Origin of the sequence: Enterobacter cloacae complex sp. P6RS, assembly GCF_014982245.1 — a bacterium.
Taxonomy (GTDB): domain Bacteria; phylum Pseudomonadota; class Gammaproteobacteria; order Enterobacterales; family Enterobacteriaceae; genus Enterobacter; species Enterobacter bugandensis.
This window is the reverse complement of the sequence record NZ_JADCLB010000015.1, coordinates 1-111555: the sequence shown is the minus strand read 5'-3', so window position 1 is coordinate 111555 and position 111555 is coordinate 1. Positions and strand designations below refer to the sequence as shown.

General features: G+C 56.6%; 119 protein-coding genes, 2 tRNA genes and 1 riboswitch (1 of these 122 only partly in view). Of the genes, 75 read left to right on the top strand and 46 right to left on the bottom strand.

Annotated elements, in window-relative coordinates; translation table 11 throughout:
- A protein-coding gene (gene hpxW, locus INF73_RS09175; protein WP_193540441.1) for an oxamate amidohydrolase crosses the window boundary here: on the bottom strand, positions 1–1564 show its 5' portion. It extends 20 nt beyond the left edge of the window; 1564 of the gene's 1584 nt are visible here — the first part of the coding sequence; its start codon is at positions 1562–1564; its stop codon lies beyond the left edge, outside the window.
- Between the two features lie 143 nt (positions 1565–1707).
- On the opposite strand from hpxW, the gene hpxU reads away from it, so the two are divergent.
- The 7 genes from hpxU to hpxK all read left to right on the top strand — a co-directional run bounded on the left by hpxU (position 1708) and on the right by hpxK (position 8079).
- Positions 1708–2547 carry a MurR/RpiR family transcriptional regulator HpxU gene (hpxU, locus tag INF73_RS09170; protein ID WP_193540443.1) on the top strand — a complete coding sequence of 280 codons (840 nt, stop codon included), beginning with the start codon at positions 1708–1710 and terminating at the stop codon, positions 2545–2547.
- A gap of 191 nt (positions 2548–2738) precedes the next feature.
- A complete protein-coding gene (locus INF73_RS09165) occupies positions 2739–3521 on the top strand; it encodes a transporter substrate-binding domain-containing protein (RefSeq protein WP_041910577.1) in 783 nt (260 codons plus the stop codon).
- Positions 3522–3525: 4 nt separating this feature from the next.
- Positions 3526–4191, top strand: coding sequence for an amino acid ABC transporter permease (locus tag INF73_RS09160; protein WP_041912033.1), 666 nt, complete (start codon positions 3526–3528; stop codon positions 4189–4191).
- Entirely contained in the window at positions 4191–4847 is a 657-nt protein-coding gene (locus INF73_RS09155; RefSeq protein WP_193540491.1) for an amino acid ABC transporter permease, read from the top strand. The genes INF73_RS09160 and INF73_RS09155 overlap by 1 nt, the downstream gene beginning before the upstream one ends.
- Positions 4828–5565 carry an amino acid ABC transporter ATP-binding protein gene (locus INF73_RS09150; protein ID WP_008499843.1) on the top strand — a complete coding sequence of 246 codons (738 nt, stop codon included), beginning with the start codon at positions 4828–4830 and terminating at the stop codon, positions 5563–5565. Before INF73_RS09155 ends, INF73_RS09150 begins: the two co-directional genes overlap by 20 nt.
- Before the next feature lie 13 nt (positions 5566–5578).
- A complete protein-coding gene (locus tag INF73_RS09145; protein WP_193540445.1) occupies positions 5579–6820 on the top strand; it encodes an alanine--glyoxylate aminotransferase family protein in 1242 nt (413 codons plus the stop codon).
- Positions 6817–8079, top strand: coding sequence for an allantoate amidohydrolase (gene hpxK, locus INF73_RS09140; protein ID WP_193540447.1), 1263 nt, complete (start codon positions 6817–6819; stop codon positions 8077–8079). The genes INF73_RS09145 and hpxK overlap by 4 nt, the downstream gene beginning before the upstream one ends.
- On the opposite strand, the gene INF73_RS09135 is transcribed toward hpxK, so the two are convergent.
- Positions 8045–9046, bottom strand: a complete 1002-nt coding sequence (locus INF73_RS09135) for a magnesium transporter (protein WP_045630063.1) — start codon at positions 9044–9046, stop codon at positions 8045–8047. The two genes, hpxK and INF73_RS09135, sit on opposite strands and share 35 nt — an antisense overlap.
- Positions 9047–9106: 60 nt before the next feature.
- Positions 9107–9276: riboswitch (M-box (ykoK) riboswitch) on the bottom strand.
- Between the two features lie 154 nt (positions 9277–9430).
- Here INF73_RS09135 and INF73_RS09130 point away from each other — a divergent pair.
- Complete coding sequence (locus INF73_RS09130) at positions 9431–9934, top strand: DedA family protein (RefSeq protein WP_041910556.1); 504 nt, start codon at positions 9431–9433, stop codon at positions 9932–9934.
- 1 nt (position 9935) lies between these two features.
- Here INF73_RS09130 and INF73_RS09125 read toward each other — a convergent pair whose 3' ends face one another.
- Positions 9936–10685: an SDR family oxidoreductase gene (locus tag INF73_RS09125; RefSeq protein ID WP_063930851.1), complete on the bottom strand. Its 750-nt coding sequence runs from the start codon at positions 10683–10685 to the stop codon at positions 9936–9938.
- A 100-nt stretch (positions 10686–10785) separates the two neighbouring features.
- On the opposite strand from INF73_RS09125, the gene INF73_RS09120 reads away from it, so the two are divergent.
- Positions 10786–11145 (top strand): helix-turn-helix domain-containing protein, encoded by a 360-nt coding sequence (locus INF73_RS09120; RefSeq protein WP_193540449.1) that lies wholly within the window; start codon positions 10786–10788, stop codon positions 11143–11145.
- A 1-nt stretch (position 11146) separates the two neighbouring features.
- Here INF73_RS09120 and INF73_RS09115 read toward each other — a convergent pair whose 3' ends face one another.
- Both INF73_RS09115 and INF73_RS09110 read right to left on the bottom strand, forming a co-directional pair.
- A complete protein-coding gene (locus tag INF73_RS09115) occupies positions 11147–11941 on the bottom strand; it encodes an SDR family oxidoreductase (protein WP_193540451.1) in 795 nt (264 codons plus the stop codon).
- A 125-nt stretch (positions 11942–12066) separates the two neighbouring features.
- Complete coding sequence (locus tag INF73_RS09110; protein WP_028012647.1) at positions 12067–12510, bottom strand: helix-turn-helix domain-containing protein; 444 nt, start codon at positions 12508–12510, stop codon at positions 12067–12069.
- Between the two features lie 152 nt (positions 12511–12662).
- Between INF73_RS09110 and agp the strand changes: the two genes are divergently transcribed.
- On the top strand, positions 12663–13904 hold the full coding sequence (gene agp / locus INF73_RS09105; protein WP_193540453.1) for a bifunctional glucose-1-phosphatase/inositol phosphatase: 1242 nt from the start codon (positions 12663–12665) through the stop codon (positions 13902–13904).
- Positions 13905–13936: 32 nt separating this feature from the next.
- On the opposite strand, the gene INF73_RS09100 is transcribed toward agp, so the two are convergent.
- Positions 13937–14164 carry a YccJ family protein gene (locus INF73_RS09100; protein WP_028012649.1) on the bottom strand — a complete coding sequence of 76 codons (228 nt, stop codon included), beginning with the start codon at positions 14162–14164 and terminating at the stop codon, positions 13937–13939.
- Positions 14165–14182: 18 nt separating this feature from the next.
- Positions 14183–14779, bottom strand: a complete 597-nt coding sequence (wrbA, locus tag INF73_RS09095) for an NAD(P)H:quinone oxidoreductase (protein ID WP_041910554.1) — start codon at positions 14777–14779, stop codon at positions 14183–14185.
- Between the two features lie 390 nt (positions 14780–15169).
- Between wrbA and INF73_RS09090 the strand changes: the two genes are divergently transcribed.
- The 4 genes from INF73_RS09090 (at position 15170) to INF73_RS09075 (ending at position 17233) form a co-directional block, all read left to right on the top strand.
- Positions 15170–15340, top strand: a complete 171-nt coding sequence (locus INF73_RS09090; RefSeq protein ID WP_001273664.1) for a general stress protein — start codon at positions 15170–15172, stop codon at positions 15338–15340.
- A gap of 116 nt (positions 15341–15456) precedes the next feature.
- Complete coding sequence (locus INF73_RS09085; protein ID WP_048959637.1) at positions 15457–16374, top strand: DMT family transporter; 918 nt, start codon at positions 15457–15459, stop codon at positions 16372–16374.
- Positions 16375–16435: 61 nt separating this feature from the next.
- A complete protein-coding gene (locus INF73_RS09080; RefSeq protein ID WP_008499829.1) occupies positions 16436–16705 on the top strand; it encodes a DUF1778 domain-containing protein in 270 nt (89 codons plus the stop codon).
- Positions 16706–16711: 6 nt separating this feature from the next.
- Positions 16712–17233, top strand: a complete 522-nt coding sequence (locus INF73_RS09075) for a GNAT family N-acetyltransferase (protein WP_028012652.1) — start codon at positions 16712–16714, stop codon at positions 17231–17233.
- Between the two features lie 73 nt (positions 17234–17306).
- On the opposite strand, the gene rutG is transcribed toward INF73_RS09075, so the two are convergent.
- The 7 genes from rutG to rutA are packed head-to-tail and all read right to left on the bottom strand — an operon-like array spanning position 17307 to position 22741.
- A complete protein-coding gene (gene rutG / locus INF73_RS09070; protein ID WP_193540455.1) occupies positions 17307–18629 on the bottom strand; it encodes a pyrimidine utilization transport protein G in 1323 nt (440 codons plus the stop codon).
- Between the two features lie 21 nt (positions 18630–18650).
- Positions 18651–19142, bottom strand: a complete 492-nt coding sequence (gene rutF, locus INF73_RS09065; RefSeq protein ID WP_032644856.1) for an NADH-dependent FMN reductase RutF — start codon at positions 19140–19142, stop codon at positions 18651–18653.
- A 12-nt stretch (positions 19143–19154) separates the two neighbouring features.
- Complete coding sequence (locus tag INF73_RS09060; RefSeq protein WP_193540457.1) at positions 19155–19745, bottom strand: malonic semialdehyde reductase; 591 nt, start codon at positions 19743–19745, stop codon at positions 19155–19157.
- A gap of 9 nt (positions 19746–19754) precedes the next feature.
- Positions 19755–20555 (bottom strand): pyrimidine utilization protein D, encoded by an 801-nt coding sequence (gene rutD / locus INF73_RS09055; RefSeq protein ID WP_193540459.1) that lies wholly within the window; start codon positions 20553–20555, stop codon positions 19755–19757.
- A 7-nt stretch (positions 20556–20562) separates the two neighbouring features.
- Positions 20563–20949, bottom strand: a complete 387-nt coding sequence (rutC, locus tag INF73_RS09050; protein WP_193540461.1) for a pyrimidine utilization protein C — start codon at positions 20947–20949, stop codon at positions 20563–20565.
- Positions 20950–20960: 11 nt separating this feature from the next.
- On the bottom strand, positions 20961–21650 hold the full coding sequence (rutB, locus tag INF73_RS09045) for a pyrimidine utilization protein B (RefSeq protein ID WP_028012657.1): 690 nt from the start codon (positions 21648–21650) through the stop codon (positions 20961–20963).
- A complete protein-coding gene (rutA, locus tag INF73_RS09040) occupies positions 21650–22741 on the bottom strand; it encodes a pyrimidine utilization protein A (RefSeq protein ID WP_193540463.1) in 1092 nt (363 codons plus the stop codon). Before rutA ends, rutB begins: the two co-directional genes overlap by 1 nt.
- A gap of 245 nt (positions 22742–22986) precedes the next feature.
- Here rutA and rutR point away from each other — a divergent pair, with 245 nt between their 5' ends.
- Positions 22987–23625, top strand: coding sequence for an HTH-type transcriptional regulator RutR (rutR, locus tag INF73_RS09035; protein WP_193540465.1), 639 nt, complete (start codon positions 22987–22989; stop codon positions 23623–23625).
- Here rutR and INF73_RS09030 read toward each other — a convergent pair.
- Positions 23622–24017, bottom strand: a complete 396-nt coding sequence (locus tag INF73_RS09030; protein ID WP_069732500.1) for a lysozyme inhibitor LprI family protein — start codon at positions 24015–24017, stop codon at positions 23622–23624. The genes rutR and INF73_RS09030 overlap by 4 nt on opposite strands.
- A gap of 51 nt (positions 24018–24068) precedes the next feature.
- Entirely contained in the window at positions 24069–28031 is a 3963-nt protein-coding gene (gene putA, locus INF73_RS09025) for a trifunctional transcriptional regulator/proline dehydrogenase/L-glutamate gamma-semialdehyde dehydrogenase (RefSeq protein ID WP_193540468.1), read from the bottom strand.
- A gap of 422 nt (positions 28032–28453) precedes the next feature.
- On the opposite strand from putA, the gene putP reads away from it, so the two are divergent.
- A complete protein-coding gene (gene putP / locus INF73_RS09020) occupies positions 28454–29962 on the top strand; it encodes a sodium/proline symporter PutP (protein ID WP_193540470.1) in 1509 nt (502 codons plus the stop codon).
- Between the two features lie 115 nt (positions 29963–30077).
- Positions 30078–30497 (top strand): DUF3574 domain-containing protein, encoded by a 420-nt coding sequence (locus INF73_RS09015; RefSeq protein WP_193540479.1) that lies wholly within the window; start codon positions 30078–30080, stop codon positions 30495–30497.
- 47 nt (positions 30498–30544) lie between these two features.
- On the opposite strand, the gene INF73_RS09010 is transcribed toward INF73_RS09015, so the two are convergent.
- Positions 30545–31729 carry a NupC/NupG family nucleoside CNT transporter gene (locus INF73_RS09010; RefSeq protein WP_047368266.1) on the bottom strand — a complete coding sequence of 395 codons (1185 nt, stop codon included), beginning with the start codon at positions 31727–31729 and terminating at the stop codon, positions 30545–30547.
- Between the two features lie 251 nt (positions 31730–31980).
- Between INF73_RS09010 and efeU the strand changes: the two genes are divergently transcribed.
- The 4 genes from efeU (at position 31981) to phoH (ending at position 36559) form a co-directional block, all read left to right on the top strand.
- Positions 31981–32814 (top strand): iron uptake transporter permease EfeU, encoded by an 834-nt coding sequence (gene efeU / locus INF73_RS09005; RefSeq protein ID WP_028012665.1) that lies wholly within the window; start codon positions 31981–31983, stop codon positions 32812–32814.
- A 40-nt stretch (positions 32815–32854) separates the two neighbouring features.
- On the top strand, positions 32855–33982 hold the full coding sequence (gene efeO, locus INF73_RS09000; RefSeq protein ID WP_028012666.1) for an iron uptake system protein EfeO: 1128 nt from the start codon (positions 32855–32857) through the stop codon (positions 33980–33982).
- Positions 33983–33987: 5 nt separating this feature from the next.
- On the top strand, positions 33988–35271 hold the full coding sequence (gene efeB / locus INF73_RS08995) for an iron uptake transporter deferrochelatase/peroxidase subunit (protein ID WP_193540481.1): 1284 nt from the start codon (positions 33988–33990) through the stop codon (positions 35269–35271).
- A gap of 499 nt (positions 35272–35770) precedes the next feature.
- Entirely contained in the window at positions 35771–36559 is a 789-nt protein-coding gene (gene phoH, locus INF73_RS08990) for a phosphate starvation-inducible protein PhoH (RefSeq protein ID WP_024908976.1), read from the top strand.
- Positions 36560–36853: 294 nt separating this feature from the next.
- Here the strand turns inward: phoH and INF73_RS08985 are convergent.
- The 3 genes from INF73_RS08985 to INF73_RS08975 all read right to left on the bottom strand — a co-directional run bounded on the left by INF73_RS08985 (position 36854) and on the right by INF73_RS08975 (position 38637).
- A tRNA-Ser gene (locus INF73_RS08985) sits at positions 36854–36941 on the bottom strand.
- Between the two features lie 137 nt (positions 36942–37078).
- Positions 37079–37756, bottom strand: a complete 678-nt coding sequence (locus INF73_RS08980; protein ID WP_025755865.1) for an isochorismatase family protein — start codon at positions 37754–37756, stop codon at positions 37079–37081.
- Positions 37757–37776: 20 nt separating this feature from the next.
- Positions 37777–38637 (bottom strand): pirin family protein, encoded by an 861-nt coding sequence (locus INF73_RS08975; protein WP_048999532.1) that lies wholly within the window; start codon positions 38635–38637, stop codon positions 37777–37779.
- Between the two features lie 109 nt (positions 38638–38746).
- On the opposite strand from INF73_RS08975, the gene INF73_RS08970 reads away from it, so the two are divergent.
- Positions 38747–39652, top strand: coding sequence for a LysR family transcriptional regulator (locus INF73_RS08970; RefSeq protein ID WP_028012669.1), 906 nt, complete (start codon positions 38747–38749; stop codon positions 39650–39652).
- Between the two features lie 156 nt (positions 39653–39808).
- On the opposite strand, the gene INF73_RS08965 is transcribed toward INF73_RS08970, so the two are convergent.
- Positions 39809–39896: transfer RNA gene (locus tag INF73_RS08965), tRNA-Ser, on the bottom strand.
- Positions 39897–40128: 232 nt separating this feature from the next.
- Here INF73_RS08965 and ghrA point away from each other — a divergent pair.
- The 4 genes from ghrA to INF73_RS08945 all read left to right on the top strand — a co-directional run bounded on the left by ghrA (position 40129) and on the right by INF73_RS08945 (position 43043).
- Complete coding sequence (gene ghrA, locus INF73_RS08960) at positions 40129–41067, top strand: glyoxylate/hydroxypyruvate reductase GhrA (RefSeq protein WP_028012670.1); 939 nt, start codon at positions 40129–40131, stop codon at positions 41065–41067.
- An 84-nt stretch (positions 41068–41151) separates the two neighbouring features.
- On the top strand, positions 41152–41889 hold the full coding sequence (locus INF73_RS08955) for a phosphatase (protein ID WP_028012671.1): 738 nt from the start codon (positions 41152–41154) through the stop codon (positions 41887–41889).
- 20 nt (positions 41890–41909) lie between these two features.
- Positions 41910–42464 (top strand): molecular chaperone, encoded by a 555-nt coding sequence (locus tag INF73_RS08950; protein WP_193540483.1) that lies wholly within the window; start codon positions 41910–41912, stop codon positions 42462–42464.
- Positions 42465–42560: 96 nt separating this feature from the next.
- On the top strand, positions 42561–43043 hold the full coding sequence (locus INF73_RS08945; protein ID WP_072252624.1) for a DUF1097 domain-containing protein: 483 nt from the start codon (positions 42561–42563) through the stop codon (positions 43041–43043).
- Positions 43044–43088: 45 nt separating this feature from the next.
- Here INF73_RS08945 and csgG read toward each other — a convergent pair whose 3' ends face one another.
- From csgG to csgD, 4 genes are read right to left on the bottom strand one after another with little or no spacing between them, the layout of a single operon-like run.
- Complete coding sequence (gene csgG, locus INF73_RS08940; protein ID WP_028012674.1) at positions 43089–43922, bottom strand: curli production assembly/transport protein CsgG; 834 nt, start codon at positions 43920–43922, stop codon at positions 43089–43091.
- 26 nt (positions 43923–43948) lie between these two features.
- Complete coding sequence (gene csgF, locus INF73_RS08935; RefSeq protein WP_028012675.1) at positions 43949–44362, bottom strand: curli production assembly/transport protein CsgF; 414 nt, start codon at positions 44360–44362, stop codon at positions 43949–43951.
- A 23-nt stretch (positions 44363–44385) separates the two neighbouring features.
- A complete protein-coding gene (gene csgE, locus INF73_RS08930; protein ID WP_028012676.1) occupies positions 44386–44775 on the bottom strand; it encodes a curli production assembly/transport protein CsgE in 390 nt (129 codons plus the stop codon).
- Positions 44776–44779: 4 nt separating this feature from the next.
- Positions 44780–45430: a biofilm master transcriptional regulator CsgD gene (gene csgD, locus INF73_RS08925; RefSeq protein ID WP_193540485.1), complete on the bottom strand. Its 651-nt coding sequence runs from the start codon at positions 45428–45430 to the stop codon at positions 44780–44782.
- Positions 45431–46184: 754 nt separating this feature from the next.
- On the opposite strand from csgD, the gene csgB reads away from it, so the two are divergent.
- The 5 genes from csgB to ymdB all read left to right on the top strand — a co-directional run bounded on the left by csgB (position 46185) and on the right by ymdB (position 48645).
- A complete protein-coding gene (csgB, locus tag INF73_RS08920; protein WP_028012679.1) occupies positions 46185–46640 on the top strand; it encodes a curli minor subunit CsgB in 456 nt (151 codons plus the stop codon).
- A 41-nt stretch (positions 46641–46681) separates the two neighbouring features.
- Positions 46682–47134 carry a curli major subunit CsgA gene (gene csgA / locus INF73_RS08915; RefSeq protein WP_047368274.1) on the top strand — a complete coding sequence of 151 codons (453 nt, stop codon included), beginning with the start codon at positions 46682–46684 and terminating at the stop codon, positions 47132–47134.
- A gap of 61 nt (positions 47135–47195) precedes the next feature.
- Positions 47196–47528, top strand: coding sequence for a curli assembly chaperone CsgC (gene csgC, locus INF73_RS08910; RefSeq protein WP_193540624.1), 333 nt, complete (start codon positions 47196–47198; stop codon positions 47526–47528).
- A 150-nt stretch (positions 47529–47678) separates the two neighbouring features.
- Entirely contained in the window at positions 47679–47999 is a 321-nt protein-coding gene (locus INF73_RS08905) for a type 1 fimbrial protein (RefSeq protein ID WP_193540626.1), read from the top strand.
- A gap of 103 nt (positions 48000–48102) precedes the next feature.
- Positions 48103–48645, top strand: coding sequence for an O-acetyl-ADP-ribose deacetylase (ymdB, locus tag INF73_RS08900; RefSeq protein ID WP_193540628.1), 543 nt, complete (start codon positions 48103–48105; stop codon positions 48643–48645).
- Between the two features lie 35 nt (positions 48646–48680).
- On the opposite strand, the gene mdoC is transcribed toward ymdB, so the two are convergent.
- Positions 48681–49820 (bottom strand): glucans biosynthesis protein MdoC, encoded by a 1140-nt coding sequence (gene mdoC / locus INF73_RS08895; protein WP_041910534.1) that lies wholly within the window; start codon positions 49818–49820, stop codon positions 48681–48683.
- Between the two features lie 254 nt (positions 49821–50074).
- Between mdoC and mdoG the strand changes: the two genes are divergently transcribed.
- From mdoG to INF73_RS08880, 3 genes are all read left to right on the top strand, one after another.
- Entirely contained in the window at positions 50075–51628 is a 1554-nt protein-coding gene (gene mdoG / locus INF73_RS08890; RefSeq protein ID WP_193540630.1) for a glucans biosynthesis protein MdoG, read from the top strand.
- Positions 51621–54149, top strand: a complete 2529-nt coding sequence (gene mdoH / locus INF73_RS08885) for a glucans biosynthesis glucosyltransferase MdoH (protein ID WP_041910533.1) — start codon at positions 51621–51623, stop codon at positions 54147–54149. The genes mdoG and mdoH overlap by 8 nt, the downstream gene beginning before the upstream one ends.
- A 97-nt stretch (positions 54150–54246) precedes the next feature.
- Positions 54247–54474, top strand: coding sequence for a YceK/YidQ family lipoprotein (locus tag INF73_RS08880; protein WP_013097162.1), 228 nt, complete (start codon positions 54247–54249; stop codon positions 54472–54474).
- 6 nt (positions 54475–54480) lie between these two features.
- Here the strand turns inward: INF73_RS08880 and INF73_RS08875 are convergent, their stop codons facing one another.
- The 3 genes from INF73_RS08875 to INF73_RS08865 form a co-directional block, all read right to left on the bottom strand.
- Complete coding sequence (locus INF73_RS08875; protein ID WP_028012687.1) at positions 54481–54855, bottom strand: MysB family protein; 375 nt, start codon at positions 54853–54855, stop codon at positions 54481–54483.
- A 97-nt stretch (positions 54856–54952) separates the two neighbouring features.
- A complete protein-coding gene (gene mdtG, locus INF73_RS08870) occupies positions 54953–56170 on the bottom strand; it encodes a multidrug efflux MFS transporter MdtG (protein WP_047368276.1) in 1218 nt (405 codons plus the stop codon).
- Positions 56171–56310: 140 nt separating this feature from the next.
- Positions 56311–57237 carry a Kdo(2)-lipid IV(A) acyltransferase gene (locus tag INF73_RS08865; protein WP_163333841.1) on the bottom strand — a complete coding sequence of 309 codons (927 nt, stop codon included), beginning with the start codon at positions 57235–57237 and terminating at the stop codon, positions 56311–56313.
- Between the two features lie 221 nt (positions 57238–57458).
- Here INF73_RS08865 and INF73_RS08860 point away from each other — a divergent pair, with 221 nt between their 5' ends.
- A complete protein-coding gene (locus INF73_RS08860; protein ID WP_028012690.1) occupies positions 57459–58508 on the top strand; it encodes a rhodanese-related sulfurtransferase in 1050 nt (349 codons plus the stop codon).
- 41 nt (positions 58509–58549) lie between these two features.
- Here INF73_RS08860 and INF73_RS08855 read toward each other — a convergent pair whose 3' ends face one another.
- The 9 genes from INF73_RS08855 to mdtH form a co-directional block, all read right to left on the bottom strand.
- Complete coding sequence (locus INF73_RS08855) at positions 58550–59128, bottom strand: YceI family protein (RefSeq protein ID WP_061098591.1); 579 nt, start codon at positions 59126–59128, stop codon at positions 58550–58552.
- 1 nt (position 59129) lies between these two features.
- On the bottom strand, positions 59130–59696 hold the full coding sequence (locus INF73_RS08850; RefSeq protein ID WP_028012692.1) for a cytochrome b: 567 nt from the start codon (positions 59694–59696) through the stop codon (positions 59130–59132).
- 217 nt (positions 59697–59913) lie between these two features.
- Positions 59914–60027 carry a YceO family protein gene (locus tag INF73_RS08845; RefSeq protein ID WP_032644857.1) on the bottom strand — a complete coding sequence of 38 codons (114 nt, stop codon included), beginning with the start codon at positions 60025–60027 and terminating at the stop codon, positions 59914–59916.
- A gap of 60 nt (positions 60028–60087) precedes the next feature.
- Positions 60088–61206 carry an N-methyl-L-tryptophan oxidase gene (gene solA, locus INF73_RS08840; protein WP_193540632.1) on the bottom strand — a complete coding sequence of 373 codons (1119 nt, stop codon included), beginning with the start codon at positions 61204–61206 and terminating at the stop codon, positions 60088–60090.
- Between the two features lie 116 nt (positions 61207–61322).
- Positions 61323–61577, bottom strand: a complete 255-nt coding sequence (gene bssS / locus INF73_RS08835) for a biofilm formation regulator BssS (RefSeq protein ID WP_003858012.1) — start codon at positions 61575–61577, stop codon at positions 61323–61325.
- A 272-nt stretch (positions 61578–61849) separates the two neighbouring features.
- Positions 61850–62095: a DNA damage-inducible protein I gene (dinI, locus tag INF73_RS08830; protein WP_028012694.1), complete on the bottom strand. Its 246-nt coding sequence runs from the start codon at positions 62093–62095 to the stop codon at positions 61850–61852.
- 74 nt (positions 62096–62169) lie between these two features.
- Positions 62170–63216 carry a dihydroorotase gene (gene pyrC, locus INF73_RS08825; protein ID WP_028012695.1) on the bottom strand — a complete coding sequence of 349 codons (1047 nt, stop codon included), beginning with the start codon at positions 63214–63216 and terminating at the stop codon, positions 62170–62172.
- A gap of 126 nt (positions 63217–63342) precedes the next feature.
- On the bottom strand, positions 63343–63903 hold the full coding sequence (locus tag INF73_RS08820) for a lipoprotein (RefSeq protein ID WP_193540634.1): 561 nt from the start codon (positions 63901–63903) through the stop codon (positions 63343–63345).
- A 124-nt stretch (positions 63904–64027) separates the two neighbouring features.
- Positions 64028–65236 carry a multidrug efflux MFS transporter MdtH gene (gene mdtH, locus INF73_RS08815; RefSeq protein WP_061098586.1) on the bottom strand — a complete coding sequence of 403 codons (1209 nt, stop codon included), beginning with the start codon at positions 65234–65236 and terminating at the stop codon, positions 64028–64030.
- 236 nt (positions 65237–65472) lie between these two features.
- Here mdtH and rimJ point away from each other — a divergent pair, with 236 nt between their 5' ends.
- From rimJ to murJ, 4 genes are all read left to right on the top strand, one after another.
- Entirely contained in the window at positions 65473–66057 is a 585-nt protein-coding gene (gene rimJ / locus INF73_RS08810; protein ID WP_193540636.1) for a ribosomal protein S5-alanine N-acetyltransferase, read from the top strand.
- Positions 66058–66066: 9 nt separating this feature from the next.
- On the top strand, positions 66067–66714 hold the full coding sequence (locus tag INF73_RS08805; protein ID WP_088204995.1) for a YceH family protein: 648 nt from the start codon (positions 66067–66069) through the stop codon (positions 66712–66714).
- Between the two features lie 2 nt (positions 66715–66716).
- Complete coding sequence (locus INF73_RS08800; protein ID WP_193540638.1) at positions 66717–67640, top strand: Gfo/Idh/MocA family protein; 924 nt, start codon at positions 66717–66719, stop codon at positions 67638–67640.
- A gap of 129 nt (positions 67641–67769) precedes the next feature.
- The gene (gene murJ / locus INF73_RS08795) at positions 67770–69305 is read left to right on the top strand and encodes a murein biosynthesis integral membrane protein MurJ (protein ID WP_028012700.1); all 1536 of its coding nucleotides are present in this window, start codon (positions 67770–67772) and stop codon (positions 69303–69305) included.
- A gap of 59 nt (positions 69306–69364) precedes the next feature.
- On the opposite strand, the gene flgN is transcribed toward murJ, so the two are convergent.
- From flgN to flgA, 3 genes are all read right to left on the bottom strand, one after another.
- The gene (gene flgN, locus INF73_RS08790; protein ID WP_028012701.1) at positions 69365–69790 is read right to left on the bottom strand and encodes a flagella biosynthesis chaperone FlgN; all 426 of its coding nucleotides are present in this window, start codon (positions 69788–69790) and stop codon (positions 69365–69367) included.
- A gap of 4 nt (positions 69791–69794) precedes the next feature.
- The gene (gene flgM, locus INF73_RS08785) at positions 69795–70088 is read right to left on the bottom strand and encodes a flagellar biosynthesis anti-sigma factor FlgM (protein ID WP_014883360.1); all 294 of its coding nucleotides are present in this window, start codon (positions 70086–70088) and stop codon (positions 69795–69797) included.
- A 93-nt stretch (positions 70089–70181) separates the two neighbouring features.
- Positions 70182–70841, bottom strand: coding sequence for a flagellar basal body P-ring formation chaperone FlgA (flgA, locus tag INF73_RS08780; protein ID WP_193066434.1), 660 nt, complete (start codon positions 70839–70841; stop codon positions 70182–70184).
- A gap of 157 nt (positions 70842–70998) precedes the next feature.
- Between flgA and flgB the strand changes: the two genes are divergently transcribed.
- The 11 genes from flgB to flgL all read left to right on the top strand — a co-directional run bounded on the left by flgB (position 70999) and on the right by flgL (position 80847).
- Positions 70999–71415 (top strand): flagellar basal body rod protein FlgB, encoded by a 417-nt coding sequence (flgB, locus tag INF73_RS08775; protein ID WP_008500815.1) that lies wholly within the window; start codon positions 70999–71001, stop codon positions 71413–71415.
- 3 nt (positions 71416–71418) lie between these two features.
- Complete coding sequence (gene flgC / locus INF73_RS08770; protein WP_013097138.1) at positions 71419–71823, top strand: flagellar basal body rod protein FlgC; 405 nt, start codon at positions 71419–71421, stop codon at positions 71821–71823.
- An 11-nt stretch (positions 71824–71834) separates the two neighbouring features.
- Positions 71835–72545, top strand: a complete 711-nt coding sequence (gene flgD, locus INF73_RS08765; RefSeq protein ID WP_041910524.1) for a flagellar hook assembly protein FlgD — start codon at positions 71835–71837, stop codon at positions 72543–72545.
- A 26-nt stretch (positions 72546–72571) separates the two neighbouring features.
- Positions 72572–73780, top strand: coding sequence for a flagellar hook protein FlgE (gene flgE / locus INF73_RS08760; RefSeq protein ID WP_126327390.1), 1209 nt, complete (start codon positions 72572–72574; stop codon positions 73778–73780).
- Between the two features lie 20 nt (positions 73781–73800).
- The gene (locus INF73_RS08755) at positions 73801–74556 is read left to right on the top strand and encodes a flagellar basal body rod protein FlgF (protein WP_028012705.1); all 756 of its coding nucleotides are present in this window, start codon (positions 73801–73803) and stop codon (positions 74554–74556) included.
- Positions 74557–74567: 11 nt separating this feature from the next.
- A complete protein-coding gene (gene flgG, locus INF73_RS08750) occupies positions 74568–75350 on the top strand; it encodes a flagellar basal-body rod protein FlgG (RefSeq protein ID WP_000625853.1) in 783 nt (260 codons plus the stop codon).
- Positions 75351–75407: 57 nt separating this feature from the next.
- Positions 75408–76106 carry a flagellar basal body L-ring protein FlgH gene (flgH, locus tag INF73_RS08745; protein ID WP_023311139.1) on the top strand — a complete coding sequence of 233 codons (699 nt, stop codon included), beginning with the start codon at positions 75408–75410 and terminating at the stop codon, positions 76104–76106.
- Between the two features lie 12 nt (positions 76107–76118).
- Entirely contained in the window at positions 76119–77210 is a 1092-nt protein-coding gene (locus tag INF73_RS08740) for a flagellar basal body P-ring protein FlgI (RefSeq protein ID WP_193540640.1), read from the top strand.
- Positions 77210–78163, top strand: coding sequence for a flagellar assembly peptidoglycan hydrolase FlgJ (gene flgJ, locus INF73_RS08735; protein ID WP_028012707.1), 954 nt, complete (start codon positions 77210–77212; stop codon positions 78161–78163). The genes INF73_RS08740 and flgJ overlap by 1 nt, the downstream gene beginning before the upstream one ends.
- Positions 78164–78238: 75 nt before the next feature.
- Positions 78239–79879 carry a flagellar hook-associated protein FlgK gene (gene flgK / locus INF73_RS08730; RefSeq protein ID WP_126327393.1) on the top strand — a complete coding sequence of 547 codons (1641 nt, stop codon included), beginning with the start codon at positions 78239–78241 and terminating at the stop codon, positions 79877–79879.
- A gap of 14 nt (positions 79880–79893) precedes the next feature.
- Positions 79894–80847: a flagellar hook-associated protein FlgL gene (gene flgL / locus INF73_RS08725; RefSeq protein WP_028012709.1), complete on the top strand. Its 954-nt coding sequence runs from the start codon at positions 79894–79896 to the stop codon at positions 80845–80847.
- Positions 80848–80921: 74 nt separating this feature from the next.
- On the opposite strand, the gene INF73_RS08720 is transcribed toward flgL, so the two are convergent.
- The gene (locus tag INF73_RS08720; protein WP_028012710.1) at positions 80922–82136 is read right to left on the bottom strand and encodes an MFS transporter; all 1215 of its coding nucleotides are present in this window, start codon (positions 82134–82136) and stop codon (positions 80922–80924) included.
- A gap of 109 nt (positions 82137–82245) precedes the next feature.
- Between INF73_RS08720 and INF73_RS08715 the strand changes: the two genes are divergently transcribed.
- Positions 82246–83184, top strand: a complete 939-nt coding sequence (locus tag INF73_RS08715) for a LysR family transcriptional regulator (RefSeq protein ID WP_048960926.1) — start codon at positions 82246–82248, stop codon at positions 83182–83184.
- 41 nt (positions 83185–83225) lie between these two features.
- Here INF73_RS08715 and rne read toward each other — a convergent pair whose 3' ends face one another.
- Complete coding sequence (rne, locus tag INF73_RS08710) at positions 83226–86333, bottom strand: ribonuclease E (RefSeq protein ID WP_193540642.1); 3108 nt, start codon at positions 86331–86333, stop codon at positions 83226–83228.
- A gap of 572 nt (positions 86334–86905) precedes the next feature.
- Between rne and rluC the strand changes: the two genes are divergently transcribed.
- A complete protein-coding gene (rluC, locus tag INF73_RS08705; RefSeq protein ID WP_028012713.1) occupies positions 86906–87853 on the top strand; it encodes a 23S rRNA pseudouridine(955/2504/2580) synthase RluC in 948 nt (315 codons plus the stop codon).
- Positions 87854–87932: 79 nt separating this feature from the next.
- On the opposite strand, the gene INF73_RS08700 is transcribed toward rluC, so the two are convergent.
- Positions 87933–88517, bottom strand: coding sequence for a nucleoside triphosphate pyrophosphatase (locus INF73_RS08700; RefSeq protein WP_028012714.1), 585 nt, complete (start codon positions 88515–88517; stop codon positions 87933–87935).
- A gap of 140 nt (positions 88518–88657) precedes the next feature.
- Between INF73_RS08700 and yceD the strand changes: the two genes are divergently transcribed.
- From yceD to ptsG, 14 genes are all read left to right on the top strand, one after another.
- A complete protein-coding gene (yceD, locus tag INF73_RS08695) occupies positions 88658–89179 on the top strand; it encodes a 23S rRNA accumulation protein YceD (protein WP_021240759.1) in 522 nt (173 codons plus the stop codon).
- A gap of 16 nt (positions 89180–89195) precedes the next feature.
- The gene (rpmF, locus tag INF73_RS08690; RefSeq protein ID WP_003857964.1) at positions 89196–89369 is read left to right on the top strand and encodes a 50S ribosomal protein L32; all 174 of its coding nucleotides are present in this window, start codon (positions 89196–89198) and stop codon (positions 89367–89369) included.
- 80 nt (positions 89370–89449) lie between these two features.
- Positions 89450–90484, top strand: coding sequence for a phosphate acyltransferase PlsX (gene plsX / locus INF73_RS08685; protein ID WP_028012715.1), 1035 nt, complete (start codon positions 89450–89452; stop codon positions 90482–90484).
- Positions 90485–90490: 6 nt separating this feature from the next.
- Positions 90491–91444 carry a beta-ketoacyl-ACP synthase III gene (locus INF73_RS08680; protein ID WP_041910515.1) on the top strand — a complete coding sequence of 318 codons (954 nt, stop codon included), beginning with the start codon at positions 90491–90493 and terminating at the stop codon, positions 91442–91444.
- A 15-nt stretch (positions 91445–91459) separates the two neighbouring features.
- Positions 91460–92389 carry an ACP S-malonyltransferase gene (fabD, locus tag INF73_RS08675; RefSeq protein WP_028012717.1) on the top strand — a complete coding sequence of 310 codons (930 nt, stop codon included), beginning with the start codon at positions 91460–91462 and terminating at the stop codon, positions 92387–92389.
- A gap of 12 nt (positions 92390–92401) precedes the next feature.
- The gene (fabG, locus tag INF73_RS08670; protein WP_010429699.1) at positions 92402–93136 is read left to right on the top strand and encodes a 3-oxoacyl-ACP reductase FabG; all 735 of its coding nucleotides are present in this window, start codon (positions 92402–92404) and stop codon (positions 93134–93136) included.
- Positions 93137–93290: 154 nt separating this feature from the next.
- Positions 93291–93527: an acyl carrier protein gene (gene acpP / locus INF73_RS08665; protein WP_003857954.1), complete on the top strand. Its 237-nt coding sequence runs from the start codon at positions 93291–93293 to the stop codon at positions 93525–93527.
- 91 nt (positions 93528–93618) lie between these two features.
- Positions 93619–94860: a beta-ketoacyl-ACP synthase II gene (gene fabF / locus INF73_RS08660; RefSeq protein ID WP_045630098.1), complete on the top strand. Its 1242-nt coding sequence runs from the start codon at positions 93619–93621 to the stop codon at positions 94858–94860.
- A 121-nt stretch (positions 94861–94981) separates the two neighbouring features.
- On the top strand, positions 94982–95788 hold the full coding sequence (gene pabC / locus INF73_RS08655) for an aminodeoxychorismate lyase (RefSeq protein WP_193540644.1): 807 nt from the start codon (positions 94982–94984) through the stop codon (positions 95786–95788).
- A gap of 5 nt (positions 95789–95793) precedes the next feature.
- Positions 95794–96816, top strand: a complete 1023-nt coding sequence (gene yceG, locus INF73_RS08650) for a cell division protein YceG (RefSeq protein WP_193540646.1) — start codon at positions 95794–95796, stop codon at positions 96814–96816.
- Positions 96806–97447 (top strand): dTMP kinase, encoded by a 642-nt coding sequence (gene tmk / locus INF73_RS08645; protein WP_041910511.1) that lies wholly within the window; start codon positions 96806–96808, stop codon positions 97445–97447. Before yceG ends, tmk begins: the two co-directional genes overlap by 11 nt.
- Positions 97444–98448: a DNA polymerase III subunit delta' gene (gene holB / locus INF73_RS08640; RefSeq protein WP_193540648.1), complete on the top strand. Its 1005-nt coding sequence runs from the start codon at positions 97444–97446 to the stop codon at positions 98446–98448. Before tmk ends, holB begins: the two co-directional genes overlap by 4 nt.
- Before the next feature lie 10 nt (positions 98449–98458).
- Positions 98459–99253 carry a metal-dependent hydrolase gene (locus INF73_RS08635; RefSeq protein WP_193540650.1) on the top strand — a complete coding sequence of 265 codons (795 nt, stop codon included), beginning with the start codon at positions 98459–98461 and terminating at the stop codon, positions 99251–99253.
- 297 nt (positions 99254–99550) lie between these two features.
- Entirely contained in the window at positions 99551–100984 is a 1434-nt protein-coding gene (gene ptsG, locus INF73_RS08630; protein WP_028012724.1) for a PTS glucose transporter subunit IIBC, read from the top strand.
- 71 nt (positions 100985–101055) lie between these two features.
- On the opposite strand, the gene fhuE is transcribed toward ptsG, so the two are convergent.
- Positions 101056–103245 carry a ferric-rhodotorulic acid/ferric-coprogen receptor FhuE gene (fhuE, locus tag INF73_RS08625; RefSeq protein ID WP_193540652.1) on the bottom strand — a complete coding sequence of 730 codons (2190 nt, stop codon included), beginning with the start codon at positions 103243–103245 and terminating at the stop codon, positions 101056–101058.
- Positions 103246–103585: 340 nt separating this feature from the next.
- Here fhuE and hinT point away from each other — a divergent pair, with 340 nt between their 5' ends.
- The 8 genes from hinT to INF73_RS08585 all read left to right on the top strand — a co-directional run bounded on the left by hinT (position 103586) and on the right by INF73_RS08585 (position 109673).
- Positions 103586–103945 (top strand): purine nucleoside phosphoramidase, encoded by a 360-nt coding sequence (gene hinT, locus INF73_RS08620; protein WP_006809243.1) that lies wholly within the window; start codon positions 103586–103588, stop codon positions 103943–103945.
- 1 nt (position 103946) lies between these two features.
- Entirely contained in the window at positions 103947–104321 is a 375-nt protein-coding gene (locus INF73_RS08615) for a YcfL family protein (RefSeq protein ID WP_193540654.1), read from the top strand.
- A 13-nt stretch (positions 104322–104334) separates the two neighbouring features.
- Complete coding sequence (lpoB, locus tag INF73_RS08610; RefSeq protein WP_088205017.1) at positions 104335–104979, top strand: penicillin-binding protein activator LpoB; 645 nt, start codon at positions 104335–104337, stop codon at positions 104977–104979.
- Positions 104960–105784, top strand: coding sequence for a thiamine kinase (gene thiK / locus INF73_RS08605; protein ID WP_048999981.1), 825 nt, complete (start codon positions 104960–104962; stop codon positions 105782–105784). Before lpoB ends, thiK begins: the two co-directional genes overlap by 20 nt.
- Positions 105785–105795: 11 nt before the next feature.
- Positions 105796–106821, top strand: a complete 1026-nt coding sequence (gene nagZ / locus INF73_RS08600; protein ID WP_041912030.1) for a beta-N-acetylhexosaminidase — start codon at positions 105796–105798, stop codon at positions 106819–106821.
- 34 nt (positions 106822–106855) lie between these two features.
- Complete coding sequence (gene ycfP, locus INF73_RS08595) at positions 106856–107398, top strand: alpha/beta hydrolase YcfP (RefSeq protein WP_008500781.1); 543 nt, start codon at positions 106856–106858, stop codon at positions 107396–107398.
- A gap of 237 nt (positions 107399–107635) precedes the next feature.
- A complete protein-coding gene (locus INF73_RS08590; protein ID WP_028012730.1) occupies positions 107636–108940 on the top strand; it encodes an NAD(P)/FAD-dependent oxidoreductase in 1305 nt (434 codons plus the stop codon).
- A gap of 193 nt (positions 108941–109133) precedes the next feature.
- Positions 109134–109673: a glycine zipper 2TM domain-containing protein gene (locus INF73_RS08585; protein WP_028012731.1), complete on the top strand. Its 540-nt coding sequence runs from the start codon at positions 109134–109136 to the stop codon at positions 109671–109673.
- 58 nt (positions 109674–109731) lie between these two features.
- Here the strand turns inward: INF73_RS08585 and comR are convergent, their stop codons facing one another.
- Entirely contained in the window at positions 109732–110367 is a 636-nt protein-coding gene (gene comR, locus INF73_RS08580; protein ID WP_193540656.1) for a TetR family copper-responsive transcriptional repressor ComR, read from the bottom strand.
- A 244-nt stretch (positions 110368–110611) separates the two neighbouring features.
- Here comR and bhsA point away from each other — a divergent pair, with 244 nt between their 5' ends.
- The gene (gene bhsA / locus INF73_RS08575) at positions 110612–110869 is read left to right on the top strand and encodes a multiple stress resistance protein BhsA (protein WP_193540658.1); all 258 of its coding nucleotides are present in this window, start codon (positions 110612–110614) and stop codon (positions 110867–110869) included.
- The last annotated feature ends 686 nt before the right edge of the window (positions 110870–111555 follow it).

Genomic DNA, 111555 nt, shown 5'->3' with positions numbered 1-111555 from the left:
CGTTGCTGCGCGGGTCAAATGCCCCTTCGAACAGCCCGTTGGGGTGGCGGACAATCGCGCCCGCGTGGCCCATCGCTTCACTGAAGTCAGGGAATATTTCTACCTCATGTCCGAGTACCTGAAGCCGTGAGACCGTCTCTGCGGTAAAGCGTCCTTCCAGCTTTAACGTGTCTGAGGTTTGTCCCCAGGTGCGCCCCAGCAGCCAGCGCGGGCGGGAAATGCTTTCCTGCAAGGGCACGCCCTGAACCACGTAGCGGGTAAAGAGCGCGGCCTGGGTTTGCGGCTGTCCGTCACCGCCCATCGATCCGTAGACCATTACGCGCCCGTCTTTAAGACGCGCCGCCGCCGGGTTCAGGGTATGGAAAGGCTGTTTGCCCGGCGCGAGGGCCAGAAGATGAGCGGGGTCGAGGCTGAACGACGCCCCCCGGTTCTGCCAGACGATGCCGGTATCGGGCAGCACCACGCCGCTGCCGAACTCGTGATAAATACTCTGGATAAACGACACGGCAAGCCCGCTGTTATCCATCACCCCCATCCACACCGTATCGCCGGGCCCTTTTCCGGTTCCCCACGGCGCGGCGTGGCCGTCGTCAACCCTGTCGGCAAGCGCCAGCAGGGCGGCGGGATCCAGCAGTTTCTGAATCTCGGTTTTCAGTTCACGCGGGTCGGTAATGTGGGCATCGCGCAGGCCAAAGGCCAGCTTGGTGGCTTCAACGATGCGGTGAATGGTGTCCGCGTCGTCGGCCTCCGCCATATTCAGGCGGTCGGTGATGCCGAGTATCGCCAGCGAGACCAGCCCCTGCGTCGGCGGTGCGTGGTTAAAGATCTCCCCCTGCTGATGCTGCAGCTTCAGCGGCGCGGTGCGCCGGGCAACGTGCGCGTTAAGATCGGCCAGCGTCACGGGCATGCCCAGCGTCTCCATGCCGTGCGCCAGCACGTTCGCCAGCGGGCCGCGATAAAAGCTGTCCAGACCGTCCTCTACGAGGCGCGTCAGGGTTGAGGCCATGGCGGGCTGGTAAAAACGGCTCCCGACCTGGGGCGGCTTACCGTTCACCAGCCACGTTTCCGCGAAGCCGGGGATGGCCTTAAGCTCGTCGAATTTACTGGCCGTGGCATGGGCCTGTGAGGCCGTGACCGGGGTGCCGTGCTGCGCATAGTCAATGGCGTCGGCCAGCAGGCGGGCCAGCGGCAGCGACTTGCCGGTCATCTCGCGGGAGACTTTCAGCGCCTCGTCCCAGCCGCTCACCGTGCCGGCGACGGTCAGCGCCGCCTGCGGCCCGCGATGGGGAATGTGCGTGTGCCCGTCGTAGGCGGCAAGCGTCGCGCGCGATCCCGCCGCGCCGCTGGCGTCAATGGCGATGGGGTCGCCTTCTGGCGGCACGATAAGCCAGAAGCCATCGCCGCCCAGCCCGTTCATGTGGGGGTAAACCACGGCGATGGTGGCCGCCGCCGCGACCATCGCTTCAATCGCGCTGCCGCCTTCGCGCAGCACCGCCAGCGCGCTCTGGCTGGCAAGATGGTGGGGCGCAACGGCCATGCCGTGCGTGGAGACGTTGCTTTGCATGAGAAGTCCTCGTGACACTGAAAGTCACAAGGCGCTGCAAAAGCTGTTCCAGTTCTGAAAGAAAAGTTTCAATAAACTGGCACGTATAATGAATACGTATAAAGAAAGGTATAATGTGATGAAACAAAAGTTACAGAGGCGCTATGGAACAACTGGATGAACGTCTGAAAGCACAATACCCGTCGCTGTCGCCGCAGGAGCAGCGGGTGGCAGACTTTATATTCGACCATTTTGACGACCTCATTAGCTACAACAGCGCCGAGCTGGCGCAGCTGAGCGGGGTGTCGAAAGCCACGGTCAGCCGCCTGTTTAAGCGTCTGGGCTATGAGAAATATAAGGATATGCGCGACGAGCTGCGCACCCTGCGCCAGAGCGGGATGCCGCTCACCGATAATCGCGATGCGGTGCAGGGCAACACGCTGCTGGCGCGCCACTACAAGCAGGAGATGGCGAACCTGACCCAGTGGGTCAATGCCCTTGACGCGCAGCAGTTTGCCGACGCCATGGCCTGCATGGTCAAGGCGCGGCGCATTGTGATTATCGGCATGCGTAACGCCTATCCGGCGGCGCTCCACCTGCGCCAGCAACTGCTGCAGGCGCGCGGTCATGTGCTGGTCCTGCCGCAGCCGGGCCAGAGCCTGAGCGAGGAGCTGGTGGACCTAACGCCGGACGATCTGGTGGTGATGATGGCCTTCCGCCGCCGCCCGCGCATCATTCGTCCGCTGATGCAGCAGCTTCAGAGTAGCGGTATTCCGGTGCTGCTGATGTGCGAGCCGCAGGCCCACAGCCTGTTTCCGCTGGCGAGCTGGCAGCTCTGCGCCCCGCTGGACAGCGTCTCCGCCTATGACAGCTATTCCTCGGTCAACAGCCTGATCAACCTGCTGGCGAACGCCTTCCTGCATGACATTCTCGATAAAGGCCGTCCGCGCATTCACGAGATTGCCTCCCTCTACCAGCAGCTGGACGAACTCGAACAACGATAATGGGGCATCAGACTGGTGCTTTGCATTGAAATGGTGCAATTGAACGGGGCGAAAATAGAGAGTATTTTCGCCCCGTCCGCGTTTTATCAGGCTTTAAGAGAAAATTCCCCGCTTCGCCTTATCTGGCACATTAGTTGCAAAATCACATTCAAAGAATCTTTTGTTTCATGTTAACGTTACGGGGAAGCACCATGAAAAAACTGTTAATTGCACTGGCCGGGGCCGCCTGTCTCTTCACTCAGCTGCCCGCAAAAGCTGACCAGCTTCAGGATATCGAGAAGCGCGGCACCATTCGCATTGCCGTTCCGCAGGACTTCCCGCCGTTTGGCTCGGTGGGGACGGATCTGCAGCCGCAGGGCTACGACATCGATATGGCGCGCTATCTGGCGAAACAGATGAAGCTCAAGCTGCAGCTGGTGCCGGTGACCAGCGCCAACCGCGTGCCGTACCTGCAAACCGATAAGGTGGACCTGGTCATTTCCAGCCTCGGTAAAAACCCGGAGCGCGAGAAGGTAATCGACTTCAGCCGCGCCTACGCGCCGTTCTTCCTCGGCGTGTTTGGTCCGAAAGGGGCCGAGCTGAAGGACGCCGCCGCGCTGAGCGGAAAAACCATCGGCGTGACGCGCGGGGCGGTGGAGGACATGGTGCTGACCGGCCTGGCACCGAAAGACGCCAACGTGAAACGCTACGAAGACAACAACACCACGCTCTCGGCCTACCTCTCCGGCCAGGTGCAGTACGTGGCGACCGGCAACCTCGTGGTGGCGGCCATTTCGCGCCAGAACGCGGACAAAGCCCCGGTGCCGAGCTTTATGCTGAAAGACTCACCGTGCTTTATCGGCCTGAAGAAGAACGAACCGGCCCTGAAGGCAAAAGTGGATGCGCTGATTGAGCAGGGCATCAAGGACGGCACGCTGAACGGCCTGTCCGAGCAATGGCTGAAGGCCCCGCTGCCGGCAAACCTTGGCGCCTGAGCCGATGACGGAGCAACTTGATTTTTCAGCCCTCTGGCCGCACTGGCCGGAGCTGCTGGCGGGATTGTGGGTCACCATTCAGCTGACGGTAATGGCAACCGTCGGCGGGCTGGCAATCGGGATTTTCGGCGCGGCGATCCGCAGCGGACGCACCACCTGGTACAGCCGGATCTGGGGCGGCTACGTGGAGATCATCCGCAACACGCCGTTTGTGGTGCAGCTGTTTTTCATCGTCTTCGGCCTGCCGAATCTTGGCCTGAAGATGACGGCGGGGGAGGCGGCGCTGCTGGCAATGGTAGTGAACCTGGGCGCGTACAGCACCGAAATTATCCGCGCGGGCATTCAGGTCACGCCGAAAGGACAGTGGGAGGCCGGGCGCGTGCTGGGGCTGACCCGTCTGCAGACGTTTATTCGCGTGGTGCTGCCGCCCGCGCTGCAGCGCATTTATCCGGCGCTGGTGAGCCAGTGCATCATCGTGATGCTCGGCTCGTCGGTGGTGTCGCAGGTCTCGTATGAAGAGCTGACCTTCGCCGCTAACCTGATCCAGTCCAGAACGTTTTTGAGCTTTGAGGTCTATCTGGTGACAACCGGGATTTACTTAGCGCTGTCGATTACCCTGCGCCAGCTGATGATGGCGGCAGGACGCAAATGGCTGGGGGTGCAGGCATGATGACCACCTTTACCGACTGGGACATTATTCGCAACCTGCTGCTGGCCGGACGCTGGACGGTACTGCTGTCGCTGGTGGCGTTTGTCGGCGGGGCGGTGGTAACGCTGCCGCTCCTGCTGCTGCGCCTGACGGGCGGGCGCACGGTGAAGCGCATTATCCGCGGCTATATCGAGCTGTTTCAGGGCACCCCGCTGCTGATGCAGCTGTTCCTGGCCTTCTTCGGCGTGGCGCTGTTCGGCATCGACGTTTCGCCGTGGACCGCCGCCTCGCTGGCGTTAACCTTCTACACCAGCGCATTTCTGCTCGATATCTGGTACGGCAGCATTCGCGCCCTGCCGAAGGGGCAGTGGGAAGCCTCGCGCTGCCTGGGCCTGACCTTCGGCCAGACCCTGTTTCGCGTGGTGGCGCCGCAGGCGCTGCGCATCGGCATCGCCCCGACGGTGGGCTTTGCGGTGCAGGTGATCAAAGGCACCGCGCTGGCGTCGATTATCGGCTTCATCGAGCTGACCAAGGCCGGCACCATGCTGACCAACGTGACCTATCAGCCGTTTAAGGTCTTTGCGCTGGTGGCGCTGGGCTACTTTATTATGTGTTATCCGCTGTCGCGCTACAGCCGCTATCTGGAGACCAAATTCAATGCCTCTCATCACCATTAATCAGGTGCAGAAGTACTACGGCGATAACCACGTGCTCAAGGGCGTCGATCTGGATATCGATATGGGCCAGGTGATCTCCATTATCGGGCGCAGCGGATCGGGCAAAAGCACGCTGCTGCGCTGCATCAACGGCCTGGAAGGCTATCAGGACGGAAGCATCAAGCTGGGCGGCATGACCATTACCGACCGGGATTCTCAGGCGCGCGAAATCAGCCGCTCGGTGGGGATGGTGTTCCAGAGCTTCAACCTGTTCCCGCACATGACGGCGCTGGAGAACGTGATGCTCGCCCCGCGTCGGGTGCTGAAGAAAAGCGCCGCCGAATGCCGCGAACTGGCGCAGCGCATGCTGGAGAAAGTGGGGCTTGGCGATCGTCTGGATTACTACCCGTCGAGCCTCTCCGGCGGCCAGCAGCAGCGCGTGGCGATTGCCCGCGCGCTGGCGATGTCGCCTAAAGTTTTACTCTGTGACGAGATCACCTCCGCGCTCGACCCGGAGCTGGTGGGCGAAGTGCTCAAGGTGCTGGAGCAGCTGGCGGCCGAGGGGATGACCCTGATTCTCGTGACCCATGAAATGAATTTTGCCCGCGAAGTGGGCGACCGCGTGGTGTTTATGCACCAGGGGAAAGTCTGGGAGCAGGGCGACAGCAAAACGCTGTTCGCCAACCCGCAGACCACGGAACTGAAGCAGTTCATCTCCTCCGTGCGCGGCCTCAACTGATAAGGACTGAACAATGGATATCGCACGCTTTCCGCAAATCAACCCGCCCCAGCGCCTGCTGATGGGGCCGGGGCCGATCAACGCCGACCCCCGCGTGCTGCGCGCCATGTCGAGCCAGCTGATCGGCCAGTACGATCCGGCCATGACCCACTACATGAACGAGGTGATGGCGCTCTATCGCGGCGTGTTCCGCACCGAAAACCGCTGGACGATGCTGGTGGACGGCACCTCCCGCGCGGGAATTGAGGCCATTCTGGTCTCCGCCATCCGCCCGGGCGATGAGGTGCTGGTGCCGGTCTTTGGCCGCTTTGGCCACCTGCTGTGCGAAATTGCCCGCCGCTGCCGCGCGGAGGTGCATACCATCGAGGTGCCGTGGGGCGAGGTGTTCACCCCGGACCAGGTGGAGGATGCGATTAAGCGTATTCGTCCGCGCCTGCTGCTGACCGTGCAGGGCGACACCTCTACCACCATGCTGCAGCCCCTCGCGGAGCTGGGTGCGATCTGCCGACGCTACGACGTGCTGTTTTACACCGATGCCACCGCGTCGCTCGGCGGTAACGCGCTGGAGACCGACGCATGGGGGCTGGACGCCGTCTCGGCCGGGATGCAGAAGTGCCTCGGCGGCCCGTCGGGCACGTCGCCGATCACCCTGAGCGCGCGCATGGAGGAGGCGATCCGCCGCCGCAAATGCGTTGAGGAGGGCATTCGCACCGACGCCCACCGCGACGGCGACGAGGAGATGATCTACTCCAACTATTTCGATCTCGGCATGGTGATGGACTACTGGGGGCCGGAGCGCCTCAACCACCACACCGAAGCGACCACCGCGCTGTTTGGCGCCCGCGAGTGCGCGCGTCTGATCCTGCAGGAAGGGCTGGATAACGGCATCGCCCGCCACAGGCTGCACGGCGATGCGCTGCTGAAGGGCATTCAGGCGATGGGGCTGGAGACCTTTGGCGATCTGAAGCACAAGATGAACAACGTGCTGGGCGTGGTCATCCCGCAGGGCATCAACGGCGACCAGGTGCGTAAGCTGATGCTGGAGGATTTCGGGATTGAAATCGGCACCTCGTTTGGCCCGCTGCACGGCAAGGTGTGGCGCATCGGCACCATGGGCTACAACGCGCGCAAGGACTGCGTGATGACCACCCTGAGCGCGCTGGAGTCGGTGCTGAACTACCTGAAATTCACCACCACGCAGGGCGCGGCGATGCAGGCCGCGTGGGACCACTATCGCCGCGAGACGCCGCAATGAGCCCGGCGGCAGAACGGGTGATGGCCCGCGCCGACGCGCTGGCCGCCATCAGCGAAACCCCGGATGCGCTGACCCGGGTCTATCTCTCGGTGCAGCATCAGCAGGCCAACCAGCTGGTGGGGCAGTGGATGAGCCAGGCGGGCATGACCGTCTGGCAGGACAGCGTGGGCAACATCTGTGGACGCTATGAGGGGGCGCAGGAAGGGACGCAGGCGGTGCTGCTTGGATCGCATCTGGATACCGTGCGCAACGCGGGACGCTACGACGGCATGCTCGGGGTGCTCACGGCCATTGAAGTGGTGGACAGCCTGCATCAGCAGGGGGTGCATCTGGCGCAGGCCATCGAGATTGTCGGCTTTTGCGATGAAGAGGGCACCCGCTTCGGCATTACGCTGTTAGGCAGCCGGGGGCTGACGGGCACCTGGCCGCAGGGCTGGCTGGAAAAAACCGACGCCAGCGGCATCAGCGTGGCGCAGGCGATGACCCTGGCGGGGCTCGATCCTGCCCGCGTGTCGCATGCCGCAAGGCGTCAGGAAGATTTCAGCGCCTATCTCGAGCTGCATATTGAGCAGGGGCCGTGCCTTGAGCAGGAGGCGCTCGCGCTTGGCGTGGTGGAAGCCATTAACGGCGCCCGTCGCCTGAACTGTCGCTTCACCGGCGAGGCCGGACATGCGGGAACCGTGCCGATGCTCCACCGCAGGGACGCGCTGGCCGCCGCCGCCGAGTGGATGGTTATCATTGAAAACGCTACCCGACAGCAGGGCGGCAACCTGGTGGCGACGGTCGGGGAATTGCGCTGTCTGCCGGGAGCGGTCAACGTGATCCCCGGTGAGGTTCAGCTCTCGCTCGATATTCGCGGCCCGCAGGATGCACCGCTGGACAGGTTGCTCAACGACCTGCTGGAACATGCTCGGGCGATCGCATCGCGCCGCGGGCTGGCATTTAGCGCCGAGGAGTTTTACCGCATTGCCGCCACTGCGTGCGATCTGCACCTGCAGAACGTGCTGGGGGAGGCCGTCAAATCGGTTCAGGGACGCTCGCTGTCGCTGCCCAGCGGCGCGGGCCACGATGCGATTGCTATCGCGGAACGCTGGCCGGTGGGCATGCTGTTCGTGCGCTGCAGGGGCGGAGTCAGCCACCACCCGGCGGAATCGGTGATGGCTGAGGATGTTGCGCTGGCGATTGAGACGTTTTCGCGTGCGGTGATTCAGCTGGCGGATCGCGTTACTCCAGCCCCAGCGTATACTGCGCGATCTTGAAGTAGATAATCAGCCCGGTACCGTCGATAAGCGTCGCGATAAACGGCGCGGAGACGACCGCCGGGTCAATGCCGCAGCGCTTGAGCACCATCGGGATCACTGACGACACAATCGCGCTCCAGAGCGTAATGCATACCAGCGTCAGGCTGACGATAAGCGTGATTTCCAGCCCGATACCCATCATCCAGGCGCGGATGCACCCGGCAATACCGAGCGTCACGGCAATCATCAGCGAGGTGGTCATCTCTTTGCGCAGCACGCGGCCTACGTCGCGCAGATGCACTTCACCCAGCGCCATGGCGCGCACCAGCGTGGAGGTGATCTGCGTTCCGCTGTTGCCGCCCGTGCCGATCAGCAGCGGAATAAAGAACGCCAGCGCGATGGCAGACTCCAGCGCCTCTTCGAAGTGCTGGATCACCGAGCTGGTGTAGGCTTCCGCGACAAACAGCAGCAGCAGCCATACGGAGCGTTTCTTCCACAGGCTGAAGGCGCTGGTTTCCAGATAGGGCTTCTCCAGCGGCAGCGTCGCCCCCTGAAGCTGGGCGTCTTCGGTGACGTCATCTTCCAGCAGATGGGCGATTTCGCGCTCGGTCAGGCAGCCGACGAGCTTGCCGTGGGTGACCACGGGCACCACGTCCGCGTCGCCGTGGGCCAGAAGTCCGGCGACATCGGCTCGTTCATCTTCCGGTTTCACCTGCAAAAACTGCGAAATCATCAGGCTTTTAATTGGCTGCACGGTATCTGTGACCTGCAATAATTTGCGTACCGCAATCATGCCCGCCAGGCGTCCATGGTCTTCAATAAAAATATGCGACGGAATATCATCGTCTTTTAATTTTTCGAAGAATTGCTCGCGCGCCAGCGCCACGCATAATGAAACGTCGAGAACAATAAAATCGGTATTCATATATTGCGCGACCGCGCTGTCATTGAATGCCAGGTTGTGGTTGTGAATAGCGTAAGACATAGTGAATTCCCTTTGAATAATAAAATCTCTCAGGGGCGAGCAAGACAGGGCATGTCGGAAAGGAGATCCCCACGTCCTGGGTTCAGCACTGTACACCGTATCCCGCAAGGGAAGTTATACTGACAAAGCCTTGATTCGACAGTGCCTGTTTTACCCTGTGCCGGTTCTCTCGAACCCACCAGAGCGATAACGTGTATTTGTACAGGAGCCTCGCCATAACGAGATCGTTGTAAAGCGTGAGGAATAATACGCTTGTTTAAATTTATCGCTCAGGAAATTAAATAATGTTTAAGGAAGGTTTAGGTAAATCTTATTAATAAAATGTTGAGGGTTTATTTAAGGTTATTCCTTTTAAATGGAGGATTAATTAACGAGGGAAGGAAAATGGCGTGGTTTGATAATCTGCTGAATCATTTTGCGCTTTATCCGGCACATCTGTTCGCGCTGTTATTCGTAATGGCGCTGAGCAAGTCCACGGTGCTGATCTCCTCCGTGCTGCCGCCCGCCTCGGTGATGCTGCTGGCGGGCATCGGCGTCAGCCAGGGGAGCATGCACCCGGCGCTGGCGTGGCTCGCCGTGGTGCTGGGGGCAACGGCGGGATCGGTGCTGAACTACCATATCGGCCAGCTGATGGGGCATACCCGGCTGGTCGCGCGCTTTACGGCGAAGCATGCCGCTACGTTTTTACGGGTTCAGCATCAGCTGCAAAAAAACGGTGTCATCGTACTGTTTACGTCGCGCTTTCTGGCGGTGTTGCGTTATGTCGTGCCGCTGGCGGCGGGGATGCTCAGGCTGAACGCCGTCAAAGTTTACGCCGTCAGCCTGCTTTCCGCCTGTGCATGGGCGGCGCTGTATGTCGGCGCGGTCACCGGCATCAGCGCCTTTTGAGTTACAGACTCCCCATTCCGCCGTCCACCAGCAGCTCCGTTCCTACCGTGTAGCTCGACTCGTCGGACGCCAGATAAAGCGCGGCTTTTGCCAGCTCCGTCGTCGAGCCCATTCTGCCGAGCGGCACCAGCTTGATGATCTCCGCCATCATCGCGTTAAGCGCCTCTTCGCTTAAGCCCGTCTTCGTAAACGCCGGGGTTTCCACCGGACCGGGGCTCAGGCCGTTGACGCGGATCCCGCGCGGCAGCAGCTCCGCCGACAGCGTTCGCGCCAGCGACAGCAGGGCGGCCTTGCTCGCAGCATACACGCTGCTGGTGGGCAGGCCGATGCGCGCGCTCACGGAGCCGCAGAGGATCACCGAGGACGGGTTATTCAGCAGCGGCAGCAGCGCCTGAATTAAAAAGAACGGTCCCTTCAGGTTGATGCCCATCAGGCGGTCCCACGCATCCTCCTGCCAGGCTTCCAGCGGCGCGTGCGTCACATCGCCAGCGTTGAGAAACACCGCGTCCAGGCGTGGCCAGCGGGCGGCGAGAGTTTCCGCCAGCGCTTTTTGCGACGCGATATCGCCTGCGTCGGTTGGGATCACCCAGGCCTTATCGCCCAGAATGCGCTCTGCTTCGGCGAGGGTGTCCGGGTTGCGTCCGGTCACGGCGACGCGCGCCCCTTCGGCGATAAACGCCTGCGCGGTGGCAAGACCAATGCCGCTGGTGCCGCCGGTAATCAGCGTATATTTATCGGTTAAACGACCCATGTTCTTCTCCTGAAATGTCACTGGAGAAAGCACTATAGAAACGTTAGTATCGAAAGGAAACCAGGTACCAAATGGATACTAACGAGGCAAGAGGTGTGCTATGGCAGAAATGCTGGAGGTGTGCTGCGAAAAAAAATCTGAGGCGTATACCTGCCCGATGACGCAGTTTGTCAACCTGATATCCGGTAAGTGGGCGATCCCCATTCTCTATCGCCTGATTGTGTTCAACGCGCCCGTACGCTTTGGCGATCTGCTGCGTGCCGCTGCCCCCATTACGCAGAAAGAGTTGACGAAGCAGCTCCGCCTGTTTGAGCAGCGCGGGCTGGTGACGCGGACGGTCTACCCGGAGATCCCCCCGCGCGTGGAGTATCAAATTACCGAGCTGGGATTAACCCTCCAGGATGCGCTCTCGCCGCTGGCCGCCTGGATGAGCGAGTACGGCGACCAGCTTGAGCGTTAGGCTACTGTTTAACGTAGCGCGGTGCCGGAACCCCGGTGCGCGCGCTGTTAAACAGCTCAAGGCGCGCCGCTTCGTAGCGATCCCACAGGGCGGCGTCATGCATCGGCGGAATAGTGATCTGTTCGCCCTGATCCAGACCCGCCAGTGACGCATCGACCATATCATCGGTGGTCATCACAGACCCTTCCGGCAGATCGTTCACCGTAACCCCTGAATGGCTCCAGATCTCCGTCGCCGTCGCGGCGGGCAGCACGGCCTGAATGCGCACGCTGCTATCGGCAAATTCTTCCTGCAGTCCGCGGGTAAAGCTCAGTACCCAGGCTTTGGTGGCGCTGTACAGCGCGCTGCCCGCACGGACATGGAGCGATAACACCGAGGCGATATTGATCAGCGTCCCGCGATTGTTCTGCGCCAGGCGGGGCAGGATGGCGTAGGTCAGACGCATCAGCGCCGTGGTGTTGAGGGTGTTGATGGCCTGATGCTGCGCCACATCGCCCGCGAGGAACGGGGCCATCTGCGCGGTGCCCGCGTTGTTTACCAGCGTATCGATGGCGGTATTGCGGCGCAGTTCATTTTCCACGGCGCGGATCCCGGCTTCATCGCTGAGATCGGCCACCAGTATAGTGACGGCCACGCCATAGCGCGCGCGCAGGTCGGCGGCGAGGGTTTTCAGGCGATCCTCGCGGCGGGCGACCAGGACCAGGTTAGCGCCGCGCGCGGCCAGGCGATCGGCATAGACGGCCCCGATCCCGGAAGAGGCGCCGGTAATCAGGGCGGTGGTGATTTGCGTAGTCATCGTGTGTTACCTCAAAGCAAAGTGGGTTATTTGGTTTCAATATGAAACTGAATTAACTCTCTGCTATTTGGTTTTATAATGCAACCATTTTGCCGGGCATTTTGTGCTTTTGCCGTTGGGAACGATCAGGAGGGGAGTTTAGCCACGATCTCTTCAGGCGTCAGTTCGCGCCCATCGTCGGCGATAAGCGCCAGTTTACGCAGGGGTTTGCGCTGTTCACTATCGACGAGAACGGTGCCGCATTCGTTTTCCGCGAACAAAAATTCATTTCCCCACTGGGAGAGAGCAACCAGCACCGTCTGGAGCGCGCGTCCCTTGTCGGTCAGAACGTATTCCTGCCATGCGCTGCCGTCGGAGGCGGGCTGAAGCCGGAGGATGCCTTCATCGACCAGCAGCTTCAGCCGCGAGGTGAGCATGTTTTTTGCGATACCGAGGCTTTTCTGAAACTCGCCGAAGCGTTTAATCCCGCGCAGCGCGTCGCGAACGATCAGCAGCGACCACCAGTCGCCAATGATATCCAGCGAACGGGCGACGGGGCAGGTGCTCTCTTCAAGGCGGGTGCGTTTCACGGTCAGGTCTCCGGTGGGGTATGGTTTTATTATAAAACTAATTAGCGCCCACCGTAAGCACGTTAATCATCAGTTTGAGAAATGCTTCCCGAAAAAACTGTCACGAATCTGTCACACTCACTGGAACATTAAAAAAACGTGAGGAACGAGGGATGAGAAAAGCACTACTCGCAGTGGCCGTGGCAGGTACCCTTTCAATGACCTTTGGCGCACAGGCGCAGGAGACGCCGAAAGGCTATCAGCTGGAGCAGGTGTTAATCATGAGCCGTCACAACCTGCGCGCGCCGCTCGCTAACAACGGCAGCGTGCTGGAGCAGTCCACGCCGAAGCAGTGGCCGGAGTGGGACGTTCCGGGCGGTCAGCTCACCACCAAAGGCGGCGTGCTGGAAGTCTATATGGGCCATTACATGCGCGAGTGGCTGGCAGAGCAGGGGATGGTGAAGACGGGAGAGTGCCCGCCAGCAGATAGCGTGTATGCTTACGCCAACAGCCTGCAGCGTACCGTCGCCACCGCGCAGTTCTTTATTACCGGCGCGTTCCCGGGCTGCGACGTTCCTGTGCATCATCAGGAAAAAATGGGCACCATGGATCCGACCTTTAATCCGGTGATTACCGATAACTCGCCGGAATTCCGCGAAAAAGCGTTGAAGGCGATGGAGACCGAGCGGCAGAAAATGCAGCTTGGCGAAAGCTATAAGCTGCTGGAGCAGATGACAAATTACGCCGATTCCCCGTCCTGCAAAGAGAAAAAAGTCTGCTCCCTGGCGGACGCGAAAGATACCTTCAGCGCCGACTATGAAAAAGAGCCTGGCGTATCCGGGCCGCTGAAGGTGGGTAACTCGCTGGTGGACGCGTTCACGCTGCAGTATTACGAAGGTTTCCCGGCCGACCAGGTGGCCTGGGGTGAAATCAAGACCGACCAGCAGTGGCGCGTGCTGTCGAAGCTGAAGAACGGCTATCAGGACTCGCTGTTCACCTCCACCGAGGTGGCGCAAAACGTGGCGAAGCCGCTGGTGAAATATATCGATAAAACGCTGGTCACCGAACAGGCGAAAGCGCCTAAGATTACTCTGCTGGTAGGGCACGATTCGAACATCGCTTCACTGCTCACCGCGCTGGATTTCAAGCCGTATCAGCTGCATGACCAGCAGGAACAGACCCCGATTGGCGGCAAGATTGTCTTCCAGCGTTGGCACGACAAAAACAGCAATCAGGAGCTGATGAAAATTGAGTATGTCTATCAGAGCGCGGAGCAGCTGCGCAACGCCAGCGTGCTGTCATTGCAGTCGCCCGCGCAGCGCGTGACGCTGGAGCTGAAGGGCTGTCCGGTGGACGCGAACGGCTTCTGTCCGGTTGATAAATTCAATGCGGTGATGAATAACGCGGCGAAGTAAGAGAGAACCCCCCGCATGGCGGGGGGAAACGCTTAGACGTTTTTACGTTCGATGGTTTGCTCGCCCCAGAAGAGCGAGTCTTTGTCCGTTTTTTCGAAGGCGCGAATCAGCACTTCATCGTTGCCTTCTTCCCAAATCTGCTCGGCCAGCTTTTCGTCGTAGTTCGCGACTTCAAAGATGGCTTCGGCAATCTCCGGAGAGGTGTTGCGTAAACTTGCCCATTCGCCCACGTGGTGAGCTTTGGATTCCTGTGTTGGCATACTTTTCCTCCTGTTGGGTTAGCCGTTCAGTTTTTTAGCGAGACCCGCGACGTATTCACCCTGATAGCGGGCGATAGAGAGTTCTTCATTGCTTGGCTGACGTGAGCCATCCCCACCGGCAATGGTGGTTGCGCCGTACGGCGTCCCGCCGCGCACCTGAGAAACGTCAAACAGCTCCTGCGCGCCGTAGCCAATTGGCACAATCACCATCCCATGATGAGCAAGGGTAGTCCAGGTTGAGGTAATCGTCTGCTCCTGGCCGCCGCCGGTACCGGTAGAGCTGAATACGCTGGCGAGTTTGCCGTACAGCGCCCCGGATGCCCAGAGCCCGCCGGTTTGATCGAGGAAGGTACGCATCTGGCCTGACATATTGCCGAAGCGGGTCGGGGTGCCGAAGATAATGGCATCATACTCCGCCAGCTCCTGCGGGGTCGCGACCGGGGCATTTTGTGTTTTTCCCCCGGCTTTGGCGAACGCTTCCGCCTGCATGGTTTCCGGTACGCGTTTTACCACAACCTCAACGCCGTCCACTCTGTTTGCACCTTCTGCTACCGCGTGAGCCATGGTTTCAATGTGTCCATACATGGAATAATAGAGCACCAGAACTTTTGCCATTTTGCATCACTCCTCGTTGGTTTTTCTGACAGCGGATCGCTGCGTTCATTTAAAGATATGACATCACGGCCAGACTGCAAAAATGAACGGCATTTCTTTGATTTATAACAACATGGTTACAATAAGGTGCTGTAGCAAAATGAAACAACTTTCTGGTCGTCGAATTTTAAAATGATAAGAAAGGCTTATAGATTTCCGTCGCGTTATCTGACCCGAAAGGCGGATATCATGTTGCAGAATATTACCCGTGGCTTGCCGGATAGCCTCAGTCCACTAAGCTTAGTTTCACGCGGCACAGATAAAGGCCCTGTCCTTTAGCCGCGAGGTGAAAGAATCCTCTTTTACTGAATGCAATATGATGTCTAATGTTTCACACTCTGGAGGTTAGAGATGGCAAACCATCGTGGTGGTTCAGGTAATTTCGCTGAAGACCGTGAAAGAGCATCAGAAGCAGGTCGTAAAGGTGGCCAGTCTAGCGGGGGTAACTTCAAGAACGACCCTCAGCGCGCATCAGAGGCTGGTAAAAAAGGGGGTAAAAATAGCCACGGCAGCAATAAGTAGTACGCCGGGTTGACTCCCTGCCGCCGGGTTTCCCGGCGGTTTTTTTATGTCTGCAACATTGAACTGTAACCAAAGGCAACGCACACTACAGAATTGATCTCACTTGTTGGTGTCGCATGTCCGTCTCACGCTTTAAATTCTCCATAAAACCGCAGGAAGCCATCCTTATTCTCATCACCATGTTCTGGGGCGGGACCTTTCTTGCCGTCCAGTACGCGGTGACCCTCAGCGATCCGTTCTTTTTTGTCGGCCTGCGCTTTGCGACAGCGGCGATAGCCGTGGGGCTGATCTCCCTTAAAACGCTGCGGGGTCTTACGCTTAAGGAACTCAAGGCCGGCGTGGCGATTGGGGTTGCGATAGCGATGGGCTACAGCCTGCAGACGTGGGGATTGCAGACCATCTCCAGCAGCAAATCCGCTTTTATTACCGCCATGTACGTGCCGCTGGTGCCGCTGCTGCAATGGTTATGCCTCGGACGGCTACCGGGGCTGATGTCCTGCATTGGCATCGTGCTGGCGTTTATCGGCCTGATTTTATTAGCCGGGCCGGAAAATAACCTGCTGGCGCTGGGGCCGGGCGAGATCATTACCCTCGTCGGGGCCATTGCCATCGCGGCGGAAATTATTCTGATCAGCGCCTGGGCTGGGAAAGTGGACGTCAAGCGCGTGACGGTGGTGCAGCTCGCGACGGCGTCGCTGGTGGCCTTCGCGACGATGGTGCCGGCCGGGGAATCCGTGCCGCCGATGTCCACGGGGCTGGTGGTAGTCGCGCTGGGGCTTGGCATCTTCAGCGCCATTATCCAGGTGACCATGAACTGGGCACAGCGCAGCGTATCGCCAACGCGGGCGACGGTGATCTACACCGGTGAACCGGTCTGGGCGGGGATTTTCGGACGACTGGCCGGCGAGCGTTTACCGCTGCTGGCGCTGGTGGGCGCGGCGTTTATTGTCGCCGGAGTGCTGGTGAGCGAACTAAAGCTCAGAAAGCGGGGGCGTGAAGCGAGTCATTTGACTGCTGAAAAAGGTTTAGATTGAAAAAAAGCGCAACGTTACTTAGGATGTGTACGGATTAAAACCGTACACGGTGATGTAAACCATGCCAGCACTTAAAAAACAGCGTATCGATCTTCGCTTAACGGACGAAGACAAAACAATGATTGAAGAAGCGGCGGCGATGACGAATCAAACGATCACCCAGTTTATGGTGAACAGTGCGTCAGAGCGTGCTGCAGAGGTCATCGAGCAGCACCGTCGTCTCGTGTTAAACGAAGCCTCCTGGAATGCGGTGATGGATGCCATCGACAATCCACCAGAGCCAAATGAACGCCTGAAGCGAGCGGCGAAACGTCTTCGAAACATGGAGTGAAGCGTCGTGGATAATCTCACGATCGAAATGTTTTCAGAGGGAAAAGACTATGATTTCAGGGACTTCGATTGTGGTGAACCCTCGCTAAATGTCTTCCTCACAGAACATCTGGTGCGTCAGCACAATGGGCGTATTTTACGAGGCTATTTGCTTAAAGATCGCGATGGTCCGCGAGTCCTGGGCTATTACACGTTGTCTGGTAGTTGCTTTGAAAAAGCGATGCTGCCTTCTAAGACTCAGCAGCGTCGGATCCCTTATAGCAACGTACCGAGCGTAACGCTGGGACGTCTGGCGATACATAAAGACTTACAGGGGCTGGAGTGGGGAACGACGCTCGTCACGCATGCCATGCGGGTTGTCTATCTGGCATCGCAGGCGGTGGGTGTACACGGAATATTTGTTGATGCACTCAACGACCTGGCAAAACAATTTTATCTGAAGCAGGGCTTTATTCCGCTGACGGGTGAAAACAGCCATTCTCTTTTCTTTCCTACAAAATCTATCGAACGACTGTTTGAGCAGGTGTGATTGCCTGACATAAAGGTGTTCTTAGCGAACATAAAGGTCGGGTAAGGCGTCGCCGTCACCCGACATTGAGATTTCACGACTCCTGACGCACCACCTCGCCCTGCGGCGCAGCGGCCATCCGGCGACTCAGCAGGGCGTTAAGCAGGATCGCGCCGAAGGTCGCCGTACCAATCCCGCCAATCGTAAACCCGCCCAGCGTCAGGGCAAAATCGCCCGCGCCCAGCACCAGCGTGACGGCCACCATGATCAGGTTGCTGTTCTGGCTAAGGTCAACCCGATGCTGCACCCAAATGCGCGCCCCGGCCACGGCGATCAGCCCGAACACCACAATCGACGCGCCGCCGATGACCGGTGACGGAATGGTGTGGATCAGCGCGCCGAACTTCGGTGAGAAACCAAGAAGGATCGCCATTACCGCCGCCGCCACGAAGACCAGCGTTGAGTAGACCTTGGTCACCGCCATCACGCCGATGTTTTCCGCATAGGTGGTCACGCCGCTGCCGCCCACGGAGCCTGAGAGCATGGTCGCCAGCCCGTCGCCGACGAACGCGCGGCCCATGTACGGATCCATGCTGCGCCCGGTCATTCCCGCCACCGCCTTCAGGTGCCCTAAGTTTTCCGCCACCAGGATCACCGCCACCGGGGCGATAAGCATCATCGCCTGCGTGTTAAAGGTGGGCGAGGTCACCTGCGGCAGACCGAACCAGGCGGCCTGACGAAGCAGGGTAAAATCGACCGGCTTGCCCATGCCGAACACGTTCGCCAGCAGGGCGTAGATCAGACAGGCGACAATCAGCCCGACCAGGATCAGCAGACGCTGGATCATCCCGCGCGTAAAGACTGCCACCAGGCCGATGCACAGCACCGTGATCACCGCCATCCAGCTTTCAAACGGCGAAGCGGAGACGCTTTTCACCGCAATCGGCGCGAGGTTCAGGCCTATCGCCATCACCACCGCGCCGGTAACGACGGGGGGCATCATCCGTTCGATCCAGCGCGTGCCGATCTTCATCACAACGAGACCAATCAGGGTATAGACCAGCCCGCAGGCGATGATGCCGCCGAGGGCCACGCTCAGGTTGGGGTTGATCCCCTGGCCGTTAAAACCGGTAGTGGCGATCACCACGCCGACAAAGGCGGCGCTGGAGCCCAGGTAGCTGGGCACGCGCCCGCCGGTAACAAAAAAGAACAGCAGGGTGCCGATTCCCGACATCAGAATAGACAGGTTGGGATCGAGCCCCATCAGCATCGGCATCAATACCGTCGCGCCAAACATCGCGACTGCATGCTGGACGCCCATCACCATGGTTTGCCCGAGCGGGAGGCGTTCATCCGGCGCGACCACGCCTGCTTCAGTGAAGGTCGATTTCAACTGCCAGTGGGGAAATCCGAACATGGTCTGTCTCCTTTAAGCGCCTTAGCAGGCGGGTCGCATAAGCGCGTGGTAGCTGCGGTCAAACCACACCAGACCTTGCGGTGCGGGGTGGCGAATAATCGATACGATGTCGCAAAACAGAATGTCGTGAGTACCGACGCTGACCACCTGGCTGATGCGGCAGTCAAAGGAGGCCAGCGCATCCTCCAGACGCGGGCAGCCCGTGTCGCCCGTCTGCCAGCGGGCGGCGGTAAAGCGTTCCGCCATCGGCGTTTTGCCGCCAAACAGATTGGATAAAGGCTCCTGTCCGGCGCTCAGGGTATTCACGCACAGGGTGCGGTTTTCGCTGAACGTGGGCCAGACCGACGCGCCGCGGTTCAGGCACACCAGCAGGGTGGGAGGGGAATCCGTGACGCTGCATACCGCGCTGGCGGTAAAGCCCGCCATCCCCGCCGGGCCGTCGGTGGTGATGATGTTGACCGCCGCGCCGACGCAGGCCATGGCGTCGCGAAAGGTTTGTTTATCAGGTGTCATCACGATCGCTCCTTACGCCAGCCCGCAGGCATCGTCGAAGGTCAGGCGCGGCAGGCGCCCGTAAAGTTTGCGCGTATCGCCATAGCCAATGTTGATCAGCAGGTTGCTTTTAAGCGTTGTGCCGGTGAAAAAGGCCTCGTCGACCTTTTGTCGGTCAAAGCCCGACATCGGCCCGGTGTCCAGCCCCAGGGAGCGACAGGCGAAAATCAGATACGCGGCCTGCATAGAGCTGTTGCGAAAGGCCGTCTCTTCCGCCAGCGCGGGGCTTGCGGTAAACCAGCTTCTGGCATCGCCGTGCGGGAACAGCTCGGGCAGGCGCTCGTAGAATTCCCCGTCCCAGGCGACAATCGCTGTCACCGGGGCGGTAAGCGTTTTCTCGAGGTTGCCGCTGGAGAGCGCCGGGCGCAGCTTCTCTTTTCCCTCTGCGCTTCGCACAAAGACAATGCGCGTCGGTGAGCAGTTGGCAGACGTTGGGCCCCATTTCATCAGGTCATACATCTCGCGCAGCGTCTCGTCGCTGACCGGCATATCCAGCCAGCCGTTGTGGGTGCGGGCACCGGTGAACAGCGTTTCCAGCGCGGCGGGGGTAATGGCTTCGCTCATTAAAGCTCCTTATAAAGCGGGTTCAGGGCTGTGCAGCAGGCTGGCAAGCCCGTTCAGCAGCAGGGTGTTAAAGGTGTCCGGCTCGGTGACGTTGCAGGCATGTCCGCCCTGGCGCATGACCGTTTTGTGGGCGTGCGGGAGGGCGGCGTGCAGTTCAGCGGAACAGACGGACGGCACCAGCACGTCGTCGGCGGAACAGATAATGTGCACCGGGCAGCGAATATGTGCGGACTGGCGGCGGAAGTCGGCTTTTTTCAGGGCGCTGAGCCTGCGCAGCAGGTTGGTTTTACCCTGGAAATGGGCCAGCGCCAGCGCTTCTTCGGCCTCCAGACGCGGCGCGCGGGCGGCCATCCAGTCTGCCGGGTAGAGAAACAGCGGCTGCGCCTCGACCCACGCCTGCGCGCCGCCGGAATGCAGCAGCCGCTCGCGAACGTCAAAACAGCGGCGGGTGTGGGCATTGAGGGTCAGCCAGCCGTTGACGCACACCAGCGCGGTGAGGGCGTCGGGCCTGTCGAGGGCCAGCTGCAGGCCGACCAGCGCGCCGAGCGCGTGCCCGACGACGCTGTAGCGCGCAATGCCTGCGTCAGCCAGCGCCTGGGCGAGCTCGTCTGCCATCTGCGCAAGGCTGTAACCCTCCGGCAGGGTGTCGGGGTTATTGCCCGTTCCCCGCTGGTCATAGCACACCACCTGATACTCCGGCTCCAGCGCGGCCTGCTGGGGCAGCCAGTAGCTGCCGCTGCCGCCGAGACCGGAAATAAAGACCACCACGGGCGCACCCTCGTACGGCGGCGGCGAGACGGAAAGTTTCATGCCTGCCTCACTTCGCGATGTGCGCAACGGTGGCGATCTCAACCAGCGCGTCCGGTTTTACCAGCCCGCACTGAATGCAGAACCGCGCCGGTTTATCGCCGGGGAAGAACTCGGCGTAGATTTCGTTAATCGCGGCGTAGTTTCTCCAGTCGGTAATAAAGATGCTGTTGAAGGTCACGTCCTCCATGGTGCCACCCGCCGTTTCGATCACGGTTTTGATCGTCTCCAGCACGTGGCGGGTTTGCGCCTTTGGGTCGTTGATAAATACCACGTTGTTGTCTTTATCAAACGGCAGCGTGCCGGAGACATACACCACGCCGTCGGCAAGGGTACCGGGAACAAACGGGGCGATGGGCGTGCTGGTGCCCGGCGGGATGATTACGGATTTCGGCATCGTGTGTCTCCTCAGGCGATACGGGCGAGCGGAGGATTCAGGGCGTCGCAGAAATCCGCAACGTTACTGACCCAGCCAAAAAAGGTTTCGATATTGAACAGGGCTGCCTTTTGGGCGAATTCCGGCCCGGCCTGATGGGTCGCGTCTTCCAGCACCACGCCGAAATACTCGAGGAAAAAGCCGTCGCGCAGGGTCGATTCCACGCACACGTTGGTGGCAATGCCGGTGAACACCAGGTGGCGAATGCCCCGGCTGCGCAGCAGGCTGTCGAGCGGGGTGTTGAAAAAGCCGCTGTAGCGCGGTTTCGGCAGGACGATATCGCCCGCCTGCGGGACCAGCTCATCCACCAGCTGATAATCCCAGCCGCCTTTGGCCAGCAGCTTGCCCTGCAGTTCGGGCCGCTTGCGCATGGTTTTCAGGGCGTTCGACTTGTGGAAGTTGGGCGAGCCGGGGCCGCCTGCCTCGACGTACTGGTCATCCCAGCCGTTCTGGAACCAGATGATGAGCATGCCCGCCGCGCGCGCGGCGGCGACGGCGGTTTTGATGTTCTCGATCACAGGCCTTGTGGCGGAGACGTCGAACCCCGCCAGATCCAGATAACCGCCCTGGCTGGCATAGGCGTTTTGCATGTCCACCACGATCAGCGCGCTCTGCTGCGGCGCAAAGGTTATGGCTTCCGGGCGTGCGTTAAGGGTCGTCATTACGCCACCTCCTTCGTGACGGCAGGAATGTGGGCGCGGCACTGCATCAGCGGCTGGATGCGCTCGCCGAAGGTTTCCACGCCGGTGAGGAAATCATCGAAGGTCAGCAGGACGCCTTCCGCGCCGGGGACGGCCGCCACTTCGTCGAGCATTCTGGCGACGCTGGCATACGAGCCAACCAGCGTGCCCATGTTGATATTGACGGCGGAGGTCGGGTCGGCCATCTGACGCACGTTGGTGTCTGCGCCGGAGCGGGTATCCTTCTGGCTCTGCTCGGTAAGCCAGCTCAGGGCTTCGTCGTCAGCGCCGTCCTTATACCGCTCCCATTTGGCGCGCGCGGCGTCGTCGGTTTCGTCGGCAATGACCATTAACAGCACGTACGAGCCCACGTCGCGCCCGGTTTTGTCGGCGGCCTCCTTCATGCGTGCCGCGGTCGGGGCAAAGGCGGCAGGGGTGTTAACGCCTTTGCCGAAGCAGAAGTTAAAGTCGGCGTATTTCGCGGAGAATTCCATCCCCGCATCGCTCTGCCCGGCGCAAATTACCTTCATCGGTACCGACGGCTGCGGGCTGACGCGGCAGTCGTTCATGGTAAAGAAGTCGCCTTTGAAGTCGCTTTTGCCGGTGCCCCACAGGTCGCGCAGGACCTGCACGTATTCGGTCAGGTAGTCGTAGCGACGGGAGAAGTAATCGTCGCCCGGCCAGAGTCCCATCTGCTCGTACTCCGGTTTTTGCCAGCCGGTGACCAGGTTAACGCCAAAGCGCCCGCCGGAGATGGAGTCGATGGTGGAGGCCATGCGTGCCACGATAGCGGGCGGAAGGGTGAGGGTGGCCGCGGTGGCGTAGATCTGGATCCGCGAGGTAACCGCTGCCAGCCCGGCCATCAGGGTGAAGGACTCCAGGTTGTGATCCCAGAATTCGGTTTTGCCGCCAAAGCCGCGCAGCTTGATCATCGAAAGCGCAAAGTCGAAATGGTAGTGCTCCGCTTTCTGCACGATGGCTTTATTCAGCTCAAAGGTCGGCATGTATTGCGGTGCAGTGGTCGAGATAAGCCAGCCGTTGTTGCCGATGGGTACAAATACGCCAATTTTCATCACGAACCTCTCTTCATTACGTCGCAGGTGTAACGGTGTTTTAGCAAAGTCAATGCCAGTTTTGAAAATGGCAGTGTTATTAATGTGTTAATCAGAGGTTGGGGAATTGATGCCGCTAAATGTGGACTAAATGGTCAAAAACATTGCACAGAAAACAGGCACTCATGCGCGATGGGAGTGCAGAAGGTCGTGGCGAGGCGGGGGTTTTGCTATGCTGAGCGCAGGAAAGAAAATGGAGAGCGGAAATGACACAAGGCGCAGTGAAAACACCCGGAAAACGTTCGCAGGCGGTGAGCGCCAAGAAGCAGGCGATCCTCAGCGCCGCGCTGGAGACCTTTTCACAGTTTGGCATTCACGGCACGCGCCTGGAGCAGGTGGCGGAGCAGTCCGGGGTGTCTAAAACCAATCTGCTCTACTATTACCCGTCGAAAGAGGCGCTGTATGTGGCGGTGATGCAGCAGATCCTCGATATCTGGCTGGCGCCGCTCAAGGCATTTCGCGAAGAGCTGGCCCCGCTGGTGGCTATCGAGGAGTACATTCGCCTGAAGCTCGAGGTGTCGCGCGATTACCCGCAGGCGTCAAGGCTGTTTTGTCTTGAGATGCTGCAGGGCGCGCCGCTGCTACAGGCGGAGCTGACGGGGGATTTAAAGCAGCTGGTGGACGATAAGTCGGCGATTATCGCCGGATGGGTTGCCAGCGGTAAGCTTGCCCCGGTCGACCCGCAGCACCTGATCTTTATGATCTGGGCCGCTACCCAGCATTACGCTGACTTTGCGGCCCAGGTCGAGGCGGTAACCGGTAAAACGCTCCAGGACGAGGCGTTTTTCCAGAGCACCCTCGAAAACGTGCAGCGGATGATTATCGAAGGGATCCGCGCGCGTTAATTGCCCGGCGGGAGAGGGCAGCTTAAGTCGCCCTCTTCACACTGCATCAGCGAGGCCAGAAACGCCTCGCGCTCCACGGTTTTTTCCGCCAGGCACTGGTTAACAATCATTGGCTGGACGCTCCCGCCTTCCGTCCCCGAACCGATAAACGCGCAGTCCGCGTCGCGCAGGGTAATCCACGCCTGCTGCGCCTTTTTCAGCAGGTCGCGCTGGGGGGCCGCCGCGCGTTTGATGGCGGCCTGGTAGGTCTGGTTGAGTTTTTTATCGGCTGCCTGGTACTGCTGCGCGCTACAGGTATTCAGTTCAAGCTGGGTGGTCGCGTTGTCGCACTCGTTGGCCAGCGCGCCGGTGCTGAGCAGCAGTGCCGCACCGGCGATAAGATATCGTTTCATATACTCCCCAATAAAATAAGGCTCCGTCTCCGGAGCCTTATTAGCACAGCGTTAGCCGATTGTCATCAGGCTGGCGTTACCGCCCGCCGCCGCGGTGTTGACGCTGAGCGAGCGCTCCACGTACAGACGCTCCAGCAGCAGGTTGGTTTCCCCGCGGGCGAAGCCCTGCACGGAAACAATCGCCCCGCTGCGGGCCGCCACCTGCTCGCACAGCTCGCGCAGCTGGTCGGAATCACCGTGGTAGATCACCGCGTCAAACGGCTGGGTCAGCAGGGCATCGGCCTTCGCAAAGCGAATGCGGGCCGAAACCGCTTTCGGCAGCTGTTTGGCGAGATCGCGATGCAGCGCATCGTCCGGCCACAGCACTTCACACCCGGTGGCCATCGCCGCGGCTAGCTGTACCAGCGCGTCCTGCTCGTTATCCGCCACGCACAGTACGTGCTCGCGCGGCATCAGCGTCCAGGTGTTGCGCTCGCCGGTTGGCCCCGGCAGCAGACGCTGGGTACCGGCCTGCGCCAGCTCGCCGTACTGCTGCGCAATCGCACGCAGTTCAGGACGGTTATCAGCCCACTTAATCAGCGCCTCCAGCGGCTGGGTCAGCACGGCTTTCACCTGCGCGTCCACCGGATATTCAGCGTCCTGACGCGCCAGCGTCACGCCCAGGGCATTTTCCGGACGGTTCGCCAGCAGACGGTACAGGTAGAGCGGACCGCCCGCTTTCGGACCCGTACCGGAGAGGCCTTCGCCGCCGAACGGCTGCACGCCAACGACCGCGCCAACCATGTTGCGGTTGACGTACAGGTTGCCGACTTTGGCCGTGCCGGTGACCTGCGCAATGGTCTCGTCGATACGGGTATGCACGCCGAGCGTTAGGCCGTAGCCGGAGGCGTTGATCTGGTCGATAAGCGCGTTGAGGTTGTTACGGTTGTAACGCACCACGTGCAGCACCGGGCCGAAGACCTCTTTTTTCAGCTCGTCGAAGCTTGCCAGCTCAATCAGCGTAGGTGGCACGAAGGTGCCAGTCTGCCACTCGCGGGCATCTTCGCTGTTCTCGCGCACCGCCTGGAACACCGGGCGGCCTTTGGCGCGCATGGCCTGAATATGGTTTTCAATGTTGGCTTTGGCTTCCGCGTCGATCACCGGCCCGATGTCGGTGGTGAGACGGCCCGGGTTGCCCATGCGGCATTCCGCCATTGCGCCGCGCAGCATCTTCAGCGTGTGGTCAGCCACGTCATCCTGTAAGCACAGCACGCGCAGGGCGGAGCAGCGCTGACCGGCGCTGTCGAAGGCGGAGGCCAGCACGTCAACCACCACCTGCTCGGTGAGGGCGGAGGAGTCAACAATCATGGCGTTCATGCCGCCGGTTTCGGCGATAAGCGGGGTAGGACGACCCTGCGCATCCAGACGGGTGGCGATGTTGCGTTGCAGCAGGGAGGCCACTTCGGTCGAACCGGTAAACATCACGCCGCGCACGCGATTATCGGAGGTGAGTTTGGCGCCCACCGTTTCACCGCGCCCAGGCAGCAGTTGCACCACGCCCGCCGGAACGCCTGCTTCCAGAAGAATGTTGATGCCCTGGGCGGCAATCAGCGGGGTTTGCTCTGCCGGTTTCGCCAGCACGCTGTTGCCTGCGGCAAGGGCGGCGGCAATCTGGCCGGTGAAGATGGCCAGCGGGAAGTTCCACGGGCTGATACAGACCACCGGACCGAGCGGACGGTGCGTTTCGTTGTCGAAATCATCGCGCACCTGACCGGCGTAGTAGTGCAGGAAGTCGACCGCCTCGCGCACTTCGGCGATGGCGTTGCTGAAGGTTTTACCCGCCTCGCGCACCAGAATGCCGATGAGCTGCTGCATCTGATCTTCCATCAGCACCGCGGCACGTTCCAGAATGGCGGCACGCTCCTGCGGCGGGGTGGCGAACCAGATTGGGGCGTTATTCACCGCGCTCTCCAGCGCCTGTTCCACTTCCGCTTCCGTGGCTTCACGCACATAGCCGACGATGTCTTTTGGCTCAGCCGGGTTGATGACCGGCTGCATGTCGCCGTCAGCTACGGGCTGCTCCAGCATAGGTTTGGCCTGCCATTTCTGCAATGCGCTGTTGAGCAGGGCAGAGGAGAGCGACGCCAGGCGGTGTTCGTTCGCCAGATCCAGACCCGCCGAGTTGACGCGGCCCGCGCCGTACAGCTCGCGCGGCAGGGCAATTTTCGGATGCGGCAGACCAATCTGGCCTTCCTGCGCCGCCAGCTTCTCTACGGCCTGCACCGGATCGGCCACCAGTTCGTCGAGCGGCAGCGTGGTGTCGGCGATGCGGTTAACGAAGGAGGTGTTCGCCCCGTTTTCCAGCAGACGACGCACCAGGTACGCCAGCAGGGTTTCGTGGGTGCCTACCGGGGCATAGATACGGCACGGGCGGTTCAGCTTGCCGTCCGCCACTTTACCGGTCACCTGCTCGTACAGCGGTTCACCCATGCCGTGCAGGCACTGGAACTCGTACTGGCCCGGATAGTAGTTCTGCCCGGCCAGGCTGTAGATCGCCGCCAGGGTGTGGGCGTTGTGGGTGGCAAACTGCGGGTAGATCAGGTTCGGCACGCCGAGCAGCTTTTTCGCGCAGGCGAGGTAAGAGACGTCGGTGTAGACCTTGCGGGTATAGACCGGATAGCCTTCCAGACCTTCCATCTGGGCGCGTTTGATTTCGCTGTCCCAGTAGGCGCCTTTGACCAGGCGGATCATCAGACGGCGACGGCTGCGGCTGGCCAGGTCAATCAGGTAATCAATGACGAACGGACAGCGTTTCTGGTAGGCCTGGATGACGAAGCCGATGCCGTTCCAGCCCGCCAGCTCCGGCTCGAAGCACAGTTTTTCCAGCAGATCGAGGGAGATCTCCAGACGGTCAGCCTCTTCGGCGTCGATGTTGATGCCGATATCATACTGGCGCGCCAGCAGGGTCAGGGACTTCAGGCGCGGATAGAGCTCTTCCATCACCCGGTCGTACTGCGCGCGGCTGTAGCGCGGGTGCAGGGCGGAGAGCTTAATAGAGATGCCCGGACCTTCATAAATACCGCGACCGTTGGACGCTTTACCGATGGCGTGGATCGCCTGCTGGTAAGAGACCATGTAGGCCTGCGCGTCGGCGGCGGTCAGGGCCGCTTCACCCAGCATGTCGTAGGAGTAGCGGAAACCTTTGTCTTCCAGCTTGCGGGCGTTCGCCAGCGCTTCGGCAATGGTCTCCCCGGTGACGAACTGCTCGCCCATCAGACGCATCGCCATGTCCACGCCCTTGCGGATCAGCGGCTCGCCGCTCTTGCCGATAATGCGGTTCAGAGAGCGTGACAGGTTGGCTTCGTTATGGGTGGAGACCAGCTTGCCGGTAAACAGCAGACCCCAGGTGGCGGCGTTGACGAACAGGGACGGGCTGCGGCCGATGTGCGAATGCCAGTTGCCGTTGCTGATCTTGTCGCGGATCAGCGCGTCGCGGGTAGCTTTATCCGGAATACGCAGCAGCGCTTCCGCCAGGCACATCAGCGCCACGCCTTCCTGTGAGGAGAGGGAGAACTCCTGCAACAGGCCCTGCACCATCCCGGCGCGGCCGGTGGCGGTTTTCTGGTTGCGCAGCTTGTCGGCTAACTGATACGCCAGGCTGTGCGCCTGGGCGGCAATGGCTTCCGGCAGGCGGGCCTGCTCCAGCAGCATCGGCACGGCGTCGGTTTCGGCGCGGCGGTAAGCCCCGGTAATGGCGGCGCGGCTGACGGACTGCGGCAGGATCTGCTCGGCAAATTCGAGGAACGGCTGGTGGTTCTCTTCCATCGCCGTCGCGGCGTCTTCGCTTTCGTTCGCTGCGCCCGCCAGCAGGGCAGGCAGCTCCGGCAGGCCGTCTTCGCTCTCCAGCCTTTCCAGATAGTTAAAAATCGCCTGCTTGATTAACCAGTGCGGTGTGCGGTCAATGCGGGTTGCTGCGGTCTTAATCCGTTCGCGGGTCGCGTCATCCAGCTTAACCCCCATGGTGGTCATCCCCATGCCAAAACTCCTGTTGTTCTGTAATAGCGTTCTGTTGATAGCGTGAAATATCCACCATGTTGCAACTTTGTGCAACCGTGTTAAATGTGACCTGGTTTGCAAGCTGGAAAATGAATGGATTGTTAACGAATAGTTAGCTGGAAAAAAGCGCTGGCTTCTGCATGCAAAGCCTGTTTTTATGCGGTGCTTAACACTTTTCAAAGGTGCAACCCATATAAATGTGAGCGAGTGCAACCTATAGGAAAGACGTATAAAACCAGGGATGAAATTCATGTAAATGCAGTGTTAAATCGTTTGTCAGTGGGAAGCGTATACGGCAGGATAGCGCGCCCAACGGAAACACATACACACATCACTACGTTCCGGTGATGACATAACAAGGCAACCCGGACGGTTGTCGCTCGACATTTTGGAGAATTTGAATGGCTATTAGCACACCGATGCTGGTGACATTTCTCGTTTATATTTTTGGCATGATCCTGATAGGGTTTTTGGCATGGCGTTCCACTAAAAACTTTGACGACTACATCCTTGGCGGGCGCAGCTTAGGCCCAATGGTCACCGCGCTCTCTGCGGGCGCATCCGACATGAGCGGCTGGCTGCTGATGGGGCTGCCGGGCGCGATTTTCATCTCCGGTATCTCGGAAAGCTGGATCGCCATCGGTCTGACCGTGGGCGCATGGATCAACTGGAAGCTGGTGGCGGGCCGTCTGCGCGTGCATACCGAGGCCAACAACAACGCCCTGACGCTGCCGGACTACTTCACCGGACGCTTTGAGGATAACAGCCGCGTGCTGCGCATTATCTCCGCGGTGGTGATCCTGCTGTTCTTCACCATCTACTGTGCCTCCGGCATCGTGGCCGGTGCGCGTCTGTTCGAAAGTACCTTCGGCATGAGCTACGAAACCGCCCTGTGGGCCGGTGCGGCGGCAACCATCCTCTATACCTTCGTGGGCGGCTTCCTGGCCGTCAGCTGGACCGACACCGTGCAGGCGAGCCTGATGATCTTCGCCCTGATCCTGACCCCGGTGATTGTGATTTTCACCGTTGGCGGCTTTGGCGATTCACTGGAAGTGATCAAGCAGAAGAGCATCGAAAACGTCGATATGCTGAAAGGGCTGAACTTTGTCGCCATCGTCTCCCTGATGGGCTGGGGGCTGGGCTACTTCGGTCAGCCGCACATTCTGGCGCGCTTTATGGCGGCGGATTCTCACCACACCATCGTTCACGCGCGTCGCATCAGCATGACGTGGATGATCCTGTGTCTGGCGGGGGCGTGTGCGGTCGGCTTCTTCGGTATCGCCTACTTCAGCAATAACCCGGCGCAGGCGGGCGCGGTGAACCAGAACGCCGAGCGCGTGTTCATCGAGCTGGCGCAGATTCTGTTTAACCCGTGGATTGCCGGTATCCTGCTCTCCGCGATCCTGGCGGCGGTGATGTCCACCCTGAGCTGCCAGCTGCTGGTCTGCTCCAGCGCAATCACCGAAGACCTCTATAAGGCCTTCCTGCGCAAGGGCGCGAGCCAGAAAGAGCTGGTGTGGGTAGGGCGCTTTATGGTGCTGCTGGTGGCGCTGATTGCCATTGCGCTCGCGGCCAACCCGGAAAACCGCGTGCTGGGCCTCGTGAGCTACGCGTGGGCGGGCTTCGGTGCCGCGTTTGGTCCGGTGGTGCTGTTCTCCGTCATGTGGTCACGCATGACCCGCAACGGCGCGCTGGCGGGGATGATCATCGGTGCGGTGACCGTCATCGTCTGGAAGCAGTTTGCGTGGCTGGGCCTGTACGAAATCATTCCGGGCTTCATCTTCGGCAGCATCGGTATTGTGGTGTTCAGCCTGCTGGGTAAAGCGCCGTCTGCCTCTATGCAGAAGCGCTTTGCGGAAGCGGATGCGCACTACCACACTGCGCCGCCGACTAAGCTTCAGGCAGAATAATTTTCCCACGTAACACCGTAGGCCGGGTAAGCGCAAGCGCACCCGGCTTTTTTCTTGCCAAAATCCGTATTTTCCTGTGATATCCATGTGCTTATAACAATGAGGATAGCGATACATGACCATCAAAACAGGGGTAATGGCAGCGGCATTATTGATGCTGGCGGGCTGCAACGCGCCATCGCAACATGCGGCGGTAGAGACCTGCAAAGCGGATAACCAGATGCAGCAAACCACGCTCTATTTCGGCTTAAACCGTCCTGCCGGGTCGCAGATTACCGGCAGCGAGTGGCAGCAGTTTGTTGACCAGGACGTGACGCCGCGTTTTCGCGATGGCTTAACGGTGTTTGATGCGCGCGGGCAGTGGCTGGGGAACGACGGGAAAGTGGCGCGTGAACCCAGCAAAGCGTTAATGCTGATCCACGGTAAAGACGCGCAGAGCGAGAAGAACATCGAAGCGTTGCGCGGGATCTATAAGTCTCGTTTCGCGCAGGAGTCGGTGATGCGGGTCGACCAGCCGGTGTGCGTACAGTTTTAACAACAACGGCGGGATAACCCGCCGTTGTTGTTTTGTAGCAAAGCAATTTACAGCACTAATCCCGCAAAGCTCGCCGACAGCAGGCTCACCAGCGTCGCACCGTATACCAGGCGCAGACCAAACCGCGACACCACGTTGCCCTGCTGCTCGTTCAGCCCTTTGATCGCCCCGGCGACGATGCCGATGGAGGCGAAGTTGGCAAACGACACCAGGAAGACGGACAAAATACCCAGCCCGCGCGGTGACATTTCATGAGCAATTTTTTGCAGCTCAATCATCGCTACAAATTCATTCGCCACCAGCTTGGTTGCCATAATGCTGCCCGCGTTTAACGCATCGCTCAGCGGAATCCCGATAAGCCACGCCAGCGGATAAAACACATAGCCCAGGATCTGCTGGAAGCTCATGCCGAATACGCTGGAGAAGAGGGCGTTAACGGCGCTGATGAGGGCGATAAAGCCAATCAGCATCGCCAGAATAATCATCGCCACCTTAAAACCGGCCAGAATATACTCGCCCAGCATTTCAAAGAAGCTCTGGGATTCGTGCAGTTTTTCCAGCTTGATATCCGGCTCGGCTTCCGGACGCACCGGGTTAATGACCGAGAGAATAATAAAGGTACTGAACATGTTCAGGATCAGCGCGGCAACGACAAATTTGGCGTCGAGCATGGTCATATAGGCACCGACAATCGACAGGGAGACCGTCGACATGGCCGTGGCCGCCATGGTGAACAGACGACGCGAGGAGAGATCCCCCAGCACGCCTTTATAGGCAATGAAGTTTTCCGACTGGCCGAGGATCAGCGAGCTCACCGCGTTGAACGATTCCAGCTTGCCCATGCCGTTCAGCTTTGACAGCAGCGTTCCGATGATTCGAATAAAAATCGGCAGGATCCGCCAGTGCTGGAGAATACCAATCAGTGCGGAAATAAAAATAATCGGACACAGCACGCCGAGGAAAATAAACGCCAGCCCTTTTTCACCCATTCCGCCAAAGACGAAATTCGTCCCTTCCGAGGCAAATTTAAGCAGTGACTCAAAGAAGCCGGAAACGTATTTAATCAGGAATAGCCCGCTTTCGGCGTGCAGGAAAAAGAACGCCAGGGCAATTTCAATAACAATCAGCTGTAAAACATAACGAATGCGAATTTTTCGGCGGTCGAAACTCACCAGCCAGGCAAGCGCAAGAATAATGACCAGCGCCAGCAGGAAATGGACAATCTTAAACATGGGATATTTTCGGTTGGTTTTTGAGGCGGATATTTAGCCACAGCACTGGTTAACCGTAAATGGGCATTTTTATTATAACTTATAAACTTAACGGTAACGGAGGCAACTATTAACAGGCTTTGCGTTTACAACTCGTCATCAAATCACCACATATTTCGCTTGTGTTTCCTTTCGCCGTAATGATAATCACTATCACAAGAATTTACCTTTCTTTGCATCAGTTGACCGCGATAAACATTTAAGGTGTCGGCATGTTTGTTCCATTTCTCATTATGTTACGTGAAGGCCTTGAAGCGGCCCTGATTGTCAGCCTTATCGCCAGCTATCTGAAGCGCACCCAGCGTGGACGCTGGATTGGCGTGATGTGGGTTGGCGTCTTCCTTGCCGCGGCGCTCTGCCTGGGCTTAGGTATCCTCATCAATGAAACCACCGGCGAATTCCCGCAGAAAGAGCAGGAGCTGTTTGAAGGTATCGTCGCCGTGATTGCGGTGTTCATCCTGACGTGGATGGTCTTCTGGATGCGCAAAGTTTCCCGCAACGTGAAGGTGCAGCTGGAGCAGGCGGTGGATAATGCCCTGCAGAAGGGGAATCACCACGGCTGGGCGCTGATTATGATGGTCTTTTTCGCCGTGGCGCGCGAGGGTCTGGAATCGGTTTTCTTCCTGCTGGCGGCATTCCAGCAGGACGTGGGCATCTGGCCGCCGCTGGGCGCCATGCTCGGTCTGGCAACGGCGGTGGTGCTGGGCTTTCTGCTCTACTGGGGCGGCATTCGCCTCAACCTGGGCGCCTTCTTTAAGTGGACCAGCCTGTTCATTCTGCTGGTGGCCGCGGGGCTGGCGGCAGGGGCGATCCGCGCCTTCCACGAGGCGGGCCTGTGGAACCACTTCCAGGACGTGGCGTTCGATCTCAGCAACGTTCTCTCCACCCATTCACTGACCGGCACCCTGCTCGAAGGCATCTTCGGCTACCAGGAAACGCCGAGCGTCAGCGAAGTGGCGATGTACTTTATCTATCTGGTTCCGGCGCTGGTGCTGTTCGCGATGCCGCCGCGTACCGGTTCGCAGGCGTCGCGCGTTGCGCCGTAATTATTGTTTTAGTTACAACATACTTTTTAAGGGAAGAGTCATGGCAATTCAGTTTCGTCGTAGTGCGTTGTGCGCAGGCATTGCCGCGCTGTTCGCTTCTGCATTCGCTGCGCAGGCTGCGGATATTCCGCAGGTAAAAGTCACCGTTAACGATAAGCAGTGTGAGCCGATGACCATCACGGTTAACAGCGGTAAAACCCAGTTTATCATTCAGAACCACAGCCAGAAGGCGCTGGAGTGGGAGATCCTCAAAGGCGTGATGGTGGTGGAAGAGCGCGAGAACATCGCGCCGGGCTTCAGCCAGAAGATGACCGCCAACCTGCAGCCGGGTGAATACGACATGACCTGCGGCCTGCTGACCAACCCTAAAGGCAAGCTGATCGTCAAAGGTGCAGCGACGGCGGACGCGGCCAAAGGCACGGCCCTGCTGAGCCTGGGCGACGCCATCACCGCCTATAAAGCCTACGTCACCAAAGAGACGGCGGACCTGGTCACGGGTACCAAAGCCTTCACCGACGCCGTGAAAGCGGGCGATATCGAAAAAGCGAAATCCCTGTACGCGCCAACCCGTCAGCACTACGAGCGCATCGAGCCGATTGCCGAGCTATTCTCTGACCTCGACGGCAGCATTGATGCCCGCGAAGATGACTACGAGCAGAAGGCCGCCGATCCGAAATTCACCGGCTTCCACCGTCTGGAAAAAGCCCTGTTTGGCGATAACTCCACCAAAGGAATGGAGAAATACGCCGGGCAGCTGAACACCGACGTGCTGGAGCTGCAAAAGCGCATCAGCGAGCTGGCCTTCCCGCCGTCGAAGGTGGTGGGCGGCGCGGCCGGTCTGATTGAAGAAGTGGCCGCGAGCAAAATCAGCGGTGAAGAAGATCGCTACAGCCACACCGACCTGTGGGACTTCCAGGCCAACGTCGACGGCGCGCAGAAGATTGTCGAGCTGCTGCGTCCTCAGCTGCAGAAAGAGAACGGCGAACTGCTGGCAAAAGTGGATGCCAACTTCAAAAAGGTCGATACCATCCTGGCGAAGTACCGTACCAAAGACGGGTTCGAAACCTACGACAAGCTAACCGACGCCGACCGTAACGCGCTGAAAGGCCCGATTACGACGCTGGCGGAAGATCTCTCCCTGCTGCGCGGCGTACTGGGTCTGGACTAAGCACGATGAACAAGCATGACGAGTACGACGTCGCTGAACCTTCACGGCGTCGGTTGTTAAAAGGGGTAGGGGCGCTGGGCGGCGCGTTTGCCCTGGCGGGAGGTTGCCCGGTGGCGCATGCGGCGAAACCGCAGAGTGCGCCCGGTACGCTCTCGCCGGATGCCCGCATGGAGACCCAGCCGTTTTATGGCGCGCACCAGGCGGGTATTCTCACGCCGCAGCAGGCTTCCATGATGCTGGTGGCCTTTGATTCGCTGGCCAGCGATAAGGCGGATCTGGAGCGTCTGTTCCGCCTGCTGACGGCGCGCATCGCGTTTCTTACCGCGGGCGGGCCGGCACCGGATACGCCGAACCCGCGCCTGCCGCCGATGGATTCCGGTATCCTCGGGGCGTTTATCGCGCCGGATAACCTGACCATTACCGTGTCGGTAGGGGAATCGCTGTTTGACGGCCGCTACGGCCTGGCAAAACAGAAGCCGAACGCGCTGCAGAAGATGACGCGCTTCCCGAATGACTCCCTCGACGCGGCGCTGTGCCACGGCGATCTGCTCCTGCAGATTTGTGCCAATACCCAGGACACGGTGATCCACGCCCTGCGCGATATCATCAAGCACACGCCGGATCTGCTGAGCGTGCGCTGGAAGCGGGAAGGGTTTATCTCTGACCACGCCGCCCGCAGCAAAGGCAAAGAGACGCCGGTTAACCTGCTGGGCTTTAAGGACGGCACGGCCAACCCGGACAGCAGCGATGCGGCGCTGATGAAAGACGTGGTGTGGGTGACGGCAGATCAGGGGGAACCCGCATGGGCGGTGGGCGGCAGCTACCAGGCTGTGCGCATTATTCAGTTCCACGTGGAGTTCTGGGACCGCACGCCGTTGAAAGAGCAGCAGACGATTTTTGGCCGCGACAAGCAGAGCGGGGCGCCGCTGGGCATGAAGAACGAGCATGATGTGCCGGACTACGCGAACGACCCGGATGGCGACGTTATCGCGCTCGACAGCCATATTCGCCTTGCCAACCCCCGCACCAAAGAGACGCAGTCCAGCCTGATGATGCGCCGTGGCTACAGCTATTCGCTGGGCGTGACCAATTCCGGCCAGCTTGATATGGGGCTGCTGTTCGTCTGCTATCAGCACGATCTGGAGAAAGGCTTCCTGACCGTGCAGAAGCGGTTAAACGGCGAAGCGCTGGAAGAGTACATTAAGCCCATCGGCGGCGGCTATTTCTTTGCCCTGCCCGGCGCGCGCGATGCTGGCGCGTATCTCGCACAAGGTCTGATGGAAGCCTGATAATCGTCCCTGCGATAGTTCGCGGGGACATTATTTTTTCATATGACTATCTTATTGTTATATTTCTGTAATATTCATATATAAGACTGATTCCGCTGCAGGAACAGTCCTAAAAGTTGCATTCAGGTAAAATAAATGTTGCATTTATGATAACTCCTGATGTACTTAAGATAAGACAGCGGTAGTTCCCGGCAGTGATGCTGAATCACTATGGAGATCGCGAATGGTTGCGTCCTGTACTGGACAAGGTAAACATAACAACCGCAGCACCCGGCGCGGAGGCTCAGACTCCGGCAGCGATTTCCTCACCACTAAATTCTCCCCCACACCTCAAGAATCTGATTCGACCGACGTGCAGACCGGTGCGCGTAGCCGTTCTGTATCGTCATCTGATAAAGCAAGCAATGGCTTACAAGGAAGCCAACCCTCTGATGTTCGTGCGCATAATCGTGCCGAAGCTGGCGCGTGTGATGAATACCAACAACTCAAGGTGCTATCCATGGGAAGACAAAAAGCAGTGATCAAAGCTCGTCGCGAAGCAAAACGTGTGCTGAGACGGGACTCACGTAGCCATAAACAGCGTGAAGAAGAATCGGTCACCTCGCTTGTGCAGATGAGTGGCGTAGAAGCAATTGGCATGGCCAGAGACAGCCGTGATAATTCTCCAATTGTGGCGCGCAATGAGGCTCAGGCGCACTACCTGAATGCTATCGAGAGTAAACAGCTCATCTTTGCAACCGGTGAAGCCGGATGCGGGAAAACCTGGATCAGTGCAGCCAAAGCAGCGGAAGCGCTGATCCATAAGGACGTGGAGCGCATTATTGTTACCCGTCCTGTACTGCAAGCTGATGAAGATCTCGGCTTCCTGCCCGGCGATATTTCGGAGAAGTTTGCTCCGTACTTCAGGCCCGTCTATGACGTGCTGGTGAAGCGACTGGGTGCATCCTTTATGCAGTACTGCCTGCGACCAGAGATTGGCAAGGTGGAAATCGCGCCGTTCGCCTATATGCGCGGACGTACATTTGAAAATGCGGTCGTTATTCTCGACGAGGCTCAGAACGTGACCGCTGCGCAAATGAAGATGTTTTTAACGCGCCTCGGGGAGAACGTGACGGTTATCGTTAACGGCGATATTACCCAGTGTGACCTGCCGTCGGGCGTGAAGTCCGGCCTCAGCGACGCCATGTCACGTTTTGAGGAAGATGAGATGATTGGGGTGGTACGCTTCACCAAAGAGGACTGCGTGCGCTCGGCGCTCTGTCAGCGCACGCTGCAAGCGTATTACTGAGTTTGCTGTTGTGTTCAAGGCCCGGGAAACCGGGCTTTGTTTTATGTGCAATTTATTCCCTCGCCCCTGGGGAGAGGGTTAGGGTGAGGGTCTCAGGCCGCACCGAGCTGAATATAGCACCGGGGGGGATTGACTCGCTTCGCTCGCCCTGCGGGCAGCCTGTTCGCTTTGCTCACAGTCTGTCCAACTGGCTGCGCCAGTTGTCGAACCCCGGTCGGGGGTTCTCATCCCCCCACAGGCGTGCAATATGCGAAAAAAAAAGCCCGCATTTTCATGCGAGCTCTTCTTCAAATATGGCGGTGAGGGGGGGATTCGAACCCCCGATACGTTGCCGTATACACACTTTCCAGGCGTGCTCCTTCAGCCACTCGGACACCTCACCATATTGTTTTGCTGCCTGACCGCTTGGGGGGCAACGGGGCGCTACTATAGGGAGTTGCGCGAAAGCGGTCAAGCAGATTTTCTGCATTCGTGCTTGTTCGGTTAAGCCTTAATCAGCTTATGTCGTACAGCGCAGGATTAACGCTGCGAATCGAGCACTTCGCTGTTTTTCACCACCTCCTGCGCTTTGCCGTAGCTTTCGATCAGCAGCTGGTAGGCCGGGAAGATGTGGGTGTATACCTCAGCCCATTCAGCCGCATCTTCACGGTTCCAGGTTCGCTGGATCTCAGAGGCCACAGCGGCGGTATCCATCGGCACCACGCCTGCCTGGACCACGCGGGCCAGGGTGATCTCCTGCGCCATTTTGCTGTAGGTGCCGGAGGCATCAATCACCGCAAACACTTTATATCCGTCCGCCACCGCGCTGATGGACGGGAAGGCCATGCAGACGCTGGTGATCGTGCCTGCAATAATTAACGTCTTGCGACCGGTAGCTTTTACCGCCGCCACGAATTCCGGGTTATCCCAGGCGTTGATCTCACCTTTGCGGGCCACATACTGCGCATGCGGCGCGTTGGCGTGGATCTCCGGGATAAGCGGGCCGTTCGGTCCCTGTGGAACGGAGGCGGTGGTGATCACCGGGATCTTCGCCAGCGTGGCGATCTTTGCCAGCGCCGCCGCACGGGCGCGCAGCTCCGGCATGGGCATGTCGCCGACGGTCTGGAACAGCCCGCTCTGGTGGTCGATAAGCAGCATGACGGCATCATTTACGTCAATGACGGGACGTGCACCGTTGAAGTTTGCAGGGGTAGACATATCGCGCTCCTTAATTACGTTCAGATCTGGCCAAAGCGGCCGGAGTTGAAATCACGAATGGCTTCCGCGATCTCGGTTTTACTGTTCATCACAAACGGGCCGTAGCCCACAATCGGTTCATTCAGCGGCTCACCGGCCATCAGCAGCAATTTCGCGTCGCTGTTCGCTTCCAGATGCAGCTTTTCACCGCTCTGACTTAGCACAACCAGCTGCGCTTCACCCGCTGGCGTGGTGCCGTTCACCGTTACGCTGCCCTCAAGTACCACCAGCGCCGTGCTCCAGCCTTCGGGCTGGTTGAGCGTCAGATGGCTGCCCTGGTTAAGCGCGATGTCCCAGACGTTCAGCGGTGAGAAGGTATGGGCCGGGCCCGTCACGTCCTCAAGGCGACCGGCGATGACCCGCAGCGTGCCGCTGTTATCCGGCAGCGTGACCACCGGGATATCCGCTTTGGTGATGCTCTGGTAGCCGGGCGTCGCCATTTTGTCTTTGGCGGGCAGGTTGACCCACAGCTGCATCATTTTTAGTTCACCGCCTTTCTGCGCGAAGGCGCTGGAGTGGAACTCCTCGTGCAGGATGCCTGCGCCCGCCGTCATCCACTGCACGTCGCCGGGGCCAATAATGCCGCCTCTGCCGGTGGAGTCGCGATGCTCCACTTCGCCGGCGTAAACGATGGTCACCGTTTCAAAGCCGCGATGAGGATGCTCGCCCACGCCGCGTTTCGCGCCGTCCGCCGGGAAGGTGTACGGTCCGGCATAGTCCAGCAGCAGAAACGGGCTCAGCGGCTCGCCGTGCGTCTGGTAAGAAAACATTGAACGAACCGGGAAACCGTCACCGACCCAGTGCGGACGAGGTGCGGTATAAACGCCTGTTACGTTTTTCATGATGTACTCCTGATGTTCTGTTGATGTAATTAGCTTATATTCAGGGTTAATATCCCGGTAGATAGTGAAAATGACATTCACTGTTCTGAATATGGAACGATGAGGGCGTATGCAGGATCTCAATGATTTCGCGTGGTTTGTGAAGGTGGTGGACCATGGTGGATTTGCGGCGGCGGGTCGGGCGCTCGATCAGCCCAAGTCAAAACTGAGCCGCCGGATTGCCCAGCTGGAAGAGCGCCTTGGCGTGCGGTTGATCCAGCGCACCACCCGGCAGTTTACGGTGACGGAAGTGGGGCAGACGTTCTATCAGCACTGTAAAGCCATGCTGGTAGAGGCCGAAGCTGCGGAAGAGGCGGTGGCGGCGTTGCAGGCCGAGCCACGCGGCGTGGTCAGGATCACCTGTCCGGTCACCTTGCTGCACGTGCACGTGGGGCCCATGCTGGCGCGGTTTATGGCGCGCTATCCGGGGATCAATCTTCAGCTTGAGGCCACCAACCGACGGGTCGATCTGGTGGGCGAGGGCATTGACGTGGCGATCCGCGTTCGTCCACGTCCGTTTGATGACAGCGACCTGGTGTTAAGAGTGCTGGCAGACAGGGGACACTGCCTGGTGGCGAGCCCTGCGCTGATTGAGCGGATGGGTCACCCTGCCGTGCCCTCTGAGCTGAGCGAGTGGCCGGGTTTGAGCATGGGGGTGGGAAAGCAGCTGCACAGATGGGAGCTGAGCGGGCCGGAGGGAGCGAAAGCCGCGATTCATTACACGCCGCGCTTTATTACCACCGACATGCTGGCGCTGCGTGAAGCGGCGATGGCGGGGGTGGGCGTGGTGCAGCTGCCGATTTTGATGGTCAAGGATCAGCTGGCATCCGGGGAACTGGTAAGGGTGCTGGACGCATGGGAACCCCGACGGGAAGTGATTCACGCTGTTTATCCTTCCAGGCGAGGTTTGCTGCCGTCCGTCAGAACACTGGTGGATTTTCTTACTGAAGAGTATGCGCGGATGGTGGAGGAGTAACGATCCCCTCGCCGCTTTGGGCAGTTTCCTCGCAGGTTCGTCATCTGTCCAACTGGCTGCGCCAGTTGTCGAACCCCGGTCGGGGGTTCTCATCCCCCCTTACGAGAATATAAAAGAAAAAAGCCCGTACTTTCGTACGAGCTCTCATCTTGAATATGGCGGTGAGGGGGGGATTCGAACCCCCGATACGTTGCCGTATACACACTTTCCAGGCGTGCTCCTTCAGCCACTCGGACACCTCACCATATTGTCATCCCGTTGTTGCTGGGACGGGCGCTAATGTAAGGAAAAGCCGAACTGCCGTCAACCCACTTTTTCAGTAATTTAGCGCGTTTAGACAAACTTCAGGCAACATGATTCTTAAATGTGCTGAAAGCGTCTTTTTTATCAACAACACGGTCGCGCAAGAAATTTGCTATGCTGACCATCCAGTTAAAAAGCAAAATAAATCAGCGCAATAAAAGGCAGGATTGACTATGGATATACTCTTCTATCACCCCACTTTTGATACGGCTTACTGGATTAAGGCACTTTCTGCGGCACTGCCGGGCGCTCGCGTTCGTGAGTGGAAGCGGGGCGATAACGAACATGCTGACTACGCGCTGGTCTGGCATCCGCCGGTAGAAATGCTCCAGGGCCGTAAGCTAAAGGCCGTGTTCGCGCTCGGGGCCGGCGTGGATTCCATTCTGAGCAAGCTGAAAGCACACCCTGAAATGCTGCCGGAAGATATTCCTCTGTTCCGCCTGGAAGATACCGGTATGGGCCAGCAAATGCAGGAGTATGCCGTCAGCCAGGTGCTGCACTGGTTCCGCCGCTTTGATGACTATCAGGCGCTTAAGCAGCAATCCCGCTGGGAGCCGCTGCCTGAATATCCGCGCGAAGCGTTTACCGTTGGTATCCTCGGCGCGGGCGTGCTGGGTTCGAAAGTGGCTGAAGCGCTCGCGCCGTGGGGCTTCCCGCTGCGCTGCTGGAGCCGCAGCCGTAAAGACTATCCGGGCGTTGAGAGCTTTGCCGGAACGGATGAGCTTCCGGCCTTCCTGAACGGCACGCGTGTGCTAATTAACCTGCTGCCCAATACGGCGGAAACGGTGGGGATTATCAATGAAGGCCTGCTCAACCAGCTGGACGACCAGAGCTATCTGATGAACCTGGCGCGCGGCGTGCATCTGGTCGAGCCGGATCTGCTGAAGGCGCTGGATAGCGGGAAGCTTAAAGGCGCCATGCTGGATGTCTACAGCCGTGAGCCGCTGCCGGAGGAAAGCCCGCTGTGGCGACACCCGCGCGTGGCAATGACTCCGCACGTTGCTGCCGTGACGCGACCTGCCGAGGCGGTGGCCTATATCTCGCACACGATCGGTGAAATAGAGAAGGGTAACCCGGTCACCGGACAGGTCGACCGACAGCGCGGCTACTGAGAGAAACCCGGCGTTCGCCGGGTTTTTGCTAATATTCGCCGCTGATAACTGCTATCCTTTGGAAAAAACGCAGAGGAGAGAAAGATGTATCCCGTTGACCTGCATATGCACACCGTCGCCAGCACCCACGCGTATAGCAACCTCCATGATTATATTGCCCAGGCGAAGCTTAAGGGCATCAAGCTGTTCGCGATAACCGATCACGGCCCGGATATGGCGGATGCGCCGCACTACTGGCATTTTGTGAATATGCGTATCTGGCCACGTCTGGTGGACGGCATTGGGATACTGCGCGGCATTGAGGCGAACATCAAAAACACCGACGGTGAAATTGACTGTACCGGCCCGATGCTGACCTCCTTAGATCTGATCCTTGCCGGCTTCCATGAGCCGGTTTTCCCGCCGCAGGATAAAGAGACCAATACCGCGGCGATGATTGCCACTATTGCCAGCGGCAATGTGCACATCATCAGCCATCCAGGCAATCCGAAATACCCGATTGATATTCAGGCCGTGGCGCAGGCCGCGGCGAAACACCGCGTGGCGCTGGAGATTAATAACTCCTCGTTCGTGCACTCGCGTAAAGGCAGTGAAGCCAACTGTCGCGAAGTGGCTGCCGCCGTGCGTGATGCGGGTGGCATGGTGGCGCTGGGCTCTGATTCGCACACGGCCTTCACGCTGGGGGATTTTAGCGAGTGCCTGAAAATATTGCAGGATGTGGATTTCCCGGAAGAGCGCATCCTGAACGTCACGCCGCGTCGTATGCTTGATTTCCTCGAGTCGCGCGGCATGGCGCCGATTGATGAATTTGCCGATCTTTAATTGAATAACGGAATAAAACAATGAATGAATTTTCCATCCTTTGCCGCGTGCTGGGCTCCCTGTATTACCGCCAGCCGCAGGACCCGCTGCTGGTGCCGCTGTTTACGCTGATTCGCGAAGGTAAACTGGCGCAGAACTGGCCGCTGGAACAGGATGAGTTACTGGAGCGCCTGCAGAAAAACTGCGATATGCAGCAGATCTCAACGGACTACAATGCCCTGTTCGTGGGCGAAGAGTGCCGCGTGTCGCCGTATCGTTCCGCCTGGCAGGAAGGAGCGACCGAAGCGGAAGTGCGGGCATTCCTTTCAGAACGCGGGATGCCGCTGAGCGATACCCCAGCCGATCATATCGGTACGCTGCTGCTGGCCGCGTCCTGGATCGAAGACAACGCTGGCGACGATGAAAATGAAGCCATCGGGATCCTCTTCGAAACCTATCTGCTGCCGTGGGTGGGGACCTTCCTGGGTAAAGTGGAAGCTCATGCCACCTCTCCGTTCTGGCGAACGCTGGCCCCGCTGACGCGTGACGCCATTGCAGCAATGTGGGATGAGCTGGAAGAAGAGAACGAGGGGTGATGTAAATCACAAAAATCCTGCAACGATACATTTCAACTTGCACGTAATGTGCTTCTGATCTCATTTCTATGGCGCGCTTCTGCTAAGATGCGCGCCATGAACATATTACTTTGTATTGCAATCACGACGGGCATCCTCTCCGGTATTTGGGGATGGGTAGCGGTGTCTCTCGGTCTGTTAAGCTGGGCTGGCTTCCTGGGCTGCACGGCCTATTTCGCCTGTCCTCAGGGGGGGCTGAAAGGGCTCTTTATCTCAGGCTGCACGCTGATGAGCGGCGTTATCTGGGCGCTGGTCATCATGAAAGGCAGCGCGCTGGCGCCGCATCTGGAGATGCTGGGGTACGTCATGACGGGTGTCGTCGCCTTCCTGATGTGCATCCAGGCGAAGCATCTGCTGCTGTCGTTTGTGCCGGGAACCTTTATGGGGGCCTGCGCAACCTTTGCCGGGCAGGGGGACTGGAAGCTGGTGGTTCCTTCCCTGGCGCTGGGGCTGCTGTTTGGCTACGCCATGAAGAACAGCGGTCTTTGGCTGGCGGCGCGACGGGAAAAAACGCAAAACATCACCGCGATGAGTGAATAAAAAAAAGGCGAGATAATCATCTCGCCTTTTTTTATGCGCTGCCCGTCAGGATTCCGGAGGCACCGACATATCACGGTATTTCACCAGGATCGGGTTCTGCACGTCCGCTTTGTTTTGCAGATCCCACAGCCCGCGATCGATACCATCGTTGATTAAGAAGATCACGCCGGTTTCAATGGCTGACATCAGACACATCATGACCGGTTCGTTAGAGGTGTAGCCAATTTCTCCCTCCAGCAGGCGCTGGTAATCAATAAAGCGGAATACCCCAGCCTGAACTTCATAAGACAAAATCGTTTTGCTGGTGTTGACCGAAGAGAGGACTTCACCGGTACTGACGTTCACGACGCGCAGGTTAACCGCAATTTGGTCGAGCTGGTACTGGGTATCTGCGCCGATACCGAAGTAGCGCGCGCCCACGCCACCCGATTTCACGTTGCTCTCGTAACCGATAATCGACCCTTCAATCATCACGTTTGCGGCGGCCAGAGACTGCAGAGGCATCCGGTTATTGTCCGCAACGGTGCCATTCTCCTGCGCGGCACGAATGATTTTTCGTTCATTTAACAGGTTCTGAAGCCCCTGGCGTTCCAGCGGAATAAACCAGTGCGAATCTTTAAGTGCAGTCACCAGCATGGCGGTGGCGCTTTGCGGCACCGCGGTGGAGAAGTTACTTGCCGGATAAGGCTTAAATTGTCCGGTTTCATCCTGAATGTTGTATACCGAGACAAATATCTTGCCCGTAGGTGAAGGCAAATGGGTTAAATCACGGTAACTCTGGGCCCGCGGCATTAATGTGGGTTTTGCAGCTTCTTTAGGCGGAGCAGTTAAACAACCGCTCAATAAGCACACTGCAACAAATATCAGGAAGCGCTGCATGGTCGTTGTCCTTATTTAGCTATTGTTTAAAAGTCAGTTGAATTATTTTGCAGGCCGGAAACCTCTATGGTGGAGGTTTTTCCGGTTTTACGATCGGTCACGTTCAACTGGAGCTGTCCGTCCCTGTTGGCGATGTCGACGATAAAGTCGTTGGTCATCATTCGGCCGGGTTTGCCGGTATTAATGTTGGTCAGCAATCCCCCTAAAATCTGCGACTGGATAGCCTGGGTGAAGTTATCCAGTGCGGAAGGGGTATCAACGGTAAAATCCTGAAAGCTCGGATCTTTATAGGAGTTTTGTGCCTGAGCTTGATTCAGCAGAAAGGCACCGTTGTTGGGGTTACCGCCAAAGTTAGGGTTACGGAACTGGAAGGTCATATTTCCGGCCCAGCTCAGGGGAGCAATAAGCATGATCGAAACAACTGCATATGCAATACGCATGACAGCCTCCGCATATCGGTTCGCTAGAACTCATCTTTTGCTAAATCGCTGGTGCTTAATAGGGCTTTATCTATTTGCAGGCGATTAATAGCGTCTTCAGTTTGAGCCAGTGCTAAGGCTACGTTTTTTTCGAAGTCTGTTTTCGAGGGGAATAAAAACGTTTGATAAATAACGTCCTGATTGGCCGTTATGGTTATCCAGCTTCCCCAACGTGCACTGGGCCGCTCGTTGATTGTTAAATTACCCGTGTAAGGACTGTCCCATTTATCGCTGAAGGCCCGGTAAAAACTGTGCCCGATCGATGAGACAGTGTGGTCAGTTAACAATCCGGGAACTTCGACCTCAACGGCCTGCAGGTTCCCTGCAGCGAGCAGGAGACTCGCTGCGGCGATCCAACTCAACGTGCGCTTCATGTGATTAACGCCTGAGGTTATCGTTTGCCCATGAAACCGCCTGAGTTCGGTTTTTAACAGCTATCTTCTTGAAAAGATTATAAAGGTGCGTCTTTACCGTATTTTCGCTGATAAATAACGAACGGGCGATTTCAATATTTGAAGCACCAATGCGTAATTTGTTCAGGATCTCTTTCTCACGGTGGGTGAGCAGCGCTGATTCCGAACTGTTATAGCGGTAATTTCCGGAGTGCGTGATGAGGTAGCTGGCCAGCTTTTGCGAGAAATAGCATTCGCCGCGCAATATGCCTTGCAGACCATCTACCACCCGAACCTCTTCTTCAGTGACGTAGAACACGCCATTGATATGCGGCCAGCTTTCAATATCTCTGAAAGGATATTCATCAGGCGTATTCAATAATAGCACGCAGATATTATTGTTTTTCCTGCTTAAGTTATCTTGCCAGTAATGGATAAGCTTTTTATCGGCTTCCATCATATCAAACAGAATGATGCTGCCAGGTGCAATATCATCAAAAGAACGTTGAATATTATGCAATTTCCCGTTCAGTGATAGAGATTGCTTTAAATGTTGTAATAAAGCTGTCGCTTGCAGAGAAGGTTTTGTGATCAACAGTAATGTATGACCATGTAAACTATGGACTTCATTATACATGATGAAACCCCACTTATTTTTGGCACCTGACAGCCGCCCTCTCTGTAAAGAAGAGGGCACCAGAAGTACTGACAGATGTTGCACTGCTGTGTGTAGAATCAGAACATAACCTCCACAGGGAGGTAAATATAAAACCAATTTCGTACATCTAATTTCAATCTAGCTTTTACGAATTTTAAAGCAAGTGTTAATCATGTAACAATATGTAAAAATCAATATTAATTTGTGAAAATGGCAGATTTTGAATGTTGTTATTTGATATGAAAGTTGTACATGAAAATAGTTGTGCATAGATTTTAAAAATCATACAAATATAATTAACCAGTTAATATTTATAAGTATTTATTATTTTCTTTAGTTTGTTCCCAAGTATGAGTAACTGGTACTTTCTAAGTCATGCCGTACTGATTTTCCTGGCTTAAGAAAACTCGCCTTGTGTCACGCACTGAAGAAAATCGCATCCTGGCGTTACGCTTAAACAACGCGGGAAGGGGCATGGACGGCTGTCTCACCGTTGTACAACTTGTCGCGCATAAATATTTCATAAAAAATAAAAACGGCCTGTGTAATGCCTTTTATGGTGCAAATTACAACTTTGTGGTGACCTGAAAAATAAAAATAAGCCGCGCGGGTGAGATATTTAAAATGTTTCAGCGGACATACTCTTCACCGTAACGACGCGTTAACAAAAACGAGTCGTTTAATACGAAATACGATCAGGGTGTTTTCAGGTAGCCGGGTCCAGGGTGACAACATGAAAAACACATCGTTATTTTTGATGTTTACATTACTGGGTGCGCCTGGATTTGTAACCGCCGCGAATTCAGATTTAGCAAACGCTGAATATAATTTTGCGGTTAATGAATTAAGTTATTCATCATTAAATCAGGCAGCCATTATTGGTCAACAGGGCGTATTTAATGACGCTCAGCTTCGCCAGGAAGGATCGAAACTCTTGTCCGTCATTTCTCAGGATGGGGCAGGCAACAGAGCGAGAGTTGATCAATCAGGGACTTACAATATTGCCTGGATCGATCAGAGCGGTAACGGGAACGATGCAGGTATTACGCAGGATGGATATGGTAATAGTGCGAAAATTATCCAGAAAGGGTCGGGTAATAGAGCAAATATTACGCAGTACGGTACGCAGAAAACCGCAGTTGTAGTGCAGAAACAGTCGCAGATGGCAATTCGCGTTATTCAGCGCTAGCTATTTCGCGACGACGTTAATCAATCCGATGGGGGTTTACCATGAAATTTATCAAAGTGGCAGCACTTGCAGCAATCGTCGTTTCTGGTAGTGCTATGGCTGGTATGATTAATCAGGGCGGATGGGGTCATGGACACGGTCATGGCGGAAACAGTGGTCCAAATTCAACCCTGAATATTTATCAGAACGGTGGCGGTAACTCCGCGCTGGCGTTGCAAACAGATGCCAGAAATTCCGTTCTTAATATTAGCCAGACCGGTGGCGGTAACGGGGCTGATGTCGGTCAGGGTTCTGACGACAGCAAAATCAACCTGACCCAGAACGGCTTTGGCAACAGTGCGACACTCGACCAGTGGAACAGCAAAAAATCCGTTATGAATGTTAGCCAGTACGGCGGCCTTAACGGTGCGCTCGTAGACCAGACGGCATCTAACTCCACCGTCAACGTTACCCAGATCGGCTTTGGTAACCACGCGACAGCGCATCAGTACTGATACTGAAATCTGTACTACAAAAAAACAGGGCCGATGCCCTGTTTTTTTTCGGGAGTTCCTCATGAATACCTTCATTCTCCTTGCCGCGCTTTCCGGCCAGATAAGCTTTCAAACGTCACAGCAGGGAAATATGACGACCATTATTCCGCAGGTCATTTTGACGGAACCGTGTGATTGTCAGGTTCAGATCCTCTCTTTGAAGGAAGGGCAGAGTGGGCAAAGTGCTTCGCGACAGCAAAATACCCTTTTTATTCCCGCTAATCAGCCGATTGATTTAACGCGGTTGAGTTTAACTATTTCTGCGGAAGACACGATCAACATCGTTGTCACCGTCACGGATGGAAAAGCGCTTCATTTATCACAGCAGTGGTCGCCAGCCGGGGGTGCGCTGTAAATATTCATGAAATCAATGCATTGTGAATATTTGCCGTTGAACTAAGCTGTTATCAGGAACTGCGTTGTTAGGTTCCGTAACGTCAGCCTTCGTTTGCATAATGAAGCGCGTTTGCCCCTCATGGACGATTTTCATTGAGGAGTACATATCGTGACCCACTCTTTTGCACATCTTATTTCAGGTCTGGGCCTGCTTGTTTCGGCATTTATCGCTCCAGCTTATTCGGCCACGCTCGCGCAGGGCGGCGTTATTCACTTTCGCGGCGCAATCGTTGCTGACCCTTGCGAAGTTACCCACCAGCAGCGGCAGCTGGCGGTGTCGTGTCCGGAAAAAAATCGTATGCAAACGCGTATGGTGAGTTACGGCGACGCGCTGAACGGCAAGGAGACGGCTTCCGGCCTGGCTACAGTGAATATGACGTACCTGAATCCTGAAAAAACGCTCGCGGTTGTTCAGATCCAGTACCGTTAATACCCGTGCGCGCCCGTCGGCGGGCGCGGTTTTATGCCTATCGTTTTTCTCAATAACCCCTCTGCGATACACTTATAAAAAAGGCGGGCAGCAGAGGGGCTTTATGAAACCGCAAATTGAAGTTATTCATGGCGATATTACGACAGTTCATGTCGACGTCATCGTCAATGCGGCCAATCCTTCCCTGATGGGGGGAGGAGGCGTAGACGGCGCTATTCACCGGGCTGCTGGACCGCAGTTACTGGAAGCCTGTAAAATCGTGCGTCAGCAACAGGGTGAATGCCCTCCGGGCCATGCGGTGATTACGCTGGCGGGCAACCTTCCTGCCAAAGCGGTGATTCATGCTGTCGGGCCCGTGTGGCACGGCGGAGACCAACATGAAGCGAGCCTTCTGGAGGAGGCATACCGAAACTGTCTGCGGCTTGCCGCCGACAACGGCTATAAAACGATGGCGTTCCCGGCCATCAGCACCGGCGTGTATGGATATCCTAAGGCGGCAGCGGCGACCATCGCCGTCGAAACGGTTTACCGCTATTTGTCGCTTAAACCGCAGCCAGAGAAGGTGATTTTTGTCTGCTTCGATGAAGACACCACGCATCTTTATCAGCGGCTTTTGACTCAGCGCAGACAAGAGCTGGAGAGCTGAAGCGAAGGCGGCGCACCGTGAGTGCGCCGCACTGCTCAGGCGGCTTTCGGCTGAGGCTTTCCTGAAAACAGGAAGCGCAGAAGAGGGATCCGCAGATGGATCTCGTAGAGTACGACGGCAATCCCCACCACAAACACCAGCCCGGTAAAGAAGCCCAGCGTGTTGGATGCGATATGCGGCGTGATGTATGCCCCGAAGAACAGCGTCAACGGGTGGTGCACCAGATAGATAAACAGTGAGGCATTGACGAAGTAGGTCACGCGGCTGGACTTAAAGTTCAGCAAACGGTGGCCGAGCGCGAACACCACGTTCACCATCCACAAGCCCAACAGCATGGTGATCACGCTTTCTGTTTCATACATCCAGGCGTCGCCACTCCCGTAGCGCTGGTTCAGCAGGTAGGCCGCAAACGCGATGGCCGCACCCACCGCGCACCACGGTGACGGGGTGGTAAACAGCGCTTTAAGCCTCGGATGAATAAAGGCCAGCGCGCCAATTAAAAAGAACGGAATGTAGAACAGCGACTGCATCACCACAAAATTGAACAGGCCGTCGCTCAGTATTGGTGGATAGACGATAAACAACGTGCGTCTCACCGCGGCATAGGCGATCCCCAGCAGTAAAAAGAGCACCGACAGTTTGCCCAGCGTGACGTTAGCGAAGAAAGAGTCTGCTGTCGTGCTGAGATGACGGCGCAGGCGGCTGAAAATCACCAGACTGACCGTGGTCAGCACCACCAGAACCAGCAGGAACCAGAGGTGAGACACCAGCTCCCAGACCAGCGTGTTGTACTTTTCATACAGCGAGAGATTCGGCCAGTTCTCCGCCTTGCCTTTAACGTATTGCAGCATAATGAACTGCGGCAGCGTCAGCAGTGGTATGGCGGTTAACATGGGAATACCTACGCGCTCTACGCGCACTTTCCACCAGCGCTTAAGCGGATAGCGTAAAAAAAGCATGTACGAGAAATAGCCGGAGATGACAAAAAACACCTGCATGCGGAAGGCGTGAATAAAGTCATTAAACAGCGTCAGCCACCAGGAGGGCATCTGGCTATTAACATGCCACGTGTGGCTGGAGTAAATCAGTGAAATATGAAAGGGGATCCCCAATAGCATCAGCCATGCCCGGATCGAGTCGAGGAAATATTCCCGTTGTATCGGTGTTGTGCTCATATAACGTTGTGCATTCTCAGACTTTTCGCCTTATCCCTAAGGCTCATAATGGTTACATTCGACGCCAACCCTACACCAAGACCGACACACTGTCTCCAGGATAAGCACGCAAAGTGAATAACGGGTTCTTTCATTTGCTTAATCCATGAGCCAGCAGCTGAACAAAGCAGTGATTATGTTGTCGGATTGCCTGAGTTTCCATTAAAATGGATCGGATCGATATAAGCACACAAAGGGGGAAGTGCTTACTTATTATGAAACATAAACCACAGATGATGAAAATGCGTTGGTTGGGTGTTGCGGTGGTGTTATCACTGTATACCTCATCGGCACTGGCCTTTAACATCGACGATGTCGCAAAACAGGCAAAATCGATGGCAGGCAAGAGCTACGAAGCGCCGAAAAGTAACCTGCCCTCCGTTTTCCGCGACATGAAGTATGCGGACTATCAGCAGATCCAGTTCAACCACGATAAAGCGTACTGGAACAACGTTAAAACCCCGTTCAAGCTTGAATTTTATCATCAGGGTATGTACTTCGACACGCCTGTTGCCATCAATGAAGTGACGGCGACCGCGGTACGTAAGATCAAGTACAGCCCGGATTACTTCAATTTTGGCAATGTGCAGCACGACAAAGATACGGTGAAAGACCTGGGCTTCGCAGGCTTTAAGGTGCTTTACCCGATCAACAGCAAAGATAAAAACGACGAAATCGTTAGCATGCTTGGCGCCAGCTACTTCCGCGTGATTGGCGCGGGGCAGGTGTACGGGCTTTCTGCGCGCGGTCTGGCTATTGATACCGCGCTGCCATCAGGTGAAGAGTTCCCGCGTTTCCGCGAGTTCTGGATTGAGCGTCCAAAACCAACGGACAAACGTCTGACTATTTATGCGCTGCTGGATTCCCCACGCGCAACCGGTGCCTATCGCTTTGTGATTATGCCAGGTCGTGACACGGTCGTTGACGTGCAGTCTAAGGTTTACCTGCGTGACAAAGTGGGCAAACTGGGCGTCGCTCCGCTGACCAGTATGTTCCTGTTTGGGCCGAACCAGCCGTCACCGGCAACCAACTTCCGCCCGGAACTGCATGACTCCAACGGTCTGTCTATTCATGCCGGTAACGGTGAGTGGATCTGGCGTCCGCTGAATAACCCGAAACATCTGGCGGTCAGCAGCTTTGCGATGGAAAACCCGCAGGGCTTTGGCCTGCTGCAACGTGGCCGTCAGTTCTCTCGCTTTGAAGATCTCGACGACCGCTATGACCTGCGTCCAAGCGCCTGGGTTACGCCAAAAGGCGACTGGGGTAAAGGCAAGGTAGAGCTGGTTGAAATTCCAACCAACGACGAAACCAACGACAACATCGTCGCATACTGGACGCCGGATCAGCTGCCGGAAGCCGGTAAAGAGATGAACTTCAAGTACACCATTACCTTCAGCCGCGACGAAGATAAGCTGCATGCGCCGGATAACGCGTATGTGACGCAGACTCGCCGCTCTACGGGTGACGTGAAGCAGTCTAACCTGATCCGTCAGCCTGACGGTACGGTAGCGTTTGTCGTGGACTTCACCGGCCAGGATATGAAGAAACTGTCTCCTGATACTGCGGTGTCGGCCCAGGCCAGCATCGGTGACAACGGTGAAATCGTAGAGAACACCGTGCGTTACAACCCGGTAACCAAAGGCTGGCGTCTGACCCTGCGTGTGAAAGTGAGAGATCCGAAACAGACCACTGAAATGCGTGCTGCGCTGGTCAGTGAAGATCAGCCGCTGAGTGAAACCTGGAGCTACCAGCTACCTGCCAATGAATAATACATCTGAATATATTGATGCCATGCCGCTGACGGATATCGAAAAAGCGGCGCTGCCTAAGAGCGACATCCGCGCGGTTCATACCGCGCTGGATGGCGAACATCGTCAGTTTTCCCGTGATGATGATACGCCGCTGGGGTCAGTCAAGGCGCGTCTGGAGCAGGCCTGGCCGGACTCGCTGGCAGAAGGGCAGTTGATTAAAGACGACGAAGGACGCGATCAGCTTCAGGCGATGCCGAAAGCGACGCGTTCCTCAATGTTCCCCGATCCATGGCGCACCAACCCGGTTGGCCGCTTCTGGGATCGCCTGCGCGGGCGTGACGTCACGCCGCGCTATCTGTCGCGCCTGACGAAAGAAGAGCAGGCCTCCGAACAGAAATGGCGTACCGTGGGGACAATTCGCCGTTATATCCTGCTACTTCTGACGCTGGCGCAGACGGTTGTCGCGACCTGGTATATGAAAACCATTCTGCCTTACCAGGGCTGGGCGTTTATCAACCCGACGGACATGATGGGCCAGGATCTCTGGGTCTCCTTCATGCAGCTGCTGCCGTATATCCTGCAGAGCGGCATCCTTCTGCTGTTCGCGGTTCTCTTCTGCTGGGTCTCGGCCGGGTTCTGGACCGCGCTGATGGGCTTCCTGCAGCTGCTGATGGGACGGGACAAGTACAGCATTTCGGCGTCGACGGTCGGGGATGAACCCCTCAATCCCGAGCACCGTACCGCACTGATTATGCCTATCTGTAACGAAGACGTTGACCGCGTATTTGCGGGGCTGCGTGCAACCTGGGAGTCCGTAAAGGCAACCGGTAATGCGGCGCATTTCGACGTTTACATCCTGAGCGACAGTTACAACCCGGACATCTGCGTTGCAGAGCAAAAAGCCTGGATGGAGCTGATTGCGGAAGTGCAGGGCGAAGGACAGATCTTCTACCGCCGCCGCCGCCGTCGCGTGAAGCGTAAAAGCGGCAACATCGATGACTTCTGCCGCCGCTGGGGTAACCAGTACAGCTACATGGTCGTGCTGGATGCTGACTCCGTCATGAGCGGTGACTGCCTGAGCGGTCTGGTACGTCTGATGGAAGCCAACCCGAACGCGGGGATCATTCAGTCTTCGCCAAAAGCATCCGGCATGGACACCCTGTACGCGCGCTGCCAGCAGTTCGCCACCCGTGTTTACGGCCCGCTGTTTACCGCAGGTCTGCACTTCTGGCAGTTGGGTGAGTCGCACTACTGGGGCCACAACGCCATTATCCGCGTGAAGCCGTTCATCGAACACTGTGCGCTGGCGCCGCTGCCGGGCGAGGGTTCGTTTGCCGGTTCGATTCTGTCGCATGACTTCGTGGAAGCGGCGCTGATGCGTCGTGCTGGCTGGGGCGTCTGGATTGCCTACGACCTGCCGGGATCGTACGAAGAGCTGCCGCCGAACCTGCTGGACGAGCTCAAGCGCGACCGCCGCTGGTGTCACGGTAACCTGATGAACTTCCGCCTGTTCCTCGTAAAAGGGATGCACCCGGTTCACCGTGCGGTGTTCCTGACGGGCGTAATGTCTTATCTCTCCGCACCGCTGTGGTTTATGTTCCTCGCGCTCTCCACTGCGCTGCAGGTCGTCCATGCCCTGACGGAGCCGCAATACTTCCTGCAACCGCGCCAGCTGTTCCCGGTGTGGCCGCAGTGGCGTCCGGAGCTGGCGATTGCGCTGTTTGCTTCCACCATGGTGCTGCTGTTCCTGCCTAAGCTGCTCAGTATCATCCTGATCTGGTGCAAAGGCTCGAAAGAGTACGGCGGATTCTTCCGCGTCACCCTTTCGCTGCTGCTGGAAGTGCTGTTCTCCGTGCTGCTGGCGCCGGTGCGTATGCTGTTCCACACCGTGTTTGTGGTCAGCGCGTTCCTGGGCTGGGAAGTGGTCTGGAACTCACCGCAGCGTGATGACGACTCCACGCCGTGGAGCGAAGCCTTCATGCGCCACGGGTCTCAGCTGCTGCTGGGCCTGGTGTGGGCGGCCGGAATGGCCTGGCTGGATCTGCGCTTCCTGTTCTGGCTGGCGCCGATTGTCTTCTCGCTGATCCTGTCGCCGTTTGTGTCCGTGATCTCCAGCCGTTCAACGGTAGGGCTGCGTACCAAACGCTGGAAACTGTTCCTGATCCCGGAAGAGTATTCCCCGCCGCAGGTGCTGGTGGATACCGATACCTATCTGGAGCAGAACCGCAACCGTACGCTGGACGATGGCTTTATGCACGCCGTGTTTAATCCGTCATTCAACGCTCTGGCGACGGCAATGGCCACCGCGCGCCACCGCGCAAGCCAGGTGCTGGAGATTGCCCGCGATCGTCACGTTGAGCAGGCGCTTAACGAGACTCCGGAAAAACTTAATCGCGACCGTCGTCTGGTGCTGCTGAGCGATCCGGTCACGATGGCAAGACTTCACTATCGCGTATGGTCCGCTCCGGAGAAGTACTCTTCGTGGGTGAACTACTACAAAGAGCTGAAGCTGAACCCGCTGGCGCTGAAGGCGAAGTAAGCGGTTAAGCAAGGTGGGTAAGCAAGGTGGGTAAGCAAAGCGCCACCCGCCAGATAAAATACCGGCTGTGAGGCCGGTATTTTTTTAGAGGTTACTGATGAAAATAATCATCGTCGTCATGATGGCATGCCTGCTGAGTGGCTGCGGCAGCATCATCAGCCGCACTATTCCAGGTCAGGGCCATGGCAACCAGTACTACCCGGGCGTAAAATGGGATGTCCGTGATTCCGCATGGCGCTACCTGACGGTGCTCGATCTGCCGTTCTCGCTGATTTTCGACACGCTGTTGCTGCCCATCGATGCCAGCCACGGCCCGTACGAGTAGCGTAAATTAACGCTCGTCCCATTCATCGGCTGCGGTTTGACCTTCTTCCGTATCCAGCGGTGGCTCGAGCTGAAATTCGCCCTCATCCCACTCGTGCAGCGTATTCTCCTCCAGCCATTCCTGGCGTAACTCGATTTCGTCATAGTCGCCATCAAACACGGCCTGCGCCCCTGCACCGCTCAGGACCGGCAAACATTCCCCTTCTTCACCTTCGTCGGCAAAGAATTCGGCCTGCCACATAATATCCCCATCCTGCAGAACATATTTTTGGATATTAAGTTGTTGCACGTCAGCATCTTCTTCCTCAACGCCGGGATTATCGGCAAGGAACTCTTCACGAGCGGCGTCAATAGCTTCTTCCAGCGTGGCGTACATGGTCATTGGTGTCTCCCTGTTTTCCAGAAGGTTTCAGGGAAAGAATAGCTGAATATCAGATTCTGCAAGTATGAATGCGAAAATAAGCCGTCAGGCGTTCTTCTTATTCCGTCACTGGCCGTAACGCGCGGGATAAACTGAACCACGAGTAAATCGCGTTGAACAGCACCACGCCTGCCGTCACGATAAAGACGGCGCGAAAACCGAAGCTGGCGGAAATACCCGCCCCGAGAAGTGGCCCGGTGACGTTACCGATATCGCGAAACGACTGGTTATAGCTGAAAATACGCCCGGCAATCTGGTTCGTGGAGTTGTAGACCAGCAGGGTCTGTACGGCGGGTAGCAACGCCCCGTCGGCGGCGCCCAGCAAAAAGCGAAGCACGCCCAGCTGCCACGGAGAGTGCACCATCGACATGGGGATCAGCAGCAGGACGGAAACGATCAGTGCGCAGATCAGGATCTTTTCCGGGCCGACCCGGTCACCCAATTTCCCTAGCCTCGGTGCGCTAACCAGCGCCGCCACGCCGGGCACGGAGGCAATCAGCCCGCTGATAAACGCAATATTGCTGACGTTACCCGCCAAGTCGCGAACGTATAGGGTGAGAATAGGAGCGATCGATCCGGTTGCCACCTGAATGATCAATGTCGTTACGAACAGGCTCAGCACCAGTCTGGGATTTTTAAGCGAGGTCAGCACGTCTCTGGCGTGAAGCATCTCTTTTTTGGCGACGGGCGTAAATTTTTCACGGATGCAGACCAGGGTGACGATAAAGCACAGGAACAGCACGCTGGCGGTGATGAAAAAGACCGGGCGCAGGCCGTAGTTATCCGCCAGTAATCCCCCCGCCAGCGGCCCAAGCAGGGCGCCGCTCACGCCACCGGTTGAGAGCGTGCCAAGCGCCCAGCCGCTCTTATGGCGAGGAATTTGCGTGGCGATCAGGGCGTTCGCGTTGGGAATAAATCCGCCCAATAAGCCCAGCAATGCGCGCAAAATCAGGAACTGCCAGACGTTCTGCGCCACGCCCATCAGCGCCATGATAATCGCCATCCCCAGCGCTGAACGCAGCAGCATAATTTTACGTCCCTTGCGGTCGGCAAGGCCGCCCCAGAAGGGGGAGGCAATGGCGGAAAAGAGAAACGTGATGCTGAATACCAGGCCAGACCACATGTTGAGCGCGCTATGGCCCGTCACGCCCAGCTGTTCGACGTAGAGCGGCAGGAAAGGCATGACCAGGCTAAACGCCGCGCCGGTAAGAAAACAGCCAAGCCACGCAACCGTGAGGTTACGCTTCCAGTTTATGGGGGCATCTGAGGGTGTCATAACAATCCGCATAGTGAGGTGCAGAGCACCTGAGGCATGAAGTAATAAGCCTGCTAATTATGCGCCTGGGTTATGATTGCCGCAATGAGGGGGAGCTTTTAAAGCTAAAATAGCATGCGGCCCTGAGGGCCGCATGAGGATCAATAGCGGGAAGGCGTGCCTTCTGGCCGCGTTTTGAAGCGTCGATGCAGCCACATGTACTGCTCGGGTGCCAGCATGATGCACTTCTCCACAACGCCGTTCATCCAGCGCGCGGTAGTTTCCGCATCTTCCAGCGGCGGCGCGAGTTCCGGCTCAAGCATCATCAGCTCGTAGCCTGAGCCATCCGGCATACGGCGGGGAACAAAGGGAACGATGGCGGCTTTGGACATCCGCGCCAGCATCCAGGTGCCGGTGGTTGTGGCGGCCTCATCAACGGCGAAGAAGGGGACAAAGACGCTGGCCTGGGGGCCATAGTCGTGATCGGGGGCATACCAGACCACTTCACCGGATTTCAGCGCGCGGATCATGCCCTTCAGATCCTTACGATCGATCATGCTTTTGTTGGAGCGCATGCGGCCGTTGGTCTGGATGAGATCGATAACCGGGTTGTCGTTAGGACGGTAAACCCCGATGCCGGGCGCCTGCATGCCAAACATACGCGCCCCGATTTCGAGCGTCAGGAAATGGACGCCGATCAGCAGCACGCCGGTCTGATTGGCCTGAAGCGTATGCACCGGCTCCATGCCGGTGCCTGTAACCTTGCTCCAGCGGGCCATACGTTTGTCCGACCAGAACCACGCCATGCCGGTCTCCATGAGACCCATGCCGACGGATTCGAAATTCTTCGAGACCATATCATGGCGCTCCGCCTCGCTCATCTGCGGAAAGCACAGCTCAAGGTTACGATACGCGATGCGGGCGCGGCGCTTCATAAGCGTTTGCGCGAGTCGGCCTAATGATTTACCTAACCGGAAGATAACAGGGTAGGGAAGCTGTACCAGTAGCCATAAAAAGCCAATGCCAAGCCAGGTCATCCAATAGCGGGGGTGCAAAAGGGCGACGGTAAATTTTGGTAACTGGGTCATGTCTTTCCTGTGTTCAAACGTCCTGTTTCGCTATTGTCGCATTTTTTGAGACGTAGCCAAAATATCTGCCGTCGAAACCTGCACGACGACGGCAATTGTTAAGCCTGATTCATCAGGGTGTGTGAAATGTAGCGTAAATTGTGTGGATGTAAATTGGTTTTGTTTGCTATATGATGCCGACCGATTTTGATTCTCTCTGACGATTGCAGGACTTGTACACCATGCCAGTGTTACACAACCGCGTTTCGAATGAGATGTTAAAGGCGCGCATGTTGGCTGAAACCGAACCGCGCACGACCATCTCCTTCTACAAATACTTCACCATCGACGATCCGCAGGCGACCCGCGATGCGCTTTATCAGGCCTTCACGGCGCTGAACGTTTTCGGGCGCGTCTACCTTGCCCGCGAAGGCATTAACGCGCAGATTAGCGTGCCGGAAAGCAAAGTGAATGCGTTCCGCGACGCGCTTTATAGCTTCGACCCGGCCCTCAACGGCTTACGCCTGAACATTGCCCTGGATGACGATGGAAAATCGTTCTGGGTGCTGCGCATGAAGGTGCGTGAACGCATCGTGGCGGACGGTATTGACGATCCTGAGTTTAACCCGGCGGACGTCGGCGAATATCTGAAGGCCGCGGAAGTGAATGCGATGCTGGACGATCCGGATGCCGTGTTCATTGATATGCGTAACCACTACGAGTACGAAGTGGGGCATTTCGAAAACGCGATGGAGATTCCGGCCGATACCTTCCGCGAGCAGCTGCCTAAAGCGGTGGAGATGATGCAGGAGCATAAGGATAAAAAAATCGTTATGTACTGCACCGGCGGTATCCGCTGCGAGAAGGCCAGCGCGTGGATGAAGCACAATGGGTTCAACAAGGTCTGGCACATTGAAGGCGGTATTATCGAGTACGCACGCCGCGCCCGTGAGCAGGGCTTACCGGTACGCTTTATCGGTAAAAACTTCGTCTTTGACGAGCGCATGGGCGAGCGCATTTCAGAAGATGTGATTGCCCAGTGCCACCAGTGCGGCGCGCCGTGCGATACCCACACCAACTGCAAAAACGACGGTTGCCACCTGCTGTTTATTCAGTGCCCGGCCTGTGCCGAGAAGTTTAACGGCTGCTGTAGCGAGCTGTGCAGCGAAGAGAGCGTCCTGCCGGAAGAAGAGCAGCGTCGTCGTCGTGCGGGGCGTGAAAACGGTAATAAGATTTTTAATAAATCACGCGGCCGTCTGAATACCAAACTGGGTATTCCTGACCCGGAATGATAATAACGCCCGGAACGGCGAAAGCCTGCCGGGCGAATCTATTACGACTTCTGCTGCACACCTTCAACGGAAATAACCAGCTCAACGTCCTGCGACGCCGGGCCTAAATCCGTTGTGATATTAAAATCTTTCAGGTGAATTTTACCCGCCGCTTCAAAACCTGCGCGTTTTCCGCCCCACGGATCGTCGCCCTGACCGATCAATTTCGCATCCAGAGTAACGGGTTTGGTTACGCCATTCAGCGTCAGATTCCCGGTAATAGCCAATTTATCACCGTCTTTCTTCACTTCCGTGGAGGTGAAGGTGGCCTGCGGGAATTTTGTGACGTTGAGGAACTCTGCGCTGCGCAGGTGTTTATCGCGCTCAGCATGGTTCGTGTCGACGCTGTTCGTATTAATGGTCACATTGACTTTATCTGCCGCAGGATTTTTCTCGTCAAAAGTAAATGTGCCGTCGAAATCTTTAAAGGTGCCGTACAGCCAGCTGTATCCCAGGTGCTGAATGCGGAAATTGACGAAAGCGTGCTGGCCCTCTTTATCAATTTTATAGTCAGCCGCTACGGCAGAACCGGCGGTGAATAACAGAGAACCGAGGGCAATACCCAGCAGGTGTTTTTTCATTTTATGCTCCAGAGTCAACTGACGAGCGGCCAAGCATGCGCTTAAGCGTATCGTCTTTATCAATAAAATGGTGTTTAAGGGCGGCGAGCCCGTGCAGTACGGACAGGATCACCACGCTCCAGGCAAGCCAGAGGTGAACGACGCCTGCCGTATCGGCCTGAGCCCCGGCATCGCTGAGCGTTGCCGGAACCTCGAACAGGCCAAAAACGCTAATCGGTTTGCCGTCTGCCGTTGAAATGAGATAGCCGCTGATCAGAATGGCGAAGAGCAGCGCGTAGAGCGCAATATGCGCGGCAACGGCGCTGACGCGGGTTATTTTTCCATATGTCTTTAGTGGCGCGGGCGGTGGGGAAATATGTCGCCAGATGGCGCGAAATACCAGCCCCAGCATCAGCAGAACCCCGATGCTTTTATGCAGCTCGGGTGCCTGATGATACCAGCCATCGTAATAGCTGAGCGTGACCATCCAGAGTCCAAGTCCGAACATACCGTAGACGGCAATGGCAAATATCCAGTGCAAGCTTATGGATATTATTCCGTAGCGCCGGGAGGAGTTACGCAATTGCATCAGAATGTCCATTTTCAAATTAACCGAAAGGTAAAAATGAACGGGAAGACGCGATATTGCAACTGAAATAATTGACTATTGATTTTTATTTTATTTATTTCAGCGATTTTGAAAAGAAACGGCAAGATTAATTCAATGGCTTCGTGCAAGACGTATTAGCAGGAGAAAAAACCTTAAATAAACATAAAGTAACGTCAGTTAACGTCAATTATCACTTTCAATAAAACACAATGTAAATAACATCAACGATAGCGAGCAGCGCCCACAATAAGATATAGAGCATAAAGTGTTCGCGAATGTTATTGATGAGGAAATCCACTATCCTGCGCATAACGCCCCACATTTGAGTCCGAAGAAAACGGGCCCCGATACCGCCGGAGCCCGTGGCCGATTATCCGTTAAAACGCGAGAGTGAGAACGGCGTCAGATCAAACTGCGGCGTGATACCCTGGGCAAACTGCGCGGCGATTTCACCCAACACCGAAGCGAACTTAAAGCCGTGGCCGCTCAGCCCGGTAATCAGCAGGGTGTTGTCATGTCCCGGCAGCGTATCAATGATAAAGTCTTCATCCGGCGTGTTGTCATAGGTGCAGGCCGCGCCATAAAGCAGGCCACCGACGCCCGGGAGAATATTGCGCAGGAACGAGAAGGCTTCTGAGCCGTCCTGCGGGCAGGCGCCAAACGGCTTGCGCTCCTCAGGTGAGGAGATGACCTGCCCGCCGTTGTGTTTTCCAATCTTGAGAGCGTCCTTCTCGGAAGGGAAACCGTAGAACTGATCGCCGTTGGGTAACTCGCCGGTAAACGCCGGGAATTTATTTTGCGCGCTGTAACGCCCGTCCGACTGGAACCAGGAGAAGACCTTGCGTACCGGCTGGATCGGCAGGTCCGGGAGCAGGCGGGTAACCCAGGTTCCTGCGCTAATAAGCAGGCGGGAAGCCGAATATTCCCCGTCTACGGTTTTCACCGTAACGCCGTTTGCATCATGCGTGATGGCCTCTACGGGGCAATTGAACAGCTGCGCGCAGCCCGCTTTGGCGGCAAGATCGACCCAGGTTTTGATCGCCGTTTCACAGTGCAGCACACCGGAGTTGGCTTCAAAGAGGCCGATATAATCCTCCGGGACGGTAATTTCAGGCCAGCGCGAGGTAATGGCCGCCGCGTCCAGCTTCTCAACGTCAAGATTAAAGGCTTTCGCGCTGCGTTCGACGTTGGCGAGAAATTCTGAACGGCCCGGACCGAGGTTGATGATCCCCGTGCGTTCGAAAATGCGCTCTTCAGTCTGTTTCGCCAGCTCGTCCCACAGCGTCTGGGCGCGAAGCACCAGCGGAACGTAGCGCTCCCCCTCGCCATAGGCATGGCGAATGAGACGGGTGTCGCCATGATGGCTACCTTCGCTATGCGGCGGCAGGTGGGCGTCAATCATCAGGACGTTTAGCCCTGCCTGCGTTGCGTAATAACCGGCGGCCGATCCAACGGAGCCGCTACCAATAATGATTAAGTCGTATCTCATATGCATCTCGTAAACTTACGGTTTATTAGCAGAGTAATTAACAACGCGGGCGCAAACAAGCGGGAAATAAATAAGGCACCGCGAGGGTGCCTGTTGAGTGAAAAGTGGGCATAAGGTTAGTGCCGTTTATACTCATTTTCCTGATAGTCGCCAGATTCTATTTTTGCAATACCTGCCTCTAAAATAGAAATAAACTGACGGGCGACGTCTGTTGTTAGCCACAGCGTCTGTCCAACTTCCGCTTCGTCACGGTTGAGTTGATTTGGGGTTTGGTAGTGCAAACGCAGCATCAGCGCATCGTAGCTATCTACGGTACTGATATCCCAGCCAACAAGTGGGTGGGTCTGGATGACTTCACTATTCTTTTCCATTATAACCCCCTTAATGCGTGTTAGAAGACAACGGCTTTGAGGTTCAATGCATGTTTTTCTGAAAGCTTCTTCAGTATACCAAGTAATAAGGGTTCCGAAGGGAAAAATAAACAGGTGGCAACACATTTTTCTGCTTTTTAGGATTGTTCGAACAATAAAACACCATTTCGTTCACGATTTTTAAAGAAGATTCCGAATTAATTTGAACTTACGGGATTTTAGGCAAAAAAAAGCCGGGGCGACCCGGCAAAAAACACAATGAGGGAGCAGTGTTAATCGGTAATGAACCAGTCGTCTGCGCTTTCCCACGTTTCCTGCAGGATTTCGCTGATGCGATCTTTATCTTCTTTTGCGGCACCCATGACGGAGAGGTTGTTCGCTGCGGCGTAACGCACCGTTACGGCGCCCGCGTTGTCGGGAAAGGTGTTGTTAATACGACGGGATAATTCGCCTGCCAGAGCGTCAAGCGCGCCGGCAGGCAGAACGGTAGTTTTGGCTATGGTGACTTCAATACGCATAAATGCCCCCTGTGTAATATACTGTTTATTTATACAGGCATATTATCGGTTTGACAACAAGGGGCGTTGATTTTTTAGCGTTTTACCGTCCAGCTTACGGTTTCACCTGCCAGGAAGGGGATCAGCGTGTCATCCGTCAGCGCGATAGACTCCTCAACCTGGCTCGCTTTGCGCTCCAGCTCAATGAAGGTGTCATTGACCGGCAGGCCGTAGAAGCGCGGGCCGTTGAGGGAGCAGAACGCTTCGAAATGTTCCAGCGCGTTCATCTCTTCAAATACGGTTGCGTAGCTGGCAAGCGCCGTTGGGGCGTTGAAACAGCCCGCGCAGCCGCAGCTTGCCTCTTTGCGATGGCGGGCGTGAGGCGCGGAGTCCGTGCCCAGGAACGCACGCGTGAATCCGCTGGCGACCAGCTCGCGCAGCGCCTGCTGGTGAACGTTGCGCTTGAGGATCGGCAGGCAGTAAAGGTGAGGGCGCACTCCGCCCACCAGCATATGGTTACGGTTAAACATCAGATGCTGTGGGGTGATGGTCGCAGCGATCAGCTCGTTACCGTCGCGAACATACTCTGCCGCGTCTTTGGTGGTGATATGCTCAAAGACCACCTTAAGCGCCGGCAGGCGCTGGCGCAGGGGCTCCATCACGGTTTCGATAAAACGGGCTTCACGGTCGAAGATGTCAATCTCCGCATGCGTTACTTCACCGTGTACCAGCAGCGGCATGCCCAGTTTCTGCATGCGCTCCAGCACCGGCATGATGGCATCAATACTGGTGACGCCGTGGCTGGAGTTGGTGGTGGCGTTCGCCGGGTAGAGTTTCGCCGCCGTAAATACGCCTTCGTTAAACCCGCGTTCCACTTCGTTCGGATCCAGTGAATCGGTCAGGTAGCAGGTCATCAACGGGGTGAAATCATGTCCCGCCGGAACGGCATCCAGAATGCGCTGACGGTAGGCAATGGCGGCATCGACGGTGGTGACTGGCGGAACCAGGTTTGGCATGACAATCGCGCGGCCATAAATTTCACTGGTATAGGGCACGACGGTTTTCAGCATATCGCCATCGCGCAGATGGATATGCCAGTCGTCTGGGCGGCGGATTTTAAGAACCTGGGGTTGTGCAGTCATGGAAGCTCCGGCTTGTCAGGAATCAGTCATAAGGATGGCTGTTTTTGCCGGACACAAATCATAAGCGGAAACGTTTTCGTTTGCACACTTTTCCGTAAAAAAAAGGGCGCCGCAGCGCCCTTCACGTTAATCAGTGAAAGGAATGACGATCTCTCCCGGTTTCACCTCTATCCCTTTTGCGTATTTCTTCGCGAGGGCTTCGCCCTTGCTGTTGTCTTCGCTTAAAACGTACGCCGGCTGCTGGTTAAAGTAGTTTCGCAGCGACTGGTTCAGATAGGGCATCAGGGTTTGCAGTACCGGCGCCATTTTGTCCGGCGAAACCTGCGCATCGACCACTTCCATCTCCTGCAGGAAAATCGCCCCTTTCTCTTTGTTGAAAACGGGGAGCGCCTTCAGCTTAAGCTTGATGTTGGCTTTCTGATTGCCAAAAAGGGACGTCATATCAAGCGCGGCATCGCCTGCCAGAGTGACTCTATTCGGCTCTTCACGACCAATCTGGCTGGTGAGATTAGTGAGCACGATGTGGGCATCGGCCAGCCCCGGCACGCCAATGTCTTTAGAGAAATTGTTATGTTTTTCCAGCGCCTGATTAATTTCCTGCTCACTGACGGTATATTGCGTAAGCTGGTTACAGCCCACCAGCAGACCGCTGACAACGAATGCCGCGGCTAAGACAATTTTCTTCATAGTGTTCCTCAACGAAAAATCGGCGCTTCTGTCCTGTTACGCAAGTATGTCAGTGTGAAATGGCAGAAACCAGCAGAAAATACTGAGAAGTGCGGCGGGCGTCTTCTCCCGCCGGAGGGAAGGACTACGCGCCAGGCTCGAGCATGCCGCTCGCGCTGCGCTTCTGGCTGAACTGCCACCACAGGGCGAGAAGCGTCATGACGCCCACCACGCCGAGCATCATCCAGGGGAGCTCCGGCTGGTTCAGCGCTTTGCCGGCATCGAACAGCCAGCCGCCGCCGGCGTAACCCAGCGCCCCGCCAAAGGCCAGACCCAGGCGGCTGAAGCCCATATAGCTGCCGCGCGCACGCGCATCCGCAAGCGAGGCGCTCAGCGTTTCGCGGGCGGGCTCGGCGATGATGGAGCCGATATAGAAGGTGCAGATCAGCGTAAAAAGCTGCTGAAGCGTGTTTACCAGACCGATCGGCATCATGCTCAGCGTCATCAGAAACAGCCCTGCCATCAGACGATGCTCCAGGCGAAAACGCCGTTCACTCCAGCGGGCAATGGGGTAGAGCAGCGTTAATGACAGGCAGGCTTCGATGGCGTACATCCATTTCACGGCAGCAGGCGTGCCCGCAATATCGTTCACCATGATTGGCAGCATCAGCATCACCTGTACGGCGAGCATGTAATAGCCGGTCAGGGTCAACACGTAGGTGACAAAACGCCTGTCGCGCAGGACGCGTCCTAGCCCCTCGCGCACCGGGGCTTTTACCGTCGACAGCTTCCAGGCCGGAAGGTAGAGGCCGTTAAACAGCGCGCACAGAATAAACAGCACCGCCCCGGCCGCGCAAACCAGACGGAAATCGTACTGCAGCAGCCAACTGCCCAGCAGGGCGCCAACAACCGCCCCGGCGCTGTCCTGCATCATCAGAATGGAGAAGAAGCGGCCGCGGTGCTGAGGACGAATCAGCTTTACCACCAGCGCGGTGCGCGGCGGGTCAAACAGGGTGCCACCGATACCGGAGAGAAAGCAGGAGAACCACAGCAGCCACGGCTCGTGGGCAACCGCCATCGTGGCAAAGCCTGCCGCGCGGAGCAGCATCCCGGTAACGATCATCGGTTTAGCGCCAAAGCGGTCGGCAATAGCCCCGCCAAAGACGCCCAGCCCCTGCTGGACAAACTGGCGTAACCCCAGGGCAATCCCGACCATCAATGCCGCCCAGCCCATTTGATCGACAAAGCGGATCGAGATGAGGGGGAACACAACAAAAAAGCCGAGCACGACCAGCATGTTATCGACGAGCAGGAAATATTTACCCAGGCTCCTGGCCTGTGATACGCGGGACATTTTCCCTCCAGGGAAAATAAGAAGGTGAGCACGCTAACATTCTGCGGTGTCGCCGCGTTTTTTCCCACCCCCGGGCGCGACAATATTTTTTTATCAAAACGGTGCTTTGATAGAGAGTTCTCATCGAAAAATGTGAAAAGAGGTCAAAATGGTATGTCACTGTTTTCACAGACGGCACGGGCGCAGGTATAGTAAAGCTAATGGGTAAGCTGAAGTGACGGGAAGGAGTGGTATTGATGTTTGGCTATCGCAGTAATGTGCCAAAAGTGCGTCTGACAACGGACAGGCTGGTCGTTCGTCTTGTGCATGAGCGTGATGCCTGGCGTCTGGCGGATTATTACGCCGAGAATCGCCAGTTTTTAAAACCCTGGGAACCCGTTCGGGATGAAAGCCATTGTTACCCCTCCGGCTGGCAGGCACGCCTCAGCATGATCGCTGAATTTCATAAGCAGGGCAGCGCCTTTTATTTCGCGCTGCTGGATCCAGATGAGAAAGAGATTATCGGGATCGCCAATTTTTCAAACGTGGTGCGGGGATCGTTTCACGCCTGCTACCTTGGCTATTCCATCGGCCAGAAATGGCAGGGGCAGGGGTTGATGTACGAGGCGTTAACGATAGCCATCCGCTATATGCAACGCACGCAGCATATCCATCGCATTATGGCGAACTACATGCCGCATAATCAGCGCAGCGGGAATTTGCTGGCGCGTTTAGGGTTTGAGAAAGAGGGTTATGCCAAAGACTATCTGCTGATAGACGGAGAGTGGCGCGACCACGTTCTGACGGCATTAACCACCCGTGACTGGACCGCAGGTCGTTAAGGAGAAAAGATGAAGTATCAGCTAAACGGTACGGAAGCGCGCGTGATTGGGTGCTTACTCGAAAAACAGGTCACCACGCCGGAGCAGTATCCGCTCTCTGTTAACGCCGTGACCATGGCCTGCAACCAGAAGACCAACCGCGAGCCGGTGATGAATCTCAGCGAGCATGAGGTTCAGGACGTGCTGGATGCGCTGGTGAAGCGCCACTATCTGCGCACCGTCAGCGGCTTCGGCAACCGCGTGACCAAATACGAGCAGCGCTTCTGTAACTCCGAATTTGGCGATCTGAAGCTGAACAGCGCGGAAGTGGCGGTTATTACCACGCTGCTGCTGCGCGGGGCGCAAACGCCGGGGGAACTGCGAACGCGCGCTTCCCGAATGCATGAGTTCAGCGACATGCAGGAAGTCGAACAGACCCTGGAAGGGCTGGCCGCGCGTGAGGATGGCCCTTACGTGGTGCGCCTGGCGCGCGAGCCGGGTAAACGTGAGAGCCGCTACATGCATCTCTTCAGCGGCGACGTTGACGCCGCAAGCGTGGCGACGGAATCGAGCCCTGCAACCCGTGACGACCTTGCCGCGCGCGTAGAGGCGCTGGAAGACGAGGTGGCCGGGCTGAAACAGCGTCTGGATGCACTGCTGGCACATTTGGGAGACTAACGGTGAAAAAATTACGCATTGGCGTGGTGGGGCTGGGCGGTATTGCGCAGAAAGCCTGGCTGCCCGTATTGGGCGCTGCGTCTGACTGGACGCTGCAAGGGGCATGGTCACCCACCCGAGAAAAGGCAGAACGTATCTGTGAAACCTGGCGTATCCCGTATGCGGCCTCGCTCCAGGATCTGGCCCGGGAGTGCGATGCGGTCTTTGTGCATACCTCAACGGCAACCCACTATCAGGTGGTGAGCGAGCTGCTCAATGCGGGGGTTCACGTCTGCGTGGATAAACCGCTGGCGGAAAATGTTCAGGATGCCGAACGGCTGATTGAGCTGGCGGCACGTAAAAAACTGACGCTGATGGTCGGTTTCAACCGCCGCTTCGCGCCGCTTTACCAGCAGCTGAAGGCGCAGTCCGGCAATATCGCCTCGCTGCGCATGGATAAGCACCGCACCGACAGCGTGGGGCCGAACGATCTGCGTTTTACCCTTCTCGATGACTACCTCCACGTGGTGGACACCGCGCTGTGGCTGACTAACGGCGAAGCGCAGCTGAAAAGCGGCACTCTTGTCACCAACGAACAGGGGCAGATGGTCTATGCGGAACACCATTTTGCCGTTGAGCATCTTCAGGTCACCACCAGCATGCACCGCCGCGCGGGCAGCCAGCGGGAATCCGTGCAGGCGGTGACCGACGGCGCGTTGTACGACGTTACCGACATGCGTGAATGGCGGGAAGAGAAGGGCAGCGGCGTGGTGATGCAGCCGGTCCCCGGCTGGCAAAGCACTCTGGAGCAACGAGGTTTCGCAGGATGTGCCCGCCACTTTATCACCTGCGTGCAAAATCAGACGGTTCCTGAAACGTCCGGCGAGCAGGCCATTCTGGCTCAGCGCATTGTGGAACGGCTCTGGCGCGATGCCATGAGTGAATAACTCGCTGTAACATCTGCGGATAGTAATTCGTTGAAATCAGGTTAGACTAAGCGCCGCTTGTTGGCTTTGCCGGGTGGCGCTTGTGCGTTCCCGGTCTATAAATCCGTATGGTTCTGGAAATTCACGTTAATGAACTTATTAAAATCGCTGGCGGCCGTCAGCTCGATGACCATGTTCTCTCGCGTTCTCGGTTTTGCGCGCGATGCCATTGTGGCAAGGGTCTTTGGTGCAGGGATGGCAACGGACGCCTTTTTCGTGGCGTTCAAGCTGCCGAACCTGCTGCGTCGCATTTTTGCTGAAGGGGCGTTCTCCCAGGCGTTTGTGCCCATTCTGGCGGAATATAAAAGCAAGCAGGGTGAAGACGCGACGCGCGTGTTTGTCTCTTATGTCTCCGGGTTGTTGACGCTGGCGCTGGCCGTGGTGACGGTAGTCGGTATGCTGGCCGCGCCCTGGGTCATTATGGTGACCGCGCCCGGCTTTGCCGACACGGCGGATAAATTTGCCCTGACCTCGCAGCTTCTGCGCATTACCTTCCCCTATATTCTGCTGATCTCGCTGGCCTCGCTGGTGGGGGCGATCCTGAACACCTGGAACCGCTTCTCCGTTCCGGCGTTTGCGCCGACGTTTCTCAACGTCAGCATGATCGGTTTTGCGCTGTTCGCCGCGCCGCACTTCAACCCGCCGGTGCTGGCGCTGGCCTGGGCGGTCACCGTGGGCGGCGTGCTGCAGCTGGCGTATCAGCTGCCGCATCTGAAGAAAATCGGCATGCTGGTGCTGCCGCGCATCAACCTCAAAGATGCCGGAGCGATGCGGGTGATTAAGCAGATGGGGCCCGCCATTCTTGGCGTCTCCGTCAGCCAGATCTCGCTTATCATCAACACCATTTTTGCCTCTTTCCTGGTGTCGGGTTCTGTCTCGTGGATGTACTACGCTGACCGCCTGATGGAGTTCCCGTCCGGCGTGCTGGGCGTGGCGCTGGGGACCATCCTGCTGCCGTCGCTGTCGAAAAGCTTTGCCAGCGGCAACCATGACGAATACTGCCGCCTGATGGACTGGGGCCTGCGTCTTTGCTTCCTGCTGGCCCTGCCAAGCGCGGTAGCGCTGGGGATCCTCGCCAAGCCGCTGACGGTGTCGCTGTTCCAGTACGGGAAATTCACCGCGTTTGACGCCGCGATGACCCAGCGCGCGCTGGTCGCTTACTCGGTGGGATTGATGGGGCTGATTGTCGTCAAAGTGCTGGCGCCGGGGTTCTATTCGCGTCAGGACATTAAAACGCCGGTGAAAATTGCCATTGTAACGCTGATTATGACGCAGCTGATGAACCTGGCATTTATCGGCCCGCTGAAGCATGCCGGCTTGTCGCTTTCTATTGGTCTGGCGGCCTGTCTGAATGCCGGGCTGCTTTACTGGCAGCTGCGCAAGCAGGATATCTTTACGCCGCAGCCGGGGTGGGCAAGTTTCCTCGTGCGTTTGGTCGTGGCGGTGCTGGTGATGTCTGCGGCACTCATCGGGATGATGTACGTCATGCCGGAGTGGTCTCTGGGCACGATGCCTTATCGTCTGATGCGGCTGATGGCCGTGGTGGGCGTTGGGGTGGTAGCGTATTTTGCCACGCTCGCCGTGCTGGGCTTCAAAGTGAAAGAGTTTACCCGCCGGACGGCATAAACGCCAAAAGGGGAGTTCACCTCAGGGTGCTCCCCATTGCATGATTTGTCGCTTACGCGTCAAATCGAAATCTTTTTTACACCCGCAATACGTGCCGTCGCCGTCTGACCATCCGCGCCGTACAGTCCGGTTTCTTTATGCGGCTTCAGCACCTCAAGCGCCTGCTGATTACGCTCTATCTGGCCTTCAAGCAGCCAGCCGTTATGCTGGTTGAGATCGCGCAGATGCTGGGTTTTTTCGGTAATGGTCTGCCAGCGCTCGGCAATATCGTCATTGGCGCTGCGCTTCGAGTCCTGCTCGGCGCGGCGCTGCTGCTCCAGATAATCCAGCGTGGCCAGCAGCGAACTCTTATCTTCAGTAATACGCTGCAGCGCGCTGCCGTTAATGTGACCGGAAGAGAGATGCTGCTGTTCAGCGTCCATTACCGTTTTCAGGTCGTTCAGGACAACCGTCATTTGATCCAGTATTTCTGACAGTCGACTCATACGGTTAGTTACTCTGTAAGAAACTCTGTGCTTCCTGAATCAGGGCATCAGCGATTTTGCTGGTGTCCATTTTCAGCTCACCGTTGCGAATAGCCGTTTTCAGCGCTTCAACACGTTCCATATTGATATCGTTGCTGCCTGGCTGCATCAGTTTTGCCTGGGCATCGCTCAGGGTCACGCTGGTGCTGTTAGACGTTGACGGTTTTTCCAGACGCGTTTTCTGAGGGGTTGCGTCGTTCGTTTCGCGAGGCTGTACAGCGCTTACCGGCTTCAGGGCTGATGTACGATCAATGCTCATAGTGTTGTCCTCATCGAGGGTTCGCGGCGTTTGCGCCTGACATCATCATTAGTGGAATATTTATCGGCACGCGCCGCGAAATCTTTAAAAAGATTATAGGTTAATCAGAATATTCCCATCAGAATCGACGGTTCCGCTCACCACCTGGCCTGAGGACATTCTGACGCGGGCGTTTTGCGCTACCGCGGCATTGTTTAACGCTTTCCCTTCACTGTTGATGCTAAAGCCGTCTCCGTTGGCAACGACCATCACCTGCTGTCCCGCTTTGACACGCCACGCCTGGCGCAGCATGGAGAGCTGAATCGGCTGGCCCGGTGCGACATCGCGCAGGCTGACGGCGTCCTGTGCCTGGTTAATGTCCAGCATTGTCCGCGGCGGGAGCTGATCCAGACGCCCGCGCTTTAACGTCACGCTGTTTGTCTGCAGCGCGCTGCCACGCACAATGGGTACGGCGGCGACAACATAATTGCCCGTCGCCTGAACTGCAACCTGTAAATAGCGTTTTTCGTTGGCGCAGCGTGCCAGGACGTTCACATTGCCCCACAGCTTTGTGGTCCCCGTCACGCTGAATGACGGTTGCTCGCAGGTCGGATACAGATTCGGCGGCGTGCGGATGGTCACGTTAACGTCATCGCTAAAGCCCGCCAGCTTCTGGGCAAAAAAATTCGTCAGCGCATCCTGTAAATCCCCGGCATTCACCAGAGGGCTAAACAGCAAGAAGGTTGCCATCAGGCCACGTTTTAACGTTTGCATCGCAAGTTCCACCGTTTCCAGAGTTGGATGAATTCTACCTGCAGTGGTTTTGCATCAACGGAATAAATAGCGACGCATTTTGTGCTTATTCCGTCGATAGGGGAGACCGGGGGAGATTTAAGCTGTGAACTGAAATTTTGCCATCAGCGGAGGAGACATGCTCGATAAACTCGACGCCGCGTTACGTTTTCAGCAGGAAGCGCTCAATTTACGCGCCCAGCGGCAGGAGATTTTAGCCGCCAACATCGCTAACGCCGATACGCCCGGGTATCAGGCGCGCGATATTGATTTTTCCAGTGAGCTCAAAAAGGTGATGGAGCGTGGACGTGCCGAAGGAACCGGTGTTGCACTCGCCATGACATCCTCTCGCCATATTCCCGCTCAGGCGATGACCGCGCCAGCGACCGATTTACTTTATCGCATCCCTGACCAGCCTTCACTCGACGGTAACACCGTGGATATGGACCGGGAGCGTACGCAGTTTGCCGATAACAGCCTGAAATACCAGACGGGCCTGACCGTACTCGGCGGACAAATCAAAGGCATGATGAACGTCCTGCAGGGGGGCAACTGATAAATGGCCTTGCTGAATATTTTTGATATCGCCGGCTCGGCGTTAACCGCCCAGTCCAAACGTCTGAACGTGGCCGCCAGTAACCTGGCGAACGCCGACAGCGTGACCGGACCTGACGGACAGCCTTATCGTGCTAAACAGGTTGTGTTTCAGGTCGACGCGGCGCCAGGCGCGGCAACGGGCGGCGTGAAGGTGTCTGACGTGGTTGAGAGCCAGGCGCCGGACAAGCTGGTGTATGAGCCAGGTAACCCGCTCGCGGACGCTAACGGATACGTAAAAATGCCAAACGTGGATGTGGTGGGCGAGATGGTGAACTCCATGTCGGCGTCCCGTAGCTACCAGGCGAACGTCGAAGTGCTTAATACCGTGAAGAGCATGATGCTCAAAACACTCACTCTCGGCCAGTAAAGGAGACATGCATGTCCATCGCCGTAAATGTGAATGATCCGACGAACACGGGTGTTAACAACACCAAAAGTTCGACAAGCTCCAGCTCCCTGACGGGAAGCAATGCCTCCGATTTGCAGAGCAGTTTTCTGACGCTGCTGGTGGCGCAGCTTAAGAACCAGGATCCGACTAACCCAATGCAGAACAACGAACTGACCACGCAGCTTGCGCAGATCAGTACCGTGAGCGGCATTGAGAAACTGAACACCACCCTCGGTTCCGTCTCCGGTCAGATTAACAGCGCTCAGTCCCTGCAGGCGGCAAGCCTGATTGGTCACGGCGTGATGATCCCGGGGACCACGATCCTGGCGGGCACCAGCACCACCGACGGTACATCGACCACCACCACTACGCCGTTCGGCGTTGAATTGCAGCAGGCGGCTGACAAAGTGACGGCGACGATCACCGACTCAACCGGCGCCGTGGTTCGCACCATCGACATCGGCGAGCTGAAAGCGGGCGTTCACACCTTTACCTGGGACGGCAGCCTGACCGACGGCACGAAAGCACCAAATGGCTCCTACAAAGTCGCGATTAGCGCCAGCAACGGGACGACCCAGCTGGTGGCGCAGCCGCTGCAGTTCGCGCTGGTTCAGGGCGTGATTAAAGGGGGCGACGGCAACAAACTGGATTTGGGTACTTCCGGTACCACCACACTCGACGAAGTTCGGCAGATTATCTAAGCCTTAACACTTATCAGGAGTAAGTCATGGCCTTTTCTCAAGCGGTCAGCGGCCTGAATGCTGCGGCCACCAACCTGGACGTCATTGGCAACAACATCGCCAACTCCGCGACCTATGGTTTCAAATCCGGTTCTGCGTCTTTTGCAGATATGTTTGCCGGTTCCAAAGTGGGTCTGGGCGTAAAAGTTGCGGGCATCACTCAGGACTTTACCGACGGTACCACCACCAACACCGGTCGTGGCCTGGACGTTGCCATCAGCCAGAACGGTTTCTTCCGTATGGTCGATGCAAACGGCTCGGTGTTCTACAGCCGTAACGGCCAGTTCAAGCTGGACGAAAACCGTAACCTGGTGAACATGCAGGGGATGCAATTAACGGGGTATCCGGTTGCCGGAACGCCATCAACGGTTCAGACCGGTGCGAATCCACAGGCGATTAATATCCCGACCACGCTGATGGCCGCGAAGTCCACCACCACGGCTTCCCAGCAGATTAACCTCAACTCCACCGATGCTGCACCAACCGCCGCCTTCGATCCGGCCAACCCGGATACCTACAACAAAAAAGGTACGGTAACCGTCTTTGATAGCCAGGGTAATGCGCACAACATGAACCTGTTTTACGTCAAAGATGCGACCCCGGCTAACTCCTGGAAAGTGTATGCCCAGGACGGCAGCGTGGCAGGCAGCCCGGCGGCAGTGGCCACGACCTTGACCTTCGATAATAACGGTACGTTGATCGGGGGTGGAAACATCAACATCACTACCGCGACTATCCCAGGTGCGGACCCGGCGATCTTCGCGATGAGTTTTGCTAACTCCATGCAGCAGAACACCGGTGCGAACAATATCGTGGCGACCAATCAGAACGGCTTCAAGCCGGGCGATCTGGTCAGCTATCAGATCAACGACGACGGCACCGTCGTCGGGAACTACTCCAACGAGCAGACTCAGGTGCTGGGCCAGATCGTGCTGGCAAACTTCGCCAACAACGAAGGTCTGAAATCTGAAGGCGATAACGTCTGGTCTGCCACGCAGTCTTCCGGTGTTGCCCTGCTGGGCACCGCGGGCTCCGGTAACTTCGGCACGCTGACCAACGGCGCGCTGGAAGCCTCTAACGTGGACCTGAGTAAAGAACTGGTGAACATGATTGTCGCGCAGCGTAACTATCAGTCGAACGCGCAGACCATCAAGACCCAGGATCAGATCCTCAACACGCTGGTTAACCTGCGTTAAGCGGCTAACAGGAAAGCGCAATGGATCACGCAATATATACCGCGATGGGCGCGGCAAGTCAGACGCTCAGCCAGCAGGCCGTTACCGCCAGCAACCTGGCAAACGCCTCTACGCCGGGCTTTCGCGCGCAGCTGAATGCGCTGCGCGCGGTGCCGGTGGAAGGGCTCTCTCTGCCGACCCGTACGCTGGTGGCTGCATCCACCCCGGGTGCAGACATGACGCCAGGGCAGATGGATTACACCTCACGCCCGCTGGACGTTGCTCTACAGCAGGACGGCTGGCTGGCGGTGCAAACGGCGGACGGTGGCGAAGGCTATACCCGTAACGGGAATATCCAGGTCAGCGCGACCGGCCAACTGACGATTCAGGGGCATCCGGTGATGGGTGAAGCGGGCCCGCTGACCGTGCCGGAAGGCTCTGAGTTGACCATCGCCGCGGACGGCACCATCTCGGCGCTGAACCCGGGCGATCCGGCCAACACCGTTGCTCCCGTCGGGCGTCTGAAGCTGGTCAAAGCGGAAGGCAAAGAGGTGCAGCGCGGCGACGACGGCATGTTCCGTCTGACCCAGGCAGCTCAGGCTACCCGTGGTGCCACATTACAGGCCGATCCGAGCATCCGCGTGATGTCCGGCGTTCTGGAAGGCAGCAACGTTAAGCCGGTAGCCGCCATGAGCGACATGATCGCCAGCGCCCGTCGTTTTGAAATGCAGATGAAGATTATCAGCAGCGTGGACGAAAACGCGGGCAAGGCTAACCAACTTCTGTCGATGAGTTAACAGGACTCTTTATGATCAGTTCTTTATGGATCGCGAAAACTGGCCTGGACGCGCAGCAAACCAACATGGATGTGATTGCCAACAACCTGGCAAACGTGAGCACCAATGGTTTCAAGCGTCAGCGCGCCGTTTTTGAAGATTTGCTTTATCAAACCATCCGCCAGCCGGGCGCGCAGTCTTCTGAACAGACGACGCTGCCGTCAGGCCTGCAGATCGGTACCGGCGTTCGCCCGGTGGCGACCGAGCGTCTGCACAGCCAGGGCAACCTGTCTCAGACCAACAACAGCAAAGACGTGGCGATCAAAGGCCAGGGCTTCTTCCAGGTGCAACTGCCTGACGGGACCTCTGCCTACACCCGTGACGGTTCCTTCCAGGTCGATCAGAACGGCCAGCTGGTAACGGCGGGCGGTTTCCAGGTTCAGCCTGCGATCACCATTCCGGCGAACGCCCTGAGCATTACCATCGGCCGCGACGGCATTGTGAGCGTGACCCAGCAGGGGCAGGCCGCGCCGGTCCAGGTCGGACAGCTCAACCTGACCACCTTCATGAACGATACCGGTCTGGAAAGCATTGGTGAGAACCTCTACACCGAAACGCAATCCTCCGGTACGCCAAATGAAAGTACGCCAGGCCTGAACGGTGCCGGTCTGCTGTATCAGGGGTATGTCGAAACCTCCAACGTGAACGTGGCGGAAGAGCTGGTGAATATGATCCAGGTCCAGCGCGCGTATGAAATTAACAGTAAAGCAGTGTCGACGACCGATCAGATGCTGCAGAAACTGACGCAACTCTAAGGTGTAGCCCGGTGCGGTAAACCCCGCACCGGCTCCCTGTTTTCGAAGATGAAGGCAATGCAAAAAAACGCGGCGTTTCGTTATCCGATACTGACTGTTCTGGCCGTCACCCTCAGCGGGTGCGCTTTGATCCCGTCTAAACCATTGGTCCAGGGTGCGACGACTGCCCAACCCGTTCCTGGCCCTGCGCCAGTTGTAAACGGCTCCATTTTCCAGACCGCGCAGCCGATTAACTACGGCTATCAGCCGCTGTTTGAAGATCGCCGCCCGCGTAATGTCGGCGATACATTGACCATTGTGCTGCAGGAAAACGTCAGCGCGAGTAAGAGCTCGTCGGCGAACGCCAGCCGCGATGGCAAAACCAACTTTGGCTTTGACACCGTTCCACGCTATCTGCAGGGCCTGTTCGGCAATGCCCGTGCGGATGTTGAGGCTTCCGGCGGCAACACCTTTAACGGTAAAGGTGGCGCGAACGCCAGCAACACCTTCAGCGGTACGCTGACGGTCACGGTTGACCAGGTGCTGGTTAACGGCAATTTACACGTCGTGGGTGAAAAACAGATCGCCATTAACCAGGGCACTGAATTCATTCGCTTCTCGGGCGTGGTGAATCCACGCACCATCAGCGGCACCAACACCGTTCCGTCCACCCAGGTGGCGGATGCGCGCATTGAGTACGTCGGCAACGGCTACATTAATGAAGCGCAGAATATGGGTTGGCTGCAGCGCTTCTTCCTTAATTTATCGCCGATGTAAGCGAGGTGACCCATGTTTAAATCGATCTTCGCCGCAGCGCTGGTTCTTGTCGCAACGTTTGCCCAGGCCGACCGCATTCGCGATCTCACCAGCGTTCAGGGCGTCCGCGGGAACTCGCTGATTGGCTATGGCCTGGTGGTGGGGCTGGACGGTACCGGTGACCAGACCACCCAGACGCCGTTTACCACCCAAAGCTTAAACAACATGCTTTCCCAGCTCGGCATTACCGTGCCAGCGGGAACCAACATGCAGCTAAAAAACGTGGCCGCGGTTATGGTCACTGCCTCCTACCCGGCGTTTGCGCGCCAGGGGCAGACCATTGACGTGGTGGTCTCCTCAATGGGTAACGCCAAAAGCCTGCGCGGCGGTACGCTGCTGATGACCCCGCTGAAAGGCGTCGACAGCCAGGTCTACGCGCTGGCGCAGGGGAACATCCTGGTCGGCGGGGCAGGCGCATCCGCTGGTGGAAGCAGCGTACAGGTGAACCAGCTGAACGGCGGGCGCATCACCAACGGTGCGATCATCGAGCGTGAACTGCCGACCCAGTTTGGCGCGGGCAACACCATCAACCTGCAGCTGAATAATGAAGACTTCACGATGGCGCAGCAGATTGCCGACACCATCAACCGCAGCTATGGCAATGCCACGGCTCTGGATGCGCGTACCGTGCAGATCCGCACCTCCAGCGGCAGCAGCAACCAGGTGCGCATGCTGGCGGATATCCAGAATCTGGAAGTGAACGTGCCGGTGCAGGATGCCAAAGTGATCATCAACTCCCGTACGGGCTCCGTGGTGATGAACCGGGAAGTGTCGCTGGATAGCTGTGCCGTGGCTCAGGGTAACCTCTCGGTGACGGTTAACCGTTCCGCCAACGTCAGCCAGCCGGATACACCATTTGGTGGCGGCCAGACGGTAGTGACGCCGCAAACGCAGATTGATTTACGCCAGAGCGGCGGTTCCCTGCAGAGCGTGCGCTCCAGCGCCAACCTGAACAGCGTGGTGCGTGCCCTGAACGCGCTGGGCGCGACGCCGATGGATCTGATGTCCATTCTGCAATCCATGCAAAGCGCGGGCTGCCTGCGCGCCAAACTGGAAATCATCTGATGCTGACCGATAGCAAACTGTTGACCAGTGCCGCCTGGGACGCCCAGTCGCTCAACGAACTGAAAGCTAAAGCAGGTAAAGACCCGGCGGCGAATATCCGCCCGGTCGCCCGCCAGGTGGAAGGGATGTTTGTACAGATGATGCTGAAGAGCATGCGCGAAACCCTGCCGAAAGACGGGATGTTCAGCAGCGATTCAACGCGTCTTTATACCAGCATGTACGACCAGCAGATTGCGCAGCAGATGACCGCCGGTAAAGGCCTCGGTCTGGCTGACATGATTGTCAAACAGACCGCCGCCGCACAGGGTGTTCAGCCAGAAGAGCAGCCGCCGCAGGTGCCGATGAAGTTCGACCTCGAAACGGTGACCAGTTATCAGAACCAGGCGCTGACGCAGATGGTGCGTAAAGCGATACCGAAGGCAACAGGCAGCGGCGACGAGGCGCTCTCCGGTGACAGCAAAGACTTCCTGGCGCAGCTTTCTCTGCCGGCACGGCTTGCCAGTGAACAGAGCGGCGTGCCTCACCACCTGATTCTGGCCCAGGCCGCGCTGGAGTCGGGCTGGGGCCAGCGCCAGATCCGCAAGGAAAACGGCGACCCGAGCTTCAACATCTTCGGCGTGAAGGCCACCTCCAGCTGGAAGGGGCCGACCACCGAGATCACGACTACGGAATACGAGAACGGCGCGGCGGTGAAGGTGAAAGCCAAATTCCGCGTTTACAGCTCTTATCTGGAAGCGTTGTCTGACTATGTAGGCCTGCTGAGCCGAAATCCGCGTTATAACGCCGTTACGCAGGCGGCAACGGCGGAGCAGGGCGCTCAGGCCCTGCAAAACGCGGGCTACGCAACCGACCCGAACTACGCGCGCAAGCTTACCAGCATGATCCAGCAGCTGAAATCCATGGGCGAGAAGGTCAGCAAAGCCTATAGCACAGATATCGAAAATCTGTTCTGAAAGTTCTCAAGTCCCGGTGGAGGTTGCCGATAACCTTCATCAGGACTCGTGTCTGAACGTATAAAAGGAACCCCCATGTCCAGTTTGATTAACAGCGCCATGAGTGGCCTCAGTGCCGCGCAGTCGGCACTCAATACCGTCAGTAATAATATTTCAAGCTATAACGTGGCAGGTTACACCCGCCAGACGACGGTGCTGGGTGCATCTAACAGCACGCTGACCGGCGGTGGCTGGGTGGGTAACGGGGTGTATGTCTCCGGTGTCCAGCGTGAATATGACGCTTTCATCACCAACCAGCTGCGCGCCGCGCAGACCCAGAGCAGCGGCCTGACCACGCGCTATCAGCAGATGTCAAAAATTGACGATGTGCTCTCCGATACCACCAACTCGCTTTCCACCACCCTGCAGGATTTCTTTAAGAGCCTGCAAACGCTGGTGAGCAACGCGGAAGACCCGGCTGCGCGTCAGACGGTGCTGGGAAAAGCGAGCGGCCTGGTCAATCAGTTCAAAACCAACGATCAGTATCTCCGCGATCAGGATTCGCAGGTGAATACCGCGATTTCAACCAGCGTGTCGCAGATCAACAACTACGCCAAACAGATTGCCAACCTGAACGATCAGATCTCCCGTCTGACCGGCGTTGGCGCGGGCGCATCCCCGAATGATTTGCTCGACCAGCGCGATCAGCTCGTCACTGAGCTGAACAAAATCGTGGGCGTGGAAGTCTCTGTGCAGGATAGCGGCACGTATAACATCTCTTTCGGCAACGGTTACAGCCTGGTGCAGGGCAGTAAAGCTAACCAGCTGGCGGCCGTGAAGTCCAGCGCCGATCCGTCCCGTACCACTATCGCCTACGTTGATGACGTGGTGGGTAATGTCGAGATCCCGGAAAAGACGATCACGACCGGTTCGTTAGGCGGTTTGCTGACGTTCCGTGCTGAAGATCTGGATAAAGCTCGTAACACCCTGAACCAGATGGCGCTGGCCTTTGCTGATGCGATGAACAAACAGCATGAGGCCGGTTTTGATGCCAATGGCGATGCGGGCGGTAAGCTGTTCGACTTTGGTTCTCCGGCCGTGCTTTCCAACAGCAAGAATAGCGGCACGGCGGCGGTCACTGCCACCGTTGCGGACAGCACCAAAGTTCAGGCAACGGACTATACGCTGCAGTTTAACGGTACCGACTGGACCATCACCCGTGCCTCGGACAAGACCAGCTTTACAATGAGCCCGGATGCCAGCGGTAATCTGTCGTTTGATGGCCTCAACGTGAACGTCAGCGGTTCGGCAAATACCAAAGACAGCTTTACCGTGAAGCCCGTGGCCGATGTCATCATGAATATGGAATTGTCCATCAGCGACGAGTCCAAACTGGCCATGGCCGCGGTGCAGAACGGCGGTGAGAGTGACAACCGCAACGGGCAGAAAATGCTCGATCTGCAAAACAGCAAAGTGGTTGGCGGAAACAAAACCTTCAACGATGCGTACGCTTCGCTCGTCAGTACCGTCGGGAGCACCACTGCCTCACTGAAGGTGAGCAGTCAGACAAAAGCCAACGTGGAAACGCAGTTAACCAAGCAGCAGCAGAGCATCTCCGGGGTCAACCTCGACGAAGAGTATGGCAACTTGCAGCGGTATCAGCAGTACTACCTCGCCAACGCGCAGGTGCTTCAGACTGCCAGTACGCTCTTTGATGCAATTATCAACATTCGTTAAGGTTGAGGTGAATAATGCGTATTAGCACCCAGATGATGTACGAGCAGAACATGCGTGGGATCACCGATTCCCAGAGCAAATGGCTGAGCTACGGTGAGCAAATGTCGACCGGTAAGCGCGTCAACCGTCCGTCGGACGATCCTATCGCGGCTTCGCAGTCCATTGTGCTGTCACAATCTCAGTCACAAAACAGCCAGTTTGCGTTAGCGCGTACCTTTGCAACTCAGAAGGTCTCGCTGGAAGATAACGTGTTAACGCAGGTGAACGCCGCGCTCTCCAGCGTGAGCGAGAAGCTGGTCTATGCGTCGAATGGCACATTAAGCGATGACGACCGTCTTTCTCTGGCGACCGATATCCAGGGGATCCGCGACCAGCTGATGAACCTGGCTAACACGACGGATGGCAATGGTCGCTATATCTTTGCGGGATACAAAACCGAGAGTGCACCGTTTGATGCCGCAACCGGCACCTACAATGGTGGTACTGAGGCGATCACCCAGCAGGTCGATACGGCGCGAAACATGGCGATCAGCCATACCGGCCAGCAGATCTTTGAGAGCATTACCAGCAATGCACAAGAGCTGCCGGGCGGTGGGTATGGCGATACCAACATGTTTAAAATCCTTGATTCCGCCATTGCTTCGCTGAAAACGCCGATTGAGAACGATCCGGCCGCCAGCGCCGCGCAAGGCCAGGTGATTTCCAATGTGCAGATCGGTATTAAAAACGCTCAGAACAACGTCCTGACGGTCGTTGCGGATGTGGGTACCAAGCTGAACGAACTGGAAAAACTCGATACCCTGGGTGACGACCGCGCGCTGGGTCAGACTAAGCAGATGAGCGACCTGGTGGACGTGGACTGGAACGAAGCGATTTCCTCTTACACCATGCAGCAGGCGGCCCTGCAGGCCTCTTATAAAGCGTTTAGCGATATGCAGGGCATGTCTCTGTTCCAGCTGAACAAATAACATCTTGACCTCTTGGAACATGTCTTGAAACTGGGCATGTTTTACTGCCCAATCCGTCTGGATTGGGCATTTTTTTATGCCATTTCTGCTGGTGCCGAGGCGACCCGCGCGCTTTCAATCATACGGATTGCCAGCGCAATGATGCCGCAGACCGTTGCCAGCGCAACCACGCCCGTCCAGCCAGCCAGCGTGTAAATATTGCTGCCTAACGCGGAACCCAACGCCATGCCGATAAAGATCACGGTAAAGAGCAGGGCGTTCAGACGACCCCGCGCCTGTGGCTCAAGGCTGTAAACCAGATTCTGGTGCGCGACCAGGCTGGACTGCAGGCCCAGATCGAACCCGATAGCAGAGACGGCAATCAGAATCAGCTGTCCGTGAATCCCCAGGGCGGGCATCAGGAACATCAGGGCAAACGAGACGGTCACAAGGACGGCACCAAGCTGCGTGACTTTCCCGGCACCCAGTTTATCCGCCAGGCCGCCCGCCAGCGGGGCTGCCAACGCACCGGCTGCACCTGCGATACCAAAACCACCGGCGACGGCACTCCCGAGGTGATAGCGTTCCAGCAGCATGACCGCAAGCGTAGACCAGAAGGCGCTAAAGGCTATCGACAGAAAACCCTGGGCCAGCGCGGCACGGCGCAGAGCGGGATAGCGACGCCACAGATGTTCCATCGAGCGCAGCAGAGCGGGATAGCTCAGCGTGGAGTGAACGGCGAAACGAGGGAGTACGGCCCACATCACCACGCCGATAAACGCAATACTTCCCGCAGCCAGCTGATACATCACGCGCCAGCCAAACGCTTCGCCCACCACGCCGCTGACGGTTCGGGAGAGCAAAATACCCAGCAGCAGACCGGTCATCACCGTACCCACGGTTTTCCCCTGTTTGCCTTCCGGCGCAAGGATCGCCGCAGCCGGGACAATATCCTGCGCCATGGTGGCGGCCATGCCGATGAGCAGGCTTGCCAGCAGCAGGGAGTGGATCTGTCCGGTCAGGCTACAGCCCAGCAGGAACAGCGCCAGGGCCGCGCTCTTTATCAGGATTAACGTTCTGCGGTCGTGGCGATCGCCGAGCGGCAACAGGAACAGGATCCCTAAGGCATATCCCGCCTGGGTGAGGGTCGGGACCAGGCCCATTCCTTCGATACTCAGGTGAAGGTCGGCGCCCATCAGAGGCAGCAGAGGCTGGGCATAATAGATGGATGCCACGCTGAAGCCTGCACCCAGCGCCAGCATTAAGATTACCCAGCGGCTTACGGCATGGGCGGCGGTTGTTGTGTTCATAAGACGTTCCTCATTCATCGTGTGAGGCTATTTTTTATCAGTACGCCTTGCGGCGGTAGCGGGCGCGGTGGTAAAACGCTTATACGTTGAACGTATTGATGAAAAGTGAATGAAAAGAGCTGAGCGTATAGACAGGGTAGAGCTAATGCGGACGTTTGTCCGCATTGTGGAGGCGGGTTCCCTCTCTGCGGCGGCACGGCAGCTGGACACCACCCAGGCCACGGTGAGCCGGCGGCTGCAGTCGCTTGAGACTATGCTGGGCGTGCGTCTGATGTTGCGCACCACCCACACGACGCGGCTGACGGATGACGGGGAGCGCTGCTATCAGCATGCCCGTCGGGTAATTGACAGCTGGCTGGCGCTGGAAGATGAGGTGGGGCAGACGGAAGATGAACCTGTAGGCGTGCTGCGGGTGCGGGCACCGCATGCGTTTGGTCAGGATCAGCTCCTGAAACCACTAACCGAATTTCTACAGCGTTATCCGCAGCTTTCTATTGAGTGGATGCTCAACGATCGGTCGGCTGATTTTCTGGGCGACAACCTTGACTGCGCTATTCGGGTGGGAATGGAAGTCGACCCGGCGACCGTGTCCGTGCTGCTGGCCGAAGTGCCGCGCTCGGTGGTGGCTTCTCCGGCATTACTGGACCGCTTTCCGACGGTTAACGCCCCGGAGGATCTGCAGCAGCTTCCCTGGATTGCCATCAGCTCTTTCTACCAGCGCCATGTGGAGCTTTTTCACGAGGCATCATCCGCCACCGCGCGCGTGATAATTACCCCACGCCTGAGCACCGACAGTCTGTATGTCGCACGCAATACGGCACTCACCGGTCTTGGCGTGGCGGTAGTATCCAGCTGGACGGTACAGGATGATATCCGGGAAGGTCGGCTGGTACATTTGCTGCCAGAGTGGCAGCCGGCGGCGTTACCGGTGCATCTGGTTTACCCCTGGTCCCGGTATTATCCGGCGCGCTTGCGGCGATTTCTGGAGCTAATGCGGCAGATCATGCCGGAAGTCACCGGGATGAGAAAGCCCGTGCAGCAGCCATAAAAAAAGCCGACCCGAAGGTCGGCTTTTTACTTTCTGCGTCGTTATTCGACAGACTGCGGACGCGTCGCTGGTGCAGTCGCCTGATGCGTTGCACTGTGGCCGCCTGCAGCGCCTTTACCGTCAAAGCTGAACGCCGGGCGAACCCAGTCGCTGTGACGCGGTGCTTCAGGCACATACTCTGGTGCCGGAGCGCGCGTCATCGGCGCTGTCGCAACGTGAGCAGGCGCAGGAGCGGCAACAACCTTAACCGGCTCTGGTTCCACTTCAGGCGCTTTCGCTTCTTCAACAACCGGTTCAACCTGAATCTCAACGTCCTGAACGATTTCTTCAGTGGTGGTTTCGACGAGGGTTTCAGCGGCTTCTTCCACTGCGGCTACTGGTTCAGCCTCTTCAGCGACTTCCTCAGCCACCACGACATCTTCTTCGGCGATAATCTGCGGTGCGGCATCAACCGGCGCGGCAATCACTTCAGGATGGGTGGTTTCGACGTCCACTGCGTGTGGTTCTGCCGCTTCAACAACCTGAGGTTCAACCACGGTTGCTGCTTCGGTCACAGCGTCTTCAACCGCTGCTACAGGAGCAATCACCTCTTCGGTCACAGCCTGCTCTTCAACAACCTGCTCCAGGCGAGCGACCGGATAACGGATCCAGACTTTGCCGGATGCCATTTCTGGTGACGCGCACGCCACGGTCAAAGGCATTGGAGACTGAGTCGGATAACGCTCGTCACGGTAGCGACGACGACGCTGGCCACTCACGCGCAGATGACGCGGAGAACGGCGGGAGCGACGCGGCATACCCGCGTTGTCACGGTTTTCACCGTTTTCATCCTGCTCAACGTTATTGTCCACAACGGCTGGCAGGTCAACTTTTGCAACCTGCGTGCCTGTTGCGGTTTCTGCCGCTTCAGCCGCAACTACGGTGGTTTCTTCTACCGGAGCCGCACCAATGCGCACTTTCTGTGCCAGCTGGCGCTGCTTACGACGAGGCATCACCTGAGTACGTTCTTCCTGCTCGCCGTCCTGCTGCTCAGCGGGCTCTTCGCGGTTCAGGTTTTTAACTTCCTGCTGCGCCTGACGCTTCTCGTCGTTACGACGACGGTTGCGTTCGCGGCGTGGCTGCTGCTCGTCGCGCTGCTTGTTCTTCTCGGACTCATCGCCCGCCTGCTGGCGAATTTCACGATCTTCAACATTCTGCTGCTGTTTCTCGCGACGGTTGCGACGGTTGTCTTCGCGCTGTTCACGGCCTTCGTTATTGTCTGAACGGCTGTCACGACGCTCGTTACGGTCGCTGCGGTCGTTACGATCGCGGCGGTTGTTCTGACGCTTGCGACGGTCCTGCTGACGTTCAGGTTTGGCAGCTTTAGGTTCTTCTTTCGGCTGCTCTGGCTGAACTTCTTCACCCGCAAACATCTTCTTCAGCGCGCCGAAGAAGCGACTCAGCAGACCCGGTTGCGCCGGCTGGACTTTCGCGGCCGCGGCTTCTGGTTTCTGCGCCGCCGGTTTGGCTGCCGGTTTTTCCAGCGCCGCTTCCGGTGGGGCTTCAGGCATAATGAAGGTCGCTAACGCAGGCTGCTCTGGCAGTTTGCGCTCGGCAGGTTCTTCATCGGAAGGCAGCGCCATCTCTTCTTCATGCAGCTTCGGCAGCAGGTAGCTGAGGGTGCTGGTCTCTTCGCCCTTACGGACACGCAGCACGTGATAGTGCGGGGTTTCCATCTGGTCGTTTGGCACGATGATGCAGCGAACGCCGCCCTGACGCGCTTCGATTGCGCTAACCGCTGCACGTTTTTCGTTCAGCAGGTAGGAGGCAATCGGCACAGGCACAATGGCGTGAACCTCTTTGGTGTTCTCTTTCAGCGCTTCTTCTTCAATCAGACGCAGGATAGAGAGAGACAGCGATTCGTTATCACGCACGGTGCCGGTGCCGGAGCAGCGCGGGCAGACGTGATGGCTGGACTCACCCAGCGACGGGCTCAGACGCTGGCGGGACATCTCCAGCAGGCCGAAGCGCGAGATGTGGCTAATCTGGATACGCGCGCGATCCTGACGCACCGCTTCACGCAGGCGGTTTTCAACCGCGCGCTGGTGGCGAACAGGGGTCATGTCGATGAAGTCGATAACAATCAGACCGCCCAGGTCGCGCAGGCGGAGCTGGCGGGCGATTTCATCAGCGGCTTCAAGGTTGGTGTTAAAGGCCGTCTCTTCGATGTCCCCGCCGCGGGTTGCACGCGCGGAGTTGATGTCGATAGCGGTCAGCGCTTCGGTGGTATCGATAACGATAGAACCGCCGGACGGCAGGCGCACTTCACGCTGGAAGGCGGACTCGATCTGGGATTCGATCTGATAATGGCTGAACAGCGGGATTTCACCGGTGTACAGTTTAATTTTGCTGGTGAAATCCGGACGACCCAACGCGGCGATGTGCTGGCGAGCCAGCTCAAGCACTTTCGGGTTATCGATCAGAATCTCACCGATGTCCTGACGCAGGTAATCACGGAAGGCACGAACGATAACGTTGCTTTCCTGGTGGATCAGGAACGGAGCAGGGCGGCTTTCTGCGGCTTTCTGGATAGCTTCCCAGTGCTTCAGACGGAAGCTCAGGTCCCACTGCAGCGCTTCGGCAGATTTGCCCACGCCCGCGGTACGCACGATAAGCCCCATACCATCCGGCAGCTCAAGGCTTGCCAGCGCTTCTTTCAGCTCGGTACGGTCATCACCTTCGATACGGCGAGAGATGCCCCCCGCGCGCGGGTTGTTTGGCATCAGCACCAGATAGCTCCCCGCCAGGCTGATAAAGGTGGTCAGTGCGGCACCCTTGTTGCCGCGCTCTTCTTTATCAATCTGGACGATAACTTCCTGACCTTCACGCAGAACATCTTTGATGTTTGGGCGGCCATGGGCGTTGTAGTTTGCAGGGAAATATTCGCGGGCGATTTCTTTCAGAGGGAGGAAACCATGACGCTCAGCACCGTAATCGACAAATGCAGCTTCAAGGCTTGGTTCAATGCGGGTGATTTTACCTTTGTAAATGTTCGCTTTTTTCTGTTCGTGTCCAGGACTTTCGATATCCAGATCGTACAGGCGCTGCCCATCCACAAGGGCGACACGCAACTCTTCTTGCTGAGTTGCGTTGATTAACATTCTTTTCATCGTAACTTACTCGTTATTCTTACATTGACGACAAAGCTGCGGGCAAGGTGACGCTTTCCGGGGTATGAACCGATGGCCTCGTGTCTGTTCACGTCGCCAACCTCACGGTTGTCGCTCGCTTAAGAGGCGCAGAGTGTCGGTTGCCTGTATTTCATACGGAAACACAGCGCAATTATCAGGGGAATTGCCTGGGTAGAACTCTCCAGAGAACAATCCTTATACCGGGAAGTACTGCAACCCGCAGCCCGCTAACTGCCTGAAAGATCAATACGTCTTACGCCATTGCTGCGTGGATGATCGGTCAGACAAAATTGGTCATTCCGTCGACATCCTTACAAAACCCGGATTTAACGCGGAAAACAGCCCCATTATTCCACTGCTCGCCGGGTTATAGCAAGATGACTTTTACCAATTATCACCCGGTTACTCACAGTTTCTTCACCTCAAGGTGGTGATTGGTTTAATAACCACCAAATCGATTGCGTGAAACGGGGCGCAGGCCGGATAAAAGTAAATATAAGCATAGAAAAATGAGTGGCGCTAATGGCTGACGATATTTAGAATCGCCAACCATGAAAACAGAGACTCCAGCCGTAAAAATGGTTGCTATCGCGGATGACTACGCGGGGCAACGCATCGATAACTTCTTGCGCACCCAACTGAAGGGCGTGCCAAAGAGTATGATTTACCGCATCCTGCGTAAGGGCGAAGTGCGGGTGAATAAAAAACGCGTGAAGCCTGAGTATAAGCTCGAAGCCGGTGATGAAGTGCGTATTCCACCGGTGCGCGTGGCTGAACGTGAAGAAGAGGTGGTTTCGCCGAAGCTGCAAAAAGTCGCGGCCCTGAGCGATGTCATCCTTTATGAGGACGATCATATCCTGGTGCTGAATAAGCCATCGGGTACCGCGGTCCACGGTGGTAGCGGTCTGAGCTTCGGCGTGATTGAAGGGTTACGTGCGCTGCGTCCGGAAGCCCGTTTCCTCGAACTGGTTCACCGCCTGGACCGTGATACCTCAGGCGTGCTGCTGGTAGCGAAAAAGCGTTCAGCGCTGCGTTCCCTGCACGAGCAGCTTCGTGAGAAGGGCATGCAGAAAGATTATCTGGCGCTGGTGCGCGGTCAGTGGCAGTCCCACGTGAAGGTGGTGCAGGCCCCGCTGCTGAAGAACATTCTGCAAAGCGGCGAGCGCATTGTGCGCGTGAGCCAGGAAGGGAAACCGTCGGAGACGCGCTTTAAGGTTGAAGAGCGCTATGAGTTTGCCACGCTGGTGCGCTGCAGCCCGGTGACGGGGCGTACCCATCAGATTCGCGTGCATACCCAGTTTGCGGGCCATCCGATTGCGTTTGATGACCGCTACGGCGATCGCGAGTTCGATAAGCAACTGGCGGGTACGGGCCTGTCGCGTCTGTTCCTGCATGCGGCAGCGCTGAAGTTTACCCATCCTAATACCGGGGAAGTTATCCGTATTGAAGCGCCGCTGGACGAGCAGTTGAAACGCTGCCTGAAGGTTCTGCGCGGCTGATTAGGTGCCGGGTGGCGCTGCGCTTACCCGGCCTACGAAACCCGTAGGCCCATGCAAGCGAAGCGCCGCTGGGCATAACTTACACGATCAGCGGATTACACTCTTCTCGCCGTAACATCTGACACAAGGCAATCAGCGGCAATCCCACCAGTGTGTTCGGATCCCGCCCATCCAGTTTGTCGAACAGCGCAATCCCCAGTCCTTCACTCTTAAAGCTTCCTGCGCAGTTCAGCGGACGTTCCCGGCGCACGTAGTCCATAATCTCCAGCTCGCTAAGATGGCGGAAGTGCACGTCGAACGGCTCGCATTCGGTTTGCAGATGGCCGGAGGCGGAGTTATAGAGCGCCAGGCCCGTGTAAAAGGTCACGATAGTGCCCCGCGCACGCAGAAGCTGCTGGCAGGCATTCTCCTCCGTATGGGGCTTGCCGGTGATTTCGCCGTCCAGCACGCAAACCTGATCGGAGCCTATAATCAAATGTGCAGGATAACGTGCGGCCAGCGATTGCGCTTTCTCCTTAGCGAGACGCGTTACCAGATGACGGGGTGATTCGCCCGGTTGCGGCGTCTCATCAACGTCCGGCGCGGCGCATGCAAACGGGATCCCGAGCTTTTCCAGCAGCGTTCGACGGTAGGGAGAAGTGGAAGCAAGGACGAGATTTGGCATATTTTTATCACCAGATATAGCGTATCGATGCCAGCCATTTTAAACTACAGGCCGCAATGTGTGCGAATAATTGGCAAAAGGCAGCTCTGGTTGCCTTTTTCTTTGACTCTATGACGTTACAAAGTTAATATGCGCGCCCTATGCAAAAGGTAAAATTACCCCTGACTCTTGATCCGGTTCGTACGGCTCAAAAACGCCTTGATTACGAAGGTATCTATACTTCCGATCAGGCCGAGCGTATTGCCGAATCTGTAGTCAGTGTGGACAGTGATGTAGAATGCTCCATGTCGTTCGCTATCGACAACCAGCGTCTCGCCGTTTTAACCGGTGATGCAAAGGTAACGGTAACGCTCGAGTGTCAGCGTTGCGGGAAACCGTTTGTACAGCATGTTCACACAACGTATTGTTTCAGTCCGGTTCGTTCTGACGAACAGGCTGAAGCACTCCCGGAAGCGTATGAGCCGATTGAGGTTAACGAATTCGGTGAAATCGATCTTCTGGCTCTGGTTGAAGATGAAATCATCCTCTCCTTGCCAGTCGTTCCGGTGCATGATTCTGAACACTGTGAAGTGTCCGAGGCGGACATGGTCTTTGGGGAACTGCCTGATGAAGCGCAAAAACCAAACCCATTTGCCGTATTAGCCAGCTTAAAGCGTAAGTAATTGAGGAGTAAGGTCCATGGCCGTACAACAGAATAAACCAACCCGTTCCAAACGTGGCATGCGTCGTTCCCATGACGCGCTGACTGCAGTTACCAGCCTGTCTGTAGACAAGACTTCTGGTGAGAAACACCTGCGTCACCACATCACCGCTGACGGTTTCTACCGCGGCCGCAAGGTTATCACTAAGTAATCGCGCGAAAGCGTGATTAGGCTTAGTGAGGATTTCCCCGTGCAAACGGGGAAGTTACCGAACCAGGCTGCGACGATACCTTGACACGTCTAACCCTGGCGTTAGATGTCATGGGGGGAGATTTTGGCCCTTCCGTGACAGTGCCTGCAGCATTGCAGGCACTGAATTCTAATTCGCAACTCACACTTCTTTTAGTCGGCAATCCCGACACAATCACGCCATTACTTGCAAAAGCTGACTTTGAACAACGTTCGCGTCTGCAGATTATTCCTGCGCAGTCAGTTATTGCCAGTGATGCACGCCCCTCGCAGGCGATTCGTAATAGCCGTGGCAGCTCTATGCGCATGGCGCTGGAGCTGGTAAAAGAAGGGCGAGCGCAGGCTTGCGTCAGCGCCGGCAATACCGGTGCGCTGATGGGGCTGTCGAAATTACTGCTCAAGCCGATTGAGGGCATTGAGCGCCCGGCGCTGGTGACGGTGTTACCGCATCAGCAGAAGGGGAAAACGGTAGTGCTCGATTTGGGCGCTAACGTGGATTGTGATAGTACCATGCTGGCTCAGTTCGCCGTGATGGGGTCGGTGCTGGCAGAAGACGTGGTCGGGATCAACAATCCCCGCGTTGCGTTATTGAATATTGGTGAAGAAGAGACCAAAGGCCTGGACAGCATTCGCGACGCTGCTGAAATGCTCAAACAGGTTCCCTCCATCAACTATATTGGTTATCTCGAAGCCAATGAGTTGCTGACGGGAAAAACGGATGTTCTGGTGTGCGATGGCTTCACCGGAAACGTAACGTTGAAGACCATGGAAGGGGTCGTGCGCATGTTCCTTTCTCTGCTGAAATCTCAGGGAGAAGGCAAAAAAAGCGCCTGGTGGTTGATTTTATTGAAGCGTTGGTTACAAAAGAGCCTGACGCGGCGATTCAGTCACCTCAACCCCGACCAGTATAATGGCGCCTGTCTGTTAGGATTGCGCGGCATCGTGATTAAGAGTCATGGCGCCGCCAATCAGCGAGCATTTTCTGTCGCCATTGAACAGGCAGTGCAGGCGGTGCAGCGACAAGTCCCTCAGCGGATTGCCGCTCGCCTGGAATCTGTATTAGCTAAAAGTGACTGAGCGTACATGTATACGAAGATTTTAGGTACCGGCAGCTACCTGCCAAAACAAGTGCGTACCAACGCCGATCTGGAAAAAATGGTAGATACGTCTGACGAGTGGATTGTCACGCGCACAGGTATCCGTGAACGTCGTATCGCCGCGCCAGACGAAACCGTGTCCACCATGGGTTACGAAGCCGCACAGCGCGCTATCGAAATGGCGGGTATCGATAAAGAAGAGATTGGCTTGATCGTGGTTGCCACGACGTCTGCCACGCATGCTTTCCCAAGCGCGGCGTGTCAGGTGCAGAACATGCTCGGTATTAAAGGCTGCCCGGCGTTTGACGTTGCCGCCGCGTGCGCAGGTTTCACCTACGCGCTGAGCATTGCCGATCAGTATGTTAAATCTGGCTCCGTCAAATATGCGCTGGTTATCGGTGCTGACGTTTTGGCGCGTACCTGCGATCCAACCGATCGCGGAACGATCATTATTTTCGGTGATGGTGCCGGTGCGGTGCTGCTGGGGCAGTCCGAAGAGCCGGGTATCATCTCCACGCATCTGCATGCCGATGGCCGCTACGGCGAGCTGTTAACGCTGCCTAACGCCGATCGCGTTAATCCGGACAGCTCCATCTACCTGACCATGGCGGGTAACGAGGTGTTCAAGGTGGCGGTGACCGAGCTTGCGCACATTGTCGATGAGACGCTGGAAGCAAATAACCTTGAACGCACCGCACTCGACTGGCTGGTGCCGCATCAGGCGAACCTGCGTATCATCAGCGCCACCGCTAAAAAGCTGGGCATGTCGATGGATAACGTTGTGGTGACGCTGGATCGTCACGGCAACACCTCTGCGGCGTCGGTACCGTGCGCATTTGATGAAGCGGTACGCGACGGACGAATCAAACGGGGCCAGCTGGTCTTGCTTGAAGCCTTCGGTGGCGGGTTCACCTGGGGTTCCGCGCTGGTTCGTTTCTAGTATAAGGAATAAAAAATGACGCAATTTGCTTTTGTGTTCCCGGGCCAGGGTTCTCAAACCGTTGGGATGTTGTCTGAAATGGCAGCAAACTACCCGGTCATTGAAGAGACTTTTCGTGAAGCTTCTGATGCGCTGGGTTATGATCTGTGGGCGCTGACCCAACAGGGTCCGGCCGAAGAGCTGAACAAAACCTGGCAAACTCAGCCAGCGTTGCTGACCGCGTCCGTTGCGCTGTGGCGCGTATGGCAGCAGCAGGGCGGTAAAGCGCCAGCGCTGCTCGCGGGCCATAGCCTGGGTGAATACTCTGCGCTGGTGTGCGCCGGTGTGATTGCGTTTGCTGACGCGGTGCGCCTGGTAGAACTGCGCGGTAAATTCATGCAGGAAGCGGTGCCAGAAGGAACGGGTGGCATGTCTGCCATTATTGGTCTGGATGATGCCGCGATTGCAAAAGCGTGTGAAGAATCTGCTGAAGGGCAGGTGGTTTCTCCGGTTAACTTCAACTCGCCGGGCCAGGTTGTTATTGCTGGTCATAAAGAAGCCGTTGAACGTGCCGGTGCTGCCTGTAAAGCCGCGGGCGCCAAACGCGCACTGCCGCTGCCGGTCAGCGTACCGTCTCACTGCGCACTGATGAAGCCCGCAGCCGAGAAACTGGCGGCTGAGTTGGAAAAAATTACCTTTAACGCACCGACGATTTCTGTTGTGAACAACGTCGATGTGAAATGCGAAACCGCGCCGGAGGCTATCCGTGACGCACTGGTTCGCCAGCTCTATAGCCCGGTACAGTGGACCAAAACCGTTGAGTTTATGGCCTCTCAGGGCGTTGAGCACCTTTATGAAGTCGGTCCTGGTAAAGTCCTCACCGGTCTGACGAAACGTATTGTTGACACCCTGACTGCCTCGGCGATTAACGAGCCGGAAGCGATGTCAGCGGCACTCTCGCAATAAAAGAGGAATACCATGAGTTTTGAAGGAAAAATTGCCCTGGTGACTGGCGCAAGCCGCGGTATCGGGCGTGCAATTGCTGAAACACTGGTCGCGCGCGGCGCGAAGGTGATTGGTACAGCAACCAGCGAGAATGGCGCTCAGGCCATCAGCGAGTATCTGGGTGCGAACGGTAAAGGTCTGGTACTGAATGTGACCGAACCTGCATCTATCGAATCTGTTCTGGAAAATATTCGCGCAGAGTTTGGTGAAGTGGATATTCTGGTCAATAATGCCGGGATCACTCGCGACAACCTGCTGATGCGAATGAAAGATGATGAGTGGAACGATATTATCGAAACCAACCTGTCATCTGTATTCCGTCTGTCAAAAGCGGTAATGCGCGCTATGATGAAAAAGCGTCATGGTCGTATTATCACTGTTGGTTCTGTGGTTGGTACCATGGGAAATGCTGGTCAGGCTAACTACGCTGCGGCGAAAGCAGGTCTGATCGGTTTCAGTAAGTCGCTGGCGCGTGAAGTCGCGTCCCGCGGGATTACTGTAAACGTTGTTGCTCCGGGCTTTATTGAAACGGACATGACGCGTGCGCTGACTGATGATCAGCGTGCGGGTACGCTGGCGGCAGTTCCGGCGGGTCGTCTTGGCGACCCTAAAGAAATCGCCAGTGCGGTTGCATTTTTAGCCTCTGACGAAGCGGGTTACATCACTGGTGAGACCCTCCACGTCAACGGCGGGATGTACATGGTTTAATCACGATCGAAAATATTTGCGTTATTAGGGCAAATGGCCTCAAAATAACGTAAAATCGTGGTAAGACCTGCCGGGATTTAGTTGCAAATTTTTCAACATTTTATACACTACGAAAACCATCGCGAAAGCGAGTTTTGATAGGAAATTTAAGAGTATGAGCACTATCGAAGAACGCGTTAAGAAAATTATCGGCGAACAGCTGGGCGTTAAGCAGGAAGAAGTTGTGAACTCCGCTTCCTTCGTTGAAGACCTGGGCGCAGATTCTCTTGACACCGTTGAGCTGGTAATGGCTCTGGAAGAAGAGTTTGATACTGAGATTCCGGACGAAGAAGCTGAGAAAATCACCACCGTTCAGGCTGCCATTGATTACATCAACGGCCACCAGGCGTAAGTGAACATCTCCAGGCGGTCATTCGACCGCCTGAGTTTTATCTTTTTTAGTCCCACGAATCTCTTTTTTTATCCCTCCCTGGAGGACAAACGTGTCTAAGCGTCGTGTAGTTGTGACCGGACTTGGCATGTTGTCTCCTGTCGGCAATACCGTAGAGTCCACCTGGAAAGCTCTCCTTGCCGGTCAGAGCGGCATCAGCCTAATCGACCATTTCGATACTAGCGCCTATGCAACGAAATTTGCTGGCTTAGTAAAGGATTTTAACTGTGAAGAGATCATCTCGCGTAAAGAACAGCGCAAGATGGATGCCTTCATTCAATATGGAATTGTCGCTGGCGTTCAGGCCATGCAGGATTCTGGCCTTGAGATTACGGAAGAGAACGCAACCCGTATCGGCGCCGCTATCGGCTCCGGGATTGGTGGTCTTGGCCTGATCGAGGAAAACCATACATCGCTGATGAATGGCGGACCGCGTAAGATCAGCCCGTTCTTCGTTCCGTCCACGATTGTTAACATGGTGGCAGGTCACCTGACCATTATGTTCGGCCTGCGTGGGCCAAGCATCTCTATCGCTACCGCGTGTACGTCTGGCGTACATAACATCGGCCAGGCCGCGCGTATCATTGCGTACGGCGATGCAGATGCTATGGTTGCGGGCGGTGCTGAAAAAGCCAGTACCCCACTGGGTGTTGGTGGTTTCGGCGCAGCGCGTGCGCTCTCTACCCGTAACGATAACCCTCAGGCGGCGAGCCGTCCGTGGGATAAAGACCGCGATGGTTTCGTGCTGGGTGACGGCGCAGGTATGCTCGTACTGGAAGAGTACGAACATGCGAAAAAACGTGGCGCGAAAATTTATGCTGAAGTCGTTGGCTTCGGGATGAGCAGCGATGCGTATCACATGACGTCTCCTCCGGAGAACGGCGCGGGTGCTGCGCTGGCGATGGAAAATGCGATCCGTGATGCGGGTATTACCCCTGCACAGATTGGCTACGTTAACGCGCACGGCACTTCTACGCCTGCAGGCGATAAAGCAGAAGCGCAGGCGGTTAAGTCTATCTTCGGCGAGGCTGCCAGCCGCGTAATGGTCAGCTCCACGAAATCCATGACCGGTCACCTGCTGGGTGCGGCGGGGGCAGTAGAGTCAATCTACTCTATCCTTGCGCTGCGCGATCAGGCTGTGCCGCCAACCATCAACCTGGATAACCCGGATGAAGGTTGCGATCTGGACTTCGTTCCGCACGAAGCGCGTCAGGTTAGCGGTATGGAGTACACCCTGTGTAACTCCTTCGGCTTTGGCGGCACGAATGGTTCTCTGATCTTCAAAAAGGTCTGAGCCTGACTGCCCGAAAGCTATAAAAAAAGGTCCGCTTGGCGGGCCTTTTTTATTAGGGAAAATCCCCTTGTCCGGCTTTTAACATCCTGCCAGACTGAGCCTCCATGCATAAGGAGACACCATGTTTCTCATTAATGGCCTTGAGCAAGAAACGCTGCCGGCAAGCGACAGGGCAATCCAGTTTGGCGATGGCTGTTTCACCACTGCACGTATTCTTGACGGTGAGGTGAGCCTGCTTGACGCCCATATCCGTCGTTTACAAAAAGCCTGCGAGAAATTGCTGATTCCCTTCATGCAGTGGGACATTCTCGAGCGCGAGATGCGCCGGCTGGCGTCAGGTAATACAAACGGCGTTTTAAAAGTTATTCTTAGCCGCGGCAGCGGCGGGCGAGGGTACAGCGGTTCCGCCTGTCAGCATCCCACGCGTATTCTTTCCGTATCAGCGTATCCTGCTCACTATGCGCGCTGGCGTGAGGAGGGGGTAACGCTGACGCTGAGCCCGGTACGGCTGGGGCGAAACCCTATGCTCGCCGGAATAAAACATCTTAACCGCCTTGAACAGGTGCTTATTCGTACTCATCTTGAACAGACGGACGCCGATGAGGCGCTAGTCCTTGACAGCGAAGGGTTCATTACGGAATGCTGTGCGGCTAATTTACTCTGGCGGAAGGGCCGTGAGGTCTTCACCCCTTCGCTGGAGCAGGCTGGGGTTAACGGCATCATGCGCCAGTTTTGTTTGCAACAGCTGGCACATGCAGGCTTTCGCGTTGTCGAAGTAAACGCGAAGGAAGAGGCGCTGCTGTCCGCCGATGAAGTTGTGATCTGCAATGCGCTGATGCCTGTTATACCCGTTCGGGCGTATGGTCAACAGCGCTGGTCTTCGCGAGAGCTCTTTACGTTTTTAGCCCCGATATGTGAGCAAATCTAAAAGTCATGAAGAAAATGTTGCGCTTTGTCCTTCTCCTGATCGTTGCGCTGGGTATTACCGGCGGAGCGGGAGTATGGAAGGTTCGCCAGCTGGCGGACAGTAAAATCCTGATTAAAGACGAGACGATTTTTACCCTGAAAGCCGGTACCGGGCGGATGGCGCTGGGCGAGCAGCTTTACGGGGATAAAATCATCAACCGTCCACGCGTGTTCCAGTGGTTATTGCGTATCGAGCCTGAACTGTCTCACTTCAAGGCTGGTACCTATCGCTTTACGCCCGGCATGACCGTCAGAGAGATGCTGCAGCTGCTGGAAAGCGGTAAAGAGGCACAGTTCCCGCTGCGCTTTGTTGAAGGGATGCGCTTAAGCGATTACCTCAAGCAGCTGCATGATGCGCCTTACATCAAGCACACGCTCAAAGATGACCGCTATGAGACGGTCGCCGAGGTGCTGAAATTTGAACATCCTGAGTGGGTGGAAGGCTGGTTCTGGCCAGACACCTGGATGTATACGGCGGGCACGACCGATGTGGCGATTCTTAAACGGGCACACAAAAAGATGGTCGAGGCAGTTGATTCCGCCTGGGAAGGGCGGATGGACGGGCTGCCTTATCAAGATCAAAACCAGTTTGTGACAATGGCCTCGATCATTGAGAAAGAGACGGCCGTGGCGGCTGAGCGCGACCGGGTCGCGTCGGTATTTATCAACCGCCTGCGCATCGGCATGCGTCTGCAAACCGACCCGACCGTTATCTACGGCATGGGCGAGAGCTATGCCGGTAAGATCTCCAGAAAAGATCTGGAGACGCCAACCGCGTATAATACCTACGTCATTAACGGCTTGCCGCCGGGCCCGATAGCCACGCCGAGCGAGGCTTCGCTCAAAGCCGCCGCGCACCCGGCCAAAACACCGTACCTCTATTTTGTGGCTGATGGAAAAGGGGGGCATACCTTTAACACCAACCTTGCCAGCCATAATCGCTCTGTTCAGGACTATCTGAAAGCACTTAAGGAAAAAAATGCGCAGTAAATACATTGTCATTGAGGGACTCGAAGGGGCGGGTAAAACCACCGCCCGTAACGTGGTAGTGGATACGCTGAAATCGCTTGGCGTCGCTGACATGGTCTTTACCCGTGAGCCGGGCGGTACTCAGCTGGCGGAGAAACTGCGCAGTCTGGTGCTGGATATTAAATCCGTTGGCGACGAGGTTATTACTGACAAAGCCGAAGTGCTGATGTTCTATGCGGCGCGCGTCCAACTGGTTGAGACCGTGATTAAACCTGCGCTGGCCGACGGCAAGTGGGTGATCGGCGACCGTCACGATCTGTCGACTCAGGCCTATCAGGGCGGCGGACGCGGTATTGACCAGGCGATGCTGGCAACCCTTCGCGATGCCGTACTGGGGGATTTTCGCCCGGACCTGACCCTCTACCTGGATGTGACCCCGGAAGTGGGCCTCAGGCGCGCGCGCGCGCGCGGCGAACTGGATCGCATTGAGCAAGAGTCATTCGATTTCTTTAACCGCACGCGCGCGCGCTATCTCGAGCTGGCCGCACGGGACAGCGCAATTCGTACCATTGACGCCACGCAATCTCTGGACGACGTCACGCGCGATATTCAACAGACCGTTACGCAGTGGCTACAGGAGCAGCAGGCATGAAATGGTATCCATGGTTGCGCCCGCACTTTGAACAGCTGATCGCCAGCTATCAGGCCGGTCGGGGGCATCATGCGTTACTGATTCAGGCGTTGCCGGGAATGGGGGATGATGCGTTGATCTACGCCATCACTCGTTTTCTGATGTGCCAGCAGCCGGAAGGGCATAAAAGCTGCGGTAAATGCCGCGGCTGCCAGCTGATGCAGGCAGGCACGCATCCTGACTACTACACGCTTGAGCCTGAGAAGGGCAAAAGCGCGCTCGGCATTGATGCCGTGCGTGAAGTCAGCGAGAAACTGTACGAACATGCGCGTCTGGGCGGGGCAAAAGTGGTCTGGCTCAACGACGCTGCGTTGCTTACCGAGGCGGCGGCGAACGCGCTGCTTAAAACCCTGGAAGAGCCGCCGGAAAAGACGTGGTTTTTCCTTTCCTGCCGGGACCCGGGACGTTTACTGGCGACGCTGCGCAGCCGTTGTCGTCTCCATCATCTGGCGGTGCCTCAGGAATCGTGGGCGTTAAGCTGGCTTGAGCGAGAGGTGACAACGTCACAGGAGAGTGCGTTGTCTGCTCTGCGCCTCAGCAGCGGCGCCCCCGCGGCGGCGCTGGAATTACTACAGCCTGACGTCTGGTCGCAACGAGAAGCGCTCTGCCGGGCCGTTGAGGCTTCACTTAACAACCAGGACTGGCTGAGTTTACTGCCTGCGCTGAATAGCGATCGGGCCGTTGAGCGTCTGCACTGGCTGGCCTCCTTATTGCTCGATGCGCTTAAAATCCAGCAAGGGGCTACGCTGCTGACTAACCCGGACGCGTGGCCCCTGGTGAACATGCTGGCAAGCCGCCTTACAGGCGCGTCTCTGCACGCTATCCTTCATGATGTTTGCGAGAGCCGCGAACAGCTTTTAACCGTGACGGGTCTTAATCGCGAGCTTTTGCTGACCGACCAGTTACTGCGTATTGAACACTACCTGCAACCGGGCGTTACGCCGCCTGTTTCCCATCTCTGAGAGAGACATTATGTTTTTAGTCGACTCACACTGCCATCTTGATGGCCTGGATTATAAATCCCTGCACAACGACGTGGATGACGTGCTGGCAAAAGCCGCTGCCCGCGATGTGAAATTTTGTCTTGCGGTGGCGACGACGCTGCCAGGGTATCGCTCAATGCGTGAGCTGGTGGGCGATCGCGATAACGTGGTGTTCTCCTGCGGCGTTCATCCGCTGAACCAGGACGAAGAGTATGACGTAGAAGAGCTGCGCCGACTGGCAGCAGAAGCGGGCGTCGTGGCGATGGGTGAAACCGGGCTGGACTATTTTTACACGCCGGAAACGAAAGCGCGCCAGCAGGCGTCTTTCCGCAACCATATTCGCATCGGCCGCGAACTGAATAAACCGGTCATCGTACATACGCGCGATGCGCGCGCCGATACGCTGGCGATCCTCCGGGAAGAAAACGTGACGGATTGCGGTGGCGTACTACACTGTTTCACAGAAGACAGAGAAACGGCGGGTAAACTGCTTGATTTGGGGTTTTATATTTCGTTTTCCGGGATCGTGACGTTCCGTAACGCTGAGCAGCTCCGTGATGCTGCGCGCTATGTCCCGCTCGATCGCATTCTGGTGGAAACAGACTCTCCGTATCTGGCGCCGGTACCGCATCGCGGTAAAGAGAACCAGCCGGCCATGACGCGAGACGTCGCAGAGTACATGGCCGTGCTTAAAGGCGTCAGTATCGAAGAGCTGGCCCGCGTCACGACGCAAAACTTCTCTGCGCTGTTCCATATCGACCCCGCCCGCCTGCAATCCGTCTGATAAGCCTGTTTTTTTTAGGCTCGTAATTAATAAATAAAACGAGTAAAGTTCACCGCCTCATTTGGGGCGGTGACGGTGTTCTTAGAAACATCCAGACATGCTTTTTGTAAATTACTGAAAGTTTTTCGACCGTCTTAAGCTGAAACGTGATAGCCGTCAAACAAACTCAGAGGGAATTATTTTACTCTGTGTAATAAATAAAGGGCGCTTAGATGTCCTGTCCACGGCACGGTACTCCCCCCGGGCCAATGCGTGAAAGCGTAAAAAAAGCACAAATACTCAGGAGCACTCTCAATTATGTTTAAGAATGCATTTGCTAACCTGCAAAAGGTCGGTAAATCGCTGATGCTGCCAGTATCCGTACTGCCTATCGCAGGTATCCTGCTGGGTGTCGGTTCTGCTAACTTCAGCTGGCTGCCAGCCGTAGTTTCCCATGTGATGGCTGAAGCAGGCGGTTCCGTCTTTGCTAACATGCCTCTGATCTTCGCTATCGGTGTGGCGCTGGGCTTCACCAATAACGACGGCGTTTCTGCGCTGGCTGCAGTGGTTGCTTACGGCATCATGGTGAAAACCATGGCTGTGGTTGCGCCGCTGGTTCTGCATTTACCGGCAGAAGAGATTGCCGCGAAACACCTGGCAGATACCGGTGTTCTGGGCGGTATCATCTCCGGTGCGATTGCAGCGTATATGTTCAACCGCTTCTATCGCATCAAGCTGCCTGAGTATCTGGGCTTCTTCGCGGGCAAGCGTTTTGTTCCGATCATCTCTGGTCTGGCAGCGATTTTCACTGGCGTGATCCTCTCCTTCATCTGGCCACCAATCGGTTCCGCTATCCAGACCTTCTCTCAGTGGGCTGCTTACCAGAACCCGGTTGTCGCGTTCGGTATCTATGGCTTCATCGAGCGTTGCCTGGTGCCATTCGGTCTGCACCACATCTGGAACGTTCCATTCCAGATGCAGATTGGTGAATTCACCAACGCAGCAGGTCAGGTGTTCCACGGCGATATCCCACGTTACATGGCGGGTGACCCAACTGCAGGTAAACTGTCTGGTGGCTTCCTGTTCAAAATGTACGGCCTGCCGGCTGCTGCGATTGCAATCTGGCACTCTGCTAAGCCAGAAAACCGTGCAAAAGTGGGCGGTATCATGATCTCCGCAGCGCTGACCTCGTTCCTGACCGGTATCACCGAGCCGATCGAGTTCTCCTTCATGTTCGTTGCGCCAATCCTGTACATCATCCACGCTGTACTGGCTGGCCTGGCGTTCCCAATCTGTATCCTGCTGGGTATGCGTGACGGTACGTCCTTCTCTCACGGCCTGATCGACTTTATCGTTCTGTCCGGTAACAGCAGCAAACTGTGGCTGTTCCCAATCGTGGGTGCGTGCTACGCCGTTGTTTACTACACCATCTTCCGCGTGCTGATCAAAGCACTGGACCTGAAAACTCCGGGTCGTGAAGATGCAACTGAAGACAGCAAAGCAGGCGCGACCAGCGAAATGGCTCCGGCACTGGTTGCTGCGTTCGGCGGTAAAGAGAACATCACTAACCTGGACGCGTGCATCACTCGTCTGCGTGTGAGCGTTGCCGACGTTGCGAAAGTGGACCAGCCGGGTCTGAAAAAACTGGGTGCAGCGGGCGTGGTTGTTGCAGGTTCGGGCGTTCAGGCTATCTTCGGTACTAAATCCGATAACCTGAAAACCGAAATGGATGAGTACATCCGCAACAGCTAAGCTGTGACCTGGGGAGACTAAGGCAGCCGAATGGCTGCCTTTTTTATTGCTGTGGTTTGTTGTGCCAACACTCAGAAGTCGTAGCTCGCGCTCACCGAGACGTTCAGCGGTGCGCCATAAACCACGTAAGAGCCGACGTAATCGTAATACTCTTTGTCGAACAGGTTGTTGACGTTCGCCTGAATAGCAAAATCTTTGGTGACCTGATAGCGGCTGAACAGGTTAACCAGTCCGTAGCTGCCTTGCTCTGCGCGGGATTGTCCCGCCGGGCCACCGTCCACATCCGTCCACACTTTGTTCTGCCAGTTTACGCCACCGCCCACCGTCAGCGCCGGCAGCATTGGCAGTTGATAACGGGTAAACAGCTTCATTGTCGTGCGCGGCTGATCGGAACTGACAGCGCTGCCGTTCTTATCTTCCGCAATGTAGCGGGTCGCGCCGAACGTCAGCTGCCAGTTATCGGTCAGGGCGCCGTTCAGCTCGAACTCAATCCCTTTGCTGACCACGCCGTCCAGCGATTCATAAATCGACTCACCGCTCGGCATGTAGGTATAGGTGTTGCTCGCCACGTTATCCTGCTCGATGCGGAAAATCGCCAGCGAGGTGGTCAGACGGGTATTAAACCAGTCTGCTTTAACACCGGCTTCGTAGCTTTTGCCCGTGGTTGGATCGAGATAACGTCCGCTGGCGTCGCGCTTGTCCTGCGGCTGGAAGATGGAGGTATAGCTGACGTAGGTCGACCAGTCTTCGTTGATATCGTAGACCAGACCCGCGTAAGGCGTTACGTCATCTTCAGTGCTTTCCAGACGGGTGTCAGGAGAGCCCGCCGGGTTATAGCGAATGTTGTAGTTGGTGTAGCGCGCCCCGAGGATCAGGTGCAGCGGGTCGGCCAGCGAGAAGCGGGCGGAGGTGTACGCTGAGGACTGGCGAATGTCATCCTGGCTGTAGAGCTTCCACGGGGTCCACTGCGGATCGGCGATATTTCCGTTCCAGTTTTTGAAATTCCCCACGTCCACCATGCCGTACAGCGCATCCGGCATTCTGTTGTCATAGTGGTTGCGCTGTCGGCTGAAGCTGCCGCCAAACATCATCTCATGCTGGCGGCCGAAAAGATCGAAGCCGCCGCGCAGGAAGGCATCAACTGCATCCTGTTTGCGTTCACCTCTGTTCCAGCCGCCGTAGCCAACCATGCCCGCCCCGGTCTCTTTTTCCGGATAGCCGGACATATACATCAGCTTGCTGTCGAAGTTGGTCTCCGCGTGCATGCCGTTGACGTGCGCTTCCCAGCCGTTGTCGAAACGCTGGGTCAGGTTAGCAAAGATGCGGGTGCTATCCTTGTCCGAGTAGGCCCAGTCAGGCGCAACGGTCTGGCTGCGATTGTAGTCGGTTTTACTCCCGTCGCTGTACCAGGTCGGCAATCCGCCCCAGGTTGGATCGGCGGTGTGGCTTTCCTGATATTCATACCCTACAGAGAGGGTGGTGCTGTCGGTGACGTCCGCATCCACCACGCCGTAGAGGAACTTGTTCCGGTAGTGGTAGTTATCCACGAAGCTGTCGTTGTCCTGATAGCCCGTAATCAGGCGTCCCCGTACCTTCCCGGACTCTACCAGCGGTGCCTGGAGATCCAGCACGTAGCGCTGTTTGTCCCAGCTGCCGTAGCTGGCCGAGACATTGCCTTTGAACTCATTGCTGTCCGCATGCTTACGCACCATATTGACGTACGCCGCCGGGTTACCGGTGCCGGACATCAGCCCGGTCGCGCCGCGAACCACTTCGATACGGTCGTAAATCGCGGTATCGGCGGCGGTGTCGCCGAAGTTCCACACTTCGCTGATGGAGGTGGGCAGGTCGTCAAAGGCGTAGTTACTGACGAAAAATCCGCGCGAGTAAAATACGGTACGATCGCTGTCCTGCACCTGCGCCGTTACGCCCGTGGTGTTAGTCAACACCTGACCGATGGACTGCAGGTTCTGATCCGCCATGCGCTGCTGGCTAATCACGCTGACGGACTGCGGGATATCGCGGGGAACCAGCAACAGCTTTGTGCCGGTGGTGGTGGTTTTTACGCTGTAATCCCGGTCCTGACTTGCGGAAGGATCCTGCGTATTGTCAAAACCTCCATCCACGACGACGGTGTCTTCGGTTGATGATGCAGCGAAAGCGGTGGCTGGCGTCAATGCCATAGCAATACAGGCTGCCAGCAACGAAGGCGTTGCGACAGGCTGACGTTGCCCATCCCTGGTATGATCAATGAAAGACATTATCAAACCCTTATGAACGGTGAAGAGTGTTTGCGTCAGTCCCACAAATACGGTCTGACGTCGTTTTCTATGTTAAAAATGCGCATGAAAATGCAAATGCGAAATATACGCATTGCCATTAATGCTGTAAACAGATGTGTCGTGCGAAACTGAAATAATGTTTCAGCCCGTTAAGGCACGCGAGCGGTCACTCTTCAGTCAGCTGATGAATATTCAGCAAAGAATTCGGGGGAGAAGGTTGAAAGGACAGGAGAAACTCGCTCATACTCTTGAATTGTGTCACACAGTCCTCCAGAGAGTGTGTTAACAGCGGACGCACCTAACAAAAAAGGAAAAGGTCATGGCTGAAGAAACGATTTTCAGTAAAATTATTCGCCGCGAAATCCCGTCGGATATCGTCTATCAGGATGAACTGGTAACGGCTTTCCGGGACATTTCCCCTCAGGCACCGACACACATCCTTATCATTCCTAATATTCTGATTCCGACCGTAAACGACGTAAAAACCGAGCACGAAGTGGCGTTAGGTCGTATGCTGACGGTGGCGGCGAAAATTGCCGAGCAGGAAGGCATAGCGGAAGACGGTTATCGTCTGATCATGAACTGTAATCGTCATGGCGGCCAGGAAGTTTATCATATTCACATGCATCTGCTGGGTGGACGTCCGCTGGGACCGATGCTGGCTCACAAAGGTCTGTAACATGTTTAAAGGGCGTATTGCAGCGCTGGTAATGACGATGATAGTTGTGGGGTGCAGCACGCGTCCGGCGATCCCCGTCAGCGATGAACAGACGCTGGTGATGGAATCCTCCGTGCTGGCTGCGGGCATCACGGCGCAACAGCCCGCACTGACCATCAGTGAAATTAAATCTTCTGCCTCCTCTACGCTCTATAACGAAAGAAATGAACCGGTGACGGTCCACTACCGTTTTTTCTGGTATGACGTAAGAGGTCTTGAGATGCACCCGCTGGAGGCGCCGCGTAGCGTCACTCTTCCGGCAAGGTCGTCGGTAACGCTCTATGACAGCGCCAGCTATCTGGGTGCGCATAAGGTGAGACTTTATCTTTATCTCTAAGGGGTGAACCTTGATTAAAAATATGAGCCGTTATGCGCTCGTGACCGCATTCGCACTGTTCCTCGCAGGGTGTGTGACCCGTACAGAACAGCCAGCACCTGTGGAAGAGGCAAAGCCGGGTACCGAGCAGCCGACACCGCCAACGCAGACCCAGCCAACCGTGCCGTCTGTACCGTCTATTCCGTCACAGCCTGGCCCGATTGAACATCAGGACCAGACGTCACAACCTGCGCCGCGCGTGCGCCATTACGACTGGAACGGTGCGATGCAGCCGATGGTCGGTAAAATGCTGCAGGCTCAGGGCGTGACGGCAGGCAGCGTGCTGCTGGTCGATAGCGTGAACAACCGTACCAACGGTTCGCTGAACGCGGGCGAAGCGACAGAAACGCTGCGCAATGCACTGGCAAACAACGGTAAGTTTACGCTGGTCTCTGCTCAGCAGCTCGCATTAGCCAAACAGCAGCTGGGCCTGTCGCCGCAGGATAGCCTCGGCACCCGCAGCAAGGCGATTGGCATTGCCCGCAACGTTGGCGCCCAGTATGTGCTGTACTCTAATGCGACCGGTAACGTGAATACCCCAGCCCTGCAGATGCAGCTGATGCTGGTTCAGACAGGCGAAATTATCTGGTCAGGTAAAGGTGCGGTTACGCAACAATGACACCACGCGTGAAGAGATTCTGACGCGTTATTTTCCACAGTACCGCCTTATCGCGCCGCAGGCCCACTCCGGGCTTAGCGGCGCGAGTTGCATTATAGCGCGGGGCGCGCACCGTCTGGTCTTGCGGCAGAACCACGATCCCTTCGCCCCGGCTTTCCAGTTTCGCCGTCAGTTTCGCGCCCTCAAACGCCTTCCGTCGGATCTCGTGCCTGAACCCCGATTTTTCAGCAAGGGCTGGATGGCCGTCGACTATCTGGAGGGGGAGGTGAAAAGCGCGCTGCCGGACACCCCAGCGCTTGCGGCGATGCTGTATCATCTGCACCAGCAACAGCGTCTGGGGTGGCGAATCGCCTTACTTCCACTGCTGGAAAACTACTGGCAACAAGCCTCTCCAGCAAGACGTACCCCAGTGTGGCTTGCGCATCTCAAACGGCTGCGTAAAGCGGGCGAGCCGCAACCGATTCGGCTCTCGCCGTTACATATGGATGTGCACGCCGGGAACATCGTGCATACGCCACAGGGCGCCAGGCTTATCGACTGGGAATATGCCGGAGACGGCGATGTGGCGCTGGAGCTGGCCGCGGTCTGGACGGAAAGTGAAGCCGCGCGGCAGAAACTCATCAGAGAGTATGCCAGCGTTGCGCACTTTAACGCCGATGCGCTGGCACGCCAGGTGAGACGCTGGCGGCCCTGGGTCATCATGCTGATGGCGGGCTGGTTTGAGATGCGTTTGCAGCAGTCCCGAGATAAACACTTTATTGCGCTGGCAGACGATGCCTGGCGCCAGTTACAAACGAAAGGATAAGAGAGGTGAGTGTGGGTCCAGTCATGTTGGATGTAGAAGGGTTTGAGCTGGATGCGGAGGAGCGTGAAATTCTGGCGCATCCGCTGGTGGGCGGCCTGATCCTGTTTACCCGCAACTATCACGATCCGGCGCAACTGCGTGAACTGGTGCGCCAGATCCGCGCCGCGTCGCGCAATCATCTGGTGGTGGCCGTCGATCAGGAAGGCGGCCGCGTGCAGCGTTTTCGCGACGGTTTTACCCGCCTGCCGGCAGCCCAGTCTTTCGCCGCGCTGCTCGGCACGGAAGAGGGTGGGAAACTGGCGCAGGAAGCCGGCTGGCTGATGGCCAGCGAAATGATTGCCATGGATATCGACATCAGCTTTGCCCCGGTGCTGGATGTGGGCCATATCAGCGCCGCGATTGGCGAGCGCTCCTACCATGAAGATCCGCGTATTGCGCTGGCAATGGCGACCCGGTTTATCGACGGGATGCACGATGCGGGAATGAAAACCACTGGGAAACACTTCCCGGGCCACGGGGCGGTGACGGCGGATTCCCACAAAGAGACCCCGCGCGACCCGCGTCCGGAAGCGGAAATTCGCGCCAAAGATATGTCGGTGTTCCGCTCGCTTATCACCGATAACAAGCTGGACGCCATTATGCCAGCACACGTGATTTACAGCGATGTCGATCCGCGTCCTGCCAGCGGCTCCCCGCACTGGCTGAAAACCGTTCTGCGCCAGGAGCTGGGTTTCAACGGCGTCATTTTCTCCGACGATCTGTCGATGGAAGGGGCGGCAATCATGGGCAGCTATGCTGAGCGCGGTCAGGCCTCGCTGGATGCAGGTTGCGATATGATCCTGGTCTGCAATAATCGTAAAGGTGCCGTTAGCGTGTTGGATAACCTGTCACCGATCAATGCAGAGCGTGTTACGCATTTGTATCATAAAGGTTCATTTAGCCGTCAGGAGCTGATGGATTCGGCGCGCTGGAAGTCGGTCAACGCCCGGCTTGAAGACCTGAATGAGCGCTGGCAGGCACATAAAGCCAGCCTGTAAACCCTCCCGGAAGGCGTAGCGTGGTGAGAAGACAATGATCATCTATTTACACGGTTTTGACTCAAACAGTCCTGGTAATCATGAGAAGGTGCTACAGCTGCAGTTTATCGATCCCGATGTACGGCTGATTAGCTACAGTACGCGCCATCCGAAGCATGATATGCAGCATCTGCTCAAAGAGGTGGACAAGATGCTGCAGCTTAACGTCGACGATCGCCCGTTGATTTGCGGCGTGGGGCTGGGCGGCTATTGGGCGGAGCGGATTGGCTTCCTGTGCGACATCCGCCAGGTGGTCTTCAATCCTAATCTTTTCCCGAATGAGAACATGGAAGGCAAAATTGACCGCCCGGAAGAGTATGTCGATATTGCGACCAAGTGCGTGAGCAACTTCCGTGAGAAAAACCGCGATCGCTGTCTGGTGATCCTCTCGCGTAATGATGAAGCACTGAACAGCCATCGGGCCGCAGAGCTGCTGCATCACTATTACGAGATCGTCTGGGACGAAGAGCAGACCCACAAGTTCAAGAACATCTCCCCGCACCTCCAGCGCATCAAAGCCTTTAAAACGCTGGGCTAAACCACAGCCTGCCACTTCAGAAACCCGGTCGCGAATGCGCACCGGGTTTCTTTTTGTCCAGAATTGTCTACTTTTAAGCCATCAAAACTTGATGCATATCAATTTTGGTATGACCAATGCGCCTGACGTGTTATTCTCAATGCACCTGAATGGTTTCAGTGCTGTAACTTGTTGTTAATTAAGGGTTATTTTCATAACTTTTAATTAACAATTGGTTAATAATTTGAGGGGGTCACGTTGACTACGCCATTGAAAAAGATAGTGATTGTAGGCGGTGGTGCTGGCGGGCTGGAGCTGGCCACACAGTTAGGCAAGAAGCTGGGGCGCGGTAAAAAAGCCAAAATCACGCTGGTGGATCGTAACCACAGCCACCTGTGGAAACCGCTGCTGCACGAAGTGGCGACCGGCTCACTGGATGAGGGCGTGGACGCGCTGAGCTATCTGGCGCACGCGCGCAACCATCATTTCCAGTTCCAGCTGGGCTCGGTGGTTGACATCAACCGTGAGAGCAAAACCATTACCCTGGCCGAGCTGCGTGATGAAAAAGGCGAGCTGCTGGTCCCAGAGCGCAAGCTGGCGTATGACACGCTGGTGATGGCGCTCGGCAGTACCTCCAACGATTTCAACACGCCGGGCGTTAAAGAGCACTGTATCTTCCTCGATAACCCGCACCAGGCGCGTCGTTTCCATCAGGAAATGCTGAACCTGTTCCTGAAGTACACCAGCAATCTGGGTGCGAATGGCAAGGTTAACATTGCCATTGTCGGCGGCGGCGCGACAGGCGTTGAGCTGTCCGCAGAGCTGCACAATGCGGTTAAACAGCTGCACAGCTACGGTTACAAAGGGTTAACTAACGAAGCGCTGAACGTGACGCTGGTTGAAGCGGGTGAGCGTATTCTGCCTGCGCTGCCTCCGCGCATTTCAGGCGCAGCGCACAATGAACTGACGAAACTGGGCGTGCGCGTCCTGACGCAGACCATGGTGACCAGCGCTGATGAAGGTGGACTGCACACCAAAGACGGCGAGTACATCAAAGCGGATCTGATGGTCTGGGCGGCAGGTATCAAAGCGCCTGACTTTATGAAAGATATCGGTGGTCTGGAGACGAACCGCATTAACCAGCTGGTCACCGAGCCGACGCTGCAAACCACGCGCGACCCTGAAATCTTCGCTATTGGTGACTGTGCCTCCTGCGCGCGTCCTGAAGGGGGCTTCGTGCCGCCGCGCGCTCAGGCCGCGCACCAGATGGCAAGCCTGGTGCTGCACAACATCCTGGCGCAGTACAAAGGCAAGCCAATGAAGGCGTATGTCTATAAAGACCACGGTTCTCTGGTATCGCTGTCAAACTTCTCTACCGTCGGTAGCCTGATGGGTAACCTGATGCGTGGCTCGATGATGGTGGAAGGGCGCATTGCACGCTTCGTGTATATCTCCCTGTACCGTATGCACCAGATCGCGCTGCACGGTTACTTTAAAACGGGCCTGATGATGCTGGTGGGCAGAATCAACCGCGTCATTCGTCCACGTCTGAAGCTGCACTAATCTTTCACTCCCTCCGGGCCCTCCGGAGGGATTTTTTAGCATATCATGCTGCTCGTCGTGGATTAGGTGCCTAAGAGTTCTCCTAAACGCGATATATCTCTCCCCGATGTCCACTTTTTGATCCTTTGTCTTATTGGCGAAGCCGCGCCTCCATAGCAGAATTGTTACCAATAGCAACAAAGGAGGAAGTCCCGTGAATAAATCAATGTTGGCGGGTATAGGGATCGGCGTCGCAGCTGCGTTAGGTGTGGCTGCTGTTGCCAGTCTCAACGTTTTAGATCGCGGCCCGCAGTATGCGCAGGTGGTTTCTGCAACGCCTATTAAAGAAACCGTAAAAACCCCACGTCAGGAGTGCCGTAACGTCTCCGTAACCCACCGTCGTCCGGTACAGGATGAAAACCGTATTGCCGGCTCTGTTCTGGGTGCGGTAGCGGGTGGGGTGATTGGTCACCAGTTTGGCGGTGGTCGGGGTAAAGATGTCGCGACCGTGGTCGGCGCGCTGGGTGGCGGCTATGCCGGTAACCAGGTGCAGGGCGCAATGCAGGATAACGATACTTACACCACGACCCAGCAGCGCTGTAAAACCGTCTATGACAAGTCGGAAAAAATGCTGGGCTATGACGTGACCTACAAAATTGGCGATCAGCAGGGCAAAATCCGCATGGATAAAGACCCGGGCACCCAAATTCCACTGGATGGAAACGGCCAGCTGGTACTGAATAACAAAGCGTAAAAAAGATGTTCTCTGAACTTAGCTCCTCAAGCGCTCAGGCTGAGGAGCTTTTTTTGCGTCAGATTTTGAGCAGTTCAGGCCACAGGCGCAGCGTGGTGTCGGAAATGTTCTGCAGTTTTTCCAGCGTCGCCCCTTCACGGGCGCTGATCGACATTCCCTGTAAAATACAGCTCAGGTATTGCGCCAGCATCTGAGGCTGGCAGTGCGCGGGAATTTCACCGCGCTGCTGGCGCTGAGCCAGAAATACGCTGAGCGTCTCCTCCTGCATCGCATGACGCGATTTAACCGTATTGGCGATCTCTTTAGATGCTGCCGCCAGGGTGGCAGAGGTGTTAATCATAAAGCAGCCCGCGGGCGTATCTTTACTGGTGAAGCAGGTGGCAACGGCGGTAAAGTAATCCCGTAGCGCCTGTTCAACGCTTTTCTCTTCACAAAATAGCTGGGCTTCGTGTTTCGCAGCAAAGCGCGAAATGTACCTGTCCAGCACCGCCCTGAACAGCCCCTCTTTATTGGTAAATTCAGCATACAGCGTCGGCGCTTTAGCTCCGGTGGCTTCTACCAGATCGGAAAGCGAGGTCGCTTCATACCCATGTTGCCAGAAGAGAGTCATGGCCTTATCAAGCGCTGCATCCCTGTCAAACACTTTTGGTCGGCCACGGCTTTTCTTCACACAACTCGTGACGTCGGTTGTCATTTGCCGTTGGTCCTCTGTTGGTTTGTTGAATGACCATTATAAAAATAAACGCAACCCACCACCAGTGCAGAATGCTTAAAAATAAATTAATCATATATGTATGAAAAATAACAATTTTAAAATTTAATTAATGCTCGTTATAAAAAGGTGTTGACGCGTGAGCTGGATCACATTTATGATTTACCTATCGATCGTTAACTAAATAGCTAACGACCTAAAAATTCATCTGCTAAAGGTAAACATCATGAAAAACGTAAAAACCCTCATCGCTGCTGCTGTTCTGAGTTCACTCTCTTTCGCAAGCTTTGCTGCTGTACAGGTACAGTCCACCCCGGTCGATCAGCATAAAGTCGGGACGATCTCTGCCTCTGCCGGGACTAACCTGGGCTCTCTGGAAGATCAGCTGGCACAAAAAGCTGATGCAATGGGTGCAAAATCTTACCGCATCACCTCTGTGACCGGTCCTAACACCCTGCACGGCACCGCTGTTATCTACAAATAATCCGGGCATAAACCCTCATTTATGCCACTGCAATAAAAAACGCCCTGCACATGTGCAGTAATGCCGATCGTTTAAGAACACTTGAACGATCCTGCCAGTAAGAAACAATCCGGGTTCAGCCCCTCTGGCCCGGATTTTTTACGTCTGAACTCGATATGGACTTCGTTGCGGATGCTTTCCCGTCCGACTGGATACTTTTTTCCGCTCTCTGGATGCGTCCTGCGAGGGCCGTCTGGTCATAATCTGATGCATCCAACAACGTGGTGTCCACCAAATAAGTGGTGGGTATCAACGTGTCAGATATACGGAAAAATGTGACTCCCGGTAGGCGAAAAGGCTGCCCTGAGTATTCTCCTGAGTTTAAACAGCACCTCGTTGCCGCCTCCTGCGAACCCGGGATACCGGGACGGACTTTATCCTCACAGACTGATGGCAGATAAAATCCCGCTTACGGAAACTGCCTATATTCTTATCCTGCGGCGAAGCGGTTTAATATTTATTGCTGTTCGCCAGGGAAGAGTGATTTATATCAGGAAAAAGGGCTGAATAATCCTTTGGCAGCGTTTCCTGAATATCTGATGATGCGTTCACAAGAAAAATGCGTCGTCCATATTGTTGTTACCGGCTGAATTATTATATATGGCCAGGGCGTAATTTTTGGTCTTTTTTTATTTGTGGTGTGAATA

Bases quoted from the DNA above. Each gene is read 5' to 3' on its own strand.
- INF73_RS09085 (WP_048959637.1), top strand. From the start codon at position 15,457: ATGTCCGTCTCACGCTTTAAATTCTCCATAAAACCGCAGGAAGCCATC.
- solA (WP_193540632.1), bottom strand. From the start codon at position 61,206: ATGAGATACGACTTAATCATTATTGGTAGCGGCTCCGTTGGATCGGCC.
- fhuE (WP_193540652.1), bottom strand. From the start codon at position 103,245: ATGTCTTTCATTGATCATACCAGGGATGGGCAACGTCAGCCTGTCGCA.
- INF73_RS08615 (WP_193540654.1), top strand. From the start codon at position 103,947: ATGTTTAAAGGGCGTATTGCAGCGCTGGTAATGACGATGATAGTTGTG.
- flgG (WP_000625853.1), top strand. From the start codon at position 74,568: ATGATCAGTTCTTTATGGATCGCGAAAACTGGCCTGGACGCGCAGCAA.
- rimJ (WP_193540636.1), top strand. From the start codon at position 65,473: ATGTTTGGCTATCGCAGTAATGTGCCAAAAGTGCGTCTGACAACGGAC.
- fabG (WP_010429699.1), top strand. From the start codon at position 92,402: ATGAGTTTTGAAGGAAAAATTGCCCTGGTGACTGGCGCAAGCCGCGGT.
- INF73_RS09165 (WP_041910577.1), top strand. From the start codon at position 2,739: ATGAAAAAACTGTTAATTGCACTGGCCGGGGCCGCCTGTCTCTTCACT.
- INF73_RS09135 (WP_045630063.1), bottom strand. From the start codon at position 9,046: ATGTCTTACGCTATTCACAACCACAACCTGGCATTCAATGACAGCGCG.
- INF73_RS08805 (WP_088204995.1), top strand. From the start codon at position 66,067: ATGAAGTATCAGCTAAACGGTACGGAAGCGCGCGTGATTGGGTGCTTA.
- hpxU (WP_193540443.1), top strand. From the start codon at position 1,708: ATGGAACAACTGGATGAACGTCTGAAAGCACAATACCCGTCGCTGTCG.
- INF73_RS08850 (WP_028012692.1), bottom strand. From the start codon at position 59,696: ATGCAATTGCGTAACTCCTCCCGGCGCTACGGAATAATATCCATAAGC.
- acpP (WP_003857954.1), top strand. From the start codon at position 93,291: ATGAGCACTATCGAAGAACGCGTTAAGAAAATTATCGGCGAACAGCTG.
- wrbA (WP_041910554.1), bottom strand. From the start codon at position 14,779: ATGGCAAAAGTTCTGGTGCTCTATTATTCCATGTATGGACACATTGAA.
- mdoH (WP_041910533.1), top strand. From the start codon at position 51,621: ATGAATAATACATCTGAATATATTGATGCCATGCCGCTGACGGATATC.
- INF73_RS08875 (WP_028012687.1), bottom strand. From the start codon at position 54,855: ATGACCATGTACGCCACGCTGGAAGAAGCTATTGACGCCGCTCGTGAA.
- ptsG (WP_028012724.1), top strand. From the start codon at position 99,551: ATGTTTAAGAATGCATTTGCTAACCTGCAAAAGGTCGGTAAATCGCTG.
- rluC (WP_028012713.1), top strand. From the start codon at position 86,906: ATGAAAACAGAGACTCCAGCCGTAAAAATGGTTGCTATCGCGGATGAC.
- rutA (WP_193540463.1), bottom strand. From the start codon at position 22,741: ATGAAAATTGGCGTATTTGTACCCATCGGCAACAACGGCTGGCTTATC.
- INF73_RS08975 (WP_048999532.1), bottom strand. From the start codon at position 38,637: ATGAAAAACGTAACAGGCGTTTATACCGCACCTCGTCCGCACTGGGTC.
- yceD (WP_021240759.1), top strand. From the start codon at position 88,658: ATGCAAAAGGTAAAATTACCCCTGACTCTTGATCCGGTTCGTACGGCT.
- flgD (WP_041910524.1), top strand. From the start codon at position 71,835: ATGTCCATCGCCGTAAATGTGAATGATCCGACGAACACGGGTGTTAAC.
- rutB (WP_028012657.1), bottom strand. From the start codon at position 21,650: ATGACGACCCTTAACGCACGCCCGGAAGCCATAACCTTTGCGCCGCAG.
- flgL (WP_028012709.1), top strand. From the start codon at position 79,894: ATGCGTATTAGCACCCAGATGATGTACGAGCAGAACATGCGTGGGATC.
- INF73_RS08980 (WP_025755865.1), bottom strand. From the start codon at position 37,756: ATGTCTACCCCTGCAAACTTCAACGGTGCACGTCCCGTCATTGACGTA.
- mdtG (WP_047368276.1), bottom strand. From the start codon at position 56,170: ATGACACCCTCAGATGCCCCCATAAACTGGAAGCGTAACCTCACGGTT.
- flgE (WP_126327390.1), top strand. From the start codon at position 72,572: ATGGCCTTTTCTCAAGCGGTCAGCGGCCTGAATGCTGCGGCCACCAAC.
- putP (WP_193540470.1), top strand. From the start codon at position 28,454: ATGGCTATTAGCACACCGATGCTGGTGACATTTCTCGTTTATATTTTT.
- flgN (WP_028012701.1), bottom strand. From the start codon at position 69,790: ATGAGTCGACTGTCAGAAATACTGGATCAAATGACGGTTGTCCTGAAC.
- agp (WP_193540453.1), top strand. From the start codon at position 12,663: ATGAGAAAAGCACTACTCGCAGTGGCCGTGGCAGGTACCCTTTCAATG.
- flgH (WP_023311139.1), top strand. From the start codon at position 75,408: ATGCAAAAAAACGCGGCGTTTCGTTATCCGATACTGACTGTTCTGGCC.
- efeU (WP_028012665.1), top strand. From the start codon at position 31,981: ATGTTTGTTCCATTTCTCATTATGTTACGTGAAGGCCTTGAAGCGGCC.
- INF73_RS09015 (WP_193540479.1), top strand. From the start codon at position 30,078: ATGACCATCAAAACAGGGGTAATGGCAGCGGCATTATTGATGCTGGCG.
- INF73_RS08755 (WP_028012705.1), top strand. From the start codon at position 73,801: ATGGATCACGCAATATATACCGCGATGGGCGCGGCAAGTCAGACGCTC.
- holB (WP_193540648.1), top strand. From the start codon at position 97,444: ATGAAATGGTATCCATGGTTGCGCCCGCACTTTGAACAGCTGATCGCC.
- INF73_RS09080 (WP_008499829.1), top strand. From the start codon at position 16,436: ATGCCAGCACTTAAAAAACAGCGTATCGATCTTCGCTTAACGGACGAA.
- INF73_RS09100 (WP_028012649.1), bottom strand. From the start codon at position 14,164: ATGCCAACACAGGAATCCAAAGCTCACCACGTGGGCGAATGGGCAAGT.
- INF73_RS09150 (WP_008499843.1), top strand. From the start codon at position 4,828: ATGCCTCTCATCACCATTAATCAGGTGCAGAAGTACTACGGCGATAAC.
- INF73_RS08845 (WP_032644857.1), bottom strand. From the start codon at position 60,027: ATGCGCAGGATAGTGGATTTCCTCATCAATAACATTCGCGAACACTTT.
- INF73_RS09120 (WP_193540449.1), top strand. From the start codon at position 10,786: ATGGCAGAAATGCTGGAGGTGTGCTGCGAAAAAAAATCTGAGGCGTAT.
- INF73_RS08635 (WP_193540650.1), top strand. From the start codon at position 98,459: ATGTTTTTAGTCGACTCACACTGCCATCTTGATGGCCTGGATTATAAA.
- INF73_RS09090 (WP_001273664.1), top strand. From the start codon at position 15,170: ATGGCAAACCATCGTGGTGGTTCAGGTAATTTCGCTGAAGACCGTGAA.
- efeO (WP_028012666.1), top strand. From the start codon at position 32,855: ATGGCAATTCAGTTTCGTCGTAGTGCGTTGTGCGCAGGCATTGCCGCG.
- efeB (WP_193540481.1), top strand. From the start codon at position 33,988: ATGAACAAGCATGACGAGTACGACGTCGCTGAACCTTCACGGCGTCGG.
- INF73_RS09155 (WP_193540491.1), top strand. From the start codon at position 4,191: ATGACCACCTTTACCGACTGGGACATTATTCGCAACCTGCTGCTGGCC.
- flgK (WP_126327393.1), top strand. From the start codon at position 78,239: ATGTCCAGTTTGATTAACAGCGCCATGAGTGGCCTCAGTGCCGCGCAG.
- rutC (WP_193540461.1), bottom strand. From the start codon at position 20,949: ATGCCGAAATCCGTAATCATCCCGCCGGGCACCAGCACGCCCATCGCC.
- INF73_RS08860 (WP_028012690.1), top strand. From the start codon at position 57,459: ATGCCAGTGTTACACAACCGCGTTTCGAATGAGATGTTAAAGGCGCGC.
- ymdB (WP_193540628.1), top strand. From the start codon at position 48,103: ATGAAACCGCAAATTGAAGTTATTCATGGCGATATTACGACAGTTCAT.
- INF73_RS09030 (WP_069732500.1), bottom strand. From the start codon at position 24,017: ATGAAACGATATCTTATCGCCGGTGCGGCACTGCTGCTCAGCACCGGC.
- INF73_RS08955 (WP_028012671.1), top strand. From the start codon at position 41,152: ATGTATCCCGTTGACCTGCATATGCACACCGTCGCCAGCACCCACGCG.
- putA (WP_193540468.1), bottom strand. From the start codon at position 28,031: ATGGGGATGACCACCATGGGGGTTAAGCTGGATGACGCGACCCGCGAA.
- INF73_RS09160 (WP_041912033.1), top strand. From the start codon at position 3,526: ATGACGGAGCAACTTGATTTTTCAGCCCTCTGGCCGCACTGGCCGGAG.
- csgF (WP_028012675.1), bottom strand. From the start codon at position 44,362: ATGCGTATTGCATATGCAGTTGTTTCGATCATGCTTATTGCTCCCCTG.
- INF73_RS09010 (WP_047368266.1), bottom strand. From the start codon at position 31,729: ATGTTTAAGATTGTCCATTTCCTGCTGGCGCTGGTCATTATTCTTGCG.
- INF73_RS08715 (WP_048960926.1), top strand. From the start codon at position 82,246: ATGAAAAGAGCTGAGCGTATAGACAGGGTAGAGCTAATGCGGACGTTT.
- flgM (WP_014883360.1), bottom strand. From the start codon at position 70,088: ATGAGCATTGATCGTACATCAGCCCTGAAGCCGGTAAGCGCTGTACAG.
- phoH (WP_024908976.1), top strand. From the start codon at position 35,771: ATGGGAAGACAAAAAGCAGTGATCAAAGCTCGTCGCGAAGCAAAACGT.
- flgB (WP_008500815.1), top strand. From the start codon at position 70,999: ATGCTCGATAAACTCGACGCCGCGTTACGTTTTCAGCAGGAAGCGCTC.
- rutD (WP_193540459.1), bottom strand. From the start codon at position 20,555: ATGAAACTTTCCGTCTCGCCGCCGCCGTACGAGGGTGCGCCCGTGGTG.
- rutF (WP_032644856.1), bottom strand. From the start codon at position 19,142: ATGACACCTGATAAACAAACCTTTCGCGACGCCATGGCCTGCGTCGGC.
- csgA (WP_047368274.1), top strand. From the start codon at position 46,682: ATGAAATTTATCAAAGTGGCAGCACTTGCAGCAATCGTCGTTTCTGGT.
- fabD (WP_028012717.1), top strand. From the start codon at position 91,460: ATGACGCAATTTGCTTTTGTGTTCCCGGGCCAGGGTTCTCAAACCGTT.
- pabC (WP_193540644.1), top strand. From the start codon at position 94,982: ATGTTTCTCATTAATGGCCTTGAGCAAGAAACGCTGCCGGCAAGCGAC.
- pyrC (WP_028012695.1), bottom strand. From the start codon at position 63,216: ATGACTGCACAACCCCAGGTTCTTAAAATCCGCCGCCCAGACGACTGG.
- INF73_RS09125 (WP_063930851.1), bottom strand. From the start codon at position 10,685: ATGGGTCGTTTAACCGATAAATATACGCTGATTACCGGCGGCACCAGC.
- INF73_RS08880 (WP_013097162.1), top strand. From the start codon at position 54,247: ATGAAAATAATCATCGTCGTCATGATGGCATGCCTGCTGAGTGGCTGC.
- flgA (WP_193066434.1), bottom strand. From the start codon at position 70,841: ATGCAAACGTTAAAACGTGGCCTGATGGCAACCTTCTTGCTGTTTAGC.
- flgJ (WP_028012707.1), top strand. From the start codon at position 77,210: ATGCTGACCGATAGCAAACTGTTGACCAGTGCCGCCTGGGACGCCCAG.
- rne (WP_193540642.1), bottom strand. From the start codon at position 86,333: ATGAAAAGAATGTTAATCAACGCAACTCAGCAAGAAGAGTTGCGTGTC.
- rutR (WP_193540465.1), top strand. From the start codon at position 22,987: ATGACACAAGGCGCAGTGAAAACACCCGGAAAACGTTCGCAGGCGGTG.
- hpxK (WP_193540447.1), top strand. From the start codon at position 6,817: ATGAGCCCGGCGGCAGAACGGGTGATGGCCCGCGCCGACGCGCTGGCC.
- csgE (WP_028012676.1), bottom strand. From the start codon at position 44,775: ATGAAGCGCACGTTGAGTTGGATCGCCGCAGCGAGTCTCCTGCTCGCT.
- INF73_RS08950 (WP_193540483.1), top strand. From the start codon at position 41,910: ATGAATGAATTTTCCATCCTTTGCCGCGTGCTGGGCTCCCTGTATTAC.
- INF73_RS09115 (WP_193540451.1), bottom strand. From the start codon at position 11,941: ATGACTACGCAAATCACCACCGCCCTGATTACCGGCGCCTCTTCCGGG.
- INF73_RS08970 (WP_028012669.1), top strand. From the start codon at position 38,747: ATGCAGGATCTCAATGATTTCGCGTGGTTTGTGAAGGTGGTGGACCAT.
- INF73_RS08740 (WP_193540640.1), top strand. From the start codon at position 76,119: ATGTTTAAATCGATCTTCGCCGCAGCGCTGGTTCTTGTCGCAACGTTT.
- csgD (WP_193540485.1), bottom strand. From the start codon at position 45,430: ATGTATAATGAAGTCCATAGTTTACATGGTCATACATTACTGTTGATC.
- INF73_RS08945 (WP_072252624.1), top strand. From the start codon at position 42,561: ATGAACATATTACTTTGTATTGCAATCACGACGGGCATCCTCTCCGGT.
- INF73_RS08720 (WP_028012710.1), bottom strand. From the start codon at position 82,136: ATGAACACAACAACCGCCGCCCATGCCGTAAGCCGCTGGGTAATCTTA.
- csgG (WP_028012674.1), bottom strand. From the start codon at position 43,922: ATGCAGCGCTTCCTGATATTTGTTGCAGTGTGCTTATTGAGCGGTTGT.
- rpmF (WP_003857964.1), top strand. From the start codon at position 89,196: ATGGCCGTACAACAGAATAAACCAACCCGTTCCAAACGTGGCATGCGT.
- ghrA (WP_028012670.1), top strand. From the start codon at position 40,129: ATGGATATACTCTTCTATCACCCCACTTTTGATACGGCTTACTGGATT.
- INF73_RS08820 (WP_193540634.1), bottom strand. From the start codon at position 63,903: ATGAAGAAAATTGTCTTAGCCGCGGCATTCGTTGTCAGCGGTCTGCTG.
- INF73_RS09145 (WP_193540445.1), top strand. From the start codon at position 5,579: ATGGATATCGCACGCTTTCCGCAAATCAACCCGCCCCAGCGCCTGCTG.
- tmk (WP_041910511.1), top strand. From the start codon at position 96,806: ATGCGCAGTAAATACATTGTCATTGAGGGACTCGAAGGGGCGGGTAAA.
- INF73_RS08855 (WP_061098591.1), bottom strand. From the start codon at position 59,128: ATGAAAAAACACCTGCTGGGTATTGCCCTCGGTTCTCTGTTATTCACC.
- mdoC (WP_041910534.1), bottom strand. From the start codon at position 49,820: ATGAGCACAACACCGATACAACGGGAATATTTCCTCGACTCGATCCGG.
- csgB (WP_028012679.1), top strand. From the start codon at position 46,185: ATGAAAAACACATCGTTATTTTTGATGTTTACATTACTGGGTGCGCCT.
- INF73_RS09060 (WP_193540457.1), bottom strand. From the start codon at position 19,745: ATGAGCGAAGCCATTACCCCCGCCGCGCTGGAAACGCTGTTCACCGGT.
- bssS (WP_003858012.1), bottom strand. From the start codon at position 61,577: ATGGAAAAGAATAGTGAAGTCATCCAGACCCACCCACTTGTTGGCTGG.
- flgC (WP_013097138.1), top strand. From the start codon at position 71,419: ATGGCCTTGCTGAATATTTTTGATATCGCCGGCTCGGCGTTAACCGCC.
- INF73_RS08700 (WP_028012714.1), bottom strand. From the start codon at position 88,517: ATGCCAAATCTCGTCCTTGCTTCCACTTCTCCCTACCGTCGAACGCTG.
- hinT (WP_006809243.1), top strand. From the start codon at position 103,586: ATGGCTGAAGAAACGATTTTCAGTAAAATTATTCGCCGCGAAATCCCG.
- INF73_RS08865 (WP_163333841.1), bottom strand. From the start codon at position 57,237: ATGACCCAGTTACCAAAATTTACCGTCGCCCTTTTGCACCCCCGCTAT.
- INF73_RS08680 (WP_041910515.1), top strand. From the start codon at position 90,491: ATGTATACGAAGATTTTAGGTACCGGCAGCTACCTGCCAAAACAAGTG.
- murJ (WP_028012700.1), top strand. From the start codon at position 67,770: ATGAACTTATTAAAATCGCTGGCGGCCGTCAGCTCGATGACCATGTTC.
- mdtH (WP_061098586.1), bottom strand. From the start codon at position 65,236: ATGTCCCGCGTATCACAGGCCAGGAGCCTGGGTAAATATTTCCTGCTC.
- mdoG (WP_193540630.1), top strand. From the start codon at position 50,075: ATGAAACATAAACCACAGATGATGAAAATGCGTTGGTTGGGTGTTGCG.
- csgC (WP_193540624.1), top strand. From the start codon at position 47,196: ATGAATACCTTCATTCTCCTTGCCGCGCTTTCCGGCCAGATAAGCTTT.
- bhsA (WP_193540658.1), top strand. From the start codon at position 110,612: ATGAAAAACGTAAAAACCCTCATCGCTGCTGCTGTTCTGAGTTCACTC.
- rutG (WP_193540455.1), bottom strand. From the start codon at position 18,629: ATGTTCGGATTTCCCCACTGGCAGTTGAAATCGACCTTCACTGAAGCA.
- comR (WP_193540656.1), bottom strand. From the start codon at position 110,367: ATGACAACCGACGTCACGAGTTGTGTGAAGAAAAGCCGTGGCCGACCA.
- INF73_RS09130 (WP_041910556.1), top strand. From the start codon at position 9,431: ATGGCGTGGTTTGATAATCTGCTGAATCATTTTGCGCTTTATCCGGCA.
- ycfP (WP_008500781.1), top strand. From the start codon at position 106,856: ATGATCATCTATTTACACGGTTTTGACTCAAACAGTCCTGGTAATCAT.
- dinI (WP_028012694.1), bottom strand. From the start codon at position 62,095: ATGCGTATTGAAGTCACCATAGCCAAAACTACCGTTCTGCCTGCCGGC.
- yceG (WP_193540646.1), top strand. From the start codon at position 95,794: ATGAAGAAAATGTTGCGCTTTGTCCTTCTCCTGATCGTTGCGCTGGGT.